The 115,343-nt window shown below is 48.2% G+C and carries 95 protein-coding genes and 2 tRNA genes; 59 read left to right on the forward strand and 38 right to left on the reverse strand.

Annotated features, from left to right (window positions below):
- Positions 1–438 precede the first annotated feature (438 nt).
- The 8 genes from T411_RS0115950 to luxS all read left to right on the forward strand — a co-directional run bounded on the left by T411_RS0115950 (position 439) and on the right by luxS (position 10,307).
- Positions 439–699, forward strand: coding sequence for an oxaloacetate decarboxylase subunit gamma (locus T411_RS0115950; RefSeq protein WP_000148780.1), 261 nt, complete (start codon positions 439–441; stop codon positions 697–699).
- 34 nt (positions 700–733) lie between these two features.
- Complete coding sequence (gene oadA / locus T411_RS0115955; protein ID WP_000042727.1) at positions 734–2,521, forward strand: sodium-extruding oxaloacetate decarboxylase subunit alpha; 1,788 nt, start codon at positions 734–736, stop codon at positions 2,519–2,521.
- Positions 2,522–2,530: 9 nt separating this feature from the next.
- Positions 2,531–3,661 (forward strand): sodium ion-translocating decarboxylase subunit beta, encoded by a 1,131-nt coding sequence (locus T411_RS0115960; protein ID WP_000348847.1) that lies wholly within the window; start codon positions 2,531–2,533, stop codon positions 3,659–3,661.
- A gap of 122 nt (positions 3,662–3,783) precedes the next feature.
- Positions 3,784–4,734 (forward strand): NADP-dependent oxidoreductase, encoded by a 951-nt coding sequence (locus tag T411_RS0115965; protein WP_000428698.1) that lies wholly within the window; start codon positions 3,784–3,786, stop codon positions 4,732–4,734.
- Positions 4,728–5,189, forward strand: a complete 462-nt coding sequence (locus T411_RS0115970; RefSeq protein WP_000888099.1) for a YqaA family protein — start codon at positions 4,728–4,730, stop codon at positions 5,187–5,189. The genes T411_RS0115965 and T411_RS0115970 overlap by 7 nt, the downstream gene beginning before the upstream one ends.
- A gap of 9 nt (positions 5,190–5,198) precedes the next feature.
- Positions 5,199–8,054 carry a M16 family metallopeptidase gene (locus T411_RS0115975; RefSeq protein WP_001233050.1) on the forward strand — a complete coding sequence of 952 codons (2,856 nt, stop codon included), beginning with the start codon at positions 5,199–5,201 and terminating at the stop codon, positions 8,052–8,054.
- A gap of 111 nt (positions 8,055–8,165) precedes the next feature.
- Positions 8,166–9,740 (forward strand): glutamate--cysteine ligase, encoded by a 1,575-nt coding sequence (gene gshA, locus T411_RS0115980; protein WP_000032608.1) that lies wholly within the window; start codon positions 8,166–8,168, stop codon positions 9,738–9,740.
- Positions 9,741–9,788: 48 nt separating this feature from the next.
- Positions 9,789–10,307, forward strand: a complete 519-nt coding sequence (gene luxS / locus T411_RS0115985; protein WP_001130227.1) for an S-ribosylhomocysteine lyase — start codon at positions 9,789–9,791, stop codon at positions 10,305–10,307.
- A 69-nt stretch (positions 10,308–10,376) separates the two neighbouring features.
- Here luxS and T411_RS0115990 read toward each other — a convergent pair whose 3' ends face one another.
- Entirely contained in the window at positions 10,377–11,657 is a 1,281-nt protein-coding gene (locus tag T411_RS0115990; protein WP_000340986.1) for an HlyC/CorC family transporter, read from the reverse strand.
- 82 nt (positions 11,658–11,739) lie between these two features.
- Positions 11,740–12,534 carry a cytochrome C assembly family protein gene (locus T411_RS0115995; protein ID WP_000369278.1) on the reverse strand — a complete coding sequence of 265 codons (795 nt, stop codon included), beginning with the start codon at positions 12,532–12,534 and terminating at the stop codon, positions 11,740–11,742.
- Between the two features lie 212 nt (positions 12,535–12,746).
- On the opposite strand from T411_RS0115995, the gene ffh reads away from it, so the two are divergent.
- From ffh to rplS, 5 genes are all read left to right on the forward strand, one after another.
- On the forward strand, positions 12,747–14,132 hold the full coding sequence (gene ffh / locus T411_RS0116000) for a signal recognition particle protein (protein WP_000462721.1): 1,386 nt from the start codon (positions 12,747–12,749) through the stop codon (positions 14,130–14,132).
- A gap of 235 nt (positions 14,133–14,367) precedes the next feature.
- On the forward strand, positions 14,368–14,616 hold the full coding sequence (rpsP, locus tag T411_RS0116005; protein WP_000256449.1) for a 30S ribosomal protein S16: 249 nt from the start codon (positions 14,368–14,370) through the stop codon (positions 14,614–14,616).
- Between the two features lie 27 nt (positions 14,617–14,643).
- Complete coding sequence (rimM, locus tag T411_RS0116010; protein ID WP_000061906.1) at positions 14,644–15,198, forward strand: ribosome maturation factor RimM; 555 nt, start codon at positions 14,644–14,646, stop codon at positions 15,196–15,198.
- A 27-nt stretch (positions 15,199–15,225) separates the two neighbouring features.
- The gene (trmD, locus tag T411_RS0116015; protein WP_000270017.1) at positions 15,226–15,969 is read left to right on the forward strand and encodes a tRNA (guanosine(37)-N1)-methyltransferase TrmD; all 744 of its coding nucleotides are present in this window, start codon (positions 15,226–15,228) and stop codon (positions 15,967–15,969) included.
- Positions 15,970–16,010: 41 nt separating this feature from the next.
- Positions 16,011–16,364, forward strand: coding sequence for a 50S ribosomal protein L19 (rplS, locus tag T411_RS0116020; RefSeq protein WP_000065250.1), 354 nt, complete (start codon positions 16,011–16,013; stop codon positions 16,362–16,364).
- 120 nt (positions 16,365–16,484) lie between these two features.
- Here the strand turns inward: rplS and degS are convergent, their stop codons facing one another.
- The 3 genes from degS to zapG form a co-directional block, all read right to left on the reverse strand.
- On the reverse strand, positions 16,485–17,543 hold the full coding sequence (gene degS, locus T411_RS0116025) for an outer membrane-stress sensor serine endopeptidase DegS (RefSeq protein ID WP_000911599.1): 1,059 nt from the start codon (positions 17,541–17,543) through the stop codon (positions 16,485–16,487).
- A 176-nt stretch (positions 17,544–17,719) separates the two neighbouring features.
- Positions 17,720–19,087: a DegQ family serine endoprotease gene (locus T411_RS0116030; RefSeq protein WP_000743130.1), complete on the reverse strand. Its 1,368-nt coding sequence runs from the start codon at positions 19,085–19,087 to the stop codon at positions 17,720–17,722.
- Between the two features lie 131 nt (positions 19,088–19,218).
- A complete protein-coding gene (gene zapG, locus T411_RS0116035) occupies positions 19,219–19,656 on the reverse strand; it encodes a Z-ring associated protein ZapG (protein ID WP_001145863.1) in 438 nt (145 codons plus the stop codon).
- A gap of 153 nt (positions 19,657–19,809) precedes the next feature.
- Between zapG and zapE the strand changes: the two genes are divergently transcribed.
- The 8 genes from zapE to sspB all read left to right on the forward strand — a co-directional run bounded on the left by zapE (position 19,810) and on the right by sspB (position 26,104).
- Complete coding sequence (gene zapE, locus T411_RS0116040) at positions 19,810–20,913, forward strand: cell division protein ZapE (protein ID WP_000187995.1); 1,104 nt, start codon at positions 19,810–19,812, stop codon at positions 20,911–20,913.
- Between the two features lie 223 nt (positions 20,914–21,136).
- Positions 21,137–21,565, forward strand: a complete 429-nt coding sequence (rplM, locus tag T411_RS0116045; protein ID WP_000847599.1) for a 50S ribosomal protein L13 — start codon at positions 21,137–21,139, stop codon at positions 21,563–21,565.
- A 15-nt stretch (positions 21,566–21,580) separates the two neighbouring features.
- Complete coding sequence (gene rpsI, locus T411_RS0116050; RefSeq protein WP_000829823.1) at positions 21,581–21,973, forward strand: 30S ribosomal protein S9; 393 nt, start codon at positions 21,581–21,583, stop codon at positions 21,971–21,973.
- Positions 21,974–22,300: 327 nt separating this feature from the next.
- Entirely contained in the window at positions 22,301–22,894 is a 594-nt protein-coding gene (gene petA / locus T411_RS0116055; RefSeq protein WP_000063600.1) for a ubiquinol-cytochrome c reductase iron-sulfur subunit, read from the forward strand.
- Positions 22,894–24,159, forward strand: coding sequence for a cytochrome b (locus T411_RS0116060; protein ID WP_001148353.1), 1,266 nt, complete (start codon positions 22,894–22,896; stop codon positions 24,157–24,159). The genes petA and T411_RS0116060 overlap by 1 nt, the downstream gene beginning before the upstream one ends.
- Positions 24,156–24,893 carry a cytochrome c1 gene (locus tag T411_RS0116065; RefSeq protein ID WP_000758871.1) on the forward strand — a complete coding sequence of 246 codons (738 nt, stop codon included), beginning with the start codon at positions 24,156–24,158 and terminating at the stop codon, positions 24,891–24,893. Before T411_RS0116060 ends, T411_RS0116065 begins: the two co-directional genes overlap by 4 nt.
- Before the next feature lie 99 nt (positions 24,894–24,992).
- The gene (gene sspA, locus T411_RS0116070; RefSeq protein WP_000257304.1) at positions 24,993–25,628 is read left to right on the forward strand and encodes a stringent starvation protein SspA; all 636 of its coding nucleotides are present in this window, start codon (positions 24,993–24,995) and stop codon (positions 25,626–25,628) included.
- Between the two features lie 11 nt (positions 25,629–25,639).
- Positions 25,640–26,104: a ClpXP protease specificity-enhancing factor gene (gene sspB, locus T411_RS0116075; protein WP_000351014.1), complete on the forward strand. Its 465-nt coding sequence runs from the start codon at positions 25,640–25,642 to the stop codon at positions 26,102–26,104.
- A 67-nt stretch (positions 26,105–26,171) separates the two neighbouring features.
- Here sspB and T411_RS0116080 read toward each other — a convergent pair whose 3' ends face one another.
- The 4 genes from T411_RS0116080 to T411_RS0116095 are packed head-to-tail and all read right to left on the reverse strand — an operon-like array spanning position 26,172 to position 29,498.
- Complete coding sequence (locus T411_RS0116080; RefSeq protein WP_000836326.1) at positions 26,172–26,741, reverse strand: BON domain-containing protein; 570 nt, start codon at positions 26,739–26,741, stop codon at positions 26,172–26,174.
- A 2-nt stretch (positions 26,742–26,743) separates the two neighbouring features.
- Positions 26,744–27,334 (reverse strand): phosphoheptose isomerase, encoded by a 591-nt coding sequence (locus tag T411_RS0116085; protein WP_000887295.1) that lies wholly within the window; start codon positions 27,332–27,334, stop codon positions 26,744–26,746.
- A gap of 3 nt (positions 27,335–27,337) precedes the next feature.
- Positions 27,338–27,706 (reverse strand): YraN family protein, encoded by a 369-nt coding sequence (locus T411_RS0116090; RefSeq protein ID WP_001893625.1) that lies wholly within the window; start codon positions 27,704–27,706, stop codon positions 27,338–27,340.
- Positions 27,693–29,498 (reverse strand): penicillin-binding protein activator, encoded by a 1,806-nt coding sequence (locus T411_RS0116095; protein WP_001015481.1) that lies wholly within the window; start codon positions 29,496–29,498, stop codon positions 27,693–27,695. The genes T411_RS0116090 and T411_RS0116095 overlap by 14 nt, the downstream gene beginning before the upstream one ends.
- A 69-nt stretch (positions 29,499–29,567) precedes the next feature.
- Between T411_RS0116095 and rsmI the strand changes: the two genes are divergently transcribed.
- A complete protein-coding gene (gene rsmI, locus T411_RS0116100) occupies positions 29,568–30,434 on the forward strand; it encodes a 16S rRNA (cytidine(1402)-2'-O)-methyltransferase (protein WP_000131542.1) in 867 nt (288 codons plus the stop codon).
- Between the two features lie 213 nt (positions 30,435–30,647).
- Here rsmI and hapR read toward each other — a convergent pair whose 3' ends face one another.
- Positions 30,648–31,259 carry a quorum-sensing master transcriptional regulator HapR gene (gene hapR / locus T411_RS0116105; RefSeq protein ID WP_000340098.1) on the reverse strand — a complete coding sequence of 204 codons (612 nt, stop codon included), beginning with the start codon at positions 31,257–31,259 and terminating at the stop codon, positions 30,648–30,650.
- Positions 31,260–31,554: 295 nt separating this feature from the next.
- Here hapR and hpt point away from each other — a divergent pair, with 295 nt between their 5' ends.
- A complete protein-coding gene (hpt, locus tag T411_RS0116110; RefSeq protein ID WP_000683351.1) occupies positions 31,555–32,088 on the forward strand; it encodes a hypoxanthine phosphoribosyltransferase in 534 nt (177 codons plus the stop codon).
- 74 nt (positions 32,089–32,162) lie between these two features.
- On the opposite strand, the gene can is transcribed toward hpt, so the two are convergent.
- Positions 32,163–32,831: a carbonate dehydratase gene (gene can / locus T411_RS0116115; protein ID WP_001114117.1), complete on the reverse strand. Its 669-nt coding sequence runs from the start codon at positions 32,829–32,831 to the stop codon at positions 32,163–32,165.
- A gap of 147 nt (positions 32,832–32,978) precedes the next feature.
- Here can and T411_RS0116120 point away from each other — a divergent pair, with 147 nt between their 5' ends.
- From T411_RS0116120 to T411_RS0116135, 3 genes are all read left to right on the forward strand, one after another.
- Positions 32,979–34,625 carry a SulP family inorganic anion transporter gene (locus T411_RS0116120; RefSeq protein ID WP_000484911.1) on the forward strand — a complete coding sequence of 549 codons (1,647 nt, stop codon included), beginning with the start codon at positions 32,979–32,981 and terminating at the stop codon, positions 34,623–34,625.
- 383 nt (positions 34,626–35,008) lie between these two features.
- Complete coding sequence (locus tag T411_RS0116130; RefSeq protein WP_000271062.1) at positions 35,009–35,926, forward strand: ABC transporter ATP-binding protein; 918 nt, start codon at positions 35,009–35,011, stop codon at positions 35,924–35,926.
- A 5-nt stretch (positions 35,927–35,931) separates the two neighbouring features.
- The gene (locus T411_RS0116135) at positions 35,932–36,702 is read left to right on the forward strand and encodes an ABC transporter permease (protein ID WP_000284384.1); all 771 of its coding nucleotides are present in this window, start codon (positions 35,932–35,934) and stop codon (positions 36,700–36,702) included.
- A 63-nt stretch (positions 36,703–36,765) separates the two neighbouring features.
- Here the strand turns inward: T411_RS0116135 and panC are convergent, their stop codons facing one another.
- The 7 genes from panC to sfsA form a co-directional block, all read right to left on the reverse strand.
- On the reverse strand, positions 36,766–37,647 hold the full coding sequence (gene panC / locus T411_RS0116140; RefSeq protein WP_001195750.1) for a pantoate--beta-alanine ligase: 882 nt from the start codon (positions 37,645–37,647) through the stop codon (positions 36,766–36,768).
- Between the two features lie 10 nt (positions 37,648–37,657).
- The gene (gene panB, locus T411_RS0116145; RefSeq protein ID WP_000724415.1) at positions 37,658–38,452 is read right to left on the reverse strand and encodes a 3-methyl-2-oxobutanoate hydroxymethyltransferase; all 795 of its coding nucleotides are present in this window, start codon (positions 38,450–38,452) and stop codon (positions 37,658–37,660) included.
- Between the two features lie 2 nt (positions 38,453–38,454).
- A complete protein-coding gene (folK, locus tag T411_RS0116150) occupies positions 38,455–38,958 on the reverse strand; it encodes a 2-amino-4-hydroxy-6-hydroxymethyldihydropteridine diphosphokinase (protein ID WP_000978983.1) in 504 nt (167 codons plus the stop codon).
- Positions 38,955–40,328 carry a polynucleotide adenylyltransferase PcnB gene (gene pcnB / locus T411_RS0116155; RefSeq protein ID WP_001062034.1) on the reverse strand — a complete coding sequence of 458 codons (1,374 nt, stop codon included), beginning with the start codon at positions 40,326–40,328 and terminating at the stop codon, positions 38,955–38,957. The genes folK and pcnB overlap by 4 nt, the downstream gene beginning before the upstream one ends.
- Positions 40,329–40,418: 90 nt before the next feature.
- Entirely contained in the window at positions 40,419–41,309 is an 891-nt protein-coding gene (gluQRS, locus tag T411_RS0116160) for a tRNA glutamyl-Q(34) synthetase GluQRS (protein ID WP_001106433.1), read from the reverse strand.
- A 73-nt stretch (positions 41,310–41,382) separates the two neighbouring features.
- Complete coding sequence (gene dksA / locus T411_RS0116165; protein ID WP_000140367.1) at positions 41,383–41,829, reverse strand: RNA polymerase-binding protein DksA; 447 nt, start codon at positions 41,827–41,829, stop codon at positions 41,383–41,385.
- Positions 41,830–41,953: 124 nt separating this feature from the next.
- The gene (gene sfsA / locus T411_RS0116170) at positions 41,954–42,688 is read right to left on the reverse strand and encodes a DNA/RNA nuclease SfsA (protein ID WP_000545810.1); all 735 of its coding nucleotides are present in this window, start codon (positions 42,686–42,688) and stop codon (positions 41,954–41,956) included.
- 246 nt (positions 42,689–42,934) lie between these two features.
- Between sfsA and T411_RS0116175 the strand changes: the two genes are divergently transcribed.
- From T411_RS0116175 to T411_RS0116225, 11 genes are all read left to right on the forward strand, one after another.
- Complete coding sequence (locus T411_RS0116175) at positions 42,935–44,287, forward strand: LptA/OstA family protein (RefSeq protein WP_002033791.1); 1,353 nt, start codon at positions 42,935–42,937, stop codon at positions 44,285–44,287.
- A 98-nt stretch (positions 44,288–44,385) separates the two neighbouring features.
- On the forward strand, positions 44,386–46,848 hold the full coding sequence (hrpB, locus tag T411_RS0116180; protein WP_000074757.1) for an ATP-dependent helicase HrpB: 2,463 nt from the start codon (positions 44,386–44,388) through the stop codon (positions 46,846–46,848).
- Positions 46,845–49,178, forward strand: a complete 2,334-nt coding sequence (gene mrcB, locus T411_RS0116185) for a penicillin-binding protein 1B (RefSeq protein ID WP_000197283.1) — start codon at positions 46,845–46,847, stop codon at positions 49,176–49,178. The genes hrpB and mrcB overlap by 4 nt, the downstream gene beginning before the upstream one ends.
- A gap of 239 nt (positions 49,179–49,417) precedes the next feature.
- Positions 49,418–51,709, forward strand: a complete 2,292-nt coding sequence (locus T411_RS0116190; protein WP_000870563.1) for a patatin-like phospholipase family protein — start codon at positions 49,418–49,420, stop codon at positions 51,707–51,709.
- Between the two features lie 264 nt (positions 51,710–51,973).
- On the forward strand, positions 51,974–54,571 hold the full coding sequence (acnB, locus tag T411_RS0116195) for a bifunctional aconitate hydratase 2/2-methylisocitrate dehydratase (protein WP_000888585.1): 2,598 nt from the start codon (positions 51,974–51,976) through the stop codon (positions 54,569–54,571).
- A gap of 154 nt (positions 54,572–54,725) precedes the next feature.
- Entirely contained in the window at positions 54,726–55,106 is a 381-nt protein-coding gene (locus tag T411_RS0116200; RefSeq protein WP_000393917.1) for a YacL family protein, read from the forward strand.
- A gap of 177 nt (positions 55,107–55,283) precedes the next feature.
- A complete protein-coding gene (gene glnK, locus T411_RS0116205; RefSeq protein ID WP_000767166.1) occupies positions 55,284–55,622 on the forward strand; it encodes a P-II family nitrogen regulator in 339 nt (112 codons plus the stop codon).
- 21 nt (positions 55,623–55,643) lie between these two features.
- Positions 55,644–56,873 carry an ammonium transporter gene (locus T411_RS0116210; RefSeq protein WP_000423542.1) on the forward strand — a complete coding sequence of 410 codons (1,230 nt, stop codon included), beginning with the start codon at positions 55,644–55,646 and terminating at the stop codon, positions 56,871–56,873.
- 140 nt (positions 56,874–57,013) lie between these two features.
- A complete protein-coding gene (locus T411_RS0116215) occupies positions 57,014–58,027 on the forward strand; it encodes a Fe(3+) ABC transporter substrate-binding protein (protein WP_000735498.1) in 1,014 nt (337 codons plus the stop codon).
- An 83-nt stretch (positions 58,028–58,110) separates the two neighbouring features.
- On the forward strand, positions 58,111–59,736 hold the full coding sequence (locus T411_RS0116220) for an ABC transporter permease (RefSeq protein ID WP_000660927.1): 1,626 nt from the start codon (positions 58,111–58,113) through the stop codon (positions 59,734–59,736).
- Entirely contained in the window at positions 59,736–60,767 is a 1,032-nt protein-coding gene (locus T411_RS0116225; RefSeq protein ID WP_001277483.1) for an ABC transporter ATP-binding protein, read from the forward strand. Before T411_RS0116220 ends, T411_RS0116225 begins: the two co-directional genes overlap by 1 nt.
- Before the next feature lie 130 nt (positions 60,768–60,897).
- On the opposite strand, the gene T411_RS0116230 is transcribed toward T411_RS0116225, so the two are convergent.
- The 14 genes from T411_RS0116230 to hemL all read right to left on the reverse strand — a co-directional run bounded on the left by T411_RS0116230 (position 60,898) and on the right by hemL (position 83,647).
- Positions 60,898–62,310 (reverse strand): phosphoglucomutase/phosphomannomutase family protein, encoded by a 1,413-nt coding sequence (locus tag T411_RS0116230; protein ID WP_000589189.1) that lies wholly within the window; start codon positions 62,308–62,310, stop codon positions 60,898–60,900.
- A 122-nt stretch (positions 62,311–62,432) separates the two neighbouring features.
- Positions 62,433–64,838 (reverse strand): glycoside hydrolase family 94 protein, encoded by a 2,406-nt coding sequence (locus tag T411_RS0116235; RefSeq protein ID WP_000873691.1) that lies wholly within the window; start codon positions 64,836–64,838, stop codon positions 62,433–62,435.
- A 118-nt stretch (positions 64,839–64,956) separates the two neighbouring features.
- Entirely contained in the window at positions 64,957–66,870 is a 1,914-nt protein-coding gene (locus tag T411_RS0116240) for a beta-N-acetylhexosaminidase (protein ID WP_000122113.1), read from the reverse strand.
- Positions 66,867–67,751, reverse strand: a complete 885-nt coding sequence (locus T411_RS0116245; RefSeq protein ID WP_001110418.1) for a glucosamine kinase nucleotide-binding domain-containing protein — start codon at positions 67,749–67,751, stop codon at positions 66,867–66,869. Before T411_RS0116245 ends, T411_RS0116240 begins: the two co-directional genes overlap by 4 nt.
- Complete coding sequence (locus T411_RS0116250; protein WP_000925616.1) at positions 67,748–69,472, reverse strand: glycoside hydrolase family 9 protein; 1,725 nt, start codon at positions 69,470–69,472, stop codon at positions 67,748–67,750. The genes T411_RS0116245 and T411_RS0116250 overlap by 4 nt, the downstream gene beginning before the upstream one ends.
- Positions 69,473–69,528: 56 nt before the next feature.
- Entirely contained in the window at positions 69,529–70,524 is a 996-nt protein-coding gene (locus T411_RS0116255) for an ABC transporter ATP-binding protein (RefSeq protein WP_000042558.1), read from the reverse strand.
- A gap of 42 nt (positions 70,525–70,566) precedes the next feature.
- Positions 70,567–71,550, reverse strand: coding sequence for an ABC transporter ATP-binding protein (locus T411_RS0116260; RefSeq protein WP_000211036.1), 984 nt, complete (start codon positions 71,548–71,550; stop codon positions 70,567–70,569).
- 2 nt (positions 71,551–71,552) lie between these two features.
- Entirely contained in the window at positions 71,553–72,578 is a 1,026-nt protein-coding gene (locus T411_RS0116265) for an ABC transporter permease (RefSeq protein WP_000646270.1), read from the reverse strand.
- A 2-nt stretch (positions 72,579–72,580) separates the two neighbouring features.
- Complete coding sequence (locus tag T411_RS0116270) at positions 72,581–73,567, reverse strand: ABC transporter permease (RefSeq protein WP_000540337.1); 987 nt, start codon at positions 73,565–73,567, stop codon at positions 72,581–72,583.
- Between the two features lie 169 nt (positions 73,568–73,736).
- On the reverse strand, positions 73,737–75,407 hold the full coding sequence (locus T411_RS0116275; RefSeq protein ID WP_000880698.1) for an ABC transporter substrate-binding protein: 1,671 nt from the start codon (positions 75,405–75,407) through the stop codon (positions 73,737–73,739).
- A gap of 910 nt (positions 75,408–76,317) precedes the next feature.
- Positions 76,318–79,851: a two-component system sensor histidine kinase ChiS gene (chiS, locus tag T411_RS0116280; protein ID WP_001883436.1), complete on the reverse strand. Its 3,534-nt coding sequence runs from the start codon at positions 79,849–79,851 to the stop codon at positions 76,318–76,320.
- A 63-nt stretch (positions 79,852–79,914) separates the two neighbouring features.
- Entirely contained in the window at positions 79,915–80,937 is a 1,023-nt protein-coding gene (rsmC, locus tag T411_RS0116285; RefSeq protein WP_001183380.1) for a 16S rRNA (guanine(1207)-N(2))-methyltransferase RsmC, read from the reverse strand.
- Positions 80,938–81,009: 72 nt separating this feature from the next.
- The gene (locus tag T411_RS0116290) at positions 81,010–82,095 is read right to left on the reverse strand and encodes an AI-2E family transporter (protein WP_001290813.1); all 1,086 of its coding nucleotides are present in this window, start codon (positions 82,093–82,095) and stop codon (positions 81,010–81,012) included.
- Positions 82,096–82,348: 253 nt separating this feature from the next.
- The gene (gene hemL, locus T411_RS0116295; protein WP_000167257.1) at positions 82,349–83,647 is read right to left on the reverse strand and encodes a glutamate-1-semialdehyde 2,1-aminomutase; all 1,299 of its coding nucleotides are present in this window, start codon (positions 83,645–83,647) and stop codon (positions 82,349–82,351) included.
- A 283-nt stretch (positions 83,648–83,930) separates the two neighbouring features.
- On the opposite strand from hemL, the gene erpA reads away from it, so the two are divergent.
- The 3 genes from erpA to vexF all read left to right on the forward strand — a co-directional run bounded on the left by erpA (position 83,931) and on the right by vexF (position 88,600).
- Entirely contained in the window at positions 83,931–84,272 is a 342-nt protein-coding gene (erpA, locus tag T411_RS0116305) for an iron-sulfur cluster insertion protein ErpA (protein ID WP_000005741.1), read from the forward strand.
- A 97-nt stretch (positions 84,273–84,369) separates the two neighbouring features.
- A complete protein-coding gene (gene vexE, locus T411_RS0116310) occupies positions 84,370–85,470 on the forward strand; it encodes a multidrug efflux RND transporter periplasmic adaptor subunit VexE (protein ID WP_000484214.1) in 1,101 nt (366 codons plus the stop codon).
- Between the two features lie 10 nt (positions 85,471–85,480).
- Positions 85,481–88,600, forward strand: a complete 3,120-nt coding sequence (gene vexF / locus T411_RS0116315) for a multidrug efflux RND transporter permease subunit VexF (protein ID WP_000494544.1) — start codon at positions 85,481–85,483, stop codon at positions 88,598–88,600.
- A gap of 81 nt (positions 88,601–88,681) precedes the next feature.
- Here the strand turns inward: vexF and shyC are convergent, their stop codons facing one another.
- On the reverse strand, positions 88,682–89,983 hold the full coding sequence (shyC, locus tag T411_RS0116320) for a peptidoglycan DD-endopeptidase ShyC (protein ID WP_000949650.1): 1,302 nt from the start codon (positions 89,981–89,983) through the stop codon (positions 88,682–88,684).
- A 130-nt stretch (positions 89,984–90,113) separates the two neighbouring features.
- On the opposite strand from shyC, the gene tyrS reads away from it, so the two are divergent.
- The gene (gene tyrS, locus T411_RS0116325; RefSeq protein ID WP_000146472.1) at positions 90,114–91,301 is read left to right on the forward strand and encodes a tyrosine--tRNA ligase; all 1,188 of its coding nucleotides are present in this window, start codon (positions 90,114–90,116) and stop codon (positions 91,299–91,301) included.
- Positions 91,302–91,368: 67 nt separating this feature from the next.
- Here the strand turns inward: tyrS and dacB are convergent, their stop codons facing one another.
- Together dacB and ompU are read right to left on the reverse strand one after the other, a co-directional pair.
- Positions 91,369–92,814 carry a serine-type D-Ala-D-Ala carboxypeptidase gene (gene dacB, locus T411_RS0116330; protein ID WP_000898882.1) on the reverse strand — a complete coding sequence of 482 codons (1,446 nt, stop codon included), beginning with the start codon at positions 92,812–92,814 and terminating at the stop codon, positions 91,369–91,371.
- Between the two features lie 97 nt (positions 92,815–92,911).
- The gene (gene ompU / locus T411_RS0116335) at positions 92,912–93,937 is read right to left on the reverse strand and encodes a porin OmpU (protein WP_001044324.1); all 1,026 of its coding nucleotides are present in this window, start codon (positions 93,935–93,937) and stop codon (positions 92,912–92,914) included.
- Between the two features lie 554 nt (positions 93,938–94,491).
- Here ompU and greA point away from each other — a divergent pair.
- Positions 94,492–94,965: a transcription elongation factor GreA gene (greA, locus tag T411_RS0116340; protein ID WP_001883448.1), complete on the forward strand. Its 474-nt coding sequence runs from the start codon at positions 94,492–94,494 to the stop codon at positions 94,963–94,965.
- Positions 94,966–95,041: 76 nt separating this feature from the next.
- Here the strand turns inward: greA and yhbY are convergent, their stop codons facing one another.
- Complete coding sequence (gene yhbY, locus T411_RS0116345) at positions 95,042–95,338, reverse strand: ribosome assembly RNA-binding protein YhbY (RefSeq protein WP_001054291.1); 297 nt, start codon at positions 95,336–95,338, stop codon at positions 95,042–95,044.
- A gap of 119 nt (positions 95,339–95,457) precedes the next feature.
- Here yhbY and rlmE point away from each other — a divergent pair, with 119 nt between their 5' ends.
- From rlmE to vcrM, 17 genes are all read left to right on the forward strand, one after another.
- The gene (gene rlmE, locus T411_RS0116350) at positions 95,458–96,087 is read left to right on the forward strand and encodes a 23S rRNA (uridine(2552)-2'-O)-methyltransferase RlmE (RefSeq protein ID WP_000043220.1); all 630 of its coding nucleotides are present in this window, start codon (positions 95,458–95,460) and stop codon (positions 96,085–96,087) included.
- A gap of 109 nt (positions 96,088–96,196) precedes the next feature.
- Positions 96,197–98,143 carry an ATP-dependent zinc metalloprotease FtsH gene (ftsH, locus tag T411_RS0116355; RefSeq protein ID WP_001107450.1) on the forward strand — a complete coding sequence of 649 codons (1,947 nt, stop codon included), beginning with the start codon at positions 96,197–96,199 and terminating at the stop codon, positions 98,141–98,143.
- A gap of 66 nt (positions 98,144–98,209) precedes the next feature.
- Complete coding sequence (gene folP, locus T411_RS0116360) at positions 98,210–99,046, forward strand: dihydropteroate synthase (protein WP_000913082.1); 837 nt, start codon at positions 98,210–98,212, stop codon at positions 99,044–99,046.
- A gap of 25 nt (positions 99,047–99,071) precedes the next feature.
- Positions 99,072–100,412, forward strand: a complete 1,341-nt coding sequence (gene glmM, locus T411_RS0116365) for a phosphoglucosamine mutase (RefSeq protein ID WP_001281061.1) — start codon at positions 99,072–99,074, stop codon at positions 100,410–100,412.
- Between the two features lie 256 nt (positions 100,413–100,668).
- A complete protein-coding gene (gene secG / locus T411_RS0116370) occupies positions 100,669–101,004 on the forward strand; it encodes a preprotein translocase subunit SecG (protein WP_000495557.1) in 336 nt (111 codons plus the stop codon).
- 7 nt (positions 101,005–101,011) lie between these two features.
- Positions 101,012–101,095, forward strand: a tRNA-Leu gene (locus tag T411_RS0116375).
- A gap of 53 nt (positions 101,096–101,148) precedes the next feature.
- Positions 101,149–101,225: transfer RNA gene (locus T411_RS0116380), tRNA-Met, on the forward strand.
- A gap of 209 nt (positions 101,226–101,434) precedes the next feature.
- Positions 101,435–101,890, forward strand: a complete 456-nt coding sequence (gene rimP / locus T411_RS0116385; RefSeq protein ID WP_000147148.1) for a ribosome maturation factor RimP — start codon at positions 101,435–101,437, stop codon at positions 101,888–101,890.
- 18 nt (positions 101,891–101,908) lie between these two features.
- Entirely contained in the window at positions 101,909–103,396 is a 1,488-nt protein-coding gene (nusA, locus tag T411_RS0116390; protein WP_000031601.1) for a transcription termination factor NusA, read from the forward strand.
- Between the two features lie 24 nt (positions 103,397–103,420).
- Positions 103,421–106,117: a translation initiation factor IF-2 gene (gene infB, locus T411_RS0116395; protein ID WP_000192207.1), complete on the forward strand. Its 2,697-nt coding sequence runs from the start codon at positions 103,421–103,423 to the stop codon at positions 106,115–106,117.
- Between the two features lie 101 nt (positions 106,118–106,218).
- Complete coding sequence (gene rbfA, locus T411_RS0116400) at positions 106,219–106,617, forward strand: 30S ribosome-binding factor RbfA (protein ID WP_001123656.1); 399 nt, start codon at positions 106,219–106,221, stop codon at positions 106,615–106,617.
- Positions 106,617–107,555, forward strand: coding sequence for a tRNA pseudouridine(55) synthase TruB (truB, locus tag T411_RS0116405; protein ID WP_000252417.1), 939 nt, complete (start codon positions 106,617–106,619; stop codon positions 107,553–107,555). Before rbfA ends, truB begins: the two co-directional genes overlap by 1 nt.
- Positions 107,556–107,696: 141 nt before the next feature.
- Positions 107,697–107,966, forward strand: a complete 270-nt coding sequence (gene rpsO, locus T411_RS0116410) for a 30S ribosomal protein S15 (RefSeq protein ID WP_000055654.1) — start codon at positions 107,697–107,699, stop codon at positions 107,964–107,966.
- A 362-nt stretch (positions 107,967–108,328) separates the two neighbouring features.
- Positions 108,329–110,467 carry a polyribonucleotide nucleotidyltransferase gene (pnp, locus tag T411_RS0116415; RefSeq protein ID WP_000462069.1) on the forward strand — a complete coding sequence of 713 codons (2,139 nt, stop codon included), beginning with the start codon at positions 108,329–108,331 and terminating at the stop codon, positions 110,465–110,467.
- Positions 110,468–110,582: 115 nt separating this feature from the next.
- Positions 110,583–111,494 carry a lipoprotein NlpI gene (gene nlpI / locus T411_RS0116420; RefSeq protein WP_002033804.1) on the forward strand — a complete coding sequence of 304 codons (912 nt, stop codon included), beginning with the start codon at positions 110,583–110,585 and terminating at the stop codon, positions 111,492–111,494.
- A 98-nt stretch (positions 111,495–111,592) separates the two neighbouring features.
- The gene (locus T411_RS0116425) at positions 111,593–112,000 is read left to right on the forward strand and encodes a MarR family winged helix-turn-helix transcriptional regulator (protein ID WP_000887847.1); all 408 of its coding nucleotides are present in this window, start codon (positions 111,593–111,595) and stop codon (positions 111,998–112,000) included.
- Positions 112,001–112,046: 46 nt separating this feature from the next.
- Positions 112,047–113,384 (forward strand): sodium-coupled multidrug efflux MATE transporter VcrM, encoded by a 1,338-nt coding sequence (gene vcrM, locus T411_RS0116430; RefSeq protein ID WP_000981941.1) that lies wholly within the window; start codon positions 112,047–112,049, stop codon positions 113,382–113,384.
- Positions 113,385–113,436: 52 nt separating this feature from the next.
- Here the strand turns inward: vcrM and T411_RS0116435 are convergent, their stop codons facing one another.
- Both T411_RS0116435 and ubiU read right to left on the reverse strand, forming a co-directional pair.
- Positions 113,437–114,315, reverse strand: coding sequence for a U32 family peptidase (locus T411_RS0116435; RefSeq protein ID WP_000872504.1), 879 nt, complete (start codon positions 114,313–114,315; stop codon positions 113,437–113,439).
- An 11-nt stretch (positions 114,316–114,326) separates the two neighbouring features.
- Positions 114,327–115,340, reverse strand: coding sequence for a ubiquinone anaerobic biosynthesis protein UbiU (gene ubiU / locus T411_RS0116440; protein ID WP_000421327.1), 1,014 nt, complete (start codon positions 115,338–115,340; stop codon positions 114,327–114,329).
- Positions 115,341–115,343: the final 3 nt, after the last annotated feature.

A 115,343-nucleotide genomic window follows, 5' to 3' on the forward strand; every position in this document is an offset into this window, starting at 1 on the left:
CGTAGCTCAGCTGGATAGAGTACCTGGCTACGAACCAGGCGGTCAGAGGTTCGAATCCTCTCGAGCGCGCCATATTAGAAGCCCTGCATGAAAATGCAGGGCTTTTTTACATTTCGCAAACACCTCATTTACCCTTGCGCTACAACTTATTGTTTTGTGAAGGATATTCCCCGCTATATTAACTTCATCGCAGTATTTGCCCCTCTTTCGCGCTAAGTTAGCTTCAGTCGGTCAAAAAGCAGCCTCTTGGCCTTGCACTTGTGCTGGTTTTCAATCTCAGGTGATGATTTATTGTTCCAGTTTGTGCCAGAGCTAAAAGAGTGCTTGTAACCAAATTGACAATTATTGTTCAGTCGAGATAATCCCACTTCTTCTGCGTTAAGCGCAAAAAATGTGCACAAACCGAAGAATGTCAGGATGACACGCAAAGGAAGCAACATGACACATATTGGAAGTCTCTTATTGGATGCCGCCACTCTGATGGTCACCGGAATGGCTGTGGTATTCCTATTTCTTACTCTTCTCGTTTATCTCGTTCAGTTTATGTCCCGTGTGATACCGCAAGAGGTACCCGAGGCTGCTGCAACGCCCAAGAAAAGTCAAAAAGTTCAACCAGTCACTGATTCCGTTAGTCCACAAGTCGTGGCGGCAATCGCCGCGGCTGTGCATCAGCACCGCAGTGCGACAGCGAAACAGTAGTCTGGATTACAAGGATTAAAAGGAGTTAATGAGCATGTCTAAACCATTAGCCATCACCGATGTCGTCCTACGTGACGCCCACCAATCGCTCTTTGCTACGCGTATGCGTATTGAAGATATGCTGCCGATCGCGGCTGAGCTGGATAAAATCGGTTACTGGTCGTTGGAAACTTGGGGTGGAGCGACGTTTGATGCTTGCATCCGTTTCCTTGGCGAAGATCCATGGGAACGTCTACGCGCTTTGAAAAAAGCGATGCCGAATACCCCAATGCAGATGTTACTGCGCGGCCAAAACTTACTCGGTTATCGTCATTACGCGGATGATGTCGTCGAGAAATTTGTCGAGCGCGCCCATGTCAATGGCATGGATGTATTCCGTATTTTTGATGCGATGAACGATGTGCGCAATTTTGAAAAAGCGGTAAAAGCGACGATTGGTGTGGGCGCTCATGCGCAAGGAACACTCTCTTACACGACGAGCCCTGTGCACAACACGCAAACTTGGGTGGATTTAGCAAAACGTCTTGAAGATCTCGGCTGCCACTCTTTATGTATCAAAGACATGTCGGGTCTGCTCAAACCTTATGAGGCCGAAGAGTTAATCACGCGTATTAAGCAGTCTTGCGCGGTGCCTTTGGCGCTGCATTGTCACGCGACAACAGGTTTATCTACGGCTACGGCAGTCAAAGCGGTGGAAGCGGGGATTGATATTCTTGATACCGCGATTTCCTCAATGAGCCAGACTTATGGCCATACGCCCACGGAAACCGTGGTCGCTATGCTGCAGGATACACCACGTGATACACAACTCAAATTGGAGCAACTTGAACCGATCGCGGCTTACTTCCGTGAGGTTCGTAAAAAATACGCCAAGTTTGAAGGTCAGTTAAAAGGTGTTGATTCGCGCATTCTGATTGCTCAGGTGCCCGGCGGCATGCTGACCAATATGGAAAGCCAGTTGAAAGAGCAAGGTGCCGCGCACCGTATCGATGAGGTATTGGAAGAGATCCCTCGCGTTCGTCAGGATCTTGGGTTTATTCCGTTAGTGACTCCTACCTCGCAGATTGTCGGCACTCAAGCGGTGATCAACGTGTTAACCGGTGAGCGCTATAAGAGCATTACCAAAGAAACCGCAGGCGTTCTTAAAGGTGAATACGGTGCAACGCCTGCTAGCGTGAATGCTGAGCTGCAAGCACGCGTATTAGAAGGTGGACAAGCGATTACTTGTCGTCCTGCTGATCTTCTGCAAGATGAACTTGACCATCTCACTAAAGAGCTGCTTGAAAAAGCGCAAGTAGAAAAAATCACCTTAGCGGATGCGAAGGTCGATGATGTTCTGACTTATGCGCTGTTTCCACAAGTTGGCCTGAAATTCCTGAAAAATCGCCATAATCCAGAGGCGTTTGAACCTGCGCCGGGCAAAGAGCCCGCTCCGGTGGCTACCGCCCCTGCGAGCACCAAACCTGCAGCAGGTATCGAGAGCTACAGTGTGAAAGTGGACGGCGTGGTGTATGACGTTGAAGTGGGTTCACAAGGTCAATTGACCTCAGTGGTACCCGCTGGCCAAAAAGCAGCACCAAAACTGGCTGTTGCAACACCCACTCAAGGCGCAGAAGCGGTTGCTGCCCCTTTGGCGGGGACCATCTTTAAAATCCAAGTTGAACAAGGCGATGAAGTGGCAGAAGGTGATGTGCTTATCGTGTTAGAAGCGATGAAGATGGAAACTGAAATCCGTGCAGCGCGCAGTGGTGTGATTCAGGAACTGCATGTCAAAGAAGGCGACAGCGTTCGCGTTGGCGCCTCACTGCTGAGCTTGGCATAAGGGAAAATCATGGACGGATTAATTACCCTATGGCAAGAGACGGGTATTGCCAATTTTGAGCTAGGGCAGATCATCATGATCTTGGTCGGCTGTACGCTACTGTTTCTGGCCATTCGTAAAGGCTTTGAGCCGTTATTGCTGCTGCCGATTGGTTTTGGTGCAGTGTTAGCCAATATTCCTAATGCAGGATTTACCGAGCCCGGTGGCTTGCTGTACTACGTTTACCATATCGGTATTGAGTCAGGCGTTTTCCCATTGCTGATCTTTATGGGCGTGGGAGCGATGACGGACTTCGGTGCACTGATTGCCAACCCGAAAACCTTGTGGTTAGGCGCTGCGGCTCAGTTAGGCATTTTTGCTACCTTGTTTGGTGCCATTTTGCTCAACTTTGTACCGGGCATGGAATTCTCTATGGCTGATGCCTCGTCGATTGCAATCATTGGTGGAGCGGATGGTCCAACGGCCATTTTCCTTGCCAGCCAGTTATCGCCGGATTTGCTCGGGGCAATTGCGGTCGCTGCGTATAGCTATATGGCGCTGGTTCCGATTATTCAACCACCGATCATGAAGGCCTTGACGACGCCGGAAGAGCGTAAAATCAAGATGGCTCAGCTACGCCACGTGGGTAAAACCGAGAAAATCGTGTTTCCACTCGTGGTGCTGCTAATGACCATTCTGTTTTTGCCTGCGGCAACACCCTTGGTCGGCATGTTCTGCTTGGGGAATCTGATGCGTGAAGCGGGTGTGGTGGATCGTTTGTCCAAAACCGCGCAAAACGAGCTGATCAATATCGTCACCATTTTCTTAGGCTTGGGGGTCGGCTCTAAATTGCAAGCCGAGACTTTCCTCAATTTGGAAACCTTAGGTATTTTGGCACTCGGCGCGGCTGCTTTCAGTATTGGCACGGCGGGTGGGGTGATTATGGCGAAGATCCTCAATAAATTTTCCAAAGAGGATATCAACCCACTGATCGGTGCTGCGGGTGTTTCTGCGGTACCTATGGCCGCTCGAGTCGTCAATAAAGTGGGCCTAGAGGCCAACCCGCAAAACTTCTTATTGATGCATGCCATGGGGCCAAATGTGGCTGGTGTTTTGGGCTCAGCGGTAGCGGCAGGTGTGTTGCTGGCTCTAGTGGGTTAAGCATGAGTTGGTTGCACTTTGCGCAAAATGGCGATGCAAAGTTAACGACTTAAAAGAAATTGGTATATATTCAAAGGGATGCTTCGGCATCCCTTTTTATTCGCGCGATAGGGATAGTGGAAATGGAAAACAAACGAATCGTCATTACCCAATTTGGTACACCGGATGTGTTGGCCATGCAAAGTGCGCCAATTCCTACCCCCAAAGCGGGTGAAGTATTAGTGAAAGTTGCTTTCGCGAGTGTTAACCCTATCGATGTGAAAACCCGGGCGGGGTTAGGATGGGCGGCAGCACAAAATAAAGACAAACTGCCGTGGACACCCGGTTACGATATCTCCGGACGAGTTGTGGCGTTAGGCGAGGGAGTTAGCCGCCTTAAAGAGCGGGATAATGTGGCGGGATTTATTGGTTTCCCATTGCGCGGTGGTGGTTACAGTCAGTATGTTTGTGTGCCTGAGCAGGAATTGAGTTTGGTTCCTGATGCAGTAACGCTCGAAGCGGCTGCCGCACTGCCCCTTGCGGGGCAAACCGCCGCGCAAGCCTTGAGCAAAGCGCAAGTCCAAGAAGGTGAACGTGTGTTAATCCTTGCAGGGGCGGGTGGCGTTGGGCATATCGCGGTGCAAATTGCACTCGCCGCTAAGACTGAAGTATTTACCACTTGCAGTGAAGCGAATTTAGACTATCTGGCCACGCTTGGCGCTCATGCGATCAATTACCAATTTGCGCCCGTCTCTCAGCGTTTAGAAGAGGTGGATGTGTTGATCGATCTGGTGGGGGGAGAGGCGGCGTTGGATGCGCTTAAATGCCTAAAAGATAACGCTCGCGTCATTACTGTACCGACGTTAACCGCCGAGCTTATCTGCGAAAAAGCCAAGCTACTCGGTTTTGAAGCTACGGGCATGTTGGTAGATCCGAATCCAGAGCAGCTCGATACCATGCTGTATATGGTCAGTGTCGGGCTACTGAAAATCGAAATTCAGCACATCTATTCACTGTTAGACGCCGCGCAAGCCCATGAGCAGATTGAATCCGGACACACGCGAGGCAAGTTGCTTCTTGATATGAAATGCTAGATTGGTGGAATGACTCTTCTGCGCTACTCACTTCTCTCTTTGCTGAATCGCCGCTGAGCTTACTGTTCTGGAGTGGTTTTCTCAGTGCAACATTATTACCGGGCGGCTCAGAAGCGGCGTTGTTGGCGAGTTTATCGCTCGCTCAACATCCGGTTTGGCTCATCGTTGCGGTGTCAACGGCCGGGAACACTTTAGGTGGCATGACCAACTACGCGTTAGGTTTATGGCTGCCGCATCGAACTGATTCACAAAAACAAGGTCATAAAGCCAAGCTCTGGTTGCAGCGTTACGGTTATTGGGCGTTGCTTGGGAGTTGGTTGCCGATTATTGGTGACCCACTCTGTTTAGCGGCAGGTTGGCTGCGTTTAAACGTACTCCCTGCATTTTTGATGATTTTGATAGGTAAGGCGCTGCGTTATTCATTGCTTGCTGCGTTGTATTACGGTTTGTTTTAAGGAGATGTGATGAGAAAAGTCGCGTTGTTTGGATTTTCTCTTTTGTTATTAGCGGGATGCAGTAGTTCTGACTCATCGTTGCCGCTGTTTTCTTCTTTGCCGAAAGGCGTCACCTTGGTCGAAGAGGTGAAAGCCGAACCGGGTAAAGTCATGATCCCGTACTCGAAGTATCGTTTGGATAATGGACTGACCGTGATCCTTTCACCGGATGACTCCGATCCCTTGGTGCATGTTGATGTAACCTATCACGTGGGTTCCGCTCGTGAGGAGATTGGTAAATCGGGCTTTGCTCATTTCTTTGAGCACATGATGTTCCAAGGCTCTAAACATGTCGGCGATCAGCAGCATTTTCGTTTGATCACTGAAGCGGGCGGCTCGCTCAATGGCACCACCAACCGCGACCGTACCAACTATTTTGAAACGGTTCCGGCCAATCAATTAGAAAAAATGTTGTGGCTTGAGGCGGATCGAATGGGCTTTTTGCTCGATGCGGTTTCGCAGCGCAAGTTTGAGATCCAGCGTGATACCGTGAAAAATGAGCGCGCTCAGAATTATGACAACCGCCCTTATGGCTTGATGTGGGAAAAAATGGGTGAAGCGCTTTATCCCGAAGGGCACCCTTATTCTTGGCAAACGATTGGTTATGTCAGTGATTTAGACCGAGTTGATGTCAATGATTTAAAAGCCTTTTTCCTACGTTGGTATGGCCCAAATAATGCGGTGTTAACCATAGGTGGCGATCTGGATGTTAAACAAACCTTAGATTGGGTTCAAAAATACTTTGGCTCGATTCCGAAAGGCCCAGATGTGGTAGATGCACCGAAGCAGCCAGCACGGTTGAGTGAAGATCGTTTTATTACGTTGGAAGATCGTGTGCAGCAGCCGATGCTGCTCATAGGGTGGCCAACGCAATATTGGGGCGCAGAGGATCAAGTCGCACTGGATGCTCTAGCCAGTGCCCTAGGCAGTGGCAACAACAGCCTGCTCTATCAAGAGCTGGTGAAAACTCAAAAGGCGGTTGATGCGGGCGCATTCCAAGACTGTGCTGAACTCGCCTGTACCTTTTATGTGTATGCCATGGCTCCCTCGGGAGCCAAAGGTAAGCTCGCCCCACTGTATCAAGAAACCCTGCAAGTGCTGGAAAAGTTTAAGCAGCAGGGTGTCTCTGCTTCGCGTCTAGAACAGATCATCGGCTCAGAAGAGGCCAGTGCTGTATTTGCGCTAGAGAGTGTCAAAGGTAAAGTCAGCCAATTGGCGGCCAACCAAACCTTTTTTGATCAGCCAGATCGCATTGAAAGTCAGCTAGAGAAAATCCGCGCAGTGACACCAGAGTCGGTGAAGCAGGTGTTCACTCGCTATCTGGATGGCCAGCCGAAAGTGACACTTAGTGTAGTGGCAAAAGGCAAAACGGACTTTGCGGTACGTCCGGCAACCTTTATCACTCCGGAACGTCAACTGCCGGAATATCAAAAAATTGGTGATGAGCAGCTTGCCTATCGCGAAGTCAAAGACAGCTTTGATCGCTCGCAGATGCCGCAAGTGGCACAAGCGGTTCAGCCACGTTTACCTAAACTGTACGATGTCTATTTTGACAACGGCGTACAACTGCTTGGCACGCAAACTCGTGAAACTCCGACAGTACTGATTGAAATTCAATTACCTGCGGGCGAGCGTCAAGTCGCGATGGGGAAAGAAGGCTTGGCTAACTTAACCGCCAGCCTGCTGCAAGAAGGCAGCCAAAACCGTAGCGCCGAAGCCATTCAAGCGCAACTGGATAAGCTCGGCTCAAGCATTCAAGTCGTGGCGGGAGCCTATTCAACCAGCATTGTGGTATCGAGTTTGAAGAAAAACTTGCCGGAGACGTTGCAAATCAGCCAAGAGATGCTGCTCAAACCTGCTTTCAAACAGAGTGATTTTGCACGTTTACAGCAGCAAATGTTGCAAGGCGTGGTTTACCAACACCAGCAACCGAGCTGGTTAGCATCGCAAGCCACCCGCCAAGTATTATGGGGGGAGAGTTTGTTTGCCCGCTCCGGTGATGGTACGCAAGCTTCTATCTCTGCCTTGACCTTGAAGGACGTGAAGCAATTCTACCGTCAACATTACACCCCGCATGGTGCACAAATTGCGGTAGTGGGGGATATCAGTGCGCGAGAAATTCGTCAGCAGTTACAGTTTATTGCCGATTGGAAAGGCGAAGCGGCCCCGCTGATTAACCCACAAGTAGTGCCAACGTTAACTAAGCAGAAAATCTATTTAGTGGATAAGCCGGGAGCGCCGCAAAGTATCATCCGTATGGTGCGTAAAGGGCTTCCTTTTGATGCCACAGGTGAGCTGTACTTAACTCAATTGGCGAATTTTAACTTAGCAGGTAACTTCAATAGCCGGATAAACCAAAATCTGCGTGAAGACAAAGGATATACCTACGGCGCAGGAAGCTATTTTGCCAGTAACCGTGAGATTGGAGCCATTGTATTTAACGCTCCAGTACGTGCGGATGTGACCGTTGAAGCGATTCAAGAAATGATCAAAGAGATGCATCATTTCAGCCAAGCGGGGATGAGCGAGGAAGAGATGAAATTTTTACGTCTCGCTGTCGGTCAACAAGATGCGCTGATGTATGAAACACCCGCGCAGAAAGCTCAACTTGTCTCCAGTATTCTGACGTACAGTTTAGATCGTGATTATCTGCAGCAACGTAATGAGATAGTGAAAAGCGTTGATCGCTCAACACTCAATGAGCTGGCGGCCAAATGGTTCAATCCTGAGGATTACCAAATTATTGTGGTGGGCGATGCCAAGCGACTCAAGCCGCAGTTGGAAAAGTTAGGCATTCCGCTAGAAGAGCTTGAAATCATCCGTTAGAGTACACATTTAATAGTGGGGCGGATTGCGCCCCAAACTCGCTATGCTGCTTAAGCACTACGCTTAACAGGCGGCGTGCGACTGGAACCACCTACATAAGCGAAGCGTATTTTGAGTAAATTTGCCGAGCGACTACAAACAGTTGCAAACAAACCAGAAGTATTTCAAAAGTTTAGCCGTGGATTGGAGCGCGAATCGCTGCGTTACACGCCGGAAGGTGCTCTCACGCAAACGCCACACCCGAAAGCACTGGGAGCGGCATTAACTCACCGTTGGATCACCACAGATTTTGCGGAGTCCTTGCTGGAGTTCATCACCCCTGTCTCGCATGAAGTCGATACTCTGCTGGCGCAGATGTCGGATATTCACCATTTCGCGCAGACCAAGCTGGGCGATGAAAAACTTTGGCCTCTCTCCATGCCTTGCTACGTTGGCAGTGAAGAGGGGATAGTGCTGGCACAATACGGTTCGTCGAACACTGGAAAAATGAAAACCTTGTACCGTGAAGGGCTCAAGCGTCGTTATGGCAGCCTGATGCAGATTATTTCCGGAGTACATTTCAATTTTTCATTCCCAGAAAGTTTCTGGGATGCCTTGTTTGGTGAGCAAGAAGAGTCTGCTCGTCAAGCGAGTAAATCTGCGGCCTATTTTGGTGTCATTCGTAATTACTACCGTTTTGGTTGGCTGATCCCGTATCTGTTTGGCGCTTCCCCCGCACTCTGCTCATCTTTTTTACAAGGTCGCAAAACCGATCTGCCGTTCGAGTCCATTGGTAAAACCTTGTATCTGCCTTATGCCACCTCGCTGCGTCTAAGCGATTTGGGCTACACCAACAGCGCGCAAAGTGTGCTGCAAATTGGTTTCAATAGCATAGAGCAGTATCTGCAAGGGTTGAATGAAGCGATCCGCACCCCCTCAGCCGAGTTTGCCAAACTGGGTGTGAAAGTAGAGGGAGAATATCGCCAGCTCAATAGCAACGTACTGCAAATTGAAAATGAGCTGTATGCGCCGATTCGTCCGAAACGTGTGACACAAAGTGGCGAGCGGCCTTCGCAAGCCCTAGCGCGTGCAGGGGTGGAATATATTGAAGTGCGCTCGCTCGATGTGAACCCATTTAGCCCGATTGGAATTAATGAAGATCAGGTTCGTTTCCTCGACCTATTCTTAGCATGGACAGCGCTGTCAGATTCTGATCCTATGGATGGCTGTGAACTGGCTTGTTGGCGCGACAACTGGCGTAAAGTGGTACTGGAAGGTCGCAAGCCTGGCTTAGAACTGCAAATTGGCTGCCATGGTGAAGTGTTGACCTTGCAAGCGTGGGCGAAGCGTGTGTTTGCCGATCTGCGTGTGATTGCTGAAACTATGGATGCGGCTCTCGGCGGCGATGCCTACCAAGCGGTGTGTGCCAAACTAGAGACTTGGATCGAAAATCCTGAGCTGACGCTCTCGGCACAAATCCTAGCAGAAATTAAACAGCACGGCGGCTTAGGTAAAACAGGCTGCGCGTTAGGTAACGAGTACCGAGCGGTCAATTTACAGCACCAATACCAGTTCTACTCACAAGATGAGATGGAGCAGGAAGTGCGCCGCTCAACTCAAGCCCAAGCCGACATTGAAGCGAAAGAGACGCTCAATTTTGATGCTTACCTAACGCAATATTTTGCCTACCTACAGGCGGTGAGTTAATTTAGTTTTAGTGGTGCGCAGTAAGCGAGCCAGAAAGGGAGAAAGGAAATGCCATTATTAGACAGTTTTACCGTCGATCATACTCGTATGAATGCACCGGCGGTGCGTGTTGCCAAAACCATGCAAACCCCAAAAGGGGATACGATTACCGTATTTGATTTGCGTTTTACTATGCCAAACAAAGATATCTTGTCTGAGCGCGGTATCCATACTCTAGAGCATCTCTACGCGGGCTTTATGCGCAATCACCTTAACGGCAGCCAAGTGGAGATCATCGATATTTCACCAATGGGTTGCCGTACAGGTTTCTACATGAGCTTGATTGGTGCGCCGACAGAACAGCAAGTGGCACAAGCATGGCTAGCCGCAATGCAAGATGTGTTGAAAGTTGAAAGCCAAGAGCAAATTCCTGAGCTGAATGAGTACCAGTGCGGCACTGCGGCGATGCACTCGCTCGAAGAAGCCAAAGCGATTGCGAAAAACGTGATTGCGGCAGGCATCTCGGTTAACCGTAACGATGAGTTGGCGCTGCCCGAATCTATGCTCAATGAGCTGAAGGTTCACTAAGTCGGTTCTGTAAACGTTAAAAATACAAAAGCCCGAAGTTGAGTTCGGGCTTTTGTTTGAGTGCTTAACTTAAACCAAGCTGACTTTGGTTTTTCTTGGGTAAACTTTGACCAACTTAATCCGATTCTCTTCCAGCTCGAGGATTTCCATTTTGTGCTGTGCCACTTTCACACTCAGATGGCTCGCTGGGATCTCTTCAAGGTGCTCCAAAATCAAACCGTTTAAGGTTCGTGGTCCATCGGTAGGAAGCTTCCATTTCAGGCTCTTGTTAATGTCACGAATATTGGCGCTGCCTTCAATCAAGAAACTGCCATCACCTTGTGGAGTAATTTCATCGGCCAAGCTTGGAGACATGGATGTGGTAAATTCACCGACAATCTCTTCCAAAATATCTTCGAGCGTGGTTAAACCAATGATTTCACCGTATTCATCCACGATTAAACCAATGCGTTCTTTATTACGTTGGAATTTGAGCAGCTGAACGTTAAGCGGTGTACCTTCAGGGATAAAGTAAATCTCATCCGCAGCGCGCAGCAGCATCTCTTTGTTAAAGTCGTTCTTCTCAAGCATAAAGCGTGAGGCTTCACGTAAACGCAAAATCCCGACCACTTCGTCAATCTTGTCACGGTACAGTACGACTCGCCCATGTGGTGAATGGACTAACTGACGCACAATCGACTTCCAATCATCATTGATATTGATCCCCGTTATCTCATTACGCGGGATCATGATGTCGTTGACGGTGACGTGTTCTAAATCGAGGATCGACAGCAGCATATCTTGGTGGCGGCGAGGGATGAGTCCTCCCGCTTCATTAACCACAGTACGTAACTCTTCTGAGCTTAAATGATCGCCTTTGCCATGTTTCGGTGAGATGCCGAGAATGCGGATCAAGCCATTGGTCATCAAGTTAACGAACAGCACCAAAGGTGAAAGCAGCTTCATCAAAATCGTCAGTAACACGCTGCTGGCGTAAGAGACTCGCTCTGGGTAAAGCGCGGCTAGAGTTTTAGGCGTGACTTCGGCAAACACCAGAATCACTAAAGTTAAGGCCCCCGTGGCAATTGCGACACCTAAATCGCCATACAGGCGCATACCGATAATGGTGGCAATCGCAGAGGCGAGGATATTGACGAGGTTGTTACCAATCAGGATTAAGCCAATCAAACGATCTGGACGATCCAGTAGCTTTTCAACACGTTTAGCACCTTTATGGTCGCTGTTGGCCAAATGCTTTAAACGGTAACGGTTGAGAGCCATCATGCCGGTTTCAGAACCGGAGAAATAGGCGGAAATAATGATGAGACACGCGAGTAGCGCAAATAAGATACCCGTTGATATGTCGTCCAAAACGCGAATTTTCCTTATGACAGAGTTCTAATTAAAGGCTGAATGTATTGCGAGTGTCAAATGACAGCTCGATGAATCTTGTTCAGCGCAGAATGATTTCACGTACAAAACGGCTACCGAAGTAAGCCAAGGTGAGTAACGTAGCGCCTGCGACCGCAAACCAAGTCACTTTTTTACCGCGCCAGCCTTTACGGTAATGACCCCAAAGCAAAATAGAATACACAATCCATGCGACAAACGAGAGGATGCCTTTATGGGCTTTGCCTTGGGCAAACATATCTTGCACAAAGATAAAACCAGTCAACAAGGTACCTGTGAGCAGCAAGTTACCAATCAAAATGATCTTAAATAACTGACGCTCAACCAGCAGCAGAGGCGGTAAATTAGGATTGATAGAGAAGACTTTTTTACTTTTCAGCTTATGGTCGAGCCAAGCAAGCTGCAGTGCATACAAGGCTCCGATGCTCAACGTTGAGTAAGAGAATAGCGCTAAAGAGATGTGCAGCAGCAGTTTGGGATCACTTTCCAAATGGGTAATAAAAGTTCCCGGTAAGAATGTGGCTGCAGAAAGGTTAATGGCAGAAAAACTGTAGGCAACAGGCAGCAAAAACCAGAGGCGAGTTTTGAACATGGCTAAGCTCATCGCTAAAGAGATGATGAAGCTAATCAAAGAAGCCACATTAAGGATACTCAGGTTTTGCCCACTGCTGTGTAGGATCAAATCACTCAGTAACCAGCCATGAAACAGCAGTGCAATCGCTGCACTGATAAACACGGTTTTTGCTCGGATCCCGGTTTGATTGACCAGCCCGGGTACGATGGTCGCAATCGACAAGAGATATAACATCGCCGCGGCAATCGCGATTAAGTTGTCCATACCTGCCACATAGATAAGGGTTAAGTGGGCGAATTATACCTTGCTCTGTGCTAATGGGCTACTTTGTATCACCTTCGTTTTTGAGAGGTTAGAGCACAAAATATGGCTCAAAATGATATTCGTGAATGTGAGCATTGGGTAACGGGTATGCCTGTCCGTTTGTCTAAGGTATACTCACGCCAATTTATCGCCGCTTAGCGAAGAGAAAAAAGATGTTTGAGAATTTAACCGATCGATTGTCCAAAACGCTGAAAAATATCAGCGGCAAAGGTCGTCTTACTGAAGACAACATTAAAGATACCCTGCGCGAAGTGCGCATGGCGCTGTTAGAGGCGGACGTTGCGCTGCCTGTCGTTCGTGATTTCGTCAATCGCGTTAAAGAAGGCGCGGTGGGGGTCGAGGTTTCCAAATCTCTGACTCCGGGTCAAGAGTTCATCAAAATCGTCCGCCAGCAACTTGAAGCTGTGATGGGCGAATCCAACGAAGCGTTGAATCTTGCCGCTCAGCCTCCAGCGGTTATTTTGATGGCTGGTTTGCAAGGTGCGGGTAAAACCACATCCGTAGGCAAACTCTCTAAGCTCCTAAAAGAGCGTGATAAGAAGAAAGTGTTGGTGGTTTCCGCCGACGTGTATCGCCCAGCGGCGATCAAGCAGCTCGAAACATTAGCCAATGATTTAGGCGTTGATTTCTTCCCGTCCACACCGGATCAAAAACCGATTGATATCGCTAACGCTGCAATTGATCACGCTAAGAAGAAATTCTACGACGTACTGATTGTCGATACCGCAGGTCGTTTGGCGATTGATGAGCAGATGATGGCGGAGATCCAAGCGCTGCATAAAGCGATCAATCCGGTTGAAACCCTGTTCGTGGTCGATGCCATGACGGGTCAAGATGCCGCCAATACCGCGAAAGCGTTTGGTGATGCATTGCCACTGACCGGGGTGATTCTAACCAAGGTCGATGGTGATGCCCGTGGCGGTGCGGCGTTGTCGGTACGCCATATTACCGGTAAACCGATTAAATTTATCGGTGTCGGCGAGAAAACCGATGCCTTAGAGCCTTTCCATCCGGATCGTATTGCTTCACGCATTCTTGGTATGGGCGATGTACTGTCGCTGATCGAAGATCTGCAGCGCAATGTTGACCAAGAGAAAGCCGAAAAACTCGCGAAAAAATTCAAAGAGAAGAAAGGCTTTGATTTAGAAGACTTTCGTGAGCAGTTAGGTCAGATGAAAAACATGGGCGGCATGATGGGGATGCTCGATAAACTGCCCGGAATGTCTCAACTGCCTGCGGATATGAAAGACAAAGTGGATGATCGCGTTTTCAAACAGATGGAAGCCATCATCAACTCAATGACCATGAAAGAGCGTCAAAACCCAGACCTCATCAAAGGCTCACGCAAAAAGCGGATTGCTGCGGGTTCCGGTACCCAAGTGCAAGACGTAAACCGCCTGCTCAAGCAATTTACCCAGATGCAGAAGATGATGAAGAAAATGCAACAAGGTGGCATGAAAGGCATGATGCGTAACATGCAAGGCCTGATGGGCGGCGGTGGCCGTGGTGGTTTCGGCGGCGGTTTCTTCGGTCGTTAATTCACTCGCACGCAACCGCTTGAGTGTTCAGTGAACTTTCCAATTTGTTAACTGAATCACGGTAATTTGTAGCGCTTTAAGCTGGCGAAAAAGTAGCTAAACCCCTTGCAAAGCCTCGGAATAAGAGTAAAATCCCGAGGCTTTATTTTGGCACGAGACCCTAAACTGATTTTGTGAATTTTTTGCAAAGTGGTTTTCGGGGTTAATTTTATTTTTGAAAAGCAAAGAGGACGACATGGTAACCATTCGTTTGGCACGTCACGGCGCGAAAAAGCGTCCATTCTATCAAATCGTTGTAGCTGACAGCCGCAACTCAGCAACTGGCCGTTTCATCGAGAAAGTAGGTTTCTTTAACCCTACTGCTACTGGTCAAGAAGAAGGCCTGCGTCTAGACCTAGATCGCGTGAACCACTGGGTTTCACAAGGCGCATCTCTGTCTGATCGCGTAGCACAGCTAGTTAAAACCGCTCAAAAAGCGGCTTAATTATTACTGTTAAGTAGTAACTAGTTTATGTCGATGAAAGGTAAAGAGACGATGAGCAAGCAAAACGAAAAATTGGTTGTGGGAAAATTAGGTTCTTCTTACGGCATTCGTGGCTGGCTTAAAGTTTTTTCCTACACAGACAATCCAGAAAGTATTTTTGATTACAGCCCTTGGTATATTGACCAAAAGGGCGAGTGGGTGGAATACAAAGTAGAAGGCTGGAAACGCCACAACAAAGGTTGGGTGGTAAAACTTCAAGGGCTTGATGTCCGCGAAGATGCACATCTGCTGACTAACTTTGAAATTGCCATTGACCCCGCATCACTACCAGAATTGTCAGAAGATGAGTTCTACTGGCGTGAATTGTTTGGAATGCAAGTAGTGACCACTAACGGCTACGACCTTGGCGTGGTAACCGATATGATGGAAACAGGCTCCAACGATGTTCTCGTGGTGAAAGCGAATCTGAAAGATGCTTTCGGCCAAAAGGAACGGTTAATTCCGTTTCTTGAAGAGCAAGTGATCAAAGTTGTTGATCGCCAAGCTCAACGGATCGAAGTTGACTGGGATCCTGCGTTTTAACTCTTAAAATCGAATAAGCGAGGAAACATGTGGGTTGGCATCGTTAGCCTATTTCCTGAAATGTTCCGCAGCGTTACCGATTTTGGAGTAACAGGTCAGGCGGTTAAAAAAGGGTTGTTGTCAGTTGAAGCGTGGAATCCTCGTGATTTCGCTCATGACAAACGTCGCACTGTCGATGATAAACCCTACGGTGGCGGTCCCGGCATGTTGATGATGGTGCAACCTTTGCGCGATGCCATCCATGCTGCGAAACAAGCGTCACCGGGTAAGACGAAAGTCATTTACCTCTCTCCGCAAGGTCGAAAACTCGACCAACAAGGTGTGGAAGAGCTGGCGCAAAACCAGAATCTGATTCTGATTTGCGGTCGCTATGAAGGGGTAGATGAACGCATTATTGAATCTGAAGTTGACGAAGAATGGTCAATTGGTGATTTTGTAATGACGGGTGGGGAACTCCCAGCCATGACGTTGATTGATTCTGTCTCGCGGTTCATTCCGGGAGTATTAGGGGATTTCGCGTCAGCAGAAGAAGACTCTTTTGCCAATGGTTTGCTGGATTGCCCTCACTACACGCGTCCCGAGGTATTGGACGGAAAAGAAGTGCCAGCGGTACTGAAATCCGGCAATCATGAGGACATTCGTCGTTGGCGACTCAAGCAGTCGCTTGGCCGTACCTGGCTTAGAAGACCGGAGCTCCTGGAAAACCTAGCTCTGACTGACGAACAGGAACAATTACTGACCGAGTACATTAAAGAGACTCGTCATCAGTAACCTATTAAATTTAGTATCAGTTTATTCTAGGAATTTAGACAATGAGTAACATCATCAAGGCTCTAGAACAAGAGCAAATGAAACAAGACCTGCCTCAATTTGCACCAGGCGACACTGTTGTGGTTCAAGTTAAGGTAAAAGAAGGTGACCGTGAGCGTCTACAGGCTTTTGAAGGCATCGTAATCGCAATCCGTAACCGTGGTCTGCACTCAGCATTCACCGTTCGTAAAATCTCTAACGGCGAAGGTGTTGAGCGTACGTTCCAAACTCACTCTCCAGTAGTTGATAGCATTGAAGTTAAACGTCGCGGTGCAGTACGTCGTGCCAAACTGTACTACCTGCGTGACCTATCTGGTAAAGCTGCTCGTATCAAAGAGAAGCTGGCTAAGAAGTAATGCTAGAACTCTCGTTCTCGTAGTAAAAAGCGGAGCCCAAGGGCTCCGCTTTTTTGTGCTCCATTTTTTAACGTCGAGGTCTCATCGTCGATGAGTGGAACCTTTCAGAATCACACTCGTCTAATCACGAGTGTCTTCACCAATCGTAACTGGGAGTACAATCTCTTCACCCTTACGCAGTAGGGTGAAATCCACCACAGTGCCGGGGCGAAGATCGGTGACGGTATCTGTGACATTCTGGCGGCCATTAATTTTTTTACCGTCGATTTTCAGCAAAATATCTTGCTCCAGAAAGCCTGCTCGGGCTGCGGGTCCATTCGGGTCAACCCCTAAAATAATGATCCCACCGACATGCTCATTCCCCAGCAAACGTGATGTCATCGAGTTAATATCTTGACCGTCGACGCCAATATAACCGCGGATCACGCGGCCATCAGCAATGATTTTGGTCATAATTTTACTGGCCAAAGAGTAGGGAATCGCAAACGAAATCCCGTAAGTTTCGAGATCGGTGGCTTGTTGAAAAGAGGCGGTATTGATGCCGACCAGTTCACCTTGGGTATTGACCAATGCACCACCTGAGTTGCCGTCATTGATTGCGGCATCAGTTTGAATAAAGGCTTGGCGACCATCAGCGCTGATGGATGAACGTCCGGTAGCCGAGATAATTCCGAAAGTCGTGGTTTGCCCTAAGTTGTAAGGGTTACCAATCGCCAACACCACGTCCCCCACTTTAGGATGGTAATCTGGATTGAGTGGAATCACTGGTAAACCCGTGCCTTCTACGCGTAATACGGCAATATCGGTACGGCGATCTTTTCCCACCAATTGTGCTGCTGCGGCTCGCCCATCTTGTAGAGCAACGACAATTTGATCGGCCTGCGCGACGACGTGGTAGTTGGTGATGATGTAGCCTTTTTCGCTGACAATGACACCGGATCCTAAACCTTGAATCGAGAGTTTACGGCGATCATTTTCGCTGTATTTACGGTTATAAATATTGACGACGGCAGGGGCGGCTTTGCGTACCGCTTCATTAAATGAGATTTGTAGAGCGCCGATGTTGCGTGGTTGTTCGACAACGGGCATTAATTTGGCGCGTAGTGAGGGTGTCACCATAATAATGGCAATCGCAGCCAACAACCCAAGGCTGATTGAGCGAACCCAAAATTTCAGCATAGTTTCCCCAACTCAATATTGACTAAATTCCTCACTGCGAGTGGGCAAGAATAACACTGGAAAGGCATTTCGCCAAAGTTGCATCTGTAGCTTATGAATAAGTTTTTGTGCAAGTTTGGGGATTTTTGAGGGAAAGAAAGCGTTACCGCTCAATGAGCGGTAACGCTGAGTGATAATTAACGAACAACCAAGTAAAGCGTTCTCTCTCCACGTTGGATATTTAATGCCAAAATATTCGGTGATTTTTCCATAATCGCACGCAACTCGGCGATATTTTTCACCCGCTTACGGTTAACGCCAATGATAATGTCGTCTTTTTGTAGCTGGTAAGATTCAGCGGCAGAGCCTTTTTGAACCTCAGTAACCTTAACGCCCTGAATAGGATCGCTGTCAGTGGTGTTGCTTAACTCCGCGCCGCTCAAACCTTGATGCAGTGATTCTGCTTTGGTCTTGGCATTTTGCTGCTCCCCAAGCGTTACATCAATATTTTGATTCTTACCATCACGCAGCACTCCAAGGGTAATGGTTTTTCCTGCGCCTAGGGTCGCGACTTTCGCGCGTAGCTCAGAGAAGGTATCGATTTTTTTACCATTCAGCGACGTAATGATGTCACCCGCTTTGATGCCCGCTTTGTCCGCAGCACTGTCAGGAACCACTTGGCTGACAAAAGCACCTTTTGAGGATTCATAGCCGAGCGCATCAGCCAGTTCGGAAGTGATTTCACCGCCTTGTACACCCAGCATGCCGCGTTTCACTTCACCAAACTCAAGAATTTGATCGGTCAGATTTTTCATCATATTCGATGGGATGGCAAAACCTATACCGACGTTGCCACCGTTTGGACCAAGGATCGCGGTGTTGATACCGATGAGTTCACCATTAAGGTTAACCAGAGCTCCTCCTGAGTTGCCGCTGTTGATGGCGGCATCGGTCTGGATGAAGTTTTCAAAGTTTTCGATATTCAAACCACTACGCCCTAAGGCTGAGACAATGCCAGAGGTCACAGTTTGCCCTAAGCCAAATGGGTTACCGATGGCCACTGCAAAATCACCGACTCGCAGTTTATCGGAGTCCGCGATACGGATCTCAGTGAGGTTTTTCGCTTTGTTTAGCTTGAGCAAGGCGACATCAGACATCTCATCACCACCGACAAGTTCTGCATCAAACTCGCGACCGTCATACAGTTTGACGCGAATTTTTTCAGCACCATTAATGACATGGTAGTTAGTGACGACATACCCTTTATCAGCGTTAATGATGACCCCAGAACCTAAGCCACGGAAAGGTCGCTCTTGGAGTTGTTCGGTCGGAAAATCCGGTCCGAAGAAAAAACGAAACTGATCCGGCAGACGCTGTCTTGAAACTTGAGTCCCTTCCACAGCAATGCTCACCACGGCGGGTGTGACTTTTTCAAGCATGGGGGCTAGGCTAGGAATCTGCTCTCCATTGACTGAGAGAGGAAGCGCTGCAGTTGCAGGCAAAGGCGAGAGAATCGCGCTCAAACTAAGAGACAGAGCAGTTAAAACAAGTAAAGGTTTTTTCATCATAAGCTCCTCAACAAATTAACGTCCGGTTGAAGTAGAAAATATGTCCATTTCAAGAAACTTCAACTGACAGTCTGCGAGTTATGACTCAAAAACCTTTACAAAGTTCACCGTAAAGTAGCGGGAATCGATTAGCTGGCTTTGGCGTTAAGCAAATCCGCTGAGCGAATGATTGCTTTTTCTTCACCGCGCAAAAGTCCTGTGGCACCCAATGCGTAATCTTTAGGTGGTTGTTCGAGCTCTTCTGGCTGTTTGCTCTCTTCTTTTTGCTGAGCCAATTTACTGAATGGGTTATCTTGCTCAGGTAAATTGGGGATCAAATCGGTAGCGGTTTTCGCCATGTGTTGATACAGCTTAGTGTAATCTTTTCCCAGGGTATCGAGCATTTCTGCTGTCTGCGCAAAGTGATCAGACAGTTCTTGGCGCTGCTGCTCTAAGGTGAATTTTGCGCTCTCGAGTTCTTTTTGCAGGTTCTTCTGCGTCTTATATTGAGGGGTAGTCAAACGAGCAATCAGCATCCCGACAGCAATCCCCACTAGCAATCCAGCAATGGCATAGATCCAAGGCATAACAGCTCCTTATTGTTGTTATTTAACATGTTTTTTACCCATCGGTTACACATGTACGAGGGACATGTTACTATGAGACCCAAGTTGGATAAAGCAAAATGCACGTCAGCTATTTTGCGTTTATGGCTCTCCTTGTAACTGTAGTAGACCAAGATGACTCCGAAGCAGCGATACGAAAAAGATTTACAACGCACTGATTTTTATAGTGATGAAGCACAGGCACGTGCCGTCGATGCCTTAGATAATTTGTATCACCAATGGCTAAATTACCTCAATCAGCCAGTGGTACGACCTTCTGTATGGCAAAAGCTCATCGGTAAGAAGCCAACAGTGACGCAACCGCCACAAGGTCTCTATATGTGGGGAGGTGTCGGACGCGGTAAAACCTATCTTATGGATACTTTTTTTGAAGCCTTGCCGACAGAAAAGAAGCTTAGGGTTCATTTTCATCGCTTTATGTATCGGGTGCACGATGAATTACGCACTTTATCAGACGTCAGTGATCCGCTTGAAATTGTGGCTGATCGCTTTTGTGCTGAGGCAAACATTATCTGTTTTGATGAGTTTTTCGTCTCGGATATTACCGATGCGATGATCCTTGGAACTCTGTTCGAGGCCTTATTTAGACGCGGTATCGTATTGGTAGCCACTTCGAATATTGCCCCCAAGGATTTGTACCGCAATGGGTTACAGCGAGCCCGATTCCTACCTGCAATTGCGTTGGTGGAAATGCATTGTCAGATCCTAAATGTAGATAGTGGTGTCGATTATCGTTTGAGAACCTTACAGCAAGCGGAAATTTATCATTACCCTTTAGACAGTAAAGCGACCGATAACCTACAGCGTTACTTCCAGCAGTTGATCAGCTCAGAGCAGACTCCAGAGACGCAGATCGACGTGAATCACCGAATGATTACGGTTGAAGCGGCAGGAGACGGAGTATTGTATGCGACCTTTGCTCAGTTATGCCAAACGGCACGTAGCCAAAATGACTATATTGAGCTGTCGAAAATTTATCACACCGTGCTGCTGGCGGATGTCAAACAGATGAACAAAAGTAGCGATGATGCCGCGAGGCGCTTTATTGCGCTGGTGGATGAGTTTTATGAGCGACATGTAAAGTTAATTATTTCTGCTGAAGTGCCCCTTACCGATCTGTATACCGATGGTTTGTTAGAATTTGAATTTAAACGCTGCCAATCACGCTTAATTGAAATGCAAAGTCATGATTACTTAGCGAAGGAGCACTTGGGCTGAGCACAAAATGGCTTCCCCAGTAAGGCGTGGATTTTTTTTCTCTTTTCATGCAAAAAAAGGTGATTTTTTCTGCGCCCTTCTCTATAATCCTGCGACCCACCGTTACTGCAGGTCCTTTGTGGCCGAGAGTGCCACCCACTCGAAGGGGTGATGACTGGGCTCTTAGACAGTGGGAGCGAAAGCTCCTTGAAGTGTAAATTTAAATTAACGGGTTATTATTAGCATGAAAACTTTCGTTGCTAAACCAGAAACTGTAAAACGCGACTGGTACGTTGTAGACGCTGAAGGTAAAACTCTTGGCCGTCTAGCAAGTGAAATTGCATCTCGCCTACGTGGCAAACACAAAGCTGAATACACTCCACACGTTGACACTGGTGATTACATCATCGTTGTTAATGCGGAGAAAGTTACTGTTACAGGTAACAAGGCTAAGAACAAGATGTACCACCGTCACTCTGAGTTCCCAGGTGGCCTGAAGTCATTCAGCTTCGAGAAGCTGATTGAGCGTAAGCCAGAAATGGTACTTGAGTTAGCGGTTAAAGGTATGTTGCCAAAAGGTCCTCTAGGCCGTGCTATGTACCGTAAGCTGAAAGTTTACGCTGGCGCTGAGCACAACCATGCTGCTCAACAACCAAAAGTACTGGACATCTAATCGGGGATTTCGGAAATGGCAGAGAATCAATACTACGGCACTGGCCGTCGCAAAAGCTCAGCTGCTCGTGTTTTTATTAAACCAGGCAGCGGCAACATCGTAATCAACAAGCGTAGCCTTGAAGAGTACTTCGGTCGTCCAACTTCTTGCATGGTTGTTAAGCAACCTCTTGAACTGGTTGACATGGTAGAGAAACTGGATCTGTACATCACTGTTAAAGGTGGTGGTATTTCTGGTCAAGCAGGTGCTATCCGTCACGGTATCACTCGCGCTCTGATGGAATACGATGAGTCTCTACGTCCTGTTCTACGTGCTGCTGGCTACGTTACTCGTGACGCTCGTCGCGTTGAACGTAAGAAAGTGGGTCTACGTAAAGCACGTCGTCGTCCACAGTTCTCTAAGCGTTAATTTTTCCTTTTGGAAAAATACGCTCCAGTGTTACTGGATGTGGTTCAAAAACCCGGCTTTATGGCCGGGTTTTTTACATCTCAAGGTCTGCTTGGCAGATTCCTAATTCCCCTCTTCTCAATACTCGATAAATAAGTTGTTCCTTTTGTGATGCCGCGAGCGATTTGAATTGACAAATGTTACAGAAAGGTAGCTTTATCTTGTCAAAAAGTAGGGTTTTATTTATCATTTGCTATCAAATAAATACAAAATAAACTCGTGTTTGTTAGCCTTGCTCTTTAAACGGAATAAGCAGGATCCATAAGGAGCAAATGGGAGAATGTCTGGATGAGTAATGCGCCTCTAAATCAAGGCCGCAGACGATTTCTGACCGCTACAACGGCCGTTGTGGGTGGTTTAGGAGCCGTTGCGGTTGCCGTACCTTTTATAAAATCGTGGAACCCGAGCGCGAAAGCAAAAGCGGCCGGTGCCCCTGTCGAGGTTGAAATCAGTAAACTCGAAGAAGGGCAGATGGTTCGTGTTGAATGGCGTGGTAAGCCTGTTTGGGTGGTTCGTCGTTCACAAGCTGTCGTTGAAGGTTTGAAAAGTCACGAAAACCAACTTCGTGATCCGAATTCTGACGAGCTACAACAGCCTAATTATGCTCAGAATCCTTATCGTTCGATTAAGCCTGAGTACTTTATCGCAGTCGGTATTTGTACTCATTTGGGTTGCTCACCAACTTATCTTCCAGATTCTTTTTCTGAGCAAGTCCAAGGGGTTAAGTCTGGATTCTTCTGTCCATGTCATGGTTCAAAATTTGATATGGCAGGGCGAGTATTCCAAGCTGTTCCGGCACCACTAAATCTTGTTATCCCGCCGCACATGTATCTCAGTGATACGCGGATCGTGATTGGTCTTGATGAGACAGGGGAGGCATAATGCAAGCTCTACTTGATTGGGTAGAAAAACGCCTACCTGCCATGAATGCGTACAAGAAACACCTTTCAGAATACCCAATGCCAAAGAACTTTAACTTTTGGTATCTGTTTGGTTCGCTTGCGATGTTGGTTTTGGTCAACCAACTCCTGACCGGTATTTGGTTAACCATGAACTATGTGCCATCGGGAGAGGGCGCTTTTGCTTCGATTGAATACATCATGCGTGATGTGGAGTACGGCTGGTTATTGCGTTATATGCATTCAACCGGGGCTTCTGCATTTTTCGTGGTAGTTTATCTGCACATGTTCCGTGGCTTGATTTATGGATCATACCAAAAGCCTCGTGAGCTATTGTGGATCTTCGGTATGCTGATTTTCCTTGTGTTGATGGCAGAAGCCTTTATGGGCTACTTGTTACCTTGGGGACAGATGTCTTACTGGGGCGCACAGGTAATCATTTCGCTGTTTGGTGCAATTCCGGTTATTGGTGATGATCTCACGCTGTGGATCCGTGGTGACTATGTCATTTCTGGTGCCACACTAAACCGTTTCTTTGCTTTGCATGTGATTGCGTTGCCAATCGTATTACTGCTTTTGATCGTGCTGCATATTCTGGCTCTGCACGAAGTTGGCTCAAATAACCCTGATGGTATTGAGACTAAATTGCCAAAAGGTTCAATGGGTGAAGGCTACGAATCACAGTTTAAATTCCATGAGTACTACACTAAGAAGTACGACATTATCGATTCGATCCCATTCCATCCTTATGGCACGGTGAAAGATTTAATTGGTGTTGCGGGATTCTTATTCTTGTTCTGCTATGTGTTGTTCTTCAATCCAGAGATGGGAGGATACTTCCTTGAGCCGCCCAACTTTGAAGCAGCTAACCCACTGAAAACACCAGAACATATTGCGCCTGTTTGGTACTTTACGCCGTTTTACGCCATCTTGCGTGCGGTTCCAGATAAGCTGCTAGGGGTTATCGCGATGGGGGCATCGATTGTTGTATTGTTCCTGTTACCTTGGCTGGATCGTTGTAAGGTTCGTTCTTACCGTTATCGTAGCAAATTCCATTTATTCAATATTGCCCAGTTCACTGTTAGCTTTATTGCCTTAGGGATTTTAGGCGCGCTACCTGCAACTCCAACCTACACACTGTTGGCTCAGATATTTAGCTTGTGTTACTTCATGTTCTTTGTGTTGCTGTTCTTCTACAGCAAAAACGAAGCCACTAAGCCATTACCAACAAGGGTGACATACAAATGAAAAAATGGATTGTAGTTTTGTTTGCTATGCTGCCTTCACTGGCGATGGCGGCTGGAGCAAATGTGCATTTAGATAAAGCGAATAACGATTTGACGGATCAGGCTTCGCTACAAAATGGTGCCAAGCTGTTTATGAATTACTGCTTTGGTTGCCATTCTACTCAATATCAACGTTATGAACGGGTTGCCAATGATCTTGGCATCCCAGCTGATTTAATGAAGGAAAACCTGATTTTTGATCCTGAGACCAAAATTGGTCAATTGATGGAAAATGCGATTCCCGATAAATCGGCAGCGAAATGGTTTGGTGCGCCACCACCAGATTTGACACTGGTTGCTCGTGTGCGTGGAACCGATTGGTTGTATACCTATTTGCGCTCATTTTACACGGATCCTTCACGTCCTTTTGGCGTGAATAACATTGTGTTTCCAAGCGTAGGTATGCCCCATGTTCTTGAAGAGCTTCAAGGTACTCCTGAGCCTATTTTTGAAACCAAAGTCGTCGATGGCAATGAGGTTCAACATGTGGTTGGCGTGAAGTCACGTGGAAACGGTGAATTGAGTGAAGGGGAATATAACCAAGCAGTACGTGACTTGGTGAATTTCTTGGAATATTCCGGTGAGCCGATGAAGCTTGAGCGCCAAAACTTAGGCTGGTGGACAATGGGTTTCTTAGTGATCTTCACCATTGTCGTTGTCGCACTCAAGAAAGAGTATTGGCGTGATGTGCACTAATTGTGCTATTATGCTGCGCTAATTCCCGATTGTTAACTCATCAGTGGAGGCTCTAGCCTCCATTGATTTTTTGTACCCGCATCTGTACTGGAGGGCTCCATGGCTGTAGCTGCCAACAAACGTTCTGTGATGACTCTATTTTCAAGTGCATCTGACATGTATAGCCATCAGGTTCGCATTGTGCTAGCTGAAAAAGGCGTCAGTTTTGAAGTTGAGTTGGTTGATGAGAACAACCTTCCAGCGGAACTGATTGAGCTAAATCCTTATAAAACAGTTCCAACACTGGTTGATCGCGAGCTTGCTCTGTATGACTCAAAGATCATCATGGAATACTTAGATGAGCGTTTCCCTCATCCGCCACTTATGCCTGTTTACCCAGTTGCACGTGGTAACAGCCGTCTGATGATTTATCGTATCGAAAGAAACTGGTATTCATTGGCAGAAAAAGTAGTGAATGGTTCTCCTGAAGTTGCTGAAAATGCACGTAATAAGCTACGCAATGATCTGTTAACTTTAGGGCCTGTGTTTGCTGAGTTTGAATACTTCATGAGTGAAGAGTTCAGTCTGATCGATTGCTATCTTGCTCCACTGTTATGGCGTTTGCCTGTGCTGGGCATTGATTTAATTGGCCCTGGCTCAAAAGAGCTGAAAGTGTATATGAACCGTGTATTTGAACGTGATTCATTCTTGGCTTCACTGACTGAAGCTGAACGCGAGATGCGTCTGGCTCGCTAATGGATGCCGGAATGGATATTGGTCACATGACACCACGCCGACCATATTTGCTACGTGCATTTTATGATTGGTTACTGGAAAATGAATTAACGCCGCACCTCGTCGTTGATGCCACTTTACCGGGCGTGAAGGTACCACTTGAATACGTTCAAGATGGTCAAATTATTCTGAATGTTGCTCCACGAGCAGTGGGAAACCTAGAGTTGGGCAATGATGAAGTGACCTTTAATGCCCGTTTCGGTGGTCGTCCTCATTTGGTTATCGTGCCTATTTATGCTGTGCAGGCCATTTATGCCCGTGAAAATGGCGCAGGCACTATGTTTGAGCCGGAGCCTGCTTATCTAGATATGATGGATTTTCCTGAAGAGATTGATTCAGATGACTCCTTGATTGAGCTGGAAAGCGATGTTGCGGTTGAGCACACTGAAGAGACTCCACGCCCTAGAGGCAAACCGAGTTTACGTGTCGTGAAGTAAATAAATCTCATGAAATCAAAAAGGCAGTGGTCATCGCTGCCTTTTTCATATCCCACTCTCAAAATCGTTACTGAGCGTAATCAAACGCCTTCACAACCTGTTTCACACCTATGATATTTCTTGCGACACCAATGGCCATCTCTGCGTGTTCAGGAGAAACGTATCCAAACAGATAAACGACGCGATCCTCTGTCACCACTTTAATTTTAATGCCGTTGAGCTCAGATTTCGTTAAAAGCGCCGATTTTACCTTGGTGGTTATCCAACTATCGTTGCTGATTTCACCAACGGAGAGTGGCGCTTTAATTTGCACTTGGTTATGCAGCTCTTTGACACCTTTGAGTTGACGAGCCTGAGCAATAAATTGCTCTAAGATCGCTTCATTGCGTGACTGTCCCAATAAAACGACGGTTCCACGGTAAGCAACGGCAGAAATGCGCGCATCTTTGCGGTAAGGTTCTTTATTGGCAAGGCCTGCAACTTCAAGTTCAACATTGTTATCTTGCCAGATCTCTTGCGTGCTGCGCGGATCGGTCACAATATTGGCTGTGGTTGCGGCACCCGCGATAAACAGTCCGGCACACCCTGTTAGAGTGGCGAGCAAACCGGAAACGATAAGAAGTCTAATGCTTTTCATATTTACTCTTCATGGGCTGGGAATAACACTTGATCAATCAAATCACATAGGCAGTGTAGCGTTACCATATGAACTTCATGAATGCGAGCGGTACGGTGTGATGGGATCCGAATTTCCACGTCATTTTCACCAAGCAGTCCGGCCATTTCACCGCCATCTTTGCCTGTGAGAGCAATGATCGTCATGTCGCGAGTTACGGCCGCTTCCATTGCTTTGATGATATTTTTACTGTTACCGCTGGTTGATATTGCAAGCAAGATATCACCGGGTTGGCCAAAAGCTCGAACCTGTTTTGAGAAGATTTCTTGATAGTGGTAGTCGTTAGCGACGGCGGTGAGCGTCGTGTTATCTGCAGTCAGAGCCATTCCCGGTAAGCTTGGGCGTTCGGTCTCAAAGCGATTTAGAAGGCAAGAAACAAATTGTTGTGCATTGACCGACGAGCCACCGTTACCGCAGCAGAGAATTTTATGACCGTTAAGTAAACTCGCCACCATGGCTTGTGCGGCATGCATAATGGCATCGGGTAACGCCTCCGCTGCGGCGATTTGAATTTGAATGCTTTCGGTAAAACTGTCTTTAATGCTATCGAGCATTGTTTATCCTTCAGTAATAGCGTTTTTTAACCAATCAATATGTTGCCCTTGTTGATGAATGGCAATCACATCAAAACGAAAATCCGCACTGTGACTATTCATCTTGTTGGCGAGCATCCAACAATTTGCGGCTTTGATCAAGCGAGCACGCTTGGTTCTTGTGACGGTTTCCGCGGCGTGACCATGTTGAGTGTTGTTTCGATAGCGTACTTCGACAAACACTAATGTGTTTCCATCACGCATGATTAAGTCTAATTCGCCAAAACGGTAGTTCACATTTTGTGTGACTAGAGTAAGGCCTTGGCGGCGAAGATAGTCCGCCGCCATTTGTTCATAATGATTTCCTTGGTGCCTAGAATTAACGAACACCATGCTCTGCCCAGCTGATTTCACGCTGAACCACACATTGTTCATCAATACTTAGCACACCCGTTTGTCCATCAATCGTATAGCCTTCGACGATTTTCATCTGTGGAAGTTCCACCATCAAACGGTAGGCATCCATCCCCAGAGCTTGCAAGCGGCGCTCTGCATTTGAGCTTTCGGGCCAGATTTGGGTTAGCTGCTCTTTGATACTTGGCGCTGGCTGTATCAGCAGTGGAATATCACTGTAAGTCACGCCTGACAAATCTTCGTATTGGCGACCACCTGTGTTGCTGTTCGAGTTCGAGAACAGTTTTGGTGGACGGGTATCAGGGTTGATAGCCACTTCAATAAATGGCTTGATCAAGGTGAGTTCTGAGCTGTTTGCGACAATATACACAGCATCGATATCACGGCGGCTACGAGGTTGGCTCTCTAAGCCCATACCAAGCAGAGATTCCATCTGCGCGATGTTTTGTTGGCTATCCTGTAAGCCAAAAATGGAGTTGATATTGCGTTGTAATTGACGCTTGTCGCCAAAAAGATTCACTGCCACTTTGTTTTTGCTGTAACGACGCCACTCTTCATTAAAGGCTTCAACCACACGTTCACCATAAGCGTTTTGGGGCGCGAGGATCAGTGGGTAACGGTAGCCTTGAGTGAACAGATGTTTCGCCGCTTGTGCGACTTCTTGTTCAGGTGATAGAGCGAGATAGCAAGCGCCCGCCGTCGTATCAATTTGATCCGGGATGTTCAGCGCCAACGTTGGGATCATTTGGCCACGGCTTTGTTGGAATTGCTGCAGTTTTTCGATATTACCTTTGATCAGTGGACCCACAACAAAATCAATTTGTTTGCTGGTCAGAATCGCATCAACAGATTCGAGCGTTTCGGCATTGGTATCGATGATTGTCAACGTCGCGTTTGTTTGGCGATCGGCATCGTTCATCATGGCAAACACAAATCCATCACGAATAAATTGGGCCTGCTTAGCAAATTTACCAGTCAAGGGTAACAGTAAAGCGGTGTTAGTCGGCTTGACGATTTCTAAAGCCAAAATATCGGTAATGGCTTTAGGGGTATAAATTGCCGCTGGGTGCTGCGGATTTTCAGCCAGCCATTTTTCTAAGGTATTTTTCAGTTGTGGTAGATCGCTACCCAGCGTTTTCATATAGATCGCAAGCTGTAGCCAGCCATCCAACTGCGCTTCATCGGGCTCAGTAGAAAGCTTGATAATTTTGCTGGCGGAGTAGTGATTGAGGTTTGCCCAGATTTGATCCGCTAATGCTTCTTTGTCCTTGTTGGATGAAAGGCCGTACAGCGCCACTAACTCACGAGTGGAGTCAAAAGAGCGATCCAGAGCCGTGAATATGTCCGCACGAAGCTGGTGATATTGCTGCCATTGAACTTGAGGTAACGACCAATTGGCTTGGAAACTCAGTTGCTCTAGAGCTTCTTGATATTGTTCGGTATTAGCTAATAACTGAGCGCGCAGCAGTTGCCACTGCGCCTGCTGAGTTGGAGTCAAGGGCTGTTTCGCCAAGCGCATGATCAGAAGTTGGGCTTGATCGGGATTGTTTTCCTCTATGGCGGCTTTGAGAGCCATGATCAGCCAATCATTTTGCTGATTACCTTGGCTGGCATCGGCTCGCATCAAATACGTCTGCGCCGTTAAGAGTGGTTGAGCGGTAATATCGACCACATCCGGTGACGAAGGTTGAGTCGAACAGGCCGATAAAACGATTGATAATGCAATCGGAGTGAGTAAGCGTGGTACACTGCGTCGCTGATGGTGGTTCATAGCCATGAGTTCTTTCGTTAGTCCGTGTAAAATTGTCTCTATATTAATCGTTGATGTGATGGTAAACAAATGACAGATAATAAAACCGTGCCAAATGGTGCTCCAATTCTTTATATTGTCCCAACCCCGATTGGTAATCTGGGTGACATCACACAACGCGCTCTGGATGTATTAGCCAGTGTCGATATGATTGCCGTTGAAGATACGCGTCATACCGGAAAATTATTAGCTCACTTCAACATCTCGACCAAAACGTTTGCTTTGCACGATCATAATGAGCAGCAGAAAGCCCAAGTCTTAGTGGATAAACTGCTCTCTGGTCTATCGATTGCCTTAGTGTCCGATGCTGGCACGCCTCTGATCAGTGATCCAGGTTATCATTTAGTCACTCAATGTCGTCAAGCAGGCGTTAAAGTTGTGCCACTTCCAGGGCCATGTGCGGTGATCACAGCGCTGAGTGCATCAGGCCTGCCATCTGATAGTTTTAGCTTTGAAGGTTTTTTGCCGGCAAAAAGCAAAGCACGTAAGGATAAACTATTAGAGATCGCGAAAGTGAGCCGTACCTGTATTTTTTATGAATCGCCACACCGGATCTGCGAGTCACTGCAAGATATGTTAGATGTACTTGGTGGCGAGCGTGAAGTGGTACTTGCCCGTGAACTCACCAAAACCTTCGAAACAATTCAAGGTATGCCTTTGGCTGAGTTGATTACGTGGATTGCTGAAGATGATAACCGTAAGAAAGGCGAAATGGTGCTGTTGGTGCATGGATATCGGGATGCGGGTGAGCAGCAACTGCCAGATGAGGCTCTACGCACCTTAACGATTTTGACTAAAGAGCTGCCATTGAAAAAAGCTGCTGCCTTAGTGGCTGAAATTCACCAGTTGAAAAAGAATGCATTGTATAAATGGGGCTTGGAGAATTTAGGCGAATAATTTTCTCTTCTATCCATTTCCTACTTGAAGCTGTAGCGGTGTTGGCAGAATTTGCTCACCCCAATCACAGAGTGTATCTATGCTCGTGGGGATTCACTCATTTGCCGCCGGCCTGCAACACCAAGTCGTTTAGGTATATTTATTACCGCTGGAAGTGATACCCATCTGAAAACAAAAAAGGGCGCGGATGCGCCCTTTGTGCTGCCCAAGAAACTAGTTCTTATAGATACACAGCATATTGAGGTAGCTATCGGCCAACTTATACACTGCTTCTTGTTCACCTAAACGGTTCACTTGTAAGAAGATGGAGTAGAAGATGCCGTGGAACAGGCTGGCCATGTTATCGACATCGTGTTTCTCACACAATTCGCCACGCTCCATCGCTTTCATAAACATGTTTCTGATCAGCAGTTGGTTAGTTCGGTTGGTGGAAACAAACAGTGGCCAAACTTCGTCACGGGTTGAAGCACTCCACTCAAACCAGACTTTGAGCCAGTGACAATCGGTCATCGCCAATTTCACCATCTCTTTGCACAGAGTTTGTAGGTTGGTTTTCACATCCAAATCAAGATCGATGTGATCGGTCAAGAAGTTGGAGTACTGACGAACCACAAAATTCAGCACATCGTCAACCAAGTCTTCACGAGTTGGGAAGTAGTTGAACACTGTTGCAACGGAGACTTGCGCAATCTCGGCAATATCTGCGTGACCACCACGACCAATGCCGCGTTTAGCAAACACTTCCAACGCGATTTCCATCAGTTGTAGTTTGCGTTTTTGAGGCGATAGCCGAGTTCGAGGGCGTTTTTCGATTGATGCGTCCATAGGGGTATATCCTTGCCAATTGAGTTGTTGATTGAGCATTTTGCTCTAATGATTATTTTGTTATTTGCTACTTAAAGCCCTATGAGTGTAATGGTGCATATATTCAAGGTCAATCTCTGTTGGGTGAAAAATGTGCAACTATGTTAATTATTTGTCGTTTCAGCTTGTTTTATTGAGTGGGTACATAACAAAGCGAGGATGAGTAGGGAAACGATTAACAGGATTTGAGTGAAGTGGTACTATACGCGCCACCAAAGTCAGCGATACTGACATCGCCCAACACAACGAGAATGGTATGAAACACACAGTTGAAGTCATGATTTCTGAGCAAGAGGTCGCCCAGCGCATTCGCGAATTAGGTCAACAGATCACTGAGCATTATCAAGGGAGTAGTGATTTAGTTTTGGTTGGATTGCTGCGTGGTTCTTTTGTTTTTATGGCGGATCTTGCTCGTCAAATTCATCTGACTCATCAAGTCGATTTTATGACCGCCTCTAGCTATGGCAACAGTATGCAAAGCTCACGTGATGTGCGCATTCTGAAAGATCTCGATGATGACATCAAAGGTAAAGATGTATTGCTGGTGGAAGATATTATCGATACAGGGAATACCTTAAACAAAGTGAAAGAGATTCTGGCGCTGCGTGAGCCTAAATCGATCCGTATTTGCACACTATTGGATAAGCCAACCCGTCGTGAAGTGGACGTTGAAGTGAATTGGGTCGGTTTTGAAATTCCTGACGAATTTGTGGTCGGTGTCGGTATCGACTACGCGCAGAAATATCGTCACCTACCTTATATTGGCAAAGTGGTGCCTTTGGCGGAATAACCTAAGCTCACGATTGACAATAAAAGATTGCCGACAACGCCCACGCACTCGTGGGCGTTGCTCTTTGGAGAGAATTAACGACACAGTAGGCGATGATTCGGATTGAGTATCTTCTCTAACGCTTTGTGGTAATTATCTTCCACTGCACTGCGTGACGCGCAGCGTACACCGAGATATTCCAGTCGGCCATCCTCGATACCGTAGACAAAACCGTGTACTTCTACTGCTTGTCCACGCTCCCAAGCATTCTGTAACACGGTTGAGTTAGCCAAGTTGTAGACTTGCTCGGCGACATTGATTTCTGCCAGTTTATCGGAGCGATCTTCGGCAGGCATCTGATCGAGATATTCACGATGTTTAAGGTAGTAATCGCGAATATGCAGCAACCAGTTATTGATTAAGCCAAGTTGTGGATTATCGATCGCCGCAGTAACCCCACCACACCCATAGTGGCCGCACACAATGATGTGTTTGACTTGCAGCACATCGACCGCATACTGAACGACAGAAAGACAGTTGAGATCGGTATGGATAACTTGATTGGCAACGTTACGGTGGACAAATAATTCCCCCGAGTAAAGGCCAGTGAGCCGTTCGGCTGGCACTCGGCTGTCTGCACATCCTATCCACAAAAAATCCGGGTTTTGCCCTTTAGCGAGTTTGGCAAAATATTCCGGAGTTTCTGCTTTGATCGATTCAGACCATTTTGAGTTGTTCTCAAAAAGTTGTTTAATTTCTGGCATCTTACTTCCCTTAAATAATTGCCAACAATATACACAATGTTACAAATTCAAGCTCATCTAATTTACTTTCTGCTTAACTCATCTGACGTGTTTTTACAACATTGGTTTTAAACTAGGGTCATTCGATGACACCTTAAGGAATAGTGCGTGTTTCAGGCTAGATTTGCGGATCTTAATTTACGTTGTGACCTGTTTGGTGGGGTAACCACCGCCATCATTTCACTGCCATTAGCGTTAGCGTTTGGGGTCGCTTCCGGTGCAGGAGCAGAGGCGGGTCTGTGGGGTGCCATTTTAGTCGGCTTTTTTGCCGCCTTATTTGGAGGCTCCTCCACTCTGATTTCAGAGCCAACAGGGCCGATGACGGTGATCATGACGGCGATTTTAACCGCCATGGTGGCACGTTACCCTGAATCGGGCGCGGCGATTGCCTTTACCGTTGTCATGATGGCCGGTGCATTTCAGATTTTGCTCGGTACTCTCAAGCTCGGTAAATACATTACGCTGATGCCATACAGCGTGGTTTCAGGCTTTATGTCCGGTATCGGGGTGATCCTGATTATCCTGCAACTCTCACCACTGCTCGGGCACCCTTCTCCTGGTGGCGGTGTGCTTGGGACTTTATCTGCGTTGCCCGATTTGCTCGCCAATTTAAAATTCAGCGAGCTGTTTTTGGGCTTACTCACCCTCGGAATTTTGTTTTTTTTACCACAAAAATACCGCAAGCAAGTTCCTGCGCAGTTGGTCGCCTTGGTCGTCGTGACTCTGTTTTCGGTGATTTTCTTTGATACTGATGATATTCGCCGGATTGGTGAAATCCCTGCAGGTTTACCGAGTATCGTCGTCCCTACTTTCACTGGCGATATTGTCGTGACCATGGTGATTGATGCCCTTGTACTCGGTACGCTGGGTTGTATTGATACGCTGTTAACGGCAGTCATTGGCGATTCTCTCACGCGTAAAGAGCATGATTCGGATCGCGAGCTGCAAGGGCAGGGAATTGCCAATATGGTCGCGGGATTATTTGGTGCTTTACCCGGTGCGGGAGCCACCATGGGCACAGTCACCAACATTCAAGTGGGCGCTCGTTCGCCATTGTCTGGTGTGACTCGCGCTTTAATGTTGGCGCTGGTGGTGTTAGTCGCTGGTGGGTTGACTGAGCCAATCCCCATGGCGGTATTGGCCGGTATCGCGGTGTATGTTGGGGTGAATATCCTCGACTGGGCATTTATTCAACGTGCGCACAAAATCAGTCTGCAAGGTATGGCCATCATGTATGGCGTTATGTTGCTGACCGTTTTTGTCGATCTGATTGTGGCGGTTGGCCTTGGTGTGTTCATCTCCAACATTCTGGTTATTGAACGTTTAAGCCGTGAGCAGGCACGCCAAGTCAAGGCGATCAGTGACGCGGATGACGATGATGTGCCACTGACGGAGAGTGAACGTAAGCTGCTGGATAAAGCCAATGGTAAGGTGCTGTTTTTCTACCTATCAGGGCCGATGATTTTCAGTGTCTCGAAAGCCATTACGCGCCAGCACAGCAGTGTCGATCAATATCAAGCGATGATTCTCGATCTAACCGATGTCCCTATGATTGATGTCACCGTTGGCTTGGCGTTAGAAAACGCGATTCGTGATGCGCAGGAAGCGCATTGTGAAGTCTATTTACTCTGTCCTAATGAAAAAACGCGTGCCGAATTAGAAAAGTTTAAGGTCATAGATCTGGTTCCGGATCAGAATATGTTTACCTTCCGTTATGAAGCGCTTAATGCGGCAGTCAAACAGGTGAATACGTAACTCGGCGTTGATGGTGATGGCCGAAATGCCGCAGTCATGCGGCATTTTTGTCTCTGATCTTTGAATGCAGGGCAAGCCTATAATATTAGCTATTTCTGTATTAATCATTGCCCTTAGCCAATATCCCCTTCCTACTTGAAGTTGCAGCGGTATTGGCTACGTTTGCTCACCCCAATCACACAGTTTATCTATGCTCATGGGGATTATGAGAGCCATCCTTGGCTCTCACCAAAGGCCAGCCGATGGCTGTGCAAATTTGTTCCAGACAAATTTGTCACTTACTTGCCGCCTAGCTGCAATTCCAAGTAGTTTTGGTATAAAGGGTTGAAAAAGCGCCATACAAGCGCAACATCCTTGTTGTTATTGATAACAAGGTTCCTACCATGTACGCACTGGAAATAGAACAACTTAGAAAAACCTATGCCGGTGGCTTTGAAGCCCTCAAAGGCATTAGTCTACAAGTCAAAAAAGGCGATTTTTACGCTCTGCTGGGACCCAATGGTGCGGGGAAGTCGACCACCATTGGCATCATCTCATCGCTGGTCAATAAAACCTCCGGCAAAGTCACAGTATTTGGTTACGATCTCGATTCTCAACTGGAACTTGCCAAACAGAAGCTTGGTTTAGTACCGCAAGAATTTAACTTCAACCCGTTTGAAACGGTCGAGCAGATTGTTTTGCAGCAAGCCGGTTACTATGGCGTACCGAAAGCGTTAGCCAAAGAGCGCGCGAAAAAGTACCTGACTCAGCTCGATTTGTGGGAAAAACGCAGCGAACGAGCAAGAAACCTCTCTGGCGGCATGAAGCGCCGTTTGATGATTGCGCGTGCATTAATGCATGAGCCGCAACTGCTGATTCTTGATGAGCCAACCGCTGGCGTTGATATCGAACTGCGCCGTTCCATGTGGGAGTTTCTCAAGCAAATCAACGCGCAAGGTGTGACGATCATTCTCACCACTCACTATCTCGAAGAAGCGGAAATGCTCTGTCGCCATATTGGCATCATTCAACGCGGCGAGCTGATTGAAAACACCACCATGAAATCTCTGCTTGATAAGTTGCACGTTGAGACGTTTGTTCTCGATGTGGATGGCAACGCACCCATTGCACCGCTGCAAGGAGTGGTTAAACAGCAGATGGTGGAAGGCTCGCTGGAGATTGAATTAGAAAAAAGCCAAGGGATCAACCATGTGTTTACCCAACTTACCGAACAAGGGGTGAAAGTGCTGTCGATGCGCAACAAAGTGAACCGTTTGGAAGAGCTGTTTGTCAGCATAGTCAACAGTGGTAAGCGAGGTTAATCAGCATGTATCAAATTTATTGGACGGCATTTTGTAGTCTGCTCGGCAAAGAAATTAACCGGTTTACCCGTATTTGGGTGCAAACTTTGGTTCCACCCGCCATCACTATGACGCTGTACTTCATCATCTTCGGTAATTTGATTGGCTCTCGAATCGGCCAGATGAACGGTTTCAGCTACATGGAGTACATCGTACCCGGTCTCATTATGATGTCGGTGATCACCAACTCTTATTCCAATGTGGCATCCTCTTTCTTTAGCTCTAAGTTTCAAAAGAACATTGAAGAGCTGTTAGTCGCTCCTGTGCCAAACTATGTGATTATCGCAGGTTACGTGATGGGCGGCGTCGCGCGTGGATTGTTGGTGGGGGCTATGGTGACAGCGGTTTCACTATTGTTTGTCGATTTGCAGGTCGATCATTGGGGCATCATTATTGCGACGGTATTTTTAACCTCGGTGGTGTTTTCACTCGGTGGATTGATTAACGCGGTGTTTGCCAAAACGTTTGATGATATCTCAATTGTTCCGACCTTCGTGCTGACGCCGCTGACTTACCTTGGTGGGGTATTTTATTCGATTAGCTTGCTGCCGGAGTTTTGGCAAAGTGTCTCGAAGATCAATCCGATTGTCTACATGGTCAATGCGTTCCGCTACGGTTTCCTTGGCGTGTCGGATGTGGATATCATGACTTCGTTTGCAGTGTTAATGGCATTTGTGGTGGCGCTGTACTGTGTGGCGCATTATTTAGTGACCAAAGGCAAAGGGCTGCGCAGCTAATCAGACAATCGATATAGAAAAGGTCAACCGAGGTTGACCTTTTTTGATCCAGAGACAAGAGGATTATTCTTCTTCGCTACTGGCTTTGGTGTCGGTTTGCAGATCGAGAACTTGGTTATCAATCAAACGCACTTTACCGAGGAAAGCGGACATCAGGATCACGGCTTGCTTACTCTCACTGCTGATAGGTAGCAGAGTGCGTGCATCACGGATGAAGATTTCATCTGGCTCTAAATCGGCCGCACGCAACTGATCCACTGCATCTTCAATGATTGATGGATAATCATCGCGACCACCACGAATGGCGCTACTGATCCAGCGCATAGTGCGCGCCAAAACGGGCGCACGTTGGCGCTCATCCAGCGTCAGCAAATTATTACGTGAACTCATGGCAAGGCCATCTAACTCACGTACGGTCGCTACGCCTACAATCTCAATATCCATGCACAAGTCTTCTACCATTTGACGGATCACCGCCAATTGCTGGAAATCTTTTTCGCCAAAGCAAGCGACATCTGGCTGCACAATATTAAACAGTTTAGTGACAATGGTCGCGACGCCACGGAAATGTCCCGGACGCGATGCGCCTTCGAGCATGTAAGAGAGCCCTGGCACTTCAACAAAGGTCTGCTTATCCAACCCTTGTGGGTACATGGTTTCGGGTGTCGGCGTTAAAACCAGATCAACCCCTTCGCCGTTGAGTTTGCTTAGGTCTTCTTCAAGCGTACGTGGGTAATTTTTCAAATCTTCTGCGCGATCAAACTGCATCGGATTGACGAAAATACTCACCACGACGACGTCAGCGAGCTCACGAGCTTTACGAACCAGGGTTAAATGGCCTTCGTGTAAATTACCCATGGTCGGTACAAAAGCGACGCGGCGACCTTCGCGCTTGATCTGTTTGATCTGCTCGCGAAGAACGGCGATGTCAGCAAAAACTTGCATGTATGACTCCTTAGGCAATGGTGTGGGCGAGATCGGGAAACGCGCCACTGGCAACATCTTCGATATATTTGGCAACGGCTTGGCGAATATCGCCAGTCTCAGCCAAGAAATTTTTCGAGAATTTTGGCATGTAGTTCGCCGAAATTCCAAACATATCGTGCATCACCAAAATTTGGCCGTCAGTACCATTACCCGCGCCAATACCTATTACGGGAACATCCAAAATTTGAGTAATTCGGTTGGCGAGTTCGGCTGGAACGCACTCTAGCAGGACAATTTGTGCGCCCGCTTCTTGCAGAGCCAACGCATCACGTACCATGCGATCCGCTTTATCTTGCTCGCGGCCTTGTACTTTGTAGCCACCAAAAATATTGACCGACTGCGGCGTTAAACCGAGGTGAGCACACACAGGCACTGCACGTTCAGTCAACATTTTTACGGTGTCGACTAACCAATCGCCACCTTCAATTTTCACCATGTTTGCACCGGCGCGAACCAGTTTGGCCGCGTTTTCACACGCTTGTTCTGGTGTGGCGTAGCTCATGAAAGGCATGTCAGCCATCAGCAGACAATTGGGGCTGCCTTTACGCACACAGCGGGTGTGATACGCAATGTCATCCACCGTCACGGGTAAGGTGTCGGTTTCTCCTTGTAACACCATGCCAAGTGAATCACCGACCAATAAGACGGGCATTTCTTGGCTCTCAAATAACTGAGCAAAACTCGCATCATAAGCGGTTGATGTAGCAAATTTGCGACCTTCCTGCTTCCATTTCATCAGGTCGTTTATGGTAATTTTTTTCATGTTTAGTCCTTACTCGACGTTGGCGAGTGCCAAATGCTGAGCCCATTGAGCGGTACTTGTTGCAATAACGCTTGGATTTCAGTCCCGTCTGGGAGGGTTAAATTTGGTGCGATTTCCGCGAGCGGGTAAAGCACGAATTCACGTACTTTCATTCCATAGTGAGGAATGGTGAGGCGCTCGGTCTCTATCACCTCATTGCCGTAAAGCACAATATCGAGATCGAGGGTTCTCGGTCCCCATCGTTCGCTTTTACGGACACGCCCCTGTTCTAGCTCAATGCGTTGTGTGCAATCGAGCAATTCCAGTGGCGTTAATTCGGTTTCGATGGCGGCGACAGCGTTGATGTAATCAGGCTGATTTTGCGGCCCCATCGGAGTGCTGCTATAGAGCGATGAAGCCGCGATAAGGCGCGACTTCGGTAAGAGAGTAAGCTGTTGTATGGCCAGCTGTGCTTGGGCGACAGGGTCGCCCAAATTACTGCCAATCGCAATGTAGGCAAGCATCATTCGCTGGATTTACTCTTGGATTTGTTGCGGGATGGTTTACGGCGGCGAGCGCCAGATTTGCTGCTGCCCGTTGCATTACCGATATCACCCACCATGGCTTGGCGCATATTGCGTCCCGCGCTTTGGAAGGTGGCCCACCATTCCGCTAATTGTTTGGTTTCACCGCCTTCAATTTCGCCACGCATTTCGAGGAAATCAAAGCCTGCACGGAACTTGTTCAGTTCAAGTAGACGGAAGGCCCTTTTACCACTGCGACGGGGTAAGCGCTGTTGCAACTGCCAAATATCACGAACTGTAGTGGTGTGGCGGCGCGGAATAGCGATACGCTTGACCACTTCATCTAAGATGCGGTTGCTGGCTTCGGTAATGGCATCAAACTCATTGAGATCGAGCGATTCCATTAAGCGATCCGCGAGATCAATCATCGGATACCACAGCATGGCGGCAAACATAAAGGCCGGATTGATGCGCAGATCTTCTTCAACCCGAATGTCGGTCGCATCCAGCACCAAATCCAACATCTGCTCAGTTTTTGAGCTGTGATCGGCAGTAAAATGCTCGGCTATAGTTGGGAAAAGTTGCTGGAACAGATTGTATTGACGCATTAAGTGGTAGGTTTCTAAACCATGACCCGCTTGCAGCATTTTGAGCGATTCTTCGTAGAGACGAGCCGCAGGGATGTCACGCAGCAATGGCGCAAGTTGCTCAATCGGCGCCGCGGTATCTTCTTCGATATCAAAATCGAGTTTGACCGCAAAACGTACCGCGCGCAGCATGCGTACCGGATCTTCACGATAACGCGTTTCCGGATCGCCAATCAGGCGCACCAAACGATCTTCCAGATCTTCCATGCCGCCGGCATAGTCGTGGATGCTGTAGTCTGCAATGTTGTAATACATGGCATTGATGGTGAAATCGCGGCGCTCGGCATCTTCATCAATCGTGCCGTACATGTTATCACGTAGCAGCATACCCGCTTCGGATTGTGCAGCGATATTTTGGCTCTGACTCGACTCTTGATGATGGCCACGGAAAGTGGCGACTTCGACGATGTCGCGTCCAAACATAATGTGCGCGAGACGGAAACGGCGACCAATCAGACGGCAGTTGCGAAACAGTTGGCGTAACTGCTCGGGGGTTGCGTTGGTGGCCACATCAAAGTCTTTCGGCTTGCCACCCAGAAGTAAATCACGCACACCGCCGCCGACCAGAAAGGCCTCAAACCCCGCACCATGCAGACGATAGAGCACTTTCAGCGCATTTTCGCTGATCTGCTGACGCGAGATAGGGTGTTCCTGACGCGGAATGATGGTCAAAGCTAAGTCTGGATATGTGCGAGTGTTGCTCGGTTCAAAATCGTTATTATTCATGTGCTTCTGACAATGATTGCTGTTGCCGCTGTAAGCGCTACGCTGCTTAATTTGACGCTCAAACGGACGGAATTTGGCGCTAATAATAGCTTAAGCAGGACCATTTGAGAATCTTGGTGTGATCTCGATCGCTTCCGGTAGCTGGCTCACCTGCCAATGTTGGCAGCCCCAAGCCAGCATTTGCTCTGCGCTGGCATCGGAAAAATCCGTGGGCAGCGTAAAGCCTAAAAACTGCATCGCATGGGAAATGGTCTGCCGAGGCGCGGTTGGGTCAATGGCCGGAGCGTGATTCTGTTTCGAGAGTTTATTCCCGTTCCCATCCATCGCCAAAGGCAAATGTAAGTAGCTGACCGGCTTTTGTTTTAAAGTGTGATACAAGCTGATTTGCCGCCCTGTCGGTTCTATCAAATCGGCGCCGCGTACCACCTGAGTCACGCCTTGATCAATATCATCCAGCACCACAGCAAGATTGTAAGCAAACAGACCATCTCGGCGTTTAATAATGAAATCTTCTTCTGCTAATGCCTTGGGTATGGTGATGGTGCCGTGTTTCAAATCAATGAATTGTTGCACCTGATTATCCATTCGTAGCCGAATCGAGCAGTCTTGCTGCCGCGCTGGCGGATGGATTTTGCAGTGGCCGTTATAAAAGCCGCCCATGGCTTTGATGGCTTTTCGGGTGCACTGGCAGTAGTAAGCTTGACCTGTGCTTAGCCAAGCATCGATTTGATCTTGGTATAAGGCGTGACGCTGGCTTTGGTAAACCACAGTGCCATCCCAGTGCAGGCGGTAGGCTTCTAATGTACGCAAAATGTGCGCGGCTGCTCCCGGCATTTCCCGGGGCGGATCGAGATCTTCAATACGGACCAGCCAAGTTCCTTGTTGTGCTTTGGCTTGGAAATAGCTTCCCAACGCCGCAATCAAAGAACCAAAATGTAATGGACCAGAAGGAGAGGGGGCGAAGCGACCAATATAGTTCATAGGGCGATTTACCTTTCAAATGCAAAGAAACAAGAAAAGGGAGCTTGTGCTCCCTTTTCCTTACTGTTCCATCTTAGCCAAGCATTTGCTTTTCTTTGATTTCAGCCAGTGTTTTGCAATCGATACAGAGATCGGCTGTTGGGCGCGCTTCTAAACGGCGAATACCGATTTCCACACCGCACGATTCACAGTAACCGAAATCCTCCTCTTTGATCTTGTCGAGGGTCTTTTCGATTTTCTTGATCAAACGGCGCTCGCGGTCACGGTTACGCAGTTCTAAGCTGAACTCTTCTTCTTGAGAAGCTCGGTCAACAGGGTCTGGGAAGTTGGCTGCTTCATCCTGCATGTGGTGAACAGTACGGTCCACTTCTTCTCTCAGTTGGTTGCGCCACGCTTCCAAAATCTTTGTAAAATGTGTGATTTGCCCAGGTGACATATACTCTTCACCCGGCTTCTCCTGATATGGCTCAACACCAGCAATGGCTAGGATGCCTAGCGTTTTCTTTTTAGACTCTGTCATACAGATCTCCTACTAACCCTAGTCAACTGCGAGAGCAGTTAAATTTAAGGCGGGTATCTATAGCAAAAAGAAGTGGGGGAGGCAAACAATCGAAGGTAAAGTTATCGTCAATGTGAAGACACCATCAATTTTTTGTCACTTGATAGGCAAATTTGACCTCAGATACCATTCGGATCTCGTGTTTTGAAAGTGACGCTTTGTAGCACAACACTTCCACTCCGGCTTCTTGTGCCGCTTTTAGTAACTGTGAATAGTTCGCGTCTATATGGAGAGCGGGAGCGACTTTTTCAATCCCTGAATGCAAAACGGCAAATAAAAGTATCGACCTGCTTCCATCTTTAGCGACTTCCGCCAGCTCACGCAGATGCTTCTGACCACGGGTTGTCACCGCATCAGGAAAGTAACCTTGCCCTTTATCGCCTTGAATCTCATCCAAAAGAGTGACGCTTTTTACTTCTATAAAGCAGTGTGGTTGAGAATCTGACTTTAGCAAGATATCGATACGGCTATTTTCATGACCGTACTTCACCTCCGTACTGAGTGCGTCATAACCCCGCAGTTGTTGGATCTCTCCTGCCAAAATCGCTTCGACCACCAATGCGTTGGCTCGCGCGGTATTCACGCAAATCCAGTGACCTGCTTGGGTCTGCGTCAGTTCCCAACTGTGGGCGTATTTACGTTTGGGATTATCCGATGTAGAAAACCACACCGTACTGCCCGGCTCGGCGCAGCCAGTCATGGCGCCTGTGTTCGCACAATGCATGGTGATCACCGAACCATCTTCCAGCGCGACATCGGCCAAAAAGCGTTTGTAACGTTTGAGTAAGGTGCCTTTTTGTAGAGGTGGGGAAAAGTGCATGTTTCTCTTCTTATTCATAGCCAATGGCGAAGGCATTTAAACATACCCTAGTGGCTTTTGTCACAATCGCAATCCCCTTCGTATTGGAAGCGGTAGTCATGGTGTTTCAAGCTGTTAAAGGCCGATGCCATCGAGAGGTTAGCGGCAGGTGAGAAAGTCCCTCATTCCGCCTCTGGTGAAGCATTGAAGTTGAACATATAATGGCCGCCCGCCCGAGTCTGGGTATCTGTTTTTTGGTAAGCTTCCTTGCGTAAGTTTTTGAAAAATATAGCCCTATTTAAGGTTGTATTGCTGGCTGTTCTCGCGTTGTCAATTTGGTCTACCCGTATTCCCGATATGCCCTATCATCAAGTCACGCCTGAGTTGAGTCGGTCTGATTTCCATGTCATTGAATTTAATGATGAGGGTGAAATGCACCTGCCTAGGCAATACGAGATGTTGAAGGCGAGGTTAGCCAAAAACCCTGGAGCGGAACTGCTGATTTTTATTCACGGTTGGCACCATAATGCGGCTCCCACTGACGATAATTTTGTCGCTTTTCAACGTTTTCATCGCCAGATGGCGAAGACCAATCCAGGCCTCATCGGGCTGTATATCGGTTGGCGGGGGGATCAATATGATCCCTTGTGGTTGGATGGTTCAGACGATCCTGAAAGTCGAGTTGAAGCATTGGATTTTCCGACCATATTAACCAGCAAGCAGGTGGCGCGAAGAGTTGGCGAGCATGGGGTGAGAAAGCTGCTGAGTTCGCTGGATAAATTGCATCGTCAAGGAACGCTAGGGCGCTATATTTTAGTTGGGCACAGCTTGGGTGGTGTGGTTGCGCTGCACGCCCGCAAACAGGCGATTTTGGATAATCTGGCGGCAGGTCGCGGTGAAACCCATTTAACGGTGCTTTTAAACCCCGCTGCCTCTGCCAAAGAGTATCAGCCATTGGATAAGTGGTTGAGTCCAGAAGGTTTTGGTCCATCCATGCTGGTGTTGCAGTCCAAAACCGATTTTGCGGTACGTGAGGCCTTTAACTGGATCAAAGATGGCGAGCGCGCCGTGGGTAACTCTTGGGCAATCACTCATGATGTGGACCCGTGCTCGGGGCGTGATTGTAATAAAGTGGTCAAAATCCCTCAGTGGCTGCTTGAGCACGATGCGAAACCGGGTTGCATGCAGGTATTGCAAGGGGCTGGCTGGAAAATTCGCGCCAGATTGCACGCCCGCAAAACCGTACAAAGTTGCGAAGATGCCAACCGTCAGGCTGTGTGGGTACTTGCTGTGGCCGATGGTGTGATTGCTGGCCATAACGGCATTTTAACGGATGATCAGGCATTAGCTTTGAATGCTTGGATGAAGTCTAAGCTCACGGCAGCAACCGAAGTTGTTCCTACTGAAGCCGTGGCGGAGCCCAGTGTTATCTCTCCCCATCTTAGCGATGAGCCTGTGCTGCCGAGCATGGAAAACATACCCACAGAGGTTGCAACTGAGCCGCTTTCAAGTGCGGTAGAGCTTGAGCCACAAGAGAGCGAGAGTGCTGTGCCAGCGATTTCTGAACCCACGCTTGAGGCACCTTTGGTTGCCCAACCGGAAGAGAGAGCACCACAGTAAGTTTTTTGTCTGCAGTACCTCTTGATAGGAATGCACTTTGGGCACGGACTCCGTTTTATGTACAATGGCGCGGCCATTTAACCTTGTAGGAAGCGCCCTTGTCACCACTGCCCATTATTGAGGTGATGCCGAAGCTGTTGTCCGGTATCACCAACTCTCCACAACTCATCCTCAAAGCCGCGCCCGGTGCCGGTAAGTCCACCTACTTTCCGTTGCAGTTACTGCAAGCGGGAGGGTTCCACGGCAAAATCATTATGCTAGAGCCACGGCGTTTGGCTGCGCGTAACATTGCCCGCTATTTGGCGCAGCAACTGGGGGAAGAGGTTGGGCAGCGTGTAGGGTATCGGGTGCGCGGTGAAAACCGAGTCAGCCGAGCCACTCAGTTGGAGATTGTTACGGAAGGCATTATGACGCGCATGCTACAAAACGATCCGGAACTGGATGGCGTAGATGTGCTGATTTTCGATGAGTTTCATGAGCGCAGCATTCACGCTGATACTGCCTTGGCGTTGGCGCTCGAAGTGCAGTCTGCGCTGCGGGAAGATTTAAAAATCGTGGTGATGTCGGCCACACTCGATCAGCAAGCTTTGCAAAACTTACTGCCGCAAGCGAGTTATGTCGAATCACAAGGGCGCGGTTTCCCGATAGAGATTCGCTATCAACCTCTGCGCTCTGATGAGCCGTTGGTGGCGGCGATGCAGCGACAAATTCGTCATCTTCTGCAGCACGAAACGGGCTCATTGCTGGCCTTTTTGCCCGGTGCCGCCAGCATCAACCAGTTAACCGAACAGTTGAGCGATTTGGCTAGCGAGGTTGAAATCTGCCCTTTGTATGGACAGATGGAGTTCGCCGCGCAGCAGCGCGCAATTGCTCCCACGGCGGCGGGGATGCGCAAAGTGGTCTTGGCGACCAATATTGCTGAAACTTCGCTGACCATCGAAGGCATTCGCATAGTGCTTGATAGTGGGCTTGAGCGCAGTGCGCGTTTTGATCTCAAAACCGGCATTACTCGCCTTGAACAAGTGCGGATTGCTCAATCCTCTGCCGAGCAGCGGGCAGGGCGTGCCGGACGTTTAGAGCCGGGGATTTGCGTGCGCTTATACAGCGAAGCGCAGCTTAAGCAGCAGCCTTGGGTGTCAGAGCCCGAAATGCTACATACTGACTTAGCGCCACTGGCATTAGAACTCGCGCAATGGGGCGCGCAGCCGAGCGATTTGGCTTGGTTGAATTTGCCACCGAGCAGTGCGTTTGCACAGGCGCAGCAACTGTTGCAGCGTCTTGGGCTTTTGGATGCACGCACGCAACTCACAGCGGCCGGTAAAGAGGCACATTTGCTGGGCGTTGAGCCGCGGATTGCTGCGATGCTGCTGAGCGCCGATCGCTTAGGTGAGTCGGCCTTGCAAAGCGCTTTAGCGTTGGCGGTGTTACTTGAAGAGCCGGAACGGCAAGTGATTGATGTACAACATAGCTTGCACCGTTGGCAGCAAGGTCGTCATCCCAAACAAAAGCTGCTGATCCAACGCGCCCAATCTTTGGCGCACAAACTCGATACGGCATTTTCACTCTCCTCGGTTGATTCAACATGGCTGCCTTTGGTGGCGTGTTTGGCCTTTCCAGATCGAATTGCCCAGCAGCGCGGCCAACAAACAGGGCAATTTTTACTTGCCAATGGCCATGGCGCTTGGCTGGCGGTTGAAGAGCGCTTGTCCGCCGCCGATTATCTGGTCGCCTTGGATTTGATGCGCGGCCAAACTCAAGCGAGTCAAATATTCAGTGCCCTTGAGCTTGATATCCACGCGCTTGAACGCCTATTACCAGCGCTGATTTCTCGGGTTGAACAAGTGGATTGGGATGAAAAAGCCGGCCGCTTGAGCGCGGAAGCGCAGTGGCGAATCGATCAATTGGTGCTTCGTCGTGAAAAGCTGCCAGAACCCGATAAACAAAAAATGACACAAGCTTTGCTGAGCTATGTACGGCGCAAAGGCTTAACAGTGTTACAGTGGAGCGAAGACGCGAGCGAGTGGCTTGCCCGTGCACGCTGCGCTGCCGAATGGCTGCCAGAAGAAGCGTGGCCAGCCTTGGACGATGAAACGCTACTGGCGCGCCTCGAACTGTGGTTAGAGCCTTATTTGGCTGGGGTGACCTCAGTGAAAGGTTTGCAGAGTGTCTCCGTGTTGCAAGCGCTGAAGCACTATCTTGGCTGGGAGCTCAGTCAGCAGCTTGACGAGTGGCTGCCAACCCATCATCTGCTGCCAACGGGGAATCATAAAAAAATCCGTTATCAGTTAGGGATGGAGCCTACGCTCTCGGTGCGCATGCAGGAAGTGTTTGGCGAGCAAAGTTCGCCACGCGTTGCCAAAGGGACGCGCGCCGTGGTGATGGAACTGCTTTCCCCCGCGCAGCGACCGTTGCAAGTTACCCGCGATCTCGCCAGTTTTTGGGCGGGCGCGTACAAAGAAGTGCAAAAAGAGATGAAAGGCCGCTACCCGAAACACGTGTGGCCGGATGATCCTGCCAATCATGTGGCAACCAGTAAAACCAAACGACAATTGAACGCATGACGAGAAAAAGTAGTAACAGATCGCGTGGCCGTAAAGCGCGCAGTGGTAAAAGTGCCTCTTCCTCCAAGCTGCAAATCTGGCTGGGAAGGATTTGGAGTATCGGCTGGAAATTAGCGCTGACGCTGGCCGCAGTGCTGGTTTTTATTGGTATCTATCTCGATTCGATGATCAAACAGCGCTTTGAAGGTCAGCTGTTTGATCTGCCGACCGTGGTCTATGCCCGTATTTTAACGCTTGAGCCCGGCAACGGCCTCAGTTTGCAAGAACTGCGCAATGAGCTGGATGTCCTCAATTACCGCAAAGTGGCACAGCCCCGTTTCCCCGGTGAATACGCGTCTTCTTCCAGTCGAATTGAGCTGATCCGCCGTCCGTTTGAATTCGCGGATGGTCCAGAGCCGGATCGCCGAGTGATGCTTACCTTTGATGGCAGTGGTTTGAACAAAATCGAATCATTAGAGCAAAAACGCGAGCTAGGCTACCTGCGTTTAGAGCCAAAACTGATGGGCATGCTGGAAAAAGATTCGCCGGAGCAGCGACTCTTTTTACGTCGCGATCAATTCCCCGAAGTGTTGGTTGATGCACTCTTAGTCACCGAAGATCGTGATTTTTATCAGCACGATGGCGTATCACCACTTGCGATTGGTCGCGCTATGGTGGTCAACCTTAAAGCGGGGCGCACGGTGCAAGGGGGCAGTACCTTGACCCAGCAGCTGGCTAAAAACATCTTCCTTTCTAGCGATCGCACCTTGTGGCGTAAGCTGCGCGAAGCCTATATGGCGCTGATCATCGATTATCGTTACAGCAAAGATCGTATTCTTGAAGCCTATCTTAACGAAGTTTATTTAGGGCAAAGTGGCGCAGATGCGATCCACGGTTTTGGTCTGGCTTCACGGCTCTATTTTGGTCAGCCGCTGCAAGAGCTACGGATTGATCAATTGGCATTGTTGGTTGGCATGGTTAAAGGGCCTTCTTATTACAACCCGATGCGTTATGCCGAGCGCGCTCGCGAGCGGCGCGATCTGGTGCTGAAACTGATGATGGAGCACGATATTCTGACGGCGCCAGAGTACCAGCAAGCGGTAACTCGTCCGTTGGATGTGCAGAAAACCGCGCAAATCGCTAGCCGTCAGCCAGCGTATTTCCAGCAAGTTTCTATTGAGCTGAAAGAAAAACTGGGCGACAAATTTAAAGCGGATTCAGGATTGCGGGTGTTTACCTCGCTCGATCCGGTTTCGCAGTCCAAACTCGAGCAAGCGATCCACGATCAGATCCCGCAATTAGCGAAAACCGCAGGCAAAGATCTCGAAGCCGCTGCGATCGCTGTGGATCGTCATAGTGGCGAAATTCGTGCCATGGTCGGCGGTAAGCGAACCGGTTACGATGGTTTTAACCGCGTGCTCAATGCCAGTCGACAAATTGGTTCACTGGTGAAACCAGCGGTGTATCTCACGGCGTTAGCGCATCCCGATCAGTACAACCTAGCCACTACACTGGAAGATAAACCACTCACCTTAAAAGGCAGTGAAGGCAGCGCGTGGACTCCGCGAAACTACGATCGTCAATATCGTGGAGAGGTGCCCCTTTATTTGGCGCTCGCTCAATCGCTTAATGTGCCGACCGTGGCTTTGGGGATGAAGCTTGGGATTGATCAAGTCTCAGCAACCTTGGGTAAGCTCGGCGTGAATCGCGACGAAATTCGCCCTGTCCCTTCGATGTTGCTCGGTTCATTCTCACTCACGCCATATCAAGTGGCGCAGATGTATCAAACGTTGACCAATTCCGGCAAAAAAGCCCCGCTGTCAGCGCTACGTTCTGTGCTCGATTTGGAAGGCAATGTGCTGTATGAATCTCTGCCGAGAGTGTCACAAGCGGTGGATCAGCAAGCCGCTTGGCTGACGACTTACGCGATGAAACAAGGGGTGCAAGAGGGGACTGGACGTTACTTGAATGCGCAGTTCAGCAGTGCAGCACTGGCGGGGAAAACCGGGACCACTAACGATAACCGTGACAGTTGGTTTGTGGGGGTCGATGGCCGTGAAGTGACCACCATTTGGCTTGGCCGCGATGATAACCAGCCAACGAAGCTCACTGGCGCGAGTGGGGCATTACGTGTTTATGCGCAGTATTTGAAATATCGCATTCCAGAGAAATTACAGTTACCTTGGCCAGAAGGCATAACGACCTTCGGCTTTGCCAAGCAGACGCAAGGTGGATTGAAACTCGACTGTGATAATGCGTTTAAACTGCCTATTTGGGACAATCAACAGCAGTTAAAACAGCAGTGTGAAAACCGTCCGACCGAGTGGATCAAAAAGCTGTTTGAGTGGTAACACCCTCTTGGGCGCGGCGTTGTCGTTGCATTGACGACAACGTCTGCCTTGCTTGTGTGGGCATAGTTTTCTCTTTTCTTGCTACTTGCTGCGGCAGCCGTGTTGGCGAGGTTTCTTCACTCCAATCATAGCGACTGTCTATGCGCTTTGGATGTGCTCACTTGCCGTCTGCCTGTAACTCCCCATAGTTTGGGTATATATTGGTCTGATTCTTAAGGATTTCGAGGATAACTCACGTGATGAAATGGGCGGTATCATTCAGCGTAGTCGTAGGGATAGTGTTTGCCCCATTGGCCTTGGCACAAGAAGCTCAAGCTCAAGTCGCCAAACGACCTAAAATCGCGTTAGTTCTGGCGGGGGGCGGTGCCAAAGGCGCCGCGCACATGGGGGTTTTGCGAGCCTTGGAAGAGATGCACGTCCCCGTCGATATCATCACAGGTACCAGTATGGGTGCTTATGTGGGTGGGTTATACGCAACAGGAATGAGCGCAGAGGAGATTGAAGCGCTGATTTATAGCGTGGATTGGAACCGAGGCTATCGAGATCGTGTCGATCGTAGCCAGCGCCGAGTTCGTGACAAAGAGTATGAAGATCGCTACCAAATCACCACAGATCTTGGCCTACACTGGGGGGAAGTGCGCGCGCCAAAAGGCGTAGTGCAAGGACAAAACATGCTGCGCATGTTGCGTGAAACCACAGGCAATCTTCCCGCCTTCGATTCTTTTGATCAATTGGTGATCCCGTATCGCGCGGTAGCGACCGACATTATTCACCTTCAAGAAGTCGTGCTTGATAAAGGCTTTTTGGTGGATGCCATGATGGCCAGCATGTCAGTACCCGGCGCGTTGCCACCTTATGAAATTGATGGGTTATGGCTGGTGGATGGTGGTGTCACCAATAACATGCCCGTTGAGGTCGCGCGTGCGATGGGGGCCGATATTATCATCGCGGTCGACATCAGCACCGACTACAAAAGCCAAGAGGACTTCACCAATCTCTTTACGGTTGCAGACCAGCTTTCGAACTATTTGGTTCGCCGCAGCACGGAAAGACAGAGCGATCATTTGACCTCGCGCGATCTGCTGCTGCGTCCACCCGTGGGCAAAATGGAGACCATGGAGTTCGACAAAATGCCGGCGGCGTTTGCGATGGGCTACCAAGAAGCGATGGATAATCAGGCTTTTTTCAAGAACATTGCTCTGAGTTCAGCGCAATATCAAGTGTATGTGGATGAGAAAGAAGAGCGGCGTAAAACCTTGCGCTATGGTGATAATGTTCAGGTGGACGAAATTGTTCTGCAAAACAACACCCACTACAGCGATCTGCTATTACTGAACCGACTCAATTTAGAACCCGCGCAAAAGCTCAGCACCGAAGAGATTGAAGCCAGCATAGAAGATCTCTATGCCCTAGATCGCTTCGAATTGGTGCGTTATCAATACGAACAACGCGATGACCAACAACAACTGGTGGTCGATGTGCGTGAAAAGTCTTGGGGGCCCAATTACGTCAATTTCCGCTTCTTTTTAGAAGATGATTTTGATACGGAAAGTCAGTATGCCCTTGGCGTTTCCACCAATTTTACAGACATCAACTCACACGGTGCTGAGCTGGCTCTGAATATGGATATGGGGACCGACAAGCTGATCGAAGCTGAGCTTTATTCGCCACTGTTATCGGGACAAAAAACATTTACGACGGCACTGCTGCATTTCAGTAACGAGCGGCGAAATGCGCCTTTGGCAGGCTTTGATGACACCTCTCTCGCGGCTACGGAGAATTACTTACCCGTCACTTATTCCGAATGGGTTGCCGAACTGGCGCTCGGCTATCAAATCGAGTTATGGCGAGAAATGAAACTCGGTGCACGCTACAGCAAAGGCAATGGCGAAGCTTCTTCATTACCGGTTTTTGGGGATTTTTCCTTCCAGCGTCGCGGGGTGTTTTTTGATTATCGACACGACACCTTGGATGACTTTAGCTTACCTCAGCAAGGCATCTATTTTGACTTGGAATATCTGATCTCTAAAGACAGTTTTGACGGTAGCAATCCCCTTTCTGGAGATGCCCTCTCTTCCGATACCGTATCGGAGCTGTCTGGGCGATTGATCGCTGCGCACACCTTTTCACGCCATACTTTAGTCGCAAACTTGGATATGGGGGTGGTGAAAAGTAAACACTCATCTACCCCGATTGATCCGAAAAGCATCGGTGGTTTTCTCAACTTGTCGGGCATCCCCCGCAATAGCTTGATTGGTCAAAACAAGCTGTATGGAAACCTCGTTTACCGTTACCGCTGGTTTGATAATGACTTTGGTATGTTCACGTCCCCCGTCTACTTAGGGGCATCGATTGAATACGGTGGCGTCTGGTCTGATCCCGATTTGCGTTTGCAAGATGCGCCTTTGTATGGCGCAGGTTCGATCTTCGCTGGGGTCAATTCGCCGATTGGGCCGATTATGTTTGGCTATGGTCGCACCGAGCAGAATTATGACTCGATCTATTTCATTATTGGTACCACATTTAAATAGCGAGAGCTTGAGATGGGTGGGGTTTGCGCGCTTTTCACTCAGTGAGAAAGCTAAAACTTTAGTCTCAAGTTGCTATGTTGGTCAAAATGATGAGATTTTAATTTATCGTTAAACTTGCTATTCTGACGCCCACAGTTTGGCCTCTATGGCGCTGTTTCTCAGTCAATTTGAGTGAAAACAAGGGCTAGGGAGAGCCAAGTTTCCAAGGATGTTCGCTCGTATTTTTATAATCAACTGGGTGAACCGCAATGAGAGGAAAAAGTCGTGCTTGAAGCCTACCGTAAACACGTCGCAGAGCGTGCCGCTGAAGGAGTTGTACCTAAACCCCTAGACGCAGAGCAAGTCGCAGGACTTGTCGAACTTCTGAAAAATCCCCCACAAGGTGAAGAAGCTTTCATTCTTGACCTACTTGAAAATCGCATTCCTCCGGGTGTCGATGAAGCGGCTTACGTGAAAGCAGGTTTCTTGACGGCCGTTGCGAGAGGCGAGGTCGCATCTCCGTTGGTGAGTCGTGAAAAAGCGGCTGAGCTACTCGGTACCATGCAAGGCGGCTACAACATCGAACCGCTGATTGAATTACTGGACGATAGCGCGCTGGCTCCGATTGCCGCGAAAGCGCTGTCTCATACCCTCTTGATGTTTGATAACTTCTACGATGTGGAAGAAAAAGCCAAAGCGGGCAACCCATTTGCGAAACAAGTGCTGCAATCTTGGGCTGATGCAGAGTGGTTCCTATCTAAGCCGGCACTGCCTGAAAAAGTGACCTTAACCGTATTTAAAGTGACGGGGGAGACCAACACGGACGATCTCTCTCCAGCGCCTGATGCATGGTCACGTCCTGATATTCCTGTACACGCATTAGCCATGCTGAAAAACGCGCGCGATGGCATTGAGCCGGATGTACCGGGTAAAGTTGGCCCGATCAAACAGATCGAAGCACTTAAAGCCAAAGGTCACCAACTGGTTTACGTGGGGGATGTGGTCGGTACCGGTTCATCACGTAAATCGGCAACCAACTCAGTGTTGTGGTTTATGGGAGACGATATTCCTAATGTGCCTAATAAGCGCACGGGCGGATATGTGCTTGGCGGTAAAATCGCTCCAATCTTCTTTAACACCATGGAAGATGCTGGCGCGCTGCCGATCGAAGTGGATGTCTCTAAGCTCAATATGGGCGATGTGATCGACGTTTACCCATTTGAAGGCAAAGTGTGTAATCACGCGACGGGCGAAGTGCTTGCGACTTTCAAACTGAAAACCGATGTCCTGTACGATGAAGTGCGTGCGGGTGGTCGTATTCCGCTGATCGTTGGACGTGGCCTGACGGATAAAGCGCGTCACGCATTAGGTCTGGAAGCGTCAAAAGAGTTTCGTCGCCCTGTGGCGGTTGCAGATAGCGGTAAAGGTTATACGCTGGCTCAGAAAATGGTGGGTAAAGCGTGTGGTGTACAAGGCATTCGCCCAGGCACTTACTGTGAACCTAAGATGACGACTGTCGGTTCGCAAGATACCACTGGCCCAATGACGCGTGATGAATTGAAAGATTTGGCCTGTCTTGGTTTCTCTGCCGATTTAGTGATGCAGTCTTTCTGTCATACCTCGGCTTATCCAAAGCCTGTCGATGTGCAGACTCACCACACATTACCTGATTTCATCATGAACCGTGGCGGTGTTTCACTGCGTCCGGGCGATGGTGTTATCCACTCATGGTTAAACCGCATGCTACTGCCAGATACAGTCGGTACTGGTGGTGACTCGCATACTCGTTTCCCATTGGGTATTTCTTTCCCAGCAGGTTCTGGTCTGGTGGCGTTTGCTGCCGCGACTGGGGTAATGCCACTGGATATGCCTGAATCGGTTCTGGTGCGCTTTAAGGGTAAGATGCAACCGGGGATCACGTTGCGTGATCTGGTGCATGCCATCCCTTATTACGGCATCAAGCAAGGTCTGCTCACAGTAGAAAAAGCAGGTAAGATCAACGAATTCTCCGGTCGTATCCTAGAGATCGAAGGGGTTGAACACCTGACGGTTGAGCAGGCGTTTGAGCTTTCTGATGCATCCGCAGAACGTTCTGCGGCGGGTTGTACGGTGAAACTGTCACAAGCATCGATTGAAGAGTACCTCAACTCGAATATCGTGATGTTGAAGTGGATGATTGCTGAAGGTTATGGCGATCGCCGTACTATTGAGCGCCGTATTCAAGCGATGGAAGCTTGGTTAGCTAACCCAACACTGATGGAAGCGGACAAAGATGCCCAGTACGCGCATGTGATTGAGATTGATCTTGCTGAGATCAAAGAGCCAATCCTATGTGCGCCAAACGATCCAGACGATGCTCGTCTGCTTTCTGAGTGTGCGGGTGAAACCATCAATGAAGTGTTCATCGGCTCTTGTATGACCAACATCGGGCACTTCCGCGCGGCGGGTAAATTGCTTGAAAAATTCAATGGCCAATTGAATACCCGTTTGTGGGTCGCACCGCCAACCAAGATGGATCGTGACCAGCTGATTGAAGAGGGTTACTACGGTATTTTCGGTCGTGCTGGCGTGCGTATCGAAACGCCGGGATGTTCGTTGTGTATGGGTAACCAAGCACGCGTAGCGGACAAAGCAACCGTGATGTCGACTTCAACGCGTAACTTCCCGAACCGTTTGGGCACAGGGGCTAACGTTTACCTCTCTTCTGCTGAATTAGCGGCAGTGGGAGCGATTTTGGGTCGAATCCCAAGCGTAGCGGAGTACATGGATTACGCGAAGCAGATTGATGCGGCGGCCGCGGATACCTACCGTTACCTCAACTTCCACCGTATGGGTCAGTACACCAGTAAAGCAGATTCGGTCATTTTCCAAGAACCTGCATAAGCAGAGTGATTGAATCCTCTTTTAAAGCCGCGCTTGTCGCGGCTTTATTGTGGGTATTTTTCGGTCGGTTTACTTCGCGGGTCATCACTTGTCTAAGTATCGTGAAGGGGTTTGCGATATACTCGCGCCATTGTGGATCGGTGGAGTGTTCACCATGGAATTTGAATTTATTAAAAATACCCTGCTCGGTGAGTATGCGGTGCGATGCAATATGGAGCACCAAATCGTCGGACGATGGCTACAAGAAGAGATTGGCCAAGACCTAGCCAAACTTAAACACGTATTAACGCTGATCGATAAGGCAGAACAATCACCAGCCCAAGAGTTTTTATGGACGGGACGTGAAATCTCATTACTGGTGCAAGGCGATGAAATCACAGTACAAGAGAATGCGCTGGCTTATGAGAGTGAGCATGAATTGGAAACCGATTTTGCTCTCTATGACAGCGAAAGTATTGCCGCCTGTGGGCGAGAAGACTTTGTGGCCTTACTGACGCAGTGGCAAAGCTTTATTCAAAATCAGGGTAGGTTCTAATCCATCCTGCTCATACGTTGTGCGTTATTGTTGGGAAAAGGCTGCACTGAATCGGTGCAGCCTTTTGTTTTTTTACTCAGCAAATGCCTATATATCCATAAAAATCATTAAGTTAAAAAGTTGGCACGCCCCTTGGATAATGAAGAGTAAATGGACGACTGCTTCAGAGAGGAAGAGATGAAACTGATCAACGCAATCATTAAACCATTCAAATTGGATGATGTTCGCGAAGCGCTGGCGGATGTTGGGATTGAGGGGATGACGGTGTCTGAAGTGAAAGGCTTTGGACGTCAAAAAGGACACACTGAACTGTACCGAGGTGCTGAGTATCAGGTCGATTTTCTCCCTAAAGTCAAAATTGAAATTGCGACTCAAAGCGACAATGTCGATCGCGTAGTTGAAGCGATCATTAAGGCGGCACACACCGGAAAAATCGGTGATGGCAAAATTTTTGTGTATGACCTAAGCCAAGCGGTACGTATCCGTACTGGCGAAATGGATTCAGAAGCCCTTTAAATTCAAGGATGAGATTTGATTATGGAACTATCAATCACAGTTACTGAGCTGCGTTACGCACTCGATACATTTTTCTTCCTGATCTCAGGAGCGCTCGTCATGTGGATGGCGGCAGGTTTCGCTATGTTGGAAGCGGGTTTGGTTCGCTCCAAGAACACCACCGAAATTTTGACGAAAAACTTTGTTCTGTATGCGATTGCTTGTACCACCTATTTGATCGTCGGCTACAACATCATGTATGTCGATAACACGGAAGGTGGCTGGTTGCCTTCGTTTGGTGCGCTGATTGGCTCACAGGCCGATGGTGCTGACCACTCGCTCGAATCGGACTTCTTCTTCCAAGTGGTGTTTGTGGCGACCGCGATGTCTGTCGTCTCTGGTGCCGTCGCGGAACGGATGAAACTCTGGGCATTTTTGATTTTCTCCGCAGTATTGACCGCGTTCATCTATCCCGTTGAAGGTTACTGGACTTGGGGCGGTGGCTTCCTTTCAGCGGCAGGATTTAGTGATTTCGCAGGTTCCGGCATTGTGCATTTAGCGGGAGCTTCAGCGGCATTAGCAGGCGTTCTTCTGCTCGGGGCTCGTAAAGGCAAATACGGCAAAAACGGCGAAATTTATCCAATTCCCGGTTCCAACATGCCATTGGCCACACTCGGTACGTTTATTCTGTGGTTCGGCTGGTTTGGCTTTAACGGCGGCTCACAGTTGATGGTGTCGGATTTTGAAAATGCGACGTCTGTGGGCAAAATTTTCCTCAATACCAATGCGGCTGCGGCGGCAGGGGCTATCGCTGCGCTTTTAGTGTGTAAAACCACTTGGGGTAAAGCGGATCTCACCATGGTACTGAACGGTGCATTAGCGGGCTTAGTAGCGATTACGGCCGATCCTCTCTCTCCTTCACCGCTTTATTCGGTAGCGATTGGCGCAGTATCTGGCTCTCTGGTGGTGTTTAGCATTATTGGTCTCGATAAGCTGAAAATTGATGATCCAGTGGGTGCGATTTCCGTCCATGGCGTGTGTGGTTTCTTTGGTCTGATGGTGGTACCACTGAGCAACGCTGATGCAACCTTTGGCGCACAATTACTCGGTGCTGCGGTGATCTTCGCATGGGTGTTTGGTGCAAGTCTGGTGGTTTGGGGCGTGCTTAAAGCGACGATGGGGATCCGCGTCTCTGAAGAAGAAGAGATGGAAGGGATGGACATGCACGATTGTGGTGTCGGTGCTTACCCAGAGTTTGTTACTGTTAAGTGAAATATCATTTTACAAATTGAACCGAACAAAACCTGCCGTAAAGGCGGGTTTTGTTTTTTGCCAATTGTTTTCTTATTGAACATTCCTATAATACATTGCGATTGATAAAGGTTATCATTACTAGTCAAAAGGAATACTCAATGAAAAAACTGCTCAGCCTGTCAGCGATAACGCTCAGTGTGCTTGCCCCTTCTGCTTTTGCCGCTCAAGAAGTCAATGTTTACTCTTATCGCCAACCGTTTCTGATTGAGCCGATGTTTGCTGAATTTACGAAAGAAACTGGCATTAAAGTTAACGTAAAGTTCGCGAAAGAAGGTATCGCTGAAAAGCTTGCTCAAGAAGGCGAATACAGCCCAGCAGATGTGATCTTAACCTCTGAATTCAGTCGTCTGTTTGAGCTGACCGAAAAAGGTTTGACTCAGCCGCTGGATAGCAAAGTGATTGAAGAGAACATTCCGGCTCAGTATCGTGACAGTGGCGATGAGTGGTTTGCCCTGACTCAGCGTACTCGCAGTGTCTATTCTTCACGTGACCGCCTAGGTAAGCTCGGTGATGATTTTGACTATATGGATCTGGCAAAGCCTGAGTTCAAAGGCAAAATCTGTACTCGTAGTGGTAAGCATCCTTACAACATCGCATTAGTTGCTTCCATCATTGCTAACCACGGTGAAGCTGAAGCAAAAGCTTGGCTAGAAGGCGTTAAAGCGAACCTAGCACGCAAACCGCAAGGCAACGATCGTGACCAAGTTCGCGCGATCAAAGAAGGTCTGTGTGATGTCTCATTGGGTAACAGCTACTACCTAGGCGCCATGCTGAATGATCAAGAGCAGAAATCTTGGGCTGAAGCGGTGTACATCAACTTCCCAGGTCAAAATGTGCAAGGAACACACGTTAACGTGAGTGGTATGGCGATGGCTAAATACTCACCTAACCGTGAAAACGCGCAGAAACTGATGGAGTTTTTGACTGGTGAAACGGCTCAGAAAATGTATGCAGAAGTGAACTACGAATACCCAGTCAAACCGGGTGTACAACGTTCTGCATTGGTGGAGTCTTGGGGCGAGTTTAAAGCCGACAGTCTGCCACTGGAAAAAATTGCAGATAACAATGCTGCAGCGATCAAATTGATCGATGAAGTCAAATTTGACCTGTAAGTAAAATCAGGGGTATAACGTACCCCTATTTTATTTGAGGGATGCAGTATCTGCTTGCTGTTCAAGCCTTATACTGATAGGCGATGAAAGAAAAATATTTTGCCTGGAAAGCCAGCAGCCTAGTGTTAACCACTCTGCTGGTTTTACCGATCTTAGCGATCTTCTATACCGCATTCGGCAACAGTGATGAGGTTTTTGCTCATCTTCTGGCGACTGTGATGCCCACCTATATTTTCAATACCTTGGTATTAACCTGCTCGGTATTGCTCTTGGCTTTACTGTTTGGGGTACCGTCAGCTTGGCTGATTGCCATGTGCAAACTGCCCGGTGAGCGTTGGCTGCAATGGGCGCTTGTCCTCCCTTTGGCGATGCCTGCTTATATCATTGGGTATTTATTTACCCATTGGTTTGATTACGCAGGTCCCATCCAAATTGCCTTGCGCGATTGGACCGGTTGGCAAGCGGGCAGCTACTGGTTTCCCGATATCCGTAGCCTAGGCGGTGCGAGTGTGGTGCTGGCGCTGGTACTTTATCCTTATGTGTATCTTTTGTGCCGTGCGGCGTTTATGGAGCAAAATGTCACTTTGCTTCAGTCTGCGCGCTTACTGAAATGTTCACCGTGGCAAAGTTTTCGACGTATTTCTCTGCCGTTAGCACGACCTGCGATTGCGGTGGGTTTGTCTTTGGTGGCCATGGAAACGATTGGTGATTTCGGCACGGTAAGCCTGTTTGCGGTGAATACCTTAACCACAGCGGTTTACGATACTTGGCTCGGTTATTCCAATCTCAATGCGGCTGCAAAAATCTCGGCCATTATGCTGGTGATGGTGCTGCTGCTGCTCAGTAGTGAGCGTTATAGTCGTCGCCGACAAAAACTGTATCAAACCCAATTTAATAGCCATGAAGAGTATCGTTATACCTTAAAAGGCTGGCGCTTATGGGCCGCTTTAATCTGGTGCTGGGGCTTAGTGGCGGTGGCGTTTATTCTGCCTCTGCTACAACTTATCAGTTACGCGTGGACCTATTTTGCCCAGAGCTGGACCACCCAATTTAAAGAGTACGCGATCAACAGTTTCACTGTCTCGATCAGTGCTGCTGTCGTAGCGGTCTTAGTGGCTTTAGTGGCTAACTTTTATGCCCGTTTACAAAATAATCGTACAAGTGTTGCCTTGATGCGCCTCTCTTCGATGGGCTATGCGGTGCCGGGAACCGTTCTGGCTATTGGTATTTTAGTACCTGTGCTCGCACTGGATCATCTGATCAACGATATCGCTAAAATGATGGAGTGGGGACGCCCAGGGCTTGTTTTCTCCGGCAGTTTATTTGCGATTGTGTTCGCGCTGGTGGTGCGTTTCTCGGCGGTAGCGATTGGCAGCATCGAAAGTAGCCTCAGTAAAGTATCACCTTCGTTGGATATGGCGGCGCGCACCATGGGTTGTCATGCCAATCAAATGCTCAAGCGTGTACATTTGCCACTGATCCGCCGCGGCGCATTAATCGCAGGCTTGTTGGTGTTTATCGAATCGATGAAGGAATTGAACGCGGCGATTTTGCTGCGCCCATTTAACTTTGAAACTCTCGCTACTTACGTCTATAACTACGCTTCAGATGAGCGCTTAGAGTTGGCGGCGCTACCCGCCATTTTACTGGTGTTGGTCGGGCTTATTCCTCTTGTTATGGTTAACCGTTCTTTGGAGCAAAAGCACTAATGAGCTGCGCACTGCTGATTGAAAATCTCACTTGCCAATACGATGCACAAACCGTATTGAAATCTCTCTCTTTGCAAGTCAATCCGGGCGAAATTGTCTGTCTGCTTGGCGCAAGTGGTTGTGGTAAAACCACCTTGCTGAAAGCGATTGCCGGCTTGCTGCCTTTGGCTTCTGGTCAGCTTAGCCTTAACTGTGTCACCTTGGATGACGGTAAATGCTGGTTGCCCCCTGAGCAGCGCAATATCGGAATGATTTTCCAAGATTACGCATTGTTTCCCCATCTTACCGTGGCGCAAAACGTTGGTTTTGGGTTAGATGCGATGCCCGCGAAGCAAAAGCAGGCCAAAATTGCCGAGATGCTGACTCTGGTTCATCTTGACGCTTTCGCAGAGCGTTATCCGCACCAACTATCGGGAGGTCAGCAGCAGCGTGTCGCCATTGCTCGTGCCTTAGCGTATAAGCCCGATCTGTTACTGCTTGATGAGCCGTTTTCCAATATCGATACTCAAGTGCGCCATGAGCTGATCATTGAGATTCGTAAGATCTTTAAACAGCAGGGAGTCACGGCGATTTTCGTCACTCACTCGCGCGAAGAAGCGTTTGCCTTCGCTGATAAAATGGCGGTGATGAATCGTGGTGTGATTGAACAATACGGCACCGCCGCAGAGCTTTACTACCAACCATCGAGTCAGTTTGTGGCCGATTTTCTGGGTGGGGGTAGTTATTTAAGCGCCAAGCGGATCAGTGAAACTCAGTACCAAACGGCGCTTGGGGTGGTCGAAGCGATTGCGCGCCAACCGATCGCGGTAGAGGCGGAGTGTAAGTTACTGCTGCGTCCACAACAGGTGCAAATTCGCGCAGAAGAGGAGAGCAGTGTGACGGTGACGGAGCAGCAGTTTATGGGCGATCATTGCCGTTATCTGATTGATGCGCATGGCACTCAGCTTATCGCGACCTCTTCGCAACCGCTGGAGTTAGGGCAGTCAGTCTCGGTCAATATTGATACCCAAGGCGTGCTCGCTTTCGCCTAATGCTCCCGCCAAGCGTCTTGGATTGCCAAACTATGTTACCCGCATAAAAAAGCCCGACGTCGAGCGTCGGGCAAGTGTTCTTCTCCGCTGAGGGGACTTAACCTCAGGGGATGATTTGACAAGGCGATGATTACAACGCCAAGAAAGCTTTCATCTGTTGAAGAACACGCTCCGCAGTATCTTTGTCGGCCATTTCGGCGAAAATACGTAATAAAGGTTCAGTACCGGAGAAGCGGGCAATTACCCAGCCACCGTTCTTGAAGTAGACTTTCGCCCCATCTTCATAGCTGACTTTATCGATGTCGAATTCAAACTCAGGCAGTTTTTTCTCAATGTAGGCCTTGTTGTAGATCTCATCACGCTGGGCGGGCTTAAATTTGCAATCGCCTTCCGCAGTGTAGGCATAGCCGTAACGATCATAGATCTCGGTTAACAGCTCAGAGAGTTTCTTGCCCGTCACGCTGATCATTTCCACCAATAGGCTAGAAGCGAACACGCCATCTTTCCCCTTGATGTGACCACGAATCGTGAGGCCGCCAGAGCTCTCCCCGCCAATCAGAGAGTCGTCCGCTTCCATTTGTGAAGAGATGTGTTTAAAGCCCACAGGCACTTCAAAGCACCGCTCACCATGATCGGCGGCGATCTTATCCAACAGATGTGTGGTTGCGATGTTACGCACCACAGAACCTTTCCAGCCTTTGTACTCCAGCAGGTAGTAGTAAAGCAGGATCAGCACTTCGTTCGGGTGAATAAAGTTGCCTTTTTCATCGATGATGCCAAGGCGGTCCGCATCGCCATCGGTGCCGATACCGATGTCATAACCTTCGTGTTTCACCAGATGCTTCAAGCGATACAAGGTGGCAGCGCTAGGCGAAGGCATCAAACCACCGAAATCAGGGTTTTTGCCATCGTTGATCACGTCCACGTCGCAGCGGCCATTGATCAGTACCGTTTGCAGCGCGTTTTTCGCCACCCCGAACATAGGGTCGATCAACACTCGTAGATTGGCTTTTTTGATCGCTTCAATATCGATGAAGTTGATGATGCTGTCGACGAACTCGTTCATCGGGTTGATGATGGCGATCAGTTTGTCGTTGACGGCTTGATCAAAGTCGATCGATTTCACGTCTTGTAAAGTCAGTGTGGCAATTTGCTGCTCGATCTTCTGAGTGATCACTTCATCTGCATCACGGCCACCACGGATAAACACTTTGATGCCGTTGTAGTCGGCCGGGTTGTGCGAGGCGGTAATACAGGCTGAATAAGCACAATCCATCGCTTTGGCTTTAAACATCACCACCGGTGTTGGCACAAACTTGTCGATAAAGCTCACCACAACGCCATTCGCGGCTAACACTTCGGCAAACCAGCGTCCCGCTTTGTCTGACAGAAAACGGCGGTCGTAACCAATTACGAAGCCTTCGTTTGCGGCTTGCTCATGATGGATGATGTTGGCTAACGCTTGAGCCACCAAGCGCACATTATCTTTAGTGAATTCTTCACCAATAAACGCACGCCAGCCGCCAGTACCAAATTTAATCATTTTCTCCCCCTATCCCTTTTCTACTGACGCTGCAAGAGTGTTGGCTGCAACGACAAGTGGTCTGGGCATATAAAACGCTTAGGTATTAGCAAACGGGCACTCAGCGAGTGCCCGAAAATGGATTAACCTAGAACAACCACGACTTGGTTAACGCTGCCTGCGGCTTGCACAGGAACGGCACCTTCAATCGCTTGACCATTTAGGGTGATGGATTTCACGCCTTTTGAAACACTTTGCGGGTTTTCCACTTTGATCTGATAAGTCGCATCACGCCATTCGCGAGTCACTTCAAAACCCGGCCATGACGTTGGGATACAAGGATCGATCTCCAGTGCATCGAAGCCCGCTTTGATACCCAAGATATAGTTGGTGGTCGCATGGTATGCCCAGCCAGAAGTACCGGTTAACCATGGGTGGTTAGCGCGGCCGTGATCTTGGTGGTCACGCCCCATGATGAACTGTACGTAAGAGTAAGGTTCAGCAATACGGGTTTCGATGATGTCGTTTTGGTTGTATGGGTTGAGTGCGTCATACAGCTCCATCGCACGATCACCACGGCCCAGTTTCGCTTCGGCTACCCATGCCCATGGGTTTGGATGCGAGAAGATCGCGCCGTTCTCTTTCACGCCTTGGTAAACGCGAGTCACGAAACCGATGTCATCATTTGGCGTGGCAAATGATGGAGCGTTCAGGTGTAGACCGTATTTGGAGAACAGGTATTTGTAGACCGCATCCATTGCTTTGATGCCGCGTTCATGGCTAACCGTGCCAGACAACACTGCAAGCGAGTTAGACTCTAAATGCACTTTGCCTTCCACTTGTTCGAAGGTTCCGATCTTGTCGCCATTTTTGGTCAGGCCACGGATGTACCATTCGCCTTGTTCATCCCACAAGTGAGTTTCACACGCTTCGCGTACACCATCGGCCATCGCTTGGTACTTGTCGGTTGCCGCTTCATCATTGCGATAGCGTGACAGTTCAAGGAAAGATTCCAACGCCCAGAAGTGTAGGAAAGAGACCATAGAGGACTCACCACCACCGAGGTTCAAACAGTCGTTCCAGTCGGCACGCAGACCCTTACAGATACCGGTTTGACCCACATATTCTGCAGAGAAATCTAGCGCTGCCATCATGTGCTCGTACACAGTGGCGTTGCCGCCATCCGCGTAAGGAATCACTTCGTCGATAAAGGCGAAGTCACCGGTCTCTTTCACATAGTTGAGGATGGTTGGCACAATCCACAGGTGATCGTCAGAACAGGTATCTTTAATGCCGTGGATCTTGTCTTCATCCGACGGTGTGGGGACAACTGTGGGTGATTTAGATGGTTTAACATCCGCTTTTTCTGGATCGAACCAGTCAGGATCAAACAGGTGCAGACCGTAACCGGCTTTCACTTGACCACGCAGTAGATCAACGAGGCGCTTACGAGTCATCGCTGGGTTAGTGTGCGGTACTGAGATCGCATCTTGCGCAGTATCACGGTAGCCAAGGCCTGTACGGCCGCCGACTTCAATGAAAGAGGCGAAACGGGACCACACCACACACGTTTCCGCTTGGTACAGAGTCCAAGCGTTGATCATGGTATCGAGACCTTGGTTGGGTGATTTCACTTGGAATTTCGCACAACGCTCATCCCAGTGTGCTTTGATACCTGCAAAGGCCGAATCCACTTTGCTCAGGTCTTGGTATTTTTCACGCAGTTTTGCGCCGTTGCCTTTACCTACACCTAAGATCACCGCAAAGCGCACCTTCTCGCCCGGTTGCAGCACGAATTGCTTATGCAGTGCACCACAGTGGTTGTAACAGGTTTGCGCACTGTTAGAGCATTTACCTTGCGCCACGGCGATTGGGTTGGCTTCATCACGGTACATGCCAAGGAATTGGTCACGTTGGCCGTCGTAACTGTCGGCATCGAAAGTTGCAGTCAGGTAGTAGAAGCCGAGGAAATCATCGGTGTTGTAGTACAGGTCATACTCAATCACGCCATCTTTGAACGAGGTGCCGGCTGAGTAGAGCGACATCTGATGGTTTTGGTTGTCTGACTTGATGTGGCTGAAAGAGAACTCAACATAGTTGAACGCACTGATGGTGCGCACTTCGTTGGAGGTATTTTTGATCACTACATCCCAAACTTCGGCATCTTCGCCTTTAGGAACAAACAGAGTTTTGGTGGCGTGAATGCCGTTGTACTCACACTTGAATTTTGAGTAGGACAAGCCGTGGCGAACTTCGTATTTCGCTTGTTCAAGGCTTTTCGCAACTGGTTGCCAAGAGATTGACCAGAAATCGCCTGTCGCATCATCGCGCAGGTAAACATAGTGCCCGGGACGATCTTGGGTAAAGTTTGGACGAAACTTGGTCACGCGGTTGTACTCAGGTGAGTGATAGAAGGAGTAACCCCCTGCGTTGTGTGAAATCACCGTACAGAATTTTTCAGTACCGAGATAGTTAGTCCAAGGTGCGGGTACGTCAGGGCGAGTGATGACGTATTCGCGATTATCATTATCGAAATAGCCGTATTTCATTGTGCTTTCCTTTTAAACCAGCTGCCCTGTGGCAGCTAAAAATTTTGCTAGTGAAAACCAGCGTGAGTTCCGTCACGCCATTGTTACGATTTTCGGAAGAATGCCTTCTAAGGCAAAATTACTTCCAAGGCGCGCGATAAGGTATTTTCTGCTTATCAAGCAGTGGTAAATGGCCTTTCAAACGCGCTAGATAATCCAACCAGTCACGCTGGGATTTCTCTGTCCAACCGCCTTCAGCTAATGCCGTGAGACGTGGATAGAGCATGTATTCCATGCGTTCTGAGTGATTGATCAATTCACACCACAAGGCGCATTGAATACCTAAAATGCGTTTACGCAGTGGGTTATTGGCCGGAACGTCAGCTAACGGTTCATAACCGTAAGCACGCTCTAGCGGAGTAACACCTGCCCAATCCACGCCCGGTTCTTCAGGAGCATAGTCTTGAACGATATCGAGATAGGTAAATTGTCCCGGCTGCAAAATCACGTCAAAGCCTTGTTTGGCGCAATCCAAGGCGGCTTTTTCCGATAACCAAGAGTAAATCACCGTATCTTTACTCACTTTGTCACCGTGATGGGCTTCTTCCCAGCCGACCATACGCTTACCCAAGCTTTTGAGTTTTTTCTCGGCGTAGCGCAGTAAGTGGCCTTGCAGCTCTTTCGGGTCGGTATAGCCTTGCTCTTGCATTAAGGCTTGGCATTTCGGGCTATCTACCCACACACCGTGTGGAACTTCATCGGCACCGATATGAATAAATTGGCTTGGAAACAGCGCAGCCACTTCTTCTAATACGATGTCGAGGAATTGATAAGTGCCCGGCAGTGCAGGGGAGAGCACGTTGTCGTTGTAGTACTGAATACTGCGATATTGCGAGCAATCTTCCTCATCGACCAGCCATTCCGGCAGCGCTTTAATCGCGGCGCGGCTGTGCCCTGGTACGTCAATTTCAGGGATGACAGTAATGCCACGATCGCTGGCGTACTCAATCACTGCACGGATCTCCTCTTGGGTATAGAAACCGCCATGACGCTCGGTGAGTAAGCTGTACTGAGGTTCCAGCACTTCATCCATGCCACGCCATGCACCAATGTCTGTCAGTTGCGGCAGGCGTTTAATCTCAATACGCCAACCTTCATCATCAGTCAGATGCCAGTGGAACACGTTAAATTTGTAGTGTGCCAGTTGATTGATCACTCGTTTGACCTGCTCAAGCGAGTGAAAATGGCGGGCGCAATCGAGCATCATACCGCGATACTTAAAGCGCGGTGCATCGACAATGTTGACCAGAGGAAAGCGCAATGAGCCTTGATGCGCTTGCGCCAGTTGCAGCAAAGTCGCGCTGGCATGCATAAAGCCACTGTGGCTGCCTGCTTCAATCTTGATCCCTTGCGCTTCGATATTGAGTTGGTAATGGCCCTCATCGAGCGTGGGATTACTGCGGTAGACGATATCGCTATGGCCAACCGTATTCAGTTTGAACTCATGCAGTGCATGCAATTCTTGCTCTAACCAGCGTGCAGCACGCGCGGCCGAGTCCGATTGCAGCGAGATCTGGCTGGAGTGGTTGACCACAAACTCACCTTGGAAACGTTGCAGTGAGTTAGGTTTGGGGATGAGACAGAGCTCAGCCGCAGTCACTTCAGGGATCTGGCTACGCTCGCGAAATGGTGACGCGAGAACGATAGGGTTAACCGCGACGTTAATACGTTCAACAGGCTGTTTATCATTAAGTTGGACAAACGCGTGCTTTACCCCATCGGTGTAGAAATGGTAAGGCGCGGTTTTGATGATGAACTCACAATAAAAGTGGCCATTAGCTTGCAACACTTTTTCCGTTGGAACAATCGAACATAAGCTGCCGACTTGGGTCAGTTGACCGTTGGTCACACTCATGGGTTGGATGTAACGATCAATCACAAAATACAGCGACCAATCATGCAGATCTTGATCGCTCAAATTGTGCAGGGTTAAACCAAAACGGCAATCCGGTTTTTGTTCCGAGAGCACCGCAAATTCAATTCGATAACTCATAAACCATCCTTATACAGGTTGTGCTCAGGCTTACCGGCAAACATTAATGCACCTTCGATAGCATCCGATTGCGGTTTGACAATCCACTGCTGTACCGGTGGGGAGAGCCAATCTTGGATACGCTCAGCAATGCTGCCCATTAAACAGATGCGTTCTGCGCCTTTGTGGTGTAAGGCGATCAGGAACATTTCAATGTCTGCGGCGGTCTGTTTGAGTAATTCAATCGCGAGAGGATCGCCGCAATAGGCATGGCTGAAAATCTGAGGTGAAAATTGCCCATAGTCGCGAGGTAGAGCGGTTTTAGACCAAGCAACAATGGAATCAATATCATGGTTAAAGTGGTTCATCACCACATCACACAGCGGGGTATGGGGACGGATGCCATCTTGTGCGAGCAGCACTTGTTGAATCAGGCGTAAGCCCATGACGGCGCCGCTGCCTTGATCGGAGATTGGGAACTCACGACCGCCAACCACGTACTGTTTGCCACCTTTTAGCAAAATGCCACACGATCCGGTTCCGGCGATCATGATCGCGCCCTCTTCACCAAGGTGCGCGCCAAGACAAGCGCCATAAGCATCGGTGTTAAGCGTGATGGAAGCGAAAGGGTGCGCTTGCTGCATAAAAGCGTGCCACGCCTCTTTTTGCTCCGCACCAGCCAAAGCAAGACCTACATGCATACTAGGGAAGTCGTCTGGTGATAACCCGCCTTGCTCTGCCGCTTGGGTGATCGCATCGACTACGGAACGCAACGCCACCTCAACACCGAGCATGATGTTGGCGCTGCCACTTTTGGCTTCGCCAACCCATTCACCTTGCTGATTACGAATGCGAGCACGGCAGGATGTACCGCCGCCATCAATGCCTACGTAGTAGTTCATTGGTTCTCCTCCCCGTGAGCGGTAAAGTGAGCAAATTGGCTGATGATGGCAAGCAGATACCAAGCGCCATGCGGGATCCATTGTTCTCCCCAACGCCAGTTTTGCAGCATGTCATCTTTTTGCCCTGCTGGGTTAAACGCGATATCTCTTGGGTCATCAAAGCCCGCGGTTATGCCGTTACACACACCGCCTTTGGCATTGAAAAAGCCTAAATGAGGTAAGTAATCGGGATTATTGTGCCCATGTCCATCGAGCATGCACATGTTGTAAGGATTGAGCCCGACAATCCAGTTCAGGGCATTTTGTGACCACTGTTCAAGCGGTTTAGCGATAGCGGTACTCAAATGAGGCTGAGCAAGATAGGCCATGCTCGCCAACGAGGCGAGACGGGCATTTTCACCTTGCCACCAGTAACCACTTTCGTTGTCTTGAGCGATAAAGAAACTGGTGCGTTTGGCGCTTTCCACCCCTTTGACATACTGACGCGGGTACCCAAACGGGTTGGAGACTTGTTGAGTTATCGCTAACTCGAATTGACAGGCTTGCTCGACCACTCTTTGGAGTTGAGCGTAGTTAGCCGTATCCGTTTCAATATTCAGATACTCGCAAAGTGCAATGACAGGCAGACCAGCATCACTGGCGTGGAAGTATGGGCGCTCACCGTTGCTGGTGGCAGACCAGTAGTGCGCAATTTGTTCATCGCTGCATTGGCGCTTGGCTAAACGCTGTGCCCACTCACGAGCTTGAGCCAGATATTGGTCATTCTCTGTCGTGCGGTAAAGTTCGCAACACGCCAAGAGTGCGCAGTACTCATCAATGATGTTTTCAACCCCATCATTGAGGTAGGCGAGGTTATGCTCTTTGAGGTGCCAGTAGCCATTTTCTGCCGCTTGTAAATAGTCAGCTTGTGTGAACTCGCCGTGCGTATCCAAACGCGCGGCTGCGGCAAGTGCCGCAATCGCCATGCCCCCACCTTGGCGAAAACCCGCTTGATAATCATCGGATTTATGGCCTTGTTGGGTCGCGTAGGCACAAATCTCCCGTTGTTTGGTGTCTTTGCTCCATTTGTCAAAGACGGTCATATAAAAAAATCCCTCGGAGTTTTGCATACGGCGTAGAAAATCAGCACCAAACAACGCTTCATCCTTGAGGCGAGTGCGAGAAAACGATGCAAAACCCGAGTGATGTTGTAAAACCGCTAACCCTTTGAGCATGTTCCAGACCACCAAAGGTGTTTGTTGTGGGTTCAAATAGTTAGCGTAAGAAAGGTGACTGAGATACTTGCTAACGTCACCTGAAGCGTCGTACCAGCCACCGTGCACATCGGCAGTGGTTGATGTGCTCAGCAGCGGTACTTGCTTGTCTTGTTGATCAAACTGCCCAGAGCAGCGTTGCGATTTAAAGTAGTGCAGCACATCAGAAAATGTGCGTTGCATTAATACGCCTCGCGCAATAGTAAAAGTGGCAGAATGCGTGTGTTCCAGGCGCAGATAATAGTCGCCTGGCGTCGTGAAATCGGAAAAATCGATACGATGAAATTGTCCCTGATGCCAGTTGTCGACCTTGCCGTGCCACTCAATAGCGAGCTTGGCAACGGTTTGGTGACTACGAGCGCAAACCAAAAGCACACAATCGTCCATGAGTTGTGTTTGTCCACACAGCAACACCGCCTGTTTAGGGCCTTGGGTTTCATAGCCAATGTGGTTGGTCAGTAACAGCATTCATTTTCTCCGCAGTATGGATTGAGCAAGCTCCCTACGAGAGGGAGCTGCTGGTTTTATTTTTCAAACAGATAACAACGAACAAAGTGGTTGTCAGACAACTGAGTGACTTCTGGCAAGGCTTCGCGACATTTCGCGGAAGCGTACAAACAGCGTCCTGCAAATGGGCAGCCGACAGAATTCGGAGTCCACAGTGGGATCTCGCCTTTGTTGCCTTCCAATTTTTCGTGGATCGACTTTTTCGGATCAGGTACCGCAGAGACTAACAGCTTGGTGTAAGGGTGCTGTGGATCGTGAATGATCTCATCGGTATCACCCCATTCCACCATGTGTCCTACGTACATAACGGCTAAATCTTCAGCGATGTAGCGAGCGGTCGCGATGTCGTGCGTGATGTATAGCAGAGACATTTGACGCTCAAACTTCATCTCTTCCATCAGGTTGAGTACGCCTGCACGGATTGACACATCGAGCATTGAAGTGGGTTCATCAGCCAGAACAACCTCAGCACCAACAGCAATGTTACGTGCTAAGTTAACGCGCTGACGCTGACCACCAGAAAGTTGGTGCGGATATTTCGCGGCCGTAGCTTTTGGTGGGATGAGGCCGACTTGTTCAAGCAGTTCGTAAACACGCTCTTCCAACTCTTTTTTGTTGCCCGGCGTAACCTTTTTGTGGATCAGCAGCGGGCGAGCAATGTGGTGGAAAATGGTATGGGTCGGGTTGAGTGAGCCAAACGGATCTTGCCATACCATCTGTACGCCTTCGCGGTAATGCATCAGGTCGTCACGAGAAACGATGTCCTGAATATCACGGCCTTTGTACTCGATAACCCCAGAGGTCGGCGCGTACATTTTGGCGATCATCTTGGCGGTGGTGGATTTGCCTGAGCCAGACTCACCCACCACAGATAAACCGCGACTTTTGTACATTTTGAATGATACGTCGTTGATGGCACGCATCATGGGTTGTTTGAGTGCGTTACTGTTGATGGCAAAATCTTTAACCAGATTTTTTCCCTCAACCAGTAATTCGCCATGTGGTTTGCTCATAATTGTCTCCAGAAATTCTTTGCTACTGCTTTGTCGTACGCCTTAGCGTTTTATAGTGGCGTTCGATTGCGTATAGAGATGGCAGTTAGAAAAGCGGCCATGCTCGATTTGGCGCAGTACGGTCGGTACCTTAGTACAAGCTTCATGAACTCGGTCACAGCGAGCTTGGAAACGGCAACCTTGAGGAATGTCCAACAGGTTGAGTGGGTTTCCAGGGATCCCTGTGAGTTTTGTTTTTGGTCCAGTTAATGGTGGAAAAGAACTTCCCAACCCTTTGGTATAAGGGTGGTAAGGGGTTTCCAGAATTTGTTTTGAAGGAGCCACTTCAATCAATTCACCGGAGTACATGATGCCGATACGGTCTGAGAACTCGACCATCAGTGACAAGTCATGAGTAATGAACAGAATAGAGAAACCAAACTCTTCTTTGAGTGCGTAGATCTTCTGCAGAATTTCACGCTGAACGACAACATCTAGCGCGGTCGTAGGTTCATCCATAATGATCATTTTTGGATTGAGCGCGAGCGCAATTGCAATCACCAAGCGTTGACGCATACCACCCGAGAACTGGTGCGGATAATCGTTAAGACGGCTTGGGTGAATATCCACAATTTCTAACAGCCCTTCAGCACGACGTTTGGCTTGTTCACGCGTCATATTGGTATGGCGCATGATCACATCGCAAAATTGCTCTTCCATGGTCAGAACTGGGTTCAGCGCGTTCATCGCACTTTGAAATACCATCGACATTTCTTTCCAACGGAACGCTTGCATGCGCTCATCACTGTATTTCAGGATGTCTTCACCGTTGAAGATCACCTCGCCACCAGTGATGAACGCGGGCGGCTTATGCAGGCGCATCAGCGAGAAGGCAACGGTGGATTTACCACAGCCGGATTCACCCGCAAGGCCAAACACCTCGCCGGGGGCTAAATCAAAGCTCACATTGTTACAGGCACGGACGTCACCAGCATCGGTAATGTAGTCCACGCATAAGTTGCGGATTGAGATTAATGGCGTAGTCATGATTATTTATCTCCGCTCCAAAGTGCATTTTGTGGTGGTACGTTTGGCTCACGCGCTTTTTGGTCTTGCTTGGCAAGGTTTTTCCAACGCTTCATGCCTTTATGTGAACGCAACTGTGGGTTAGCAATTTCGTCAACCGCAAAGTTCAACAGCGCAAGGCCTGTGACCAGCAGAGTCAAAGATAAACAAGGTGCCAGCAGTTCCCACCAAGCGCCGATCAGCATCGAAGATGAAGTTTGTACGTTGTAGAGCATGATGCCCCAGCTGATAGTGTTTGGATCGCCCAAGCCTAGGAAGGAGATCGTCGCTTCCATCATGATCGCGTACATCACCGAACCGATAAAACTTGCGCCGACAATCGAAATCAGGTTTGGCAGAATCTCAATAAAGATGATGCGCCATGAAGATTCGCCTAGTACTTCTGCGGCTTTCACAAACTCTTTCTCACGCAGTGCCATGGTTTGCGAGCGAACCACCCGCGCACCCCAAGCCCAGGAGGTACAGCCAATAATCAGCGCTATGGTGAGAGGTCCCGCTTCCCCAATAAAGGCAGCTAATACGAACAGCAGTGGGTATTGCGGAATGACCAGCATGATGTTCATTGCGGCGGTGAGGAAATCGTCGATTTTCCCGCCAAAATAACCCGCAGAGACACCGATGACGGTGGCTAAGAAACAGACCGTGATACCAGCGCCGAAGCCCACAGCTAAGGATACGCGAGCACCATAAGCCACTTGTGACCACACATCACGACCCATACGTGTGGTGCCTAGTATGTGGTCAGCTTTTTTCGACATCGCTAGAGTGCGGCGATCTGTCGCTAGGTTTTCGGCAATCCAGCCATCAGGATTCGCTTTAGCCGCTTTTACGACAAAAGCGGGGTATTCGTGCGGATTACCCGTGCGCTTGTCTGGCTCATGAGAGGTAAGAAGTGGTGCGGCGACCGCGAGCAGAAAAAACAGGCCTAAGATGGTGACACCAATCATCGCCATACGGTTGCCGCGTAAGAGTTTCCAAAGTGCTTTCATGATTATTTACCTCCCTTGCGTAAGCGAGGGTCAAGAACAACGTATAACATGTCCGCCAGCAGGTTAAAGAACAGCATGAACAGCGTCATGATCAGCAGCTGACCTTGCAGAACTTGGTAGTCACGTGCGGTAATCGCGTTGAACAGTACAGTGCCTAAACCTGGGTAGTTGAAGATGATTTCGATAATCAACTGACCACCAATCGCCATACCGAGCGACATAGAAAGAGCGGTCACACTTGGCAGTAGAGCGTTACGTGCTGCGTAGTTAAATACCACGCGGTTTTCGCTCAGGCCTTTGCCTTTTGCCATGGTGATGTAATCTTCAGCGAGCAGGTTAATCATGTTGTTACGCATGTTGACCAAGAAGCCACCGATCTGCACGATCGAAGCACAGAACAGAGGAAGAACGGCGTGATAACCGACGTCTTTGATGAATGCCCAACTCGTCCAATCTGGAGTGGTACCTGCTGTGTATGCGTAGCCAGTTGGGAACCAACTTAAACCGATAGCGAAAGTGAACATGGCGAGCATGGCAATAACCACTTGTGGTACAGCCTGAATCACCAGCATTCCCGGAGTAATAAAAGTGTCGTAACGGCTGCCCCGTTTCCATGCGGCAAAAATCCCCAGCACAGAGCCGATTGAGAAAGAGATGATAACCGCCGTTCCCGCAAGGAACAGTGACCAACCAAATGCACCACCAAGCAGCTCATTCACACTTAAAGGGTAGAATTTGATTGAAGTGCCCAGCTCCCAAGTCAGGATGCTTTTGATGTACGTCAGATACTGCACATACCAAGGACCTTCAACAAAGCCAAGTAACTGTTTCATGGCTTCGATACGTTCTGGAGTAACTTGTGCGGTTGCGTGAGCAAACATCATGGTGACCGGATCACCAGGCATGGCACGCGGAATAATAAAGTTTAATGTTGCTGCGACCAGCAACGCGGCAAAATAGAACGACAATCGTCTTAAAAAGTAACCCATAACTTACACCTTACTCACCCAGTTTTGTCCTGTCTCTGGTTTCAGGTCTCGCCCCTAGCGAATTTGAGAGCGAGAAATCCCCTGACGACGAGCGCCATATGTCTGCTTAACAACATGAGGGGATTTAGATAGGCGGCGCACAGCGTGCGCCGCAAGAAATGAACGTGTATTACTTAACTGGTTTCAGATCCAGTACGTGTAGTAGACGCTCTGGGATACCAGCCCAAACGCTTGGACGGCCCTTCGGATTTTCTTCGCTCCACCAGCCAGTGAAACGAGTGGTGTTGTACTGATACATCCATGCACCAGACATTACAGGGATAGTCACTTGGTTTTCAGCAATGATCTTCTGAATACCGTGAGCGATCGCTAACTGCTCGTTCTTGTCCGCTGTTTTGTAGAAGCTGTCTAGCAAACCATCAAGCTTCTTATCGGTGAAGTAGTGCATCGCAAAGCGTGGCATACCGTCGCCAGATTGTAGAGCTGAGTTGTAGCCGCTGTTCCAGTAAGTGAATGGGTCAGCGCCGTGGAAGTAGTTGGTATACGCAACGTCGTAAGTACCTTCTAGCATCGCTTGGTTATAAACCGCGAATTCAGGAGTACGTGCTTTCGCTTTGATACCCACTTCTTGTAGCTGCTCAACCGCCAGTTGAACTGTGTTGTTAAAGTCAGTCCAGCCGTTTGGAGATTGGATCAGCAGTTCAAAAGATTTGCCTGATGGAGTTTCAACGAAACCGTCACCGTTCACATCTTTGAAGCCCGCTTTTGCCAGTAGCTTCTTAGAGCCTTCAACGTCATAAGTGTTGAAGCCTTTGTACTTTTTGTGGGTCGCTTCATCAGACCATGCTTCGAATGCGTAGCCAAGGCCAGATGCGAAGTCGTTCACAGTACCGCTGCCGTAGAAGGCGATATCAATGATGGTTTGACGATCCAGAGCCATAGAGAACGCACGACGGAAATCTACGTTATCCAGTGCTTCTTTTTTCGCAGGATCTGGGTTTTTGAAGTTCACCATGAACGCCTGAGTACCCGCTGCTGGATACCAGTAGTGGTGGTTAGGGTTCGCTGCGGCGTAAGTACGGTCGATATCTGGAACGAATGAAGAAGTCCAGTCGAGCTCAGAGTTAACGATTTTGCCCAGTAGTTGGTCGTTGTTTGCGATTTGTGGAACACGCAGACAGTCAACTTCTAGGTTAGCGGCATCCCAGTAGTTCGGGTTACGACACTGGATGTACAGTTGTGGAGTGAAAGTGTCGATCACGGTGAAAGGACCAGTACCTACTGGATTTTCGTTAGTGAAGGTGGTTGGATCTTTCACGTCTTTCCACACGTGCTCAGCAACGATAGGGATCAGAGAAATTTCATAAGGTACGTTTGAGTTTGCTTCAGACAAACGGAAACGCACTTTGTATTCGTCAACTTTCTCAACGCTGGTAACCCACTTGTTGATACCACGTTGATCAAGTTCTGGTTTCGCTTTCAGCAGGCCGAAAGAGTAAACCACGTCGTCAGCTGTGAATGCTTCACCGTCAGACCACTTAACGCCTTTGCGGATATCGAAAGTCACGCTCATCAGGTCGTCAGCCATTTTGTAGCTTTCTGCCAGACGGAAAACAGGCGTATTACCTTTCATTTCATTGAATACAACCAGAGGTTCATAGATAAAGTCGGTGGTTGTACGCAGGTTAGTCGCTAAGTACGGGTTGAAGTTACGTACCATTGTAGGGTAGAAATCTGGCACGATGGTGAGCTCACTACGTGCAAACGCTGGAGCTGAAACACTGGTTGCTGCTGCGATTACTGCGGCGGCTAGTGCTGTCTTTTTAATATTGGCAAGCATAGCTGTTCCTTACTAGTTGCTTTCATTTCACTAATGGATGGAATGTCATCAATTGATAAACACTCTCCAAGACCTACCTCATCACTTTTACCCCGTCGGAGGGTGGGGAGTCATGAGTGGCCTGTAGGCCTTTGGCAGGAGTAAGAAAACACCTAGCCAAGAAATTTATCAATTGCAATTCCCGTTAAAAACGTCAAAACCTAGATGCCCTACGTCATTAACGTCAAAATACCTTCTGATGTGTGATTTTTGTACAAAAAACGCGAAGTGATTCAACTCGCAAAACGGGTACGGTTTAGCTAGGTTTGTTAGTGTTTACTTACTTATTTGGCCTTGTTTGATAATGGCTCTTTGCCTGAGTTATATTTGCGAGATCTCGCTCACTAGCCTGATTTTACGTTAATTTAATCGATTAAATTAAATCTGGCGAATTGTTGTGACTCCCTTCGCAATCTCAAACAAAGGCTGACTGAATCAGGAATTTGCTGCCCTTTCTTACCGTTTTATCCCGACTTTTTGAATACAAGAAGAGGGGAGTAATATGCTTTTTTTATCTCTTGAATCAAGTCTGAGTGTGTCACTCTAGTGCTCAATATGAAGGGACGAATTCCTCTGCGATTGGAAGCTGCGTGGTATTGGTTTTGTTGCTTCACCCCTATCACATAGTTTGCCTAGGCTCATGGGATTCACTGACTTGCCACCTACCTGCAACTCCAAGTTGTTTGGGTATAGTGCATCTAGAATGGTTTATCTGTGCTCATGGAGATAAATTCAGTTGTTGCCTAGCGGCAATTCAAGTTGCTTGGGTATGTCACTTCAAGACCCTGATTAACCGAGTTGGGAAAGCGTTTTGTTATGGACATAAAAAAACCACCCTGCGGTGGTTTTTATGGCTCGCTTGCGGATTGCTTTATTCACTGGTCAGGAGTTTTTGCAATTTATCGCGCTGCATTTCGATGTGAGTGCGTTCAGGGCCTGCTTCTTTGCAATGCTCAAGAATGTAGTCGAGCGAGTTCAGTACGGTTCGCCAACGCGGTGTTTTAGGCAGTGTCTCAATTCGTAAGTATTTGTCTAGGGTACGAGTTTGTAGGGTGCTGCGGTCAAGATAAACGCGCCACAAGCCACTTTGTTCGGCAAACGTGAACTTGCTTTGCCCTGAGACTCGTTCCCAATAGTTCAAGGCACTGGTCATGGCTTCGACTAACACGGCACGCATCAAATCTTGTTTCGATTGATACTCGCCCGAGGCTTTATCTGCAAGACGAGTAAACTCACCACCCAGTTCCTTGAGTTTTTGCAGCTTGTCTTTATCGCCTTCGAAGGCATAGCTAGACAGGGCTTCTACCGCGGTTTCGAGGTTATGAATCCGCGCGGCATTGACGCTGCCGCCGACATTAAAAATGTACATCGCTTGTAAGCCAGAACCTTGCGGCAAGCGAAGGACATCGGCAGAGAGGTGCTGGCGCACATCATCTACGTAAACATCAATATTGCCGCAGTAATGCTCTTGCTCAATATTCAAGAATTTAGGAGCAATCAGTTCTTCGGCGTTGGAGCGTTTGAGCTGCTCAGGGGTACGTCTAAATAAACGTGCTGCCGCTTCGTTAGCAAAACGTACTTTATTGCCCTCTTTAACGCACAAAATCGCTTCTGGCGCAGATTCTAACTGTTCCAATAATCGGCCTTGGGTTTCCAATAGGCTCGCTTCTACCATAGCGCGATGTTTCAACTCTTTTTGCAGTTGGGCATTCTCAATGCGGCGCAGTTCGGCTTTGCTCGCCGTGAGGTGAGCGACAATGCGCGCGGCCAGCTCTTGTTTGTTGAATGGTTTGGATAAGTAGTCATTGGCTCCAGCTTCAAACCCTCGTACCCGGTCATCAGACTGGTTGAGAGCCGTCAGCATAATAATAGGCAGTTCAGCGTGGTCGTAAGTTTGTCGAAGTTTTTCACACACTTGATAACCGCTCATGCCTGGCATCATGATGTCGAGTAACACCAATTCAGGTTTTTCACGTTTAATTGCTTCAAGTACTTGATGGCCATCTTGCGCGGTATGTACGCGATAACCTTCAAGACGTAAAAAGCTGTCCAGCACACGCAGGTTGACTGGTTCATCATCGGCGACCAACAGAAGTGGGCCATGTTCATTTTCGGGTAAGTTGCTTTGCTCGGGCAGTTCAGAATCCAACACTTCCGGTGCTTGGAAGTGGGGGAGTTCGGTCAAGCGCGCTTGAGCAATCTCTTCTTCGCTCGCCAGAGGCAGCGTGAAGCTAAAGGTAGTGCCAACCATCGGCTGACTACTTACGTAGAGAGTGCCGTGCATCAATTCGATTAACTGACGACTGATGGAAAGCCCGAGTCCTGCGCCTTGGCGATAGCGACTCGCATCATGGCCCGCTTGAATCAATGGCTCAAAGATGTGCTCCAGTTGTTCTGCCGGAATCCCTTGACCTGTATCCACCACCTGCACGCGCACTTTATCGTCAATATAGGTTGCGGAGATAACAATTTTGCCTTCGGAAGTGTACTTAATGGCATTGCCGATCAAGTTATACAGGACTTGCTCTAAGCGTTGAGGATCCGCAGAAACCCAGACCGGTTGTTCTGAGACTTGATTAATAATGCGCAGCGTTTTCTTGCCAAGTAAATGGTGAGAAAGCTCCAAGACTAAGCGCGTAGCGCTCGATAAATCGACGGCACACCTTTGAATATCCAGCGCGCCATAGCGCATTTTGTGGTAATCGAGTAGATCATCAACCAGAGTCGCCAAGCGCTGCCCACTGCTGATAATGATGTCGAGTTGATACTTGTGCGCTGCTGAAATCGGGCCATTTGCCCCCGAGATCAGGGCTTCGGCAATACCAATCATGCCATGCAATGGGGTGCGTAATTCATGTGATGTGGTCGCGAGGAACTCATCTTTTAGCTTATTCGCTAGCTGTAACTCATCGTTTTGCTTACGAATGATCAGTAAGTTGCTCTCTAACTCTTTATTTTGCGATTTGATCAGCGATATTTTTTCGCGAATGGAACGCTGCATACGCTCAAAACTGACCGCCAAGCGGCCAATTTCATCTTTGCGTTCGGTATTGATCATGGCTTCATCAAGATCGCCTGCCGAAACACGTTCGGCTGCCCATGTCAGCTTCAAAAGCGGTGAGGTAATGAAATTGGAAAGGTAATGCGAGGCGATGACCACTAAGACGATAGCCGTCAACATCGCAAAAACAAACAGTTTCTCTAACTGACGAACGCGAGCAAACGCTTCTTTCTCTGGCAGTTCAACCACCAGAGCCCAATGGATATTTTTCAAATTGATCGGTGCGTAGGCCGCGATGATCTGTTCACCATCGGTATTGGTGTAAGTGCCTACGGCGCGTTTGCCCGATAAGGCTAAATCGACCACAGCTTTACTTTTTTCAACCGCAATTTCGGCGGAAGTTAAGGTTCTTGAGCGGTGATCTTGTCCCACTAGAATGGTTTGCATCGAAGGATTGCTACTGCCTTCTGCGATGAGTTTGGTGATCGCATTGCTTGGTAAGCGGAACATCGCGTAACTATGCAAGTAGCCTTGCTGAATAATCGGTGCGCCAAGCCAAGCGTATTGTTTACCATCCTCTTGTACGAAATCAGAAATCACGACAGGGGTGAAATCTTCGTTGGTTTTGCGCTGTTCATTGACCGTTTGTTCTAAACGCTTGAAGGTATGGCCTAGATTGGTGTCTTGGTATTTGCCCGTTAATAAGTTGGTGCCAAAATTGTCGTATTTATAAATCGAATAAACGACGTTGCCATCAATATCGACCAATAAAATGTCATCAAAGTCCGACCGTTTCAGCAGTTCTAAGTAAGCCCAGTGGTAGCGTTTATGCAGCAGTCGATAGCGTTCACTGCCCACGTAGCTGCTTGATTGGGGGAGCACCGAGGTTTTTATTTGGTCACCCGATCCGGTGATATAGCGCTGCTGAGCATGTTCACGAGCCGCTTCAATACTGACGTCTAAACGCTGGAAAGCATTCACCAGACCATAAAAACGCCCGCCACTGGCATAAGCCAGCTCGGAGCGAACAAAACCCATCACTTCCGACTCTTTGGCCATCATGTAGTCGATGACCTGTTGCTGTTTATTATCCCGAACAGAAACGAGGTAAGAAGTGCTCTGCTGCTCCAGATCTTTACTGTGTGAATGTAGGAAAAACAACGCAGTAATGGTCAAAGGAATAATGCTGAGGGCCAAAAACGCAGCCATCAAGGTATTTTGCAGGCGTTTGAATTTTTGTTTTCGATAGAACCTAAACATAATTAAGGTGTTACTTTCGGTGAAACTCTGCGGCGATCGCCAAGCATGAGTGGGTGATAGACAAGAAAAACCTAAAGTAACGAAATTAACGAGTTTTTTTACTTTGACAAGTAAGTCCAAGCTAAAGCGTGGGCATAGACGCAAAAAACGTGAGGAGAATGCCGCTTTTGAGGCTGATTTACGTTAAAAGCGGCAAAATGTAACGAGTTATTTTTTTGCGTGATAGATGGCAAATTTATTGGTTTTAGCGGCGATATCGCAGTGACCAAACGCTTGCTCAAGAATTGGCGGATATTTCAAAAAGCTGTTTGCCACCACCCAGATGGAGCCTCCCGAAGCAAGATGATCTACAGATTCGGCAAGAAGACGCTCTGTGGCGCTATAGCTGGTCTCCAATCCCGAATGGAATGGTGGATTGGTCACAATATAGTTGTAGTGATGCCCGGTGTCGGAAAACATATCGGATGGATAAACGTGGCCGTGCAGTTGGTTAGCCACTAGGGTTTCTTGGCTAGAGCGAATCGCCAGAGCGCTGATGTCTGTCATCTCTAACTCAATATGAGGGTTGAGTTTTGCCATCACACAGCCCAAAACACCGGCACCACTGCCAATATCGATTACCTTACCACTCAGGGGGGGTAAGGTATCGAGCAGTAAGCGACTTCCCAGATCAAATTCGCCATGGCTAAAAACTCCCGGTAAGCTGCGGATCGTCAGCTCATGACCTTGATAGTCTACCGCGTAAGATTTAAACCATTGCTCAATATCAAAAGCGGCTGGAGTATGAACACAGTGTCCCCAATAAAATGAGCAGCGGCGTGCAGAGTCGTATTTGTGGATTGGGCCATAAGCGGCGAACATTTTTTCAATGCTCTTCACCCCAGAGCGGTTTTCACCGACCACCACAATTTCAGTGCCTGTACCGAGCTTTGCCAGCAGCATCGCGAGTAAGTATTCCGCTTCTTGCTTGGCTTTAGGCCAGTAAAGCAAAATCAGATCAGCATTGAGATCTGCTGTTAATTGCTCACCAAAGTAGCGAGTAATCTCAGGGTAAGCTTTGAGCTGAGAGTAGTAGCCGTAGTGCGTGGTAAACACCGAAACGGAAGCGCAATATTGACGAAGTTCGATAGGAAAACGATCTTCAACTTCGCCCGCGACCAACACATGCTTATCAGCAAAATAGTCGAGTTGACGAAGGGCGATTTCACTCGGGGCAGTATAAGGTTGCATGACACGCTCTACTCAAGAAAAGGGGGCAGATTTTCGCACACTCTGCCCCTTGAATGAAACCCTAACTTGGACTTAGCTTCGGTCTTGCTGATCTAAAAAGCTGCGAAACTCTTCTTCGTAGATATTAAACAGCACCATGGTGATGGCAAAAATCAGCGGGCCATAAATTAAGCCAATTAAACCAAACAACTGAATACCGCCGAGCAGGGAGAAGAAAATCATCAAGGTATTCATCCCTGCACTGCCTTGCATTAAGAAGGGGCGGAGTAAGTTATCAATCGAGCCCACAACCGCAACACTCCAAATGGCGAGGAAAATCGCCCAAGTCGTATCACCGGTTAAAAATAGATAGAGTGTCGCAGGGATCCAAATTAACGCAGTACCGACGACGGGGATAAAGGACGCAAAGCCCATCATGGTTCCCCAAAACAGTCCCGGGAAACCCGCCAGCCACATGCCAATTCCGCCTGCCACACCTTGCGCGATGGCGGTTAAAAAAGAGCCCATCACCGCTGATTTGGAGACATTTTCTATCTCGCTGAGCAGGCGATCTTCTTGGCTGCGAGAGAGGGGCAGAATATGGCGAATCGCACTGATGATTTTGTCGTGATCGCGCAGTAGGAAGAACAGCACAAACAGCATCAGGAAAAAATGCATCACGAAGCTGGTGGCATCCCCGAGAATTTTTGCGCTAATACTGACTAAATTACTGCCGAATGTGGTTGCAAACTGACCAATGCGTTGTGCGATTTGTTGGGGGCTGATCTCTTCAAAAGGCAGATAGTGATTGGCTAAGCTGAGCCCTTTGACCACCCAAGGATGGTTAAAGAGAGCCTGAATTCCGCCTTGTGTAACCCATGCGTAGAGGTTTTGTGAGAACTTAGAGCCTTGTTGAACGATGGCCCCAAAAATAAACAGTAGGGGAATAACGATGATAACGGTTAGCACAACACAAGATAAAAAGGCCGCTAAATTGTTGTGTGAAGGCAGTTTCTTTTCAAACCAATCATGGATTGGAAACATCAAGAGCGAAATGATGAAGGCCATTATTATCGAGTTGATGTAAGGCTCGACCAACCAGTAACACGCGAGTGCAGAAGCGAGCAGCGCCACAACTAATACGCGATGACTGGATGCTAATTTGATTTTTTCTGACACAGGAGTTGTCCACCTAAAGGAATTTGAAGCGTTATAATGACGCCAATTCAGCTGCTTAGCAATCCGGAGGTCGAGATGGGCTGTTGTGATAAAAATGAATGTTGTGACAAGAAAGCGAAACGTAGACCGATTCCGTGGTTTGGCGTAGTGATTTGTGCTCTCGTGCTACTGAGTCTCTATTATTGGCAATAGATCTGCACTCAATGAAAAAGGCAGCCGAGGCTGCCTTCGCAAAGTGGTGACCCACAGTAGGTTACGCTTTCGCTTCCGCTGCCAAAATCGCAAAGCTACGATCTGCGGCTTCCAACGTGGCTTCAATCTCTTTTGAACCGTGCGCCAGTGAGGTAAAGCTTGCTTCAAAGGCAGAGGGGGCGAGATAAACGCCGTGTTGCAGCATCAGATGGAAGAAACGTTTGAAACGCTCTACATCGCAACGGGCGACATCTTCATAGCAAGTCACTGTCTCTTGTTCGGTAAAGAAGAAACCGAACATGCCGCCAACTTGGTGTACTAAAAGTGGAATACCATGTTGATCGGCCAGAGATTTAAAGCCATCAGCCAGTTGCTTGGTTTTGGCGGCTAAGCGCTTTTCATTGCCTTCTTCACGCAGTAGATTCAGACAGGCATAGCCCGCTGCCATCGCGATTGGGTTGCCTGATAGTGTACCAGCTTGGTAAACCGGGCCTGTTGGGGCAATGTATTGCATCACTTCACGGCGACCACCAAAAGCGCCGACTGGCATACCGCCACCGATCACTTTACCAAGTGTCGTCAAATCGGGTTTGATGTTGTAGTGCGCTTGAGCGCCGCCCAATGCGACACGAAAACCAGTCATCACTTCATCGAAAATCAGTAATGCACCTTCTTGGTCACAAATTTCACGCAGCCCTTCGTGGAAGCCTTCCACTGGTGGGATACAGTTCATATTGCCAGCTACGGGTTCAACGATAATGCAGGCGATTTCACCTTGATTGGCCGCAAACAGCTCACGCACTGAGTCTAGATCGTTAAAACGAGCAGTTAAGGTGTGCTTGGCAAAATCAGCAGGAACGCCGGGTGAACTTGGTTGGCCTAGAGTCAAAGCCCCAGATCCCGCTTTAACGAGTAAGCTGTCGGCATGACCATGGTAACAGCCTTCAAACTTGATGATTTTGTCACGGCCTGTATAACCACGCGCAAGACGAATCGCACTCATCGTCGCTTCAGTGCCCGAGTTCACCATCCGCAATTGTTCCATTGAAGGAACGAGCTCAGAGACCAACTCTGCCATGGTAATTTCCATCTCGGTGGGTGCACCGAAACTTAAACCGCGTTGTGCTGCTTGAATCACCGCTTCACGAATTACCGCATGGTTGTGGCCGAGAATCATTGGTCCCCATGATCCCACGTAGTCAATGTATGCTTTACCATCGGCATCAAAAATCAGCGCGCCATCGGCACGATCAATGAAAATCGGTGAACCACCCACTCCGTTAAAGGCTCTAACAGGAGAGTTAACTCCACCCGGAATCGTGGTTTGCGCCTTTTGATACAACTCGGCTGATTTGGTCATGCTAGTTTCCTCTTATGATGAATCGGACCAATTTTGGGGCGCATTGTACGCCTATGCTCCAGTGGGTGAAATGTTTTCGCTACATTTTGATCGATTTTCCCTATCTGCATCCGCAAAATAGCGAGCAAGAAAGCGAATTTATCCGCCAAGTTGATTCGGATTAAGGCTAATACTTGAACGGCCAACTCAGGTATTAGATAATCGCCGCCATTATCATTATTAGATCGGCAGCACATCGGATTTTGCGGTGTTGTTGTATTTTCCACGACTGAGAGAGGTCATCGTGAGCGAAGTTAATGTTCCATTATCCTTTTCTGATGCGGCAGCAAAACGTGTTAAAGCGTTGATCGCAGAAGAAGAAAATCCATCGTTAATGTTGCGTGTTTACATCACTGGTGGTGGTTGTAGCGGCTTCCAATATGGCTTTACTTTCGATGAAACCGTCAACGAAGGTGACACCAAAATTGAGAATAGCGGCGTCATTTTGGTGGTTGATCCTATGAGTCTGCAATATTTGATCGGCGGAGTGGTCGATTATACCGAAGGTCTCGAAGGCTCAAGATTCTTCGTTAACAACCCCAATGCAACGACCACGTGTGGTTGCGGCGCATCATTTAGCGTCTAATCCTGAGATTTTTCAGGAAAATAAGGCCAGTCGATAAACTCGATTGGCCGACGCTGCGTATTAGGATGTCACGCAGCGATAACAATAAGGAATAGTTATGTTTCCGCTCAAAACTTCTTCACGTCAAGCGCGCGACTACTTTCTGCATCAACCTTGGCTGATTTCTTTTTCCTTCATTATTCTGTTAGCACTCTGGTTAGGCTTAGGCGATTCCAACGCCGAAGAGCCGCAAACGGCGATGGAAATACAAGTCCCTTTAGCCAAAGTCGGTTATCAAACGTTTAGCGCAACTCAAACCGATAAAGTTATCGAGCTGTACGGACGCACTGCGCCGGATCGGCAGGCTAAAATTGGTGCTGAAATTGCTGGGCGGATCGCCGAGGTGAAGATTGCGAAAGGGCAAATGGTCACCAAAAACCAGATAATCGCCTTGATTGATAAAGGCGATCTGGATGCCCAGTTAGAGCGAGCGAAAGCGCAGCTCAAAGTGCGACAACAAGAGTTTAATGCGGCTAGTGCACTGAAAAATAAAGGCTTACAAGGCGAAGTTGCTTTTACCAATGCTGCTGCTGCTCTCACAGATGCACAATCCTCGCTCAGTACTGTGCAACGTTTACTGGATAATACCCAAGTTCGCGCCCCCTTTGATGGTGTCGTGGAGACTTTACCTATCGAAAAAGGCGATTTTGTTGGGATTGGCGATCCGGTTGCCTCCATTATCGATCTGCACAAATTGGTGATAGAGGCTGATGTCAGTGAGCGACACATTCAACATGTACAGCTTGAACAAGCGGCGCGGATCCGCTTTATCGATGGCACGCAAACACAAGGTAAAGTCCGCTATATTTCAAGGCTCTCATCGCCTGCAACCAATACCTTTGCCATTGAAGTTGAGGTCGATAACCCACAACAAGCCATTCCTGCAGGGGTAAGCGCAGAAGTTGAGTTGAGCCTAATGTCTCAAGCCGCGATCAAAATCACCCCCGCCATGCTCGCGCTCGATGAAGAGGGCAACCTTGGCGTGAAAACGTTGCAAGGTGAACACGTCAAGTTTGTGCCAATCCAACTGGTGAAAGCAGAACAAGATGGCGTCTGGTTAACCGGACTTGGCGAGCAAGTGGATATTATTACCCGTGGACAAGGATTTGTTCGCGATGGAGATAAGGTTCTCGCCACTCAACTCAGCGCAACCCACTAGGAGCCGCACCATGTTCACTCTGATTGATGCGGCGCTGTCTCGTACGCGCACCATGTTGACCTTACTGGTGTTCATTTTGGTTGCGGGTGTGGCGACTTACCTGACCATTCCCAAAGAATCGAGCCCCGATGTCACCATTCCTATCATCTACGTTTCGGTGAGCCACCAAGGTATTTCTCCCAGTGATGCGGAAAGATTGATTGTTCGTCCTCTTGAGCAGGAAATGCGCTCGATTGAAGGGGTGAAAGAGATGACGGCCACCGCGTCAGAAGGGCATGCTTCTGTTGTGCTGGAATTCAATGTAGGCGTCGATTTAGCCAAAGCGATGGCCGATGTGCGTGATGCGGTCGATTTGGCTAAACCCAAATTACCGGCGGACAGTGATGAGCCGACGGTGAATGAAGTGACGCTGGCGGCGGAACAGCCTGTTTTATCTGTTGTGCTCTACGGTACAGTACCGGAGCGAACGACAGTTCTGATAGCCCGTCAATTACGCGATAAATTGGAAAGCTTTCGACAGATCTTGTCTGTTGATATCGCAGGGGATCGTGAAGAGATTGTGGAAATCATCGTTGATCCACTGCTTATGGAGAGCTATGGACTGGATCAAAGCGACATCTACAATCTGATTGCACTCAATAACCGAGTGGTCGCCGCCGGATTTGTCGATACCGGTTATGGCCGCTTTTCGGTCAAAGTGCCTTCCGTGTTTGAATCACTGAAGGATGTACTAGAGCTGCCGATTAAAGTCGAAGGTAAGCAAGTGATTACGTTCGGTGATGTGGCTACAGTACGCAAATCTTTCCGTGATCCTGAGAGCTTCGCTCGCTTAGATGGTAAACCCGCCATTGTTTTGGATATCAAAAAACGTTCTGGTGAGAACATTATTGAAACCGTTGAGCTAGTCAAAGCGGTGTTAGGCGAAGCTCAAGCTCGTGATGATTGGCCTAATAATTTATTGGTGAAAACGATTTGGGATGAGTCGGAAGATGTCAAACTCATGCTCAATGATCTACAAAACAATATTCTGTCCGCCATCATTCTCGTAGTGGTGGTTATCATTGCGATTCTGGGCGTACGCACTTCGCTATTGGTTGGGGTTTCGATTCCTGGATCTTTTTTGACTGGGTTATTGGTACTGGCCGTTTTCGGTCTGACGGTCAATATCGTTGTGCTGTTTGCTCTTATCATGGCTGTTGGCATGCTGGTGGATGGCGCAATCGTGGTGACTGAATTTGCGGATCGACGTATGCAAGAGGGAATGCATCGAAGTGAAGCCTATCGTGATGCGGCGAAACGTATGGCTTGGCCAATCACCGCCTCTACCGCGACCACGTTGGCCGCTTTTGCCCCACTGCTGTTTTGGCCAGATGTCACTGGCGAATTCATGAAATACCTTCCGCTGACTTTAATGGCGACGCTCACTGCCTCTTTAGTGATGGCGTTGCTCTTTGTTCCGGTATTGGGAAGTTTGTTTGGTCGTCCGCAGAAAGTGACCCAAGCCAATCAAGCGCGGATGGTGGCGCTGCACAATGGTGATTTTTCACAAGCGACGGGGATCACCAAAGCCTATTACAGCACGCTTGCCATAGCGATTCGCCACCCGATCAAAATTTTGTGCGGTGCGCTGCTGATGTCTGCGGCGATTGCGTTTGCTTATGGCAAAGCAGGGTTAGGTGCAGAGTTTTTTCCTGAAGTTGATCCGCCCTTTTTCTCGGTCAAAGTGCGCTCTTATGGCGATCTGTCGCTGAATGAAAAAGATCGTATCATGAGTGATATTGAACAGGTGATGTTAGGCCACGATGAGTTTGAAAGTGTCTATACCCGTACGGGGGGCGATGATGAAATCGGCGTCGTACAGATAACCCCCGTTGATTGGCAATATCGTCGCAGTGTTAAAGCGATTATTGAGGAACTGGAGCAAGTCACCGATACCTTCCCAGGGGTTGAAATCGAATACAAATTTCCAGACGCAGGGCCCCCTGTTGAGCATGATCTGGAGATTGAAATTTCAGCTCGCGTTGCTGACGATCTCGATAAAGCCGCTCAGCAAGTGAGGTTATGGGCAGAGGCCAATCCGGCACTGACCAATTTAAGCGATAATGGCAGCAAGCCGGGGATTGATTGGAAAATTGATATTCGACGTGATGATGCATCACGTTTTGCGGCCGATGCTACTTTGGTGGGCAATACCGTACAGTTTGTGACAAATGGCCTCAAAATTGGCGATTATCTTCCCGATGACAGCGATGAAGAAGTCGATATTTTGGTACGTTATCCGAGTGAATATCGCGATATTGGACGTTTTGACCAACTACGCGTAAAAACCGCGCAAGGTTTAGTGCCACTCACTAATTTTGCGCAAATTATTCCAGAGCAAAAGCAGGATACGATTCATCGGGTGGATGGTCGACGGGTAATTAGCGTGATGGCCGATCTCAAGGAAGGGTACAACCTAGCGCTAGAACTCCCAGCCATTGAACAGGCACTACGTGAGCTCAATTTACCGAGTAGTGTGGAGTTTCGTATCCGTGGTCAAAACGAGGAGCAAGAGCATTCTGCGGTTTTCCTCGAAAAAGCGTTTATGGTTGCACTCGCGGCGATGGCGATCATTTTGATCACCCAGTTCAATAGTTTCTATCAAGCCTTCCTGATTTTGACCGCGGTGATTTTCTCTACCGTAGGGGTTTTTGCTGGATTGCTGATTTTCCAAAAACCGTTTGGCATCATCATGTCTGGCATCGGGGTGATTGCTCTGGCAGGGATTGTGGTGAACAACAATATCGTATTGATTGATACCTATAATCAATTGCTTAAGCGTGGTTTGAGCCGAGAAGAAGCGATACTGCGCACGGGAGTGCAGCGTTTGCGCCCAGTGCTGCTGACGACGGTGACGACGATTTTAGGTTTGCTGCCCATGGTGCTTGAGATGAATATCGACATCATCAATCAGAAAATTGAGTTTGGAGCACCGAGTACCCAGTGGTGGTCACAGTTGGCGACGGCGGTGGCCGGAGGATTAGCCTTTGCTACGGTACTGACCTTAGTGCTTACCCCTTGCTTGCTCATGTTAGGGCGGCGTAGAAAAGGGGTAAGTGAAGACGAAGCTCCTCAAGATGCGCAGAGTTAAATATGTCATAGCGACAGAGTGAATGTTGATAAAAGTTAGGCCAGCAATTGCTGGCCTAACTTTTTGTCCGCCACGAGATGATTATTGATTGGCATACAGTAACTGGCTGTAACGCTCAAGCTTTTCCATTCGTTGCTTCGCATTCGCAATAAAGGTCTCTTTTGCTTTACCAGTCAGTGACTGTGCTTGTGGTAATTCAACCGTGCGTGGGTTTTTGTGGATGCCATTAACCAAGAATTCATAGTGTAAGTGAGGGCCGGTAACTCGTCCTGTGCCCCCCAATGTACCAATAGTCTGGCCTTGTTTTACTCGCTCTCCGGTTTTAACTAGGCGGCGCTGTAAATGTAGGTACTTGGTAATGTAGGTATTGCTATGGCGAATGTAGACATAGTTACCATTAAATTGGTTATAGCTGGATTTCTCAACCACACCATCACCCGCAGCCCAAATCGGTGTTCCTACTGGTGCCACATAGTCAGTACCACGGTGAGCTTTAATTTGCCCGGTCACTGGATGGAGTCGGCGAGGATTAAAGTTAGAAGAGACGCGACGAAAATCGAGCGGCGAACGCAAGAAGGCCTTTTTCATCGCACGGCCATTCTGATCGTAATAGTTACCTGTATTGTCATCCAAAATCGCAGTAAAGGTTGAACCTTGGTTGATAAAAGTGGCAGCAATAATATTACCGCGACCAATCACAGAGCCTTCGACGATTTTTTCTTGGTAGAGCAATTTGAATTGATCGCCTTCGCGAATATCGAGCGCGAAGTCGATATCCCAGCCAAACATATTGGCTAACTCAATGATCTGGTTAGCACTTAACCCTGCGGTGACACCCGCATTCCAGAAATTAGAGGTGATTTTGGCTTCGGCATAATTGAGTTGGAAGGTGACTTCTTTCTTATCAAACTCAGAGGTAAAACCAGAATCTGAACGGGTTACCACAAAGGTTTCATAAGGGCTAATGGTGCGTTTTAATTGAACTAATTGATTATCTTTGTCAAAGCCAAATTTCAGCTCGTCTTTAGGCATTAACTTCGACAGTTGATTGTTGATATCGCTATTGCTTGAGGTCAATTCGTAGAGCACGCGTGATGAGAGTCCTGCTCGCTGGAAGAGTAAGGCGGCACTCTCACCGTTGGCAACTTGGTAGGTTTCCCAGCGCAGCATAACAGAGGGCGGAGCGATCACTTCTTCCTCTGGTGTGGAGACCAGTTGGTTATCGAGAGTGACGGGATAGTGGCGTCCTACTTCTCGCTGAGCATCCGGTTTACGTAAATCTTCAGAATTGGGCAGAAAAAAAATGGCGAAGACAATAATGGCGCTAAACGCGGTGATTAACACTCGATGCAGCCAAGGAAGACGATTGAAAAGAGAAAGCATGTTCAGTTCAAATTCATTTAATTATTAACAAAATCGCTGTCGGGTAGTCTAACTGGTTTCAAAATGCATCGCTATTCAAGTAATATGTCCCACTATCATATTTTTGCCAAATCTGTGGGAGTGAACAAGAATGGCGAGTATTGAAGCCGCTTTAGCCGAGATTAAACGTGGTGTTGAAGAGCTGATCCCCGAAGAAGAGCTCATTGCCAAACTCAAAGAAAATCGTCCGCTACGAATTAAGTTGGGGGCGGATCCAACGGCTCCGGATATCCATCTAGGCCACACGGTAATCCTCAATAAGCTTCGTACTTTCCAGGATTTAGGTCATGACGTGACATTTTTGATTGGTGACTTTACTGGAATGGTGGGGGATCCAACAGGAAAAAACACCACACGCCCACCTTTGACGCGCGAAGATGTATTGCGTAACGCGGAAACGTACAAGCAGCAAGTGTTCAAGATCCTCGATCCTGCCAAAACCAAGATCCAATTTAACTCAGAGTGGTTGTCAAAACTGGGAGCGGAAGGGATGATCCGTCTGGCTTCAAACCAGACCGTCGCTCGTATGTTAGAACGTGATGACTTTAAAAAGCGTTACAACAATGGTCAGCCGATTGCGATTCACGAGTTTATGTACCCATTGCTACAAGGCTACGACTCTGTTGCGATGGAGACGGATGTTGAGCTAGGCGGTACTGACCAGAAGTTTAACTTGCTGATGGGGCGTGAGCTACAAAAAGCCAACGGCCAAAAACCACAAGTGGTATTGATGATGCCTCTGCTGGTGGGATTGGATGGCGAGAAGAAAATGTCCAAATCAGCGCATAACTATATTGGTGTGAGCGAAGCGCCGAGCGAAATGTTCGGTAAAATCATGTCAATTTCTGATGATTTGATGTGGAGCTACTACGAGCTGCTCTCTTTCCGTCCGTTAGAAGAAGTGGCCCAATTCAAAGCAGAGGTTGCTAATGGTGCTAACCCGCGTGATATCAAGATTTTGCTAGCAAAAGAGATCATCGCTCGTTTCCATTCTCAAGCCGACGCTGATGCAGCAGAACAAGAGTTCATCAACCGTTTCCAAAAAGGGGCGATGCCTGAGGAAATGCCAGAGTTTGAATTCGAGTCTGGAATCGCTATCTCCAATCTGCTTAAAGAGGCGGGACTTGTGGCTTCTACTTCTGATGCACTGCGCATGATTAAACAAGGTGCGGTGAAGCTTGATGGCGAGAAGTTAGAAGATGCGAAGCTGATTCCTGCTTGTGGTACATCGGTTTACCAAGTGGGTAAGCGTAAGTTCGCTCGAGTGACCATCAAGTAATGGTTTTCAAACCTGAGCTAAAAATAAATAAAAAGCGCCAAACGGCGCTTTTTATTTTTCAGGTAGCCTAGTTTGGCTTAGATGCCAAACGATTAAACTGAATAAGCTCTTGATAGAGCTGAGTTTCAAACTGGATAATCGGCGGCTCAACCGCTACCTCAGGATTGGATCTCGGAGGGAAATAGTCGGTGACGAATTGAACAAACAGAGTCTTAGGGCGCTGATTTTCGTCCATCACAAAGCCCGCCATATTGTAAGTGCCATAAAGTGAACCACTTTTCGCTTTAATTTGGCCACTGATTTGCGGCGCACGCATACTGCGTCGATATTGCAAAGTGCCCGATTCTCCCGCTGAAGGCAGCATAGCAATTAAACCAAGCTCAGCTTCGTGCTGATAAAGGTAGCGAAGAGTTTCCAGCATCACTTGTGGACGCATCCGGTTATTACGTGAAAGGCCAGAGCCATCGGCGAGCTGAGTATCTTCTAATGAAATGCCCGTGCGCGAGTAAAAAATCTGTTTAATGGCTTGTGTTCCGTTGGTAAAGCTACCGGGTTGAGAGTAAAAACGGTGTCCCAAGGCTTTGGTCAAGGTATCGGCGATCAGGTTGTCGGACTCTTGCAACATGGTTTTCAGTAACACAGGCAGCGGCTGGGAGTGATGAGAAGCGATTTTCTGCGCTTGTTTGGTATTTGCTTTACCGACTTTTATCTTCCCTTTGAGCTCGATGTTTAGCTGGCTGAGGAGACGATAGACCACTCGCTGGGTGTAGATCCCAGTATCTTGCACCGCAAATTTTAGTGGTAAGGGTTTGTCTCGTAGGGCTAAACAGCCATCCAGCGTATAGTGATTCTCAGGCGTTGCCGTCAGTTCTAAGTCACACAGTAAACTCTCTTGTTCGCTCTGTGTCACGCTGATGGCTTGCGACTGAACATGCACAGGGTAGTGCTCTGGTACATAAACGCGCGTTTTACCTTGTGGTTCGGTATAAATAGACGCCTGGATACAGTTAGCATCGAGGTTGATGGCACTGGCTGGGGCGCTATAGCAGACGCCTAAAATATCCCATGGCCAGCCTACCGCACGCTCATATCCACTAAATACACTATTATCCAGCCACAAATCGCCCTCAATCCTACCGCCACTTTGCGCTTTCATCGCTTTGAGCAATGTCGTTAAATCTGCGGTGGTCAGGGTGGGGTCGCCTGAAAAGCGAATGATCCAATCTTGCCCTGAACGCATTAAATCAGTGTGAAAGCGAAACTTATCACCCAGTTCTAATTTTGCGGCGAGTGCCGTCAAAATCTTCTGGGTGCTAGCGGGGGGATAGTACAGATGAGTATTGAGTTCGAGAGTGTTCTGCTGTAATGCGACATCTTCAATCAATAGGCTATAACGTGCCCCTTGAGGAAGTTTAGTCGTTGCGGCAGTCAATGGTGTTTGTGCGTAAATCGGAGAGGCTATTAGAAAACCGCTAATAGAGAGTAACCAAACAGGTATGAAGCGAAAAAGCATAGCAATAACATCCACCAAGAAACGTTGCTGCAGTATAACGAGATAGAAAAACGCCTGCTAGTGAGCAGGCGTTTGGCGTGTGACCTGAAGTCAACAATTAGAAGTCGTAACGTAGACCGATAGCCAGTTCGTCTTCTGATGCTACTTTACTAGCTTTGTCTGAATCTAGCAGATTGAACTGGTAAGAGATGTAAGAGCGGAAGTTTGGCTTGAAGTAGTAAGTTGCGTCGATAGCAAAATTATCTGCTGAAGTTTTTTTCGCTGTTTCTGCATTGTTGTATGTCGCAGTAAACGCAGCTTGACCTAGTTTGTAACCAGCAGCTAGCTCGTAGCCAGTGTAGTCAACGTCTTTCGCTAGCTCACCGTCAGTGAACAGTCCTGCGAAGTACAGGTTTTCCATGCGGTAAGAAGCGGCTAGCATGTATTCGTTTTGATCGTCTTGATCTGCGTAGCCAGCACCTACGTTAAAGCCAGTGTCACCGAAAGTGTAGATAGCAGACAGAGAGTAACCATCTTCACCGTTGTCAGAGTACTTGGCAGCGTTTGTTTCAGTTACAACATTACCCATTGCGTCAACAGCGTTACGGTCAGCAAAACGGTAGCTTGCTTTTACGCCTAGGTCACCAAATTGGCCTTTGTAAGCCAGCATGTTGTCAACACGGTCTGCTACAGCAATTTTTTCTGCGGCTGTGTTACCGTGGTAAGACATGATATCGGTGAAGTCAGTGATTACGCCCAATGCGCCATCGTTTTTACCGTAAGTCACTTCACCGTAAGTGCCACCGATACCAGCGTAGGTATAACGGTTGTCTAGGCTGTTGTTAGACGCGTTTTTACCTTGATCATTAGTAGTAAACTCGCCTTCGTAGAAACCAACACCGTATAGGCTGTCATTGATTTCTGCTTTACCCAAGAAGTTTAGACGTACGCGAGAGTTGTCTTGTGCCTTACCATCTTTCAGAGATAGGCGAGCTTCAGCACGGCCACCAACTTCTAGAGAAGTACCTTTCGCGCTGTAAACGGTTGAACCTGCTTTGTCACCGCTTTGGTTGATTCCGTCAGCGTAAGCGCCAGTAGCCACTGCAGCAGCTGATACAGCAAGAGCAATCAGAGTCTTGTTCATCTTATTAAGTCCTAATTTATTGTCCATAAATTTGATTTTTGTGCGACGTAAGCCACGTCAATCGAAATAGGTGATGCATCAAGCTTCATTGGTCATTGTTGTGTTCAACCATAAAGCATAAAGATTTGATGGCTCAGCCATTTTCGTGGCTATTTTTTTACTCCCAAAGTTCCGCTATCAGTTAGTAAAATGATATAAATCCAACTTATGAACACTGTTTTATTGTTGGTAAAAATTTATCAAGTTATTGTTTTTAAATGATTTTAATGTTTGTTGGTAAGTGTTTTTTTTAATTTAATTTGTTGTATTTTTTATTTTTTTTTATCGAGATTGAGCAAAATGCACGCAATCTAATTGTGCTAAAGATCACATATAAAAAGCGAAAATGGGGATTCAACTAAATTCGCCTCGCAAATCTTGAATTTGGATGATTTAGCTCTTAACTTTGTTTACACTTTTGAGTAATCCAAATGGTTCAACCCTAACCCGACCCGATTTAGGATGTTGGGAAATTTTTTATTGTCCAAAGAAACACTTTGGCGCAGAGGTAAATGATGGAAAAAGTTCCAATGACAGCGCGTGGTGAAAAGCTACTGCGTGAAGAACTCGATAGACTATTAAAGCTCAGACCTAAAATTACAGAAGCGATTGCCGAAGCTCGTGAGCTTGGCGATTTGAAAGAGAATGCGGAATACCATGCTGCACGTGAAGAGCAGGGGATCTGTGAAGCGCAAATTCGTGATATCGAATACAAGCTATCAGTGGCGCAGGTTATTGATGTCACTAAGATGGAAAACAGTGGCAAAGTCATTTTTGGTGCCACGGTGACGGTGATTGATGTCAACAGCGACGAAGAGAAGACTTACCAAATCGTTGGTGATGATGAAGCGGATATCAAATCAGGTCGTATTTCAGTCAATTCGCCGATTGCTCGTGGTTTGATTGGTAAATTTGAAGGCGATGAAGTCTCGATTGCGACTCCAGGGGGCAATAAGGTCTTTGAAATTGATCGCGTGGAATATCTATAGCTTCGCAAATTAGCCAATCATTTTAGGAAAAAGTAAAAAAGGTCGCAGTCGCGACCTTTTTTCATCCATTGGCTGATTATTTGCGTGGCAATTCGATTTTGCGTTGCTGAGACTGGCGATAAAGTACTAGGACTTTACCAATTACCTGTACTTTCTCGGCACCAGTTTCGCGAACAATTGCGTCAACGATCAATTGCTTAGTTTCACGATCTTCAGAAACGACTTTCACTTTAATCAGTTCATGGTGATCGAGCGCAATTTCGATTTCCGCCAGCACAGCTTCTGTGAGTCCGTTAGCTCCCATCAACACAACAGGTTTTAAGTTGTGTGCCAAGCCTTTCAGATGCTGCTTTTGTTTGTTGCTTAGGTTCATTACGCGGCCAAATTTATTTAATATTAGGGTTGAAAACCGTCATTTTAACGCCATCTATGCTAGAAGACTATATTTTCTACCAGACTTTCTTGGATAGTGGTGACTTAGTTAGGAACAAAATGAGTAAACAGAAACACTCGGCCAGCTCAACTCGCTGGTTAAAAGAGCATTTTGACGACAAATATGTTAACGAAGCAAAGAAGAAAGGCTATCGTTCACGTGCTATCTTCAAAATAGAAGAGATCCAAAACAAAGATAAACTACTAAAAGCTGGTATGACAGTTGTCGATCTTGGCGCTGCACCTGGTGGATGGTCGCAATTTGCGGCCAAAGTAGTTGGCGAAGGTGGGCGTGTTATTGCATGTGACCTTTTACCTATGGAGTCGATTGCGGGGGTGTCTTTCTTGCAAGGTGATTTCCGTGAGGAAGCGGTGCTCAATGCATTGCTCGATCGAATCCAGCCAGATATGGTTGATGTAGTGATGTCTGATATGGCACCTAATATGGCGGGTAACTTGTCCGTCGATCAGCCTCGCGCCATGTATCTTGTCGAATTGGCACTGGATATGTGTCGACAAGTTCTGGCTCCCAATGGTAGTTTTGTGGTGAAAGTGTTTCAAGGAGAAGGCTTTGATGATTATGTCAAAGCAGTAAGAGACCTGTTTAAAGTGGTTAAAATCCGTAAACCGGACTCCTCTCGATCACGTTCACGAGAAGTTTTTATCGTAGCGACTGGTTACAAAGGTTAACTATTTCACTATTTGGTGCCTAAGTAGACCCTATAGCCGCTAGCTACAAACTGTAGTACCCTACCTTTTAATTACAATTAGTTATCGCGAGGCTTACACCTTGAGTGACATGGCAAAAAATTTAATCCTGTGGCTTGTGATTGCTGTCGTTTTGATGTCTGTATTCCAGAGCTTCGGCCCCGGTGAGAATAACGGCAGAGCAGTCGACTACACCACATTTGTAAAGGAAGTTGGTCAAGGCCAGATTCAGGAAGCTCAATTCAACAACGGTGAAATTACTTTCATGCGTCGTGGAGGCGGCAGCCGTTATGTAACTTACATGCCGGTTTATGATCAAAAGCTCCTCGATGACTTGATCAATCAAGACGTGAAAGTACAAGGTACGCCTCCTGAAGAGCAAAGCTTGCTGGGTACCATTTTCATCTCTTGGTTCCCAATGATTCTATTGATTGGGGTTTGGATCTTCTTCATGCGTCAAATGCAAGGTGGCGGTGGCAAAGGTGCCATGTCATTTGGTAAGAGCAAAGCGCGTATGATGAGTGAAGACCAGATAAAAACCACTTTCAGCGACGTTGCGGGCTGTGATGAAGCAAAAGAAGATGTGAAAGAACTGGTCGATTACCTGCGCGATCCGAGCCGCTTCCAAAAGCTGGGTGGTAAGATCCCAACGGGTGTACTCATGGTTGGTCCTCCTGGTACAGGTAAAACCTTGCTTGCCAAAGCGATTGCTGGTGAAGCTAAAGTGCCATTCTTTACTATCTCTGGTTCGGATTTCGTTGAAATGTTTGTCGGTGTCGGTGCATCTCGTGTGCGTGACATGTTCGAACAAGCGAAGAAAGCCTCTCCATGTATTATTTTCATTGATGAAATTGATGCAGTGGGTCGTCAGCGTGGCGCGGGTGTTGGTGGTGGTCACGATGAACGTGAGCAGACACTAAACCAAATGCTGGTTGAGATGGATGGTTTTGAAGGCAATGAAGGCATTATTGTCATCGCGGCAACCAACCGTCCTGACGTGTTGGACCCAGCATTGCTGCGTCCGGGACGTTTTGACCGTCAAGTCGTGGTAGGCCTGCCAGATGTGCGTGGTCGTGAGCAAATTCTTAAAGTGCATATGCGCAAAGTGCCTCTGGCGAATGATGTAGAGCCATCATTGATTGCGCGTGGTACTCCTGGATTCTCTGGTGCGGATTTAGCGAACTTAGTTAACGAAGCGGCGCTGTTTGCTGCTCGTGGCAACAAGCGCAACGTCTCTATGGTTGAGTTTGAACTTGCAAAAGACAAAATCATGATGGGTGCAGAGCGCCGTTCAATGGTGATGTCTGAAGAGATAAAAGAGTCTACCGCTTATCATGAGGCTGGTCATGCGGTAGTAGGTCGCCTTGTACCTGAGCATGATCCGGTTTACAAAGTGTCGATCATTCCTCGCGGTCGTGCATTGGGTGTCACCATGTACTTGCCTGAGCAAGATCGCGTGAGTATGTCTAAACAGCATCTGGAATCAATGATCTCTAGCTTGTACGGCGGTCGTCTTGCTGAAGAGTTGATTTACGGCAAAGAGAAAGTTTCAACAGGCGCATCAAACGATATCGAGCGTGCAACAGAAATTGCTCGTAAGATGGTGACCCAATGGGGCTTCTCTGAAAAGCTAGGCCCTATGTTGTATGCGGAAGATGAAGGTGAAGTGTTCCTTGGGCGCAGTGTGACACAGACGAAACACATGTCTGATGACACCGCGAAGCTGATTGATGACGAAGTGCGTCAAATCATTGATCGTAACTACGAACGAGCTCGCCAAATCATTATGGATAATATGGATATCATGCATGCGATGAAAGATGCATTGATGAAGTATGAAACTATCGATGCAGGTCAGATTGATGACTTGATGGCGCGTAAGCCTGTGATTCGTGAACCAGCAGGTTGGGGTGAACAATCGAAAACTCCGTCTGCACCTGAAGTAAAAGCTGAGCCTGAAGCTAAGGCGGAAGAATCTACAGCAGAGACTGCTTCATCGGATGTCGCGACAGCAAGCGAGAAAAAAGACGCTGAATAACATCACTTTTAACTTTAAACCCCGACTTGTTCGGGGTTTTGTGTTTGCAGGGAATATATTTTTAGAATGCTGAAAATCAGTCATGCCGATAAGCAGCTTGAGCTGCATTCACCCGTTGTGATGGGTATCTTAAATACTACGCCAGATTCCTTTTCCGATGGCGGCCGTTACGTTGACCTTGATGTCGCGTTGGCAAGAGCACAGCAAATGATCGACCTTGGCGTCGCGATTATTGATATTGGCGGTGAGTCAACTCGACCAGGCGCTCCTGATGTTGCTTTAGAAGAGGAATTACAGCGCGTCATCCCACTTATCAAAGCGATTCGAAAACAGAATGCTGAGGTATGGATTTCGATTGATACCAGCAAAGCGGAAGTGATGCGCCAAGCATTAGCTGCGGGAGCCGATCTGATTAATGATGTGCGTGCTTTGCAAGAGCCGGGAGCTCTTGAAGTAGCAGCGCAGGCTCAAGTCCCGGTTTGTATTATGCATATGCAAGGTCAGCCGCGGACGATGCAAGCTAACCCACACTACTACAATATTATTGAAGAGGTTTGCCAGTTTTTAGCTGAGCGAATTGCACAATGCGAAGCTGCGGGTATTAAGCGTGAGAATATTATCTTAGATCCCGGTTTTGGTTTTGGAAAATCGGTGCAACACAATTATCATTTGCTCGCCCATTTAGAACAGTTTCATCGTTTTGGATTGCCAGTTTTAGCTGGAATGTCACGTAAATCAATGATTTTTAAAACACTGAATAAGCAACCAGCTGAATGTGTGGCAGGAAGCGTTGCGTGTGCCACATTGGCTGCGCAAAAAGGCGCACAAATTATCCGTGTTCATGATGTAGAGCAGACCATTGATGCACTCAAAATGGTGCAGATGATGCATAACAATTTGTAAAAACAATAATGTAAAGGAAACACAAATGTCTGATAAGAGACGTTATTTTGGCACTGATGGGGTTCGTGGCAAAGTTGGCCAGTACCCAATTACTCCTGATTTTGTACTTAAGCTTGGCTGGGCGGCTGGACGTGTACTGGCAAAACAAGGCACGAGAAAAGTCATTATTGGTAAAGATACCCGTATTTCTGGCTATATGTTGGAGTCTGCACTGGAAGCTGGGCTTGCAGCGGCAGGATTAAAAGCGACCTTCACCGGACCAATGCCAACGCCAGCTGTGGCCTATCTTACCCAAACGTTTCGTGCAGAAGCGGGGATTGTTATTTCTGCATCGCACAACCCTTACTACGATAACGGCATTAAGTTCTTCTCTTATGAAGGAGCCAAACTGCCGGATGACATTGAGTTAGCGATTGAAGCTGAGTTAGATAAAGACATTGAATGTGTTGAATCGGCTGAGCTTGGTAAAGCTTCACGCATGGTGGATGCGGCGGGGCGTTACATCGAATTTTGTAAAAGCACTTTCCCTTCAAAACTCAGTCTATCTGGTTTGAAGCTTGTTGTGGATTGTGCCAATGGTGCCACATACCACATTGCGCCCAATGTTTTCCGTGAGTTGGGAGCGGAAGTCATTGCGATGGGCGTTGAGCCTAATGGTTTGAATATCAATGACCAAGTCGGTGCAACCGACGTTCGCGCACTGCAAAAACGCGTTGTTGAAGAGCATGCTCATCTTGGCCTTGCTTTCGATGGTGACGGCGACCGCATCATCATGGTTGATCACCTAGGTAATAAAGTCGATGGTGACCAAATCGCTTACATTATTGCCCGTGATGCACTGCGCCGTGGCGAGCTCAAAGGTGGCGTTGTTGGGACATTGATGACGAACCTTGGCATGGAGAATGGACTTAAACAGTTGGGCATTCCATTTGTACGCGCTGCGGTCGGTGATCGCTATGTTATGGAAAAACTTCTAGAGAAAGGCTGGAAGATTGGTGCGGAAAATTCAGGTCACGTCATCTTACTCGATAAAGTGACTACGGGGGATGCGATTGTCGCTGGCCTACAAGTGCTGGCTTCAGTAGTGGGTAGTGAAATGACCCTGCATGAATTAGCGAAAGGTATGACGCTTTACCCACAAGTGTTGGAGAATGTCCGTTTTGCAGGAGATAACAATCCACTTGAAGCGGATGCGGTGAAAGCGGCGGTATCTGAGGTTGAAGCTGAGCTAGGTTCGAAAGGCCGTGTATTACTGCGCAAATCGGGTACAGAACCTCTGATCCGTGTGATGGTGGAAGGGGAAGATGAAACCTTAGTGAAGCAATCTGCATTAAAAATTGCTCAAGCTGTAAAAGATAACTGCTAATTTGGGCGCTGGTTTCTACAATTCCTAGCTGATTGATTTCGCGCTAGGAATTGTAGAAATGCTCGAAAAAACGCTGTTGTGCGAGTTTTTTGAGCGATCAAATCGTAAAGTGATTTTTTTTAGAAAATACCTCTTGTCAGTCTCGGAACCATTCGTTAGTATTGCGTCCGCTTTCGGAGAGAAAGGTCGCTGGCCTTGTTCGAGTCTGATGATACGAACGGCGCTAGCTCAACAAATATGAACATAGGTGGAAGTAATGTTTACAGTTCTACTTGTGATTTACCTGTTGGCAGCGGTTGCTATCATTGGCCTAGTGTTGATTCAACAAGGTAAAGGCGCAGACATGGGAGCCTCATTCGGTGCTGGCGCGTCAAACACAGTGTTTGGTGCTAGCGGCTCAGGTAACTTCCTAACCCGAATGACTGCGATTTTCGCAACAGTATTTTTTGTTATCAGTCTTGTGCTTGGCAATATGTCAACTCACAAAACTGAATCACAATGGGTTGACCCTTCACAAGGTCAAGTGATTCAGCAAGCTGGTGACTCAGTGAGTGAAGCGCCTGCTAAAAGTAGTGACGAAATTCCTCAATAAAAGATATGCCGAGATGGTGAAATTGGTAGACACACTAGCATGAGGTGCTAGCGCCTTAGGTGTGAGGGTTCGAGTCCCTCTCTCGGCACCATATTTACAAACTTGTAAATCATCTTGTTGAGCGTATAATGCTCGCAAGTCGGACGCGGGGTGGAGCAGCTTGGTAGCTCGTCGGGCTCATAACCCGAAGGTCGTTGGTTCAAATCCGGCCCCCGCAACCAATCTCTCTTAACGATTAGAGAGACAAGTTTGGCAGTGTTAACCTCACTGCAGTTGAGAAGCGATTCTCAATTTATCAGGGTCCAGCAATAAAAAACCCCGACTTAATCGGGGTTTTTTATTATCTAAATTTCCTTTTTAAGGGTTTTAGGTATTTGCTTGGTATTTAAATTGGGCTCTAAGCCCTTTTTTTGTTTCTGGAGTGGTTTAGATGACTGGTTTAGAAAGACAACTTACTGAAATGCTTGAAGCTCCGGTGGTTGCTGCAGGTTACGAGTTGGTTGGATTAGAGTTCGTCCGTGCAGGGCAACATTCCACACTACGTATCTTTATTGATCACGAAAACGGTATCACAGTGGAAGACTGCGCAGAAGTAAGTCGCCAAGTGAGTGCTGTTTTGGATGTTGAAGACCCTATTTCGGTCGTTTACAACCTCGAAGTGTCTTCTCCTGGTCTAGAAAGACCACTCTTTAAAGCAGCACATTACGAGCAGTTTATTGGTCACGAGGTCAGCATCGTTTTGAAGATGGCTGTTGGCAACCGTCGCAAGTGGAAAGGGGTCATCCAATCAATTGATGGTGAAACCGTAGCCGTGATGGTTGATGGGCAAGAAGAACACTTTGCCTTAAGCAACATTTCAAAAGCTAACCTGATCCCTAAATTTTAAGTCTTTGAGGCTAGAACAATGAGTAAAGAAATTTTAGCGGTAGTTGAGGCGGTTTCTAACGAGAAAGCGGTACCTCGTGAGCGTATTTTTGAAGCGCTGGAAACTGCGTTAGCGACTTCAACCAAAAAGAAGTATGAAATCGAGATCGATGTGCGCGTAGCCATCGATCGCAAAACAGGTGCGTTTGAAACGTTCCGCCGTTGGTTAGTGGTTGAGAATGTTGAGCACCCAACCAAAGAGATCTCATTTGAAGCGGCGAGCTTTGATGATGACTCGGTTCAACTGGGTGACTATATCGAAGATCAGATCGAATCAGTAACCTTTGACCGTATTACCACGCAAACTGCGAAACAAGTGATCGTACAAAAAGTGCGTGAAGCAGAACGTGCACAGATTGTTGAACAATTCATCGATAACGAAGGTGAATTGGTGACTGGTGTAGTGAAGAAAGTGAACCGTGAAACCGTGATCCTCGATCTGGGTAACAACGCTGAAGCGGTTATCCTACGTGAAGATCAACTGCCACGCGAAAACTTCCGTCCTGGCGATCGTGTTCGTGGTTTGCTGTACAAAGTGGCTCCAGAAGCACGTGGTTTCCAACTCTTCATCACTCGTTCTAAGCCAGAAATGTTGGCAGAACTGTTCCGTGTAGAAGTTCCAGAAATTGGTGAAGAGCTGATTGAGCTGAAAGCGGCTGCGCGTGATCCTGGTTCACGTGCCAAGATCGCGGTAAAAACCAATGATAAGCGTATCGACCCTGTTGGTGCGTGTGTGGGTATGCGTGGTGCACGTGTACAAGCGGTTTCTGGCGAACTGGGTGGCGAGCGTATTGATATCGTTTTGTGGGATGATAACCCAGCGCAATTCGTCATTAATGCCATGGCACCAGCCGATGTGGCATCGATCATTATGGATGAAGATGCACACTCAATGGATATCGCTGTTGAGGCTGATAACCTTGCGCAAGCGATCGGTCGTAACGGTCAAAACGTACGTTTGGCTTCTCAACTGACCGGTTGGGAACTGAATGTGATGACGGTTGCGGATCTACAGAAGAAACACCAAGAAGAGTCAATGGCATCCATCGAGAACTTCATGAAGTATCTCGATATTGAGCAAGATTTTGCTGAGCTGCTGGTTGAAGAAGGCTTCTCTACGCTAGAAGAGATCGCTTACGTACCAATGAATGAGCTGCTTGATGTTGATGGCATGGATGAAGATCTGGCAGATGAGCTACGTAGTCGTGCGAAAGAAGCGCTGACGACGATTGCTTTGGCAAAAGAAGAGTCGTTCGAAGGCCTTGAGCCTGCAGAAGATCTGCTTGCATTAGCAGGACTGGAACGCGACATGGCATTCAAACTGGCAGCGAAAGGTGTTGCGACACTGGAAGATCTGGCTGACCAAGGTGTGGATGATTTAGAAGGTATTGAAGGTCTGACCGAACAGCGTGCGGGTGAGCTTATTATGGCGGCTCGTAACATTTGTTGGTTTGGTGAAGACGCATAATTTTCAGCAAGGGGAGGAAGCGGCATGACACAAATTACCGTTAAAGCACTGAGTGAAGAAATTGGAACACCAGTAGACCGCTTATTAGAGCAACTTGCTGATGCAGGAATGAACAAGGCTGTTGCGGATCACGTATCTGAGGATGAGAAGCAGAAGCTGCTGGCTCATTTACGTAAAGAGCACGGCGATGCGACAGGCTCTGAGCCAACGCGTTTGACACTCCAGCGTAAAACCCGTAGCACACTGAGCGTGAATGCCGGTGGCGGTAAAAGTAAGAATGTTCAAGTTGAAGTGCGCAAAAAACGTACGTATGTTAAGCGCAGTTCTGTTGAAGATGAAGCGACTCGTGAAGCGGAAGAAGCCGCAATGCGCGCCGCAGAAGAGCAAGCAAAACGTGAAGCTGAAGAAGCTGCACAACGTGCGGCAGAAGAAAAAGCCAAACGTGAAGCAGAAGAAGCCGCCAAGCGTGAAGCAGAGGCAAAACGTATGGCTGAAGAGAAAGCGAAGCGTGAAACGCAAGCGGCTACACAACCACGTTCTGACGAAGAAAAATTGAAGCAAGAAGCAGCGCGCAAAGAAGCCGAGGCGCTAAAACGTCGCCAGGAAGAAGAAGCAAGACGTAAGGCCGAAGAGGAAAGTCGCCGTCAACTTGAAAAAGTACGCGAATTGGCTGAAAAAAATGGTGAGCGTTGGTCTGCTGATAAAGAGACTGTAGGTGATATGCAAGAAAACACAGATTACCATGTAACGACTTCGCGTTATGCACGCGAAGCGGAAGATGAGGCTGACCTCCACGAAGAAGGTGCTCGTCGTCGCTCGACAAAAGCGAATAAGAGAAAGATGTCCTCTCGTGACGATAACCAAGAGCGCGATTCTCGTCCTCGTGGTGGTAAAGCGGGTCGTAAAGGTCGCATCAACAAGCCAATGTCTATGCAACACGGTTTTGATAAAACCGCTGTCGTCGCGAAAGCGGATGTTGTGGTTGGTGAAACTATCGTTGTTTCTGAACTGGCACAAAAAATGTCAGTGAAAGCGACAGAAGTCATCAAAGTGATGATGAAAATGGGCGCGATGGCGACCATTAACCAAGTGATTGACCAAGAAACTGCTCAACTGGTAGCGGAAGAAATGGGTCACAAAGTGGTTCTGCGTAAGGAAAATGAGCTGGAAGAAGCGATTCTGTCGGATCGTGATGACAAGTTCGAAGAAGTTTCCCGTGCGCCAGTCGTGACCATCATGGGTCACGTTGACCACGGTAAAACCTCAACGCTGGACTATATCCGTCGTACCCACGTTGCTTCTGGTGAAGCGGGTGGTATTACTCAGCACATCGGTGCTTACCACGTTGAAACGCCAAACGGCATGATCACCTTCCTGGATACTCCTGGACACGCGGCGTTTACCGCTATGCGTGCTCGTGGTGCACAAGCAACGGATATCGTAGTACTGGTTGTTGCAGCGGACGATGGCGTAATGCCACAAACCGTCGAGGCTATCCAACACGCGAAAGCGGCGGGAGTTCCTCTGATTGTTGCAGTAAACAAGATCGATAAAGACACGGCTAACCCAGATAACGTTAAAACTGAACTGTCACAGTACAATGTGATGCCTGAAGAGTGGGGCGGTGACAACATGTTTGTTCACATCTCTGCGAAACAAGGTACTAACATTGACGGTCTACTGGAAGCTATTCTGCTGCAAGCTGAAGTTCTTGAGCTGAAAGCGGTGAAACAAGGTATGGCGTCTGGCGTGGTCATCGAATCTCGTCTGGATAAAGGCCGTGGTCCGGTAGCAACTGTTCTGGTTCAATCGGGCACTCTGCGTAAGGGTGACATTGTTCTGTGTGGCCAAGAATATGGCCGCGTTCGTGCAATGCGTGATGAAGTCGGTAACGAAGTTGAAGAAGCGGGCCCATCGATCCCAGTTGAAATCCTGGGTCTGTCTGGTGTTCCAGCGGCCGGTGATGAAGCAACCGTAGTACGTGATGAGCGTAAAGCGCGTGAAGTGGCTAACTACCGTGCAGGTAAGTTCCGCGAAGTGAAACTGGCGCGTCAACAGAAGTCTAAACTGGAGAACATGTTCTCTAACATGACTGCAGGTGATGTCGCTGAGCTGAACATTGTACTGAAAGCTGACGTACAAGGTTCAGTGGAAGCGATTGCGGACTCGTTGACCAAACTTTCAACAGACGAAGTGAAAGTCAATATCGTCGGCTCTGGTGTCGGTGGTATTACTGAAACGGATGCGGTTCTGGCGGCGGCTTCTAACGCTATCGTGGTTGGCTTTAACGTACGTGCTGATGCGTCAGCTCGCCGTATGATTGAAGCTGAAAACATCGATCTGCGTTACTACTCCATCATTTACCAATTGATCGATGAAGTGAAACAGGCGATGAGCGGTATGCTGTCTCCTGAGTTCAAACAAGAGATCATCGGTCTGGCGGAAGTTCGTGACGTATTTAAGTCACCGAAACTGGGTGCGATTGCAGGCTGTATGGTCACTGAAGGTGTGATCAAACGTAATGCTCCAATCCGCGTTCTGCGTGATAACGTAGTTATCTATGAAGGCGAACTGGAATCGCTACGTCGCTTTAAAGATGACGTTGCAGAAGTGAAGAATGGTTACGAGTGTGGTATCGGCGTTAAGAACTACAATGATGTTCGCGTCGGTGACCAGATCGAAGTATTCGAAACGATCGAAATCCAACGTACCATCGACTAATCAACTACTGTTGCATTAATCAAGGCAATATAGGTTGTTGAATACACCATGGGGGGCTGGCCAAGACCATCCCCCCATTCTTTCTATCAGTGAGAAACGATATGCCGAAAGAATTTAGCCGTACACAACGTGTGGCACAGCAATTACAAAAAGAACTGGCGATGATCCTGCAACGCGAAGTGCGTGATTCTCGCCTAGGTATGGTGACCATCTCTGATGTAGAAGTATCACGCGATTTGGCTTATGCCAAAGTGTTCGTGACCTTTCTGTGCATCGGTGAGCAAACCCCAGAATCTTGTCTGGCAGCATTGCGTGAGCACGAAGTGCAGATCCGCATGATGTTAGGTAAGCAGATCCGCTTACGTTTGACGCCAGAAATTCGCTTCTACTACGACAACACCTTGGTTGAAGGTATGCGTATGTCAAACCTCGTTACCGAAGTGATCAATAGTGACAAGCGCCGCAAGCATGAAGCGGGTCGTGATGAGGACGAAGCGTAATGGTTCGTCGACGTAAAGGTCGGGTTATCCACGGTGTGATTCTGTTGGATAAGCCGACAGGTATCTCTTCCAACGACGCTTTGCAAAAGGTTAAACGCCTCTATGGCGCTGAAAAAGCGGGACATACTGGCGCGCTTGATCCTCTGGCGACGGGCATGTTGCCAATCTGCCTCGGTGAAGCCACTAAGTTTTCCCAATTTCTGCTCGATTCTGATAAACGTTATCGTGTGATCGCCAAATTGGGTGAACGTACCGACACCTCAGATTCTGATGGTCAAGTGGTACAAACGCGTCCTGTTCACGTGGATTACGATACGCTGCTGGCCTGTATCGCCAAGTTTCGCGGTGAAACGGATCAAGTTCCATCCATGTTTTCAGCGTTGAAATACCAAGGTCGTCCACTCTACGAATACGCCCGTCAGGGTATTGAAGTGCCGCGTGAAGCGCGCAAGATCACTGTGTATGAGATTGAGCTGCATCGCTTTGAAGGTGATGAAGTGGAGATGGAAGTACACTGCTCGAAAGGCACTTATATTCGTACCATAGTCGATGATCTGGGTGAAATGCTGGGCTGTGGAGCGCATGTGACCATGCTGCGCCGTGTGGGTGTCGCTAACTATCCGTATGAGCGAATGGTGACGCTAGAGCAACTCAACGCTTTGGTTGAACAAGCCCATCGTGACGAAAAAGCGGTGGCGGACGTTCTCGATCCGCTATTACTGCCGATGGATACTGCCGTGGAAGCTTTACCCGAAGTCAACGTGATCCCAGAACTGATGACACTTATTCAGCATGGGCAAGCAGTACAGGTTTCGGGGGCACCATCCGACGGTATGGTGCGCATTACTGGCGGCGAGCAGAAGCTATTCCTTGGCGTTGGCGAGATTGACGATAACGGTAAGGTCGCGCCGAAACGCTTGGTGGTGTACGGCGAATAAATTCGTGGAAGGGCTCGCTGTATGGCGAGACATTCCGCTTGTGCGGATTAGGAATATTCCCTATAATCCGCGCTTCTCGTGTCGGCTGAATCAGAGATTGGCTGACACAAACTTAAACCTCAAACTCTTTAGGAGAGAATTATGTCTCTGAATGCAGAAACTAAAGCAGCAATCGTTGCTGAATACGCACGTTGCGAAAATGACACAGGTTCACCAGAAGTACAGATCGCTCTACTGACTGCTTCTATCAACCACCTGCAAGGTCACTTCCAAGCACACAAAGGCGATCACCACAGCCGTCGTGGTCTGCTACGTATGGTTTCAAGCCGTCGTAAACTGCTGGACTACCTGAAAGGTAAAGATCTGTCTCGTTACCAAGATCTGATCAAACGTCTAGGCCTGCGTCGTTAATTCGTCGCTGCAAAGCACAGTTTGTACAAAAAGGGGCGTAAGCCCCTTTTTTGCAGGCTAAATTTGCACTCTAAATTAGCTATCCTTCCTCTAAGTAGTTTATACTATCCGCCGTTCAGTCTACGTGGCTGAACAAGTTTGTGCTCATGGCATTACAGTCACCGTAGTCGACCAAAAGGTCGCGGCTATTAAAAACAGATTGCTCTTACAAATAGATCGCTCTTAAAAACAGATCGCCATTAAAACCGATTGTTTCTCGAACGTACTCCCAAGTTGTCAGTCTATTTTTACTAGTCGCGATTAGTAGTGCTCTGAGTATTAATGATTTGATTTCAGGCTTGTCCTGAGAATAAGGAATACTCATGTTCGAAAAACCAGTAGTAAAAACGTTTCAGTACGGTAACCACACCGTTACTCTCGAAACGGGTGTAATGGCTCGCCAAGCAACGGCAGCAGTAATGGCTACCATGGATGACACTGCGGTGTTTGTCTCTGTGGTCGGTAAGAAAGAAGCGGTAGTGGGTCAAGATTTCTTCCCTCTGACTGTAAACTACCAAGAGCGTACTTACGCGGCAGGTAAAATCCCTGGCGGTTTCTTTAAGCGCGAAGGCCGTCCTTCTGAAGGCGAAACGCTGATTGCTCGTCTGATTGACCGTCCAATTCGTCCGCTGTTCCCTGATGGTTTCACTAACGAAGTGCAAGTGATCGCGACTGTGGTTTCAGTAAACCCAGACGTGCAACCTGACATCATCTCGATGATCGGTACTTCTGCAGCACTGGCGATTTCTGGACTCCCATTCAATGGTCCAATCGGTGCGGCTCGCGTAGGTCACATTGATGGTCAATTGGTTCTGAACCCAAGTGAAAAAGAGCTGAAACAGTCTCGTTTGGATCTGGTGGTTGCGGGTACTGACAACGCAGTACTGATGGTGGAATCAGAAGCACAAATTCTGACTGAAGAAGAGATGCTGGCTGCCGTTGTGTTTGGTCATGATCAACAACAAGCCGTGATCAAAGCAATCAATGAATTCGCAGCGGAAGTGGCAACACCAGCATGGGAATGGGTTGCACCAGCCGAGAACACTGAGCTGAAAGCGAAAGTGGCTGCTCTGGCAGAAACTCGTTTGGTGGAAGCGTACCAAATCACTGAGAAAATGGCGCGTTATGATCGTATCCATGCAATCAGTTCAGAAGTGACGGCGGCTCTGCTGGCTGAAAACGAAGCTTTAGACACCAAAGAAATTCACACCATTTTCCACGATCTGGAAAAAACCGTTGTTCGTCGCAGCATCATCGCGGGTAACCCACGTATCGATGGCCGTGAAAAAGACATGGTTCGTGCTCTGGACGTTCGTACTGGCGTTCTACCACGTACTCACGGCTCTGCTCTGTTCACACGTGGTGAAACTCAGGCTCTGGTTACAGCAACTCTAGGCACTCAACGTGATGCGCAAATCATCGATGAGCTGACTGGCGAGAAGAAAGATCACTTCCTACTGCACTACAACTTCCCTCCATACTGTGTGGGTGAAACGGGTTTTGTGGGTTCTCCTAAGCGTCGTGAAATCGGTCACGGCCGTTTGGCGAAGCGTGGTATTGCTGCGGTTATGCCATCACCAGAAGAGTTCCCGTACACAGTTCGTGTCGTTTCTGAAATCACGGAATCTAACGGTTCATCTTCAATGGCTTCTGTGTGTGGTTCATCGCTTGCTCTGATGGATGCTGGTGTTCCAATCAAGGCTTCTGTTGCGGGTATCGCAATGGGTCTGGTGAAAGAAGAAAATGATTTTGTGGTTCTGTCTGACATTCTGGGTGATGAAGATCACCTAGGCGACATGGACTTTAAAGTCGCAGGTACCGCGACAGGTGTTACTGCACTGCAGATGGACATCAAGATCGAAGGCATCACCAAAGAGATCATGCAAATCGCTCTGAACCAAGCGAAAGGTGCTCGTCTACACATTCTGTCTGTGATGGATCAAGCGATCTCTGCAGCGCGTAGCGATATCTCTGAATTTGCGCCACGTATCCACACGATGAAGATCAGCGTTGAGAAGATCAAAGACGTGATCGGTAAAGGTGGTGCGGTAATTCGTCAGTTGACGGAAGAAACGGGTACCACCATCGAGATCGAAGATGACGGCACGATCAAGATTGCTGCGACTGACGGCGATCAAGCGAAAGAAGCGATCCGCCGTATTCAAGAGATCACCGCCGAAGTTGAAGTGGGCGTGATCTACACTGGTAAAGTAGCTCGTTTGGCAGACTTTGGTGCGTTTGTAACGATTCTTCCTGGTAAAGATGGTCTAGTACACATCTCTCAAATCGCTGACAAGCGCGTAGAGAAAGTGTCTGACTACCTGACTGAAGGCCAAGAAGTTCAAGTTAAAGTGCTGGAAATCGACCGCCAAGGCCGTGTACGTCTAAGCATGAAAGAAGCGGTTGAAACTTCTGATGCAGCAGCAGAAGTGGCACCACAAGCGGCACCACAAGCGGAATAATTTTCCGTTGCTAGAGCAAAAACAACACGGCTTTTACTTTTCATAATAAAAGCGTGCTATAAAGGGAGCGTTATTCGCTCCCTTTTTTATGCGAAATCCCACAGGAGTATGATGAGTGAAATGGTTTCGATTCCCGATAGCGGTGATAGGATTGGTTCTGCTGTCAGGGTGTGCCACGCAGAATGAATCTGCAACCCAATGGCTTTACCCGCCAATGGCGGTGCCGCTGCAAGCGTCGATTCAACAAGAAGTGCAAATCGCCCGCTTAAGCCAATTATTACAGCGCACGGATCTTGAGCCTGAGATACGCGCTAAAATGCTGTTCGAACGTGGCAATTATTACGACAGTGTCGGTTTACGTGATTTGGCTCGGCTCGATTTTACTCAATCGCTCTCGATTAACCCTGCGCAGCCCGATGTGTTTAACTTGCTAGGGGTGTATTACACCGAAGCGGGCGAGTTTGACGCCGCGTATGAATCCTTCGATTCGACGTTAGAATTGGATCCTAGTAACGAGTATGCCGTGCGCAATCGCGCCATCGCGCTTTACTATGGCGAGCGCCCACAACTGGCACTCGAAGAGATCACTAAGCACTATCAACAAGACCCACAAGATCCTTTTCGGGCGCTGTGGCTGTACATCATAGAAAGCGATATTGACCTGACAAAAGCGCGTACAGAACTGCTTGAACGCTATCAGCAGCACGATGAACAGTGGGGCTGGGTGCTGGTAGGACTGATGTTGGATCAACTCTCGGAAGAGGTCGCATTCAAAGCCATTATTGCGGGCTCTCGAGAAAATGAGCTATTAGCACAGCGCCTCACAGAGGCTTATTTCTACCTAGGTAAGCGTTATCAAATGCAAGGAGAACTGGCCCATGCTCTCTCTTTGTATAAGCTCGCGATTTCCTTCAATGTGTATGAATATGTGGAGCATCGCTATGCTTTTCTTGAGCTAGGGCACATCTATCAACAAGCCCGTGAAGAGCAGTTAGCGCGCGCGAAAGCCGAAGCAATGACACAATAGTTTCACCTCTCTCTGATAAAAAAGCCGCATCTTGCGGCTTTTTTTGTTGCTAGGACTCTGGCAGAATAGTTAGCCTTGCTAACTATGTGTTATCGAATATGCTCGATGTTAATTTAGAAAAAATGGAACGCTTTGCCGCCAAAGTTTGGCGTAAATATGGCAAAGAAGATCCTCTTGCTCAGCTCAGTTTTAATGAATATGACTACCTGAAAGTGATTCAAAGCGCCCCTCAAGCGATCCGTTTAACCGATTTAGCACTGGCGTTAGAAGTGAGTAAGCCCTCTGCCTCTAACATGCTGAAGAGGCTTGAACGGCGAGGTTTAGTGAAACGCGTTCAGTGCCAATCTGATGCGCGTTCTCAATTGTTTGAGCTGACGGAACAAGCGGAGTTACATCTGGCGAGTGAAGCTAAGGTTTATCAGATTTTGGCAGAACAAGTCGCGCAGAATTTATCTTCTGAAGAAGCGATGATGCTGGACTTGTTATTGGGTAAAGCCCTGCGCTAGTCAGGTTTTTATTAGATAGGCTAACTAACTAAATAGATATGTTTGTATGATGAATCGATCGATTTACCGACAGTTTGTTCGCTACACCATTCCTACGGTGGCTGCGATGCTGGTTAATGGTCTGTATCAAGTGGTGGATGGCATCTTCATTGGCCATTATGTGGGCGCTGAGGGATTAGCTGGCATTAACGTGGCTTGGCCTGTGATCGGTACCATCCTCGGGATCGGTATGCTGGTTGGGGTGGGCACTGGAGCTCTGGCTTCAATCAAACAGGGGGAAGGCCATCCTGACAGTGCTAAGCGTATTCTGGCCACTGGGTTGATGAGTTTGCTGCTACTTGCCCCTATCGTGGCTGTGATTTTGTGGTTTATGGCGGATGACTTCTTGCGTTGGCAAGGCGCTGAAGGAAGGGTGTTTGAATTAGGCCTGCAGTACCTACAAGTGTTAATTGTTGGCTGTTTGTTCACCTTAGGCTCGATTGCGATGCCGTTTTTGCTACGTAACGATCACAGCCCCAATTTGGCTACGTTATTAATGGTGATTGGTGCACTGACCAATATCGCACTTGATTACCTGTTTATCGCTTGGCTGCAATGGGAGCTGACCGGTGCAGCGATCGCCACCACTCTTGCGCAGGTGGTGGTCACGTTATTAGGCTTGGCGTATTTCTTTTCTGCCCGAGCCAATATGCGTTTAACTCGTCGTTGCTTAAGGTTGGAGTGGCACTCGTTACCCAAGATCTTCGCGATTGGCGTCTCAAGCTTTTTTATGTACGCCTACGGTTCCACCATGGTCGCGCTGCACAACACCTTGATGATCGAGTACGGCAACGCCGTCATGGTCGGTGCTTATGCGGTGATGGGTTACATAGTGACGATCTACTACCTGACCGTTGAAGGTATTGCGAATGGTATGCAGCCGCTGGCCAGCTACCATTTTGGGGCGCGTAATTACGATCACATCCGTAAGTTATTACGCTTGGCGATGGGGATTGCCGTACTGGGAGGGATGGCGTTTGTGCTGGTGCTAAACCTCTTCCCTGAGCAGGCGATTGCGATATTTAACTCCAGCGACAGCGAATTGATCGCCGGAGCGCAAATGGGCATTAAGCTGCACCTGTTTGCGATGTATCTTGATGGTTTCTTAGTGGTGAGCGCGGCGTATTACCAATCCACCAATCGCGGTGGCAAAGCCATGTTTATTACCGTGGGGAATATGTCGATCATGTTACCCTTCTTGTTTATTTTGCCGCAGTTTTTTGGGCTGACAGGGGTATGGATCGCCTTACCCATCTCCAATATTGTGCTGAGCACTGTGGTCGGCATTATGCTCTGGCGCGATGTGAACAAAATGGGGAAACCTACCCAAGTTTCCTATGCATGAAAAGGAAAAGGCAAATAAAAAGGGTTGCTGATGAGCAACCCTTTGGTAAACCTTAGCTATTTTTAACGGCCAAACCAGCTAATTGATGCCAGTAACCGTTGCACTGATGGCTGGTAATCGGCTGCGGCTTCAGCCCTTGTTCATTGGCTTTGAATTGCTCAAGATGTTGGAACGTCTCAACGCCGAGTGGGCTTAAACGCACCACATCGACCAATCCGGCCATACTTGGTAAATCGTTGACCAAGTTGTAGCAGTAACCCGACTGGGTTTGAATACCATTGAGATTAAATACCGATTGCCCCTCTTGGCTCGCGACTTGAATGCCCGTCGGGTAGCGAATACAGCAGGTCTCACATTCGTCTTTAGCGCGGTTTTCGGCGCGAGCGGTAAAGCAGCGCGCCGAATAAGCCAGCGGTAAATAGCCGTGGCTAAACACTTCTACTTCAAATTGTCCGCGAATATTGAGCTCATCACACTGTTGTAAGGTGTTGATTAGCCAGTCTCGTGACAGCTCAACTGGCATACACCAACGGATCATGCCTTGTTTTAAAAACAGCTTGAGAGTGTGTGCGTTATAGGTATTGACGGCCGGCCCGACGATAAAAGGAAGGCCTTTTTCGTGCGCCATCTGAATAGCGGAAACATCATTGGCTTCAATCGCGAAGTCACCGTTATCGATGTACTTCTTCATCACATTGATTTCACTTGGCGCTTCAAGCAGTGCCATAGTAGAAAGCACCACTTGTTTGCCAGCAGCAGAGAGGGATTTGGCAATCTCAAACCAGTGTTGTGGTTTCATTTCACGGCGCTTCGAGCAGACGGTTTCACCAAGATAAATGACATCCGCCATGCTGGCGGCGGCTTGAGTATAGAAACTTTCAACGTCCTGTTTTGGCCAGAAATAGAGTAGTGGACCTAAAGCATATTTCATGATCGTTGCCCTTATTGCCATTGACGGTGATAGGCACCAAGTGTGGTTTGGGTACCTTCTGAGACATTGGCCAGTGCCGCATTCCATTTGGGTTCGACATGGTATTGCGCAGGATTGGCTAAGTAGCGATCAATCGCGGCACGCCAAGTGCGGGTGACTTGTTCGACATACGCAGGGCTTCGTTGACGCCCCTCAATTTTTACTGAAGCCACATTGGCGGCAAACAGCTCTGGCAGCAGTGACAAGGTATTTAAACTGGTTGGCTCTTCAAGAGCGTGATAGCACTTTCGTTCACCTTCAATATCCGTGATGAAGCGCCCTTTACACAGGGTTGGATAACCTGCATTTTCCCCCGCCGCATACTTATCAATCAAAATTTCGTTCAAGCGAGATTCAAGCCCTGATTCTGTCTCTTGCCAGCGTACATATTTGGCGGGAGAGCAAGCTCCAACCGTATTAGGCGACTCACCCGTCATGTAAGAGGAGAGATAACAGCGGCCTTCCGACATGATGCACAAGCTGCCAAAAGCGAACACTTCCAGCTCGACACCTTGTGGAATATTACGCGAAAGCTGCTTCACCTGATGAATGGAAAGCACGCGCGGCAGAACGACACGTTTGACGTTAAAATTCTGATGATAAAATTCAACGGCTTTCACGTTGGTGGCTGATGCTTGCACGGAAAGGTGCAGTTCAAGGTGTGGGTAGTGGCGCGCCGCATACTCCAGCACGGCAATATCGGCAATGATCAAGGCATCAACCCCGAGATCGGCCGCTTGATCTACCGCGTTAGTCCAGCGCTCGAAACCATTAGGATGGGCGAAGGTGTTGAGTGCAATATGAATTTTTTTATTGTGGTCGTGCACGTAATCCACCGCTTTTTCGAGCTTTTTGCCGCTAAAATTAAGGCCGGCAAAGTGGCGAGCGTTGGTATCATCTTTGAAACCGATATAAACCGCATCGGCACCACAATCAATCGCTGTTTTCAGGGCCGGCAAATTTCCGGCCGGACAGAGAAGTTCCATAGC

It is taken from the genome of Vibrio cholerae ATCC 14035 (assembly GCF_000621645.1).
GTDB lineage: Bacteria > Pseudomonadota > Gammaproteobacteria > Enterobacterales > Vibrionaceae > Vibrio > Vibrio cholerae.

Coding starts and splice junctions, on each gene's coding strand:
- T411_RS0115950 (WP_000148780.1), top strand. CDS start 439: ATGACACATATTGGAAGTCTCTTATTGGATGCCGCCACTCTGATGGTC.
- oadA (WP_000042727.1), top strand. CDS start 734: ATGTCTAAACCATTAGCCATCACCGATGTCGTCCTACGTGACGCCCAC.
- T411_RS0115960 (WP_000348847.1), top strand. CDS start 2,531: ATGGACGGATTAATTACCCTATGGCAAGAGACGGGTATTGCCAATTTT.
- T411_RS0115965 (WP_000428698.1), top strand. CDS start 3,784: ATGGAAAACAAACGAATCGTCATTACCCAATTTGGTACACCGGATGTG.
- T411_RS0115970 (WP_000888099.1), top strand. CDS start 4,728: ATGCTAGATTGGTGGAATGACTCTTCTGCGCTACTCACTTCTCTCTTT.
- T411_RS0115975 (WP_001233050.1), top strand. CDS start 5,199: ATGAGAAAAGTCGCGTTGTTTGGATTTTCTCTTTTGTTATTAGCGGGA.
- luxS (WP_001130227.1), top strand. CDS start 9,789: ATGCCATTATTAGACAGTTTTACCGTCGATCATACTCGTATGAATGCA.
- T411_RS0115995 (WP_000369278.1), bottom strand. CDS start 12,534: ATGGACAACTTAATCGCGATTGCCGCGGCGATGTTATATCTCTTGTCG.
- ffh (WP_000462721.1), top strand. CDS start 12,747: ATGTTTGAGAATTTAACCGATCGATTGTCCAAAACGCTGAAAAATATC.
- rpsP (WP_000256449.1), top strand. CDS start 14,368: ATGGTAACCATTCGTTTGGCACGTCACGGCGCGAAAAAGCGTCCATTC.
- rimM (WP_000061906.1), top strand. CDS start 14,644: ATGTCGATGAAAGGTAAAGAGACGATGAGCAAGCAAAACGAAAAATTG.
- trmD (WP_000270017.1), top strand. CDS start 15,226: ATGTGGGTTGGCATCGTTAGCCTATTTCCTGAAATGTTCCGCAGCGTT.
- rplS (WP_000065250.1), top strand. CDS start 16,011: ATGAGTAACATCATCAAGGCTCTAGAACAAGAGCAAATGAAACAAGAC.
- degS (WP_000911599.1), bottom strand. CDS start 17,543: ATGCTGAAATTTTGGGTTCGCTCAATCAGCCTTGGGTTGTTGGCTGCG.
- T411_RS0116030 (WP_000743130.1), bottom strand. CDS start 19,087: ATGAAAAAACCTTTACTTGTTTTAACTGCTCTGTCTCTTAGTTTGAGC.
- zapG (WP_001145863.1), bottom strand. CDS start 19,656: ATGCCTTGGATCTATGCCATTGCTGGATTGCTAGTGGGGATTGCTGTC.
- zapE (WP_000187995.1), top strand. CDS start 19,810: ATGACTCCGAAGCAGCGATACGAAAAAGATTTACAACGCACTGATTTT.
- rplM (WP_000847599.1), top strand. CDS start 21,137: ATGAAAACTTTCGTTGCTAAACCAGAAACTGTAAAACGCGACTGGTAC.
- rpsI (WP_000829823.1), top strand. CDS start 21,581: ATGGCAGAGAATCAATACTACGGCACTGGCCGTCGCAAAAGCTCAGCT.
- petA (WP_000063600.1), top strand. CDS start 22,301: ATGAGTAATGCGCCTCTAAATCAAGGCCGCAGACGATTTCTGACCGCT.
- T411_RS0116060 (WP_001148353.1), top strand. CDS start 22,894: ATGCAAGCTCTACTTGATTGGGTAGAAAAACGCCTACCTGCCATGAAT.
- T411_RS0116065 (WP_000758871.1), top strand. CDS start 24,156: ATGAAAAAATGGATTGTAGTTTTGTTTGCTATGCTGCCTTCACTGGCG.
- sspA (WP_000257304.1), top strand. CDS start 24,993: ATGGCTGTAGCTGCCAACAAACGTTCTGTGATGACTCTATTTTCAAGT.
- sspB (WP_000351014.1), top strand. CDS start 25,640: ATGGATATTGGTCACATGACACCACGCCGACCATATTTGCTACGTGCA.
- T411_RS0116080 (WP_000836326.1), bottom strand. CDS start 26,741: ATGAAAAGCATTAGACTTCTTATCGTTTCCGGTTTGCTCGCCACTCTA.
- T411_RS0116085 (WP_000887295.1), bottom strand. CDS start 27,334: ATGCTCGATAGCATTAAAGACAGTTTTACCGAAAGCATTCAAATTCAA.
- T411_RS0116090 (WP_001893625.1), bottom strand. CDS start 27,706: ATGGTGTTCGTTAATTCTAGGCACCAAGGAAATCATTATGAACAAATG.
- T411_RS0116095 (WP_001015481.1), bottom strand. CDS start 29,498: ATGAACCACCATCAGCGACGCAGTGTACCACGCTTACTCACTCCGATT.
- rsmI (WP_000131542.1), top strand. CDS start 29,568: ATGACAGATAATAAAACCGTGCCAAATGGTGCTCCAATTCTTTATATT.
- hapR (WP_000340098.1), bottom strand. CDS start 31,259: ATGGACGCATCAATCGAAAAACGCCCTCGAACTCGGCTATCGCCTCAA.
- hpt (WP_000683351.1), top strand. CDS start 31,555: ATGAAACACACAGTTGAAGTCATGATTTCTGAGCAAGAGGTCGCCCAG.
- can (WP_001114117.1), bottom strand. CDS start 32,831: ATGCCAGAAATTAAACAACTTTTTGAGAACAACTCAAAATGGTCTGAA.
- T411_RS0116130 (WP_000271062.1), top strand. CDS start 35,009: ATGTACGCACTGGAAATAGAACAACTTAGAAAAACCTATGCCGGTGGC.
- T411_RS0116135 (WP_000284384.1), top strand. CDS start 35,932: ATGTATCAAATTTATTGGACGGCATTTTGTAGTCTGCTCGGCAAAGAA.
- panC (WP_001195750.1), bottom strand. CDS start 37,647: ATGCAAGTTTTTGCTGACATCGCCGTTCTTCGCGAGCAGATCAAACAG.
- panB (WP_000724415.1), bottom strand. CDS start 38,452: ATGAAAAAAATTACCATAAACGACCTGATGAAATGGAAGCAGGAAGGT.
- folK (WP_000978983.1), bottom strand. CDS start 38,958: ATGATGCTTGCCTACATTGCGATTGGCAGTAATTTGGGCGACCCTGTC.
- pcnB (WP_001062034.1), bottom strand. CDS start 40,328: ATGAATAATAACGATTTTGAACCGAGCAACACTCGCACATATCCAGAC.
- gluQRS (WP_001106433.1), bottom strand. CDS start 41,309: ATGAACTATATTGGTCGCTTCGCCCCCTCTCCTTCTGGTCCATTACAT.
- dksA (WP_000140367.1), bottom strand. CDS start 41,829: ATGACAGAGTCTAAAAAGAAAACGCTAGGCATCCTAGCCATTGCTGGT.
- sfsA (WP_000545810.1), bottom strand. CDS start 42,688: ATGCACTTTTCCCCACCTCTACAAAAAGGCACCTTACTCAAACGTTAC.
- mrcB (WP_000197283.1), top strand. CDS start 46,845: ATGACGAGAAAAAGTAGTAACAGATCGCGTGGCCGTAAAGCGCGCAGT.
- T411_RS0116190 (WP_000870563.1), top strand. CDS start 49,418: ATGAAATGGGCGGTATCATTCAGCGTAGTCGTAGGGATAGTGTTTGCC.
- T411_RS0116200 (WP_000393917.1), top strand. CDS start 54,726: ATGGAATTTGAATTTATTAAAAATACCCTGCTCGGTGAGTATGCGGTG.
- glnK (WP_000767166.1), top strand. CDS start 55,284: ATGAAACTGATCAACGCAATCATTAAACCATTCAAATTGGATGATGTT.
- T411_RS0116210 (WP_000423542.1), top strand. CDS start 55,644: ATGGAACTATCAATCACAGTTACTGAGCTGCGTTACGCACTCGATACA.
- T411_RS0116215 (WP_000735498.1), top strand. CDS start 57,014: ATGAAAAAACTGCTCAGCCTGTCAGCGATAACGCTCAGTGTGCTTGCC.
- T411_RS0116220 (WP_000660927.1), top strand. CDS start 58,111: ATGAAAGAAAAATATTTTGCCTGGAAAGCCAGCAGCCTAGTGTTAACC.
- T411_RS0116225 (WP_001277483.1), top strand. CDS start 59,736: ATGAGCTGCGCACTGCTGATTGAAAATCTCACTTGCCAATACGATGCA.
- T411_RS0116230 (WP_000589189.1), bottom strand. CDS start 62,310: ATGATTAAATTTGGTACTGGCGGCTGGCGTGCGTTTATTGGTGAAGAA.
- T411_RS0116235 (WP_000873691.1), bottom strand. CDS start 64,838: ATGAAATACGGCTATTTCGATAATGATAATCGCGAATACGTCATCACT.
- T411_RS0116240 (WP_000122113.1), bottom strand. CDS start 66,870: ATGAGTTATCGAATTGAATTTGCGGTGCTCTCGGAACAAAAACCGGAT.
- T411_RS0116245 (WP_001110418.1), bottom strand. CDS start 67,751: ATGAACTACTACGTAGGCATTGATGGCGGCGGTACATCCTGCCGTGCT.
- T411_RS0116250 (WP_000925616.1), bottom strand. CDS start 69,472: ATGCTGTTACTGACCAACCACATTGGCTATGAAACCCAAGGCCCTAAA.
- T411_RS0116255 (WP_000042558.1), bottom strand. CDS start 70,524: ATGAGCAAACCACATGGCGAATTACTGGTTGAGGGAAAAAATCTGGTT.
- T411_RS0116260 (WP_000211036.1), bottom strand. CDS start 71,550: ATGACTACGCCATTAATCTCAATCCGCAACTTATGCGTGGACTACATT.
- T411_RS0116265 (WP_000646270.1), bottom strand. CDS start 72,578: ATGAAAGCACTTTGGAAACTCTTACGCGGCAACCGTATGGCGATGATT.
- T411_RS0116270 (WP_000540337.1), bottom strand. CDS start 73,567: ATGGGTTACTTTTTAAGACGATTGTCGTTCTATTTTGCCGCGTTGCTG.
- T411_RS0116275 (WP_000880698.1), bottom strand. CDS start 75,407: ATGCTTGCCAATATTAAAAAGACAGCACTAGCCGCCGCAGTAATCGCA.
- rsmC (WP_001183380.1), bottom strand. CDS start 80,937: ATGCAACCTTATACTGCCCCGAGTGAAATCGCCCTTCGTCAACTCGAC.
- hemL (WP_000167257.1), bottom strand. CDS start 83,647: ATGACCAAATCAGCCGAGTTGTATCAAAAGGCGCAAACCACGATTCCG.
- vexE (WP_000484214.1), top strand. CDS start 84,370: ATGTTTCCGCTCAAAACTTCTTCACGTCAAGCGCGCGACTACTTTCTG.
- vexF (WP_000494544.1), top strand. CDS start 85,481: ATGTTCACTCTGATTGATGCGGCGCTGTCTCGTACGCGCACCATGTTG.
- shyC (WP_000949650.1), bottom strand. CDS start 89,983: ATGCTTTCTCTTTTCAATCGTCTTCCTTGGCTGCATCGAGTGTTAATC.
- tyrS (WP_000146472.1), top strand. CDS start 90,114: ATGGCGAGTATTGAAGCCGCTTTAGCCGAGATTAAACGTGGTGTTGAA.
- dacB (WP_000898882.1), bottom strand. CDS start 92,814: ATGCTTTTTCGCTTCATACCTGTTTGGTTACTCTCTATTAGCGGTTTT.
- ompU (WP_001044324.1), bottom strand. CDS start 93,937: ATGAACAAGACTCTGATTGCTCTTGCTGTATCAGCTGCTGCAGTGGCT.
- greA (WP_001883448.1), top strand. CDS start 94,492: ATGGAAAAAGTTCCAATGACAGCGCGTGGTGAAAAGCTACTGCGTGAA.
- yhbY (WP_001054291.1), bottom strand. CDS start 95,338: ATGAACCTAAGCAACAAACAAAAGCAGCATCTGAAAGGCTTGGCACAC.
- rlmE (WP_000043220.1), top strand. CDS start 95,458: ATGAGTAAACAGAAACACTCGGCCAGCTCAACTCGCTGGTTAAAAGAG.
- ftsH (WP_001107450.1), top strand. CDS start 96,197: ATGGCAAAAAATTTAATCCTGTGGCTTGTGATTGCTGTCGTTTTGATG.
- folP (WP_000913082.1), top strand. CDS start 98,210: ATGCTGAAAATCAGTCATGCCGATAAGCAGCTTGAGCTGCATTCACCC.
- glmM (WP_001281061.1), top strand. CDS start 99,072: ATGTCTGATAAGAGACGTTATTTTGGCACTGATGGGGTTCGTGGCAAA.
- secG (WP_000495557.1), top strand. CDS start 100,669: ATGTTTACAGTTCTACTTGTGATTTACCTGTTGGCAGCGGTTGCTATC.
- rimP (WP_000147148.1), top strand. CDS start 101,435: ATGACTGGTTTAGAAAGACAACTTACTGAAATGCTTGAAGCTCCGGTG.
- nusA (WP_000031601.1), top strand. CDS start 101,909: ATGAGTAAAGAAATTTTAGCGGTAGTTGAGGCGGTTTCTAACGAGAAA.
- infB (WP_000192207.1), top strand. CDS start 103,421: ATGACACAAATTACCGTTAAAGCACTGAGTGAAGAAATTGGAACACCA.
- rbfA (WP_001123656.1), top strand. CDS start 106,219: ATGCCGAAAGAATTTAGCCGTACACAACGTGTGGCACAGCAATTACAA.
- truB (WP_000252417.1), top strand. CDS start 106,617: ATGGTTCGTCGACGTAAAGGTCGGGTTATCCACGGTGTGATTCTGTTG.
- rpsO (WP_000055654.1), top strand. CDS start 107,697: ATGTCTCTGAATGCAGAAACTAAAGCAGCAATCGTTGCTGAATACGCA.
- pnp (WP_000462069.1), top strand. CDS start 108,329: ATGTTCGAAAAACCAGTAGTAAAAACGTTTCAGTACGGTAACCACACC.
- T411_RS0116425 (WP_000887847.1), top strand. CDS start 111,593: ATGCTCGATGTTAATTTAGAAAAAATGGAACGCTTTGCCGCCAAAGTT.
- vcrM (WP_000981941.1), top strand. CDS start 112,047: ATGATGAATCGATCGATTTACCGACAGTTTGTTCGCTACACCATTCCT.
- T411_RS0116435 (WP_000872504.1), bottom strand. CDS start 114,315: ATGAAATATGCTTTAGGTCCACTACTCTATTTCTGGCCAAAACAGGAC.
- ubiU (WP_000421327.1), bottom strand. CDS start 115,340: ATGGAACTTCTCTGTCCGGCCGGAAATTTGCCGGCCCTGAAAACAGCG.